The 104,114-nt window shown below is 70.6% G+C and carries 81 protein-coding genes, 1 tRNA gene and 7 pseudogenes; 39 read left to right on the forward strand and 50 right to left on the reverse strand.

Features of this window, described 5'->3' with window-relative positions; genetic code table 11:
- The first annotated feature begins 138 nt into the window (after positions 1 to 138).
- Complete coding sequence (gene pth, locus ACFWR9_RS14320; protein ID WP_383840753.1) at positions 139 to 741, forward strand: aminoacyl-tRNA hydrolase; 603 nt, start codon at positions 139 to 141, stop codon at positions 739 to 741.
- Between the two features lie 26 nt (positions 742 to 767).
- Here the strand turns inward: pth and ACFWR9_RS14325 are convergent, their stop codons facing one another.
- From ACFWR9_RS14325 to ACFWR9_RS14355, 7 genes and pseudogenes are all read right to left on the reverse strand, one after another.
- Positions 768 to 2,906: a DEAD/DEAH box helicase gene (locus ACFWR9_RS14325; protein WP_383840756.1), complete on the reverse strand. Its 2,139-nt coding sequence runs from the start codon at positions 2,904 to 2,906 to the stop codon at positions 768 to 770.
- Positions 2,907 to 2,913: 7 nt separating this feature from the next.
- Entirely contained in the window at positions 2,914 to 4,233 is a 1,320-nt protein-coding gene (gene brxD / locus ACFWR9_RS14330) for a BREX system ATP-binding protein BrxD (protein ID WP_383840759.1), read from the reverse strand.
- Complete coding sequence (gene pglZ / locus ACFWR9_RS14335) at positions 4,230 to 7,208, reverse strand: BREX-2 system phosphatase PglZ (protein WP_383840762.1); 2,979 nt, start codon at positions 7,206 to 7,208, stop codon at positions 4,230 to 4,232. The genes brxD and pglZ overlap by 4 nt, the downstream gene beginning before the upstream one ends.
- Entirely contained in the window at positions 7,205 to 11,113 is a 3,909-nt protein-coding gene (locus ACFWR9_RS14340) for a DUF6079 family protein (protein WP_383840765.1), read from the reverse strand. The genes pglZ and ACFWR9_RS14340 overlap by 4 nt, the downstream gene beginning before the upstream one ends.
- A gap of 373 nt (positions 11,114 to 11,486) precedes the next feature.
- Positions 11,487 to 15,205 (reverse strand): annotated as a pseudogene (gene pglX, locus ACFWR9_RS14345) (BREX-2 system adenine-specific DNA-methyltransferase PglX).
- 68 nt (positions 15,206 to 15,273) lie between these two features.
- Entirely contained in the window at positions 15,274 to 15,489 is a 216-nt protein-coding gene (locus ACFWR9_RS14350; protein WP_383840768.1) for a DUF397 domain-containing protein, read from the reverse strand.
- Positions 15,486 to 16,331 (reverse strand): Scr1 family TA system antitoxin-like transcriptional regulator, encoded by an 846-nt coding sequence (locus ACFWR9_RS14355; RefSeq protein WP_383840771.1) that lies wholly within the window; start codon positions 16,329 to 16,331, stop codon positions 15,486 to 15,488. The genes ACFWR9_RS14350 and ACFWR9_RS14355 overlap by 4 nt, the downstream gene beginning before the upstream one ends.
- Before the next feature lie 133 nt (positions 16,332 to 16,464).
- Between ACFWR9_RS14355 and ACFWR9_RS14360 the strand changes: the two genes are divergently transcribed.
- Together ACFWR9_RS14360 and ACFWR9_RS14365 are read left to right on the forward strand one after the other, a co-directional pair.
- Positions 16,465 to 16,812, forward strand: a complete 348-nt coding sequence (locus ACFWR9_RS14360; RefSeq protein ID WP_383840773.1) for a hypothetical protein — start codon at positions 16,465 to 16,467, stop codon at positions 16,810 to 16,812.
- Positions 16,809 to 17,051, forward strand: a complete 243-nt coding sequence (locus tag ACFWR9_RS14365) for a hypothetical protein (protein ID WP_383840990.1) — start codon at positions 16,809 to 16,811, stop codon at positions 17,049 to 17,051. The genes ACFWR9_RS14360 and ACFWR9_RS14365 overlap by 4 nt, the downstream gene beginning before the upstream one ends.
- A gap of 41 nt (positions 17,052 to 17,092) precedes the next feature.
- Here ACFWR9_RS14365 and pglW read toward each other — a convergent pair whose 3' ends face one another.
- Complete coding sequence (gene pglW, locus ACFWR9_RS14370) at positions 17,093 to 21,718, reverse strand: BREX system serine/threonine kinase PglW (protein WP_383840776.1); 4,626 nt, start codon at positions 21,716 to 21,718, stop codon at positions 17,093 to 17,095.
- A gap of 212 nt (positions 21,719 to 21,930) precedes the next feature.
- Here pglW and ACFWR9_RS14375 point away from each other — a divergent pair, with 212 nt between their 5' ends.
- From ACFWR9_RS14375 to ACFWR9_RS14385, 3 genes are all read left to right on the forward strand, one after another.
- Positions 21,931 to 23,055: an AAA family ATPase gene (locus ACFWR9_RS14375; RefSeq protein ID WP_383840778.1), complete on the forward strand. Its 1,125-nt coding sequence runs from the start codon at positions 21,931 to 21,933 to the stop codon at positions 23,053 to 23,055.
- A complete protein-coding gene (locus ACFWR9_RS14380; protein WP_383840781.1) occupies positions 23,052 to 23,717 on the forward strand; it encodes a DUF4276 family protein in 666 nt (221 codons plus the stop codon). Before ACFWR9_RS14375 ends, ACFWR9_RS14380 begins: the two co-directional genes overlap by 4 nt.
- A 213-nt stretch (positions 23,718 to 23,930) precedes the next feature.
- Complete coding sequence (locus tag ACFWR9_RS14385) at positions 23,931 to 24,440, forward strand: hypothetical protein (RefSeq protein WP_383840784.1); 510 nt, start codon at positions 23,931 to 23,933, stop codon at positions 24,438 to 24,440.
- A gap of 76 nt (positions 24,441 to 24,516) precedes the next feature.
- Here ACFWR9_RS14385 and ppc read toward each other — a convergent pair whose 3' ends face one another.
- Positions 24,517 to 27,264, reverse strand: a complete 2,748-nt coding sequence (gene ppc / locus ACFWR9_RS14390; protein WP_383840786.1) for a phosphoenolpyruvate carboxylase — start codon at positions 27,262 to 27,264, stop codon at positions 24,517 to 24,519.
- 289 nt (positions 27,265 to 27,553) lie between these two features.
- On the opposite strand from ppc, the gene ACFWR9_RS14395 reads away from it, so the two are divergent.
- From ACFWR9_RS14395 to ACFWR9_RS14405, 3 genes are read left to right on the forward strand one after another with little or no spacing between them, the layout of a single operon-like run.
- Positions 27,554 to 28,564: an acyl-CoA desaturase gene (locus tag ACFWR9_RS14395; RefSeq protein ID WP_383840789.1), complete on the forward strand. Its 1,011-nt coding sequence runs from the start codon at positions 27,554 to 27,556 to the stop codon at positions 28,562 to 28,564.
- The gene (locus tag ACFWR9_RS14400) at positions 28,561 to 29,238 is read left to right on the forward strand and encodes a TetR family transcriptional regulator (protein WP_376356664.1); all 678 of its coding nucleotides are present in this window, start codon (positions 28,561 to 28,563) and stop codon (positions 29,236 to 29,238) included. Before ACFWR9_RS14395 ends, ACFWR9_RS14400 begins: the two co-directional genes overlap by 4 nt.
- Positions 29,239 to 29,269: 31 nt before the next feature.
- Positions 29,270 to 30,445, forward strand: coding sequence for a CaiB/BaiF CoA transferase family protein (locus ACFWR9_RS14405; protein WP_383840792.1), 1,176 nt, complete (start codon positions 29,270 to 29,272; stop codon positions 30,443 to 30,445).
- Between the two features lie 57 nt (positions 30,446 to 30,502).
- Here the strand turns inward: ACFWR9_RS14405 and ACFWR9_RS14410 are convergent.
- Together ACFWR9_RS14410 and ACFWR9_RS14415 are read right to left on the reverse strand one after the other, a co-directional pair.
- Positions 30,503 to 30,911: pseudogene (locus ACFWR9_RS14410) on the reverse strand (VOC family protein).
- Positions 30,908 to 31,729, reverse strand: a complete 822-nt coding sequence (locus ACFWR9_RS14415) for a trans-aconitate 2-methyltransferase (protein ID WP_383840795.1) — start codon at positions 31,727 to 31,729, stop codon at positions 30,908 to 30,910. Before ACFWR9_RS14415 ends, ACFWR9_RS14410 begins: the two are co-directional and overlap by 4 nt.
- Positions 31,730 to 31,847: 118 nt before the next feature.
- On the opposite strand from ACFWR9_RS14415, the gene tamR reads away from it, so the two are divergent.
- Positions 31,848 to 32,345 carry a MarR family transcriptional regulator TamR gene (gene tamR / locus ACFWR9_RS14420; RefSeq protein ID WP_122616995.1) on the forward strand — a complete coding sequence of 166 codons (498 nt, stop codon included), beginning with the start codon at positions 31,848 to 31,850 and terminating at the stop codon, positions 32,343 to 32,345.
- Here tamR and ACFWR9_RS14425 read toward each other — a convergent pair.
- A complete protein-coding gene (locus ACFWR9_RS14425) occupies positions 32,304 to 33,071 on the reverse strand; it encodes a LuxR C-terminal-related transcriptional regulator (RefSeq protein WP_383840798.1) in 768 nt (255 codons plus the stop codon). The genes tamR and ACFWR9_RS14425 overlap by 42 nt on opposite strands.
- Positions 33,072 to 33,376: 305 nt before the next feature.
- Between ACFWR9_RS14425 and ACFWR9_RS14430 the strand changes: the two are divergent.
- Positions 33,377 to 33,826 (forward strand): annotated as a pseudogene (locus ACFWR9_RS14430) (GNAT family N-acetyltransferase); the annotation flags it as partial.
- A gap of 36 nt (positions 33,827 to 33,862) precedes the next feature.
- Here the strand turns inward: ACFWR9_RS14430 and ACFWR9_RS14435 are convergent.
- The 3 genes from ACFWR9_RS14435 to ACFWR9_RS14445 form a co-directional block, all read right to left on the reverse strand.
- A complete protein-coding gene (locus tag ACFWR9_RS14435; protein WP_383840800.1) occupies positions 33,863 to 34,462 on the reverse strand; it encodes a Uma2 family endonuclease in 600 nt (199 codons plus the stop codon).
- Positions 34,463 to 34,524: 62 nt separating this feature from the next.
- A complete protein-coding gene (locus tag ACFWR9_RS14440) occupies positions 34,525 to 35,268 on the reverse strand; it encodes an ATP-binding protein (RefSeq protein ID WP_383840803.1) in 744 nt (247 codons plus the stop codon).
- On the reverse strand, positions 35,265 to 35,492 hold the full coding sequence (locus tag ACFWR9_RS14445; protein WP_383840806.1) for a hypothetical protein: 228 nt from the start codon (positions 35,490 to 35,492) through the stop codon (positions 35,265 to 35,267). Before ACFWR9_RS14445 ends, ACFWR9_RS14440 begins: the two co-directional genes overlap by 4 nt.
- Before the next feature lie 385 nt (positions 35,493 to 35,877).
- On the opposite strand from ACFWR9_RS14445, the gene ACFWR9_RS14450 reads away from it, so the two are divergent.
- A complete protein-coding gene (locus tag ACFWR9_RS14450; protein ID WP_383840809.1) occupies positions 35,878 to 36,744 on the forward strand; it encodes a helix-turn-helix domain-containing protein in 867 nt (288 codons plus the stop codon).
- Positions 36,741 to 36,965, forward strand: a complete 225-nt coding sequence (locus ACFWR9_RS14455; protein WP_383840812.1) for a DUF397 domain-containing protein — start codon at positions 36,741 to 36,743, stop codon at positions 36,963 to 36,965. The genes ACFWR9_RS14450 and ACFWR9_RS14455 overlap by 4 nt, the downstream gene beginning before the upstream one ends.
- A gap of 287 nt (positions 36,966 to 37,252) precedes the next feature.
- Here ACFWR9_RS14455 and ACFWR9_RS14460 read toward each other — a convergent pair whose 3' ends face one another.
- From ACFWR9_RS14460 to galT, 5 genes are all read right to left on the reverse strand, one after another.
- The gene (locus ACFWR9_RS14460) at positions 37,253 to 38,821 is read right to left on the reverse strand and encodes a hypothetical protein (RefSeq protein WP_383840814.1); all 1,569 of its coding nucleotides are present in this window, start codon (positions 38,819 to 38,821) and stop codon (positions 37,253 to 37,255) included.
- Positions 38,822 to 39,233: 412 nt separating this feature from the next.
- Positions 39,234 to 39,500, reverse strand: coding sequence for a hypothetical protein (locus tag ACFWR9_RS14465; protein WP_383840817.1), 267 nt, complete (start codon positions 39,498 to 39,500; stop codon positions 39,234 to 39,236).
- A gap of 336 nt (positions 39,501 to 39,836) precedes the next feature.
- Positions 39,837 to 41,000, reverse strand: a complete 1,164-nt coding sequence (galK, locus tag ACFWR9_RS14470; RefSeq protein ID WP_383840819.1) for a galactokinase — start codon at positions 40,998 to 41,000, stop codon at positions 39,837 to 39,839.
- Positions 41,001 to 41,037: 37 nt separating this feature from the next.
- Positions 41,038 to 42,000, reverse strand: a complete 963-nt coding sequence (gene galE, locus ACFWR9_RS14475) for a UDP-glucose 4-epimerase GalE (RefSeq protein WP_383840822.1) — start codon at positions 41,998 to 42,000, stop codon at positions 41,038 to 41,040.
- Positions 41,997 to 43,058 (reverse strand): galactose-1-phosphate uridylyltransferase, encoded by a 1,062-nt coding sequence (galT, locus tag ACFWR9_RS14480; RefSeq protein WP_383840825.1) that lies wholly within the window; start codon positions 43,056 to 43,058, stop codon positions 41,997 to 41,999. The genes galE and galT overlap by 4 nt, the downstream gene beginning before the upstream one ends.
- A 177-nt stretch (positions 43,059 to 43,235) precedes the next feature.
- Here galT and ACFWR9_RS14485 point away from each other — a divergent pair, with 177 nt between their 5' ends.
- The gene (locus ACFWR9_RS14485; RefSeq protein WP_383840828.1) at positions 43,236 to 44,915 is read left to right on the forward strand and encodes a sodium:solute symporter family protein; all 1,680 of its coding nucleotides are present in this window, start codon (positions 43,236 to 43,238) and stop codon (positions 44,913 to 44,915) included.
- Between the two features lie 21 nt (positions 44,916 to 44,936).
- A complete protein-coding gene (locus ACFWR9_RS14490; RefSeq protein WP_383840831.1) occupies positions 44,937 to 45,245 on the forward strand; it encodes a hypothetical protein in 309 nt (102 codons plus the stop codon).
- Between the two features lie 355 nt (positions 45,246 to 45,600).
- Here the strand turns inward: ACFWR9_RS14490 and ACFWR9_RS14495 are convergent, their stop codons facing one another.
- The 4 genes from ACFWR9_RS14495 to ACFWR9_RS14510 form a co-directional block, all read right to left on the reverse strand.
- Positions 45,601 to 46,275: a LuxR C-terminal-related transcriptional regulator gene (locus ACFWR9_RS14495; RefSeq protein ID WP_383840834.1), complete on the reverse strand. Its 675-nt coding sequence runs from the start codon at positions 46,273 to 46,275 to the stop codon at positions 45,601 to 45,603.
- A 201-nt stretch (positions 46,276 to 46,476) separates the two neighbouring features.
- Positions 46,477 to 48,300, reverse strand: a complete 1,824-nt coding sequence (locus tag ACFWR9_RS14500) for a PQQ-binding-like beta-propeller repeat protein (protein ID WP_383840837.1) — start codon at positions 48,298 to 48,300, stop codon at positions 46,477 to 46,479.
- Between the two features lie 81 nt (positions 48,301 to 48,381).
- Positions 48,382 to 50,178, reverse strand: a complete 1,797-nt coding sequence (locus ACFWR9_RS14505; RefSeq protein ID WP_383840840.1) for a PQQ-binding-like beta-propeller repeat protein — start codon at positions 50,176 to 50,178, stop codon at positions 48,382 to 48,384.
- Positions 50,179 to 50,437: 259 nt separating this feature from the next.
- Positions 50,438 to 52,252 carry an ABC-F family ATP-binding cassette domain-containing protein gene (locus ACFWR9_RS14510; RefSeq protein WP_383840843.1) on the reverse strand — a complete coding sequence of 605 codons (1,815 nt, stop codon included), beginning with the start codon at positions 52,250 to 52,252 and terminating at the stop codon, positions 50,438 to 50,440.
- A gap of 156 nt (positions 52,253 to 52,408) precedes the next feature.
- On the opposite strand from ACFWR9_RS14510, the gene ACFWR9_RS14515 reads away from it, so the two are divergent.
- Entirely contained in the window at positions 52,409 to 52,999 is a 591-nt protein-coding gene (locus tag ACFWR9_RS14515) for a Uma2 family endonuclease (RefSeq protein ID WP_383840846.1), read from the forward strand.
- Positions 53,000 to 53,005: 6 nt separating this feature from the next.
- Here the strand turns inward: ACFWR9_RS14515 and ACFWR9_RS14520 are convergent, their stop codons facing one another.
- The 6 genes from ACFWR9_RS14520 to rsmI all read right to left on the reverse strand — a co-directional run bounded on the left by ACFWR9_RS14520 (position 53,006) and on the right by rsmI (position 58,573).
- Entirely contained in the window at positions 53,006 to 53,902 is an 897-nt protein-coding gene (locus tag ACFWR9_RS14520; RefSeq protein WP_383840849.1) for a 4-(cytidine 5'-diphospho)-2-C-methyl-D-erythritol kinase, read from the reverse strand.
- 7 nt (positions 53,903 to 53,909) lie between these two features.
- Positions 53,910 to 54,770 (reverse strand): 16S rRNA (adenine(1518)-N(6)/adenine(1519)-N(6))-dimethyltransferase RsmA, encoded by an 861-nt coding sequence (gene rsmA, locus ACFWR9_RS14525; protein WP_383840852.1) that lies wholly within the window; start codon positions 54,768 to 54,770, stop codon positions 53,910 to 53,912.
- 69 nt (positions 54,771 to 54,839) lie between these two features.
- Positions 54,840 to 56,105 carry a ubiquitin-like domain-containing protein gene (locus ACFWR9_RS14530; RefSeq protein WP_383840855.1) on the reverse strand — a complete coding sequence of 422 codons (1,266 nt, stop codon included), beginning with the start codon at positions 56,103 to 56,105 and terminating at the stop codon, positions 54,840 to 54,842.
- 99 nt (positions 56,106 to 56,204) lie between these two features.
- Positions 56,205 to 57,095, reverse strand: a complete 891-nt coding sequence (locus ACFWR9_RS14535; RefSeq protein ID WP_383840858.1) for a TatD family hydrolase — start codon at positions 57,093 to 57,095, stop codon at positions 56,205 to 56,207.
- Between the two features lie 41 nt (positions 57,096 to 57,136).
- Entirely contained in the window at positions 57,137 to 57,568 is a 432-nt protein-coding gene (locus ACFWR9_RS14540) for a hypothetical protein (protein ID WP_383840976.1), read from the reverse strand.
- A gap of 156 nt (positions 57,569 to 57,724) precedes the next feature.
- The gene (gene rsmI, locus ACFWR9_RS14545) at positions 57,725 to 58,573 is read right to left on the reverse strand and encodes a 16S rRNA (cytidine(1402)-2'-O)-methyltransferase (RefSeq protein WP_383840861.1); all 849 of its coding nucleotides are present in this window, start codon (positions 58,571 to 58,573) and stop codon (positions 57,725 to 57,727) included.
- A gap of 104 nt (positions 58,574 to 58,677) precedes the next feature.
- On the opposite strand from rsmI, the gene ACFWR9_RS14550 reads away from it, so the two are divergent.
- The 4 genes from ACFWR9_RS14550 to ACFWR9_RS14565 all read left to right on the forward strand — a co-directional run bounded on the left by ACFWR9_RS14550 (position 58,678) and on the right by ACFWR9_RS14565 (position 65,155).
- Entirely contained in the window at positions 58,678 to 60,423 is a 1,746-nt protein-coding gene (locus ACFWR9_RS14550) for a dolichyl-phosphate-mannose--protein mannosyltransferase (protein ID WP_383840864.1), read from the forward strand.
- 328 nt (positions 60,424 to 60,751) lie between these two features.
- Positions 60,752 to 61,561: a BTAD domain-containing putative transcriptional regulator gene (locus ACFWR9_RS14555; protein ID WP_383840866.1), complete on the forward strand. Its 810-nt coding sequence runs from the start codon at positions 60,752 to 60,754 to the stop codon at positions 61,559 to 61,561.
- 176 nt (positions 61,562 to 61,737) lie between these two features.
- A complete protein-coding gene (locus tag ACFWR9_RS14560) occupies positions 61,738 to 63,372 on the forward strand; it encodes a penicillin-binding transpeptidase domain-containing protein (protein ID WP_383840869.1) in 1,635 nt (544 codons plus the stop codon).
- A 109-nt stretch (positions 63,373 to 63,481) separates the two neighbouring features.
- Complete coding sequence (locus ACFWR9_RS14565) at positions 63,482 to 65,155, forward strand: penicillin-binding transpeptidase domain-containing protein (protein ID WP_383840872.1); 1,674 nt, start codon at positions 63,482 to 63,484, stop codon at positions 65,153 to 65,155.
- A gap of 30 nt (positions 65,156 to 65,185) precedes the next feature.
- On the opposite strand, the gene ACFWR9_RS14570 is transcribed toward ACFWR9_RS14565, so the two are convergent.
- Positions 65,186 to 65,569, reverse strand: a complete 384-nt coding sequence (locus tag ACFWR9_RS14570) for an SsgA family sporulation/cell division regulator (RefSeq protein ID WP_383840875.1) — start codon at positions 65,567 to 65,569, stop codon at positions 65,186 to 65,188.
- A gap of 163 nt (positions 65,570 to 65,732) precedes the next feature.
- Here ACFWR9_RS14570 and ACFWR9_RS14575 point away from each other — a divergent pair, with 163 nt between their 5' ends.
- The 6 genes and pseudogenes from ACFWR9_RS14575 (at position 65,733) to ACFWR9_RS14600 (ending at position 71,099) form a co-directional block, all read left to right on the forward strand.
- Complete coding sequence (locus ACFWR9_RS14575; RefSeq protein ID WP_383840878.1) at positions 65,733 to 66,791, forward strand: energy-coupling factor ABC transporter permease; 1,059 nt, start codon at positions 65,733 to 65,735, stop codon at positions 66,789 to 66,791.
- Between the two features lies 1 nt (position 66,792).
- Positions 66,793 to 67,554, forward strand: a complete 762-nt coding sequence (gene cbiQ, locus ACFWR9_RS14580; RefSeq protein WP_383840881.1) for a cobalt ECF transporter T component CbiQ — start codon at positions 66,793 to 66,795, stop codon at positions 67,552 to 67,554.
- An 87-nt stretch (positions 67,555 to 67,641) separates the two neighbouring features.
- Positions 67,642 to 68,391, forward strand: a complete 750-nt coding sequence (locus ACFWR9_RS14585; RefSeq protein WP_383840884.1) for an energy-coupling factor ABC transporter ATP-binding protein — start codon at positions 67,642 to 67,644, stop codon at positions 68,389 to 68,391.
- Positions 68,388 to 68,759 (forward strand): annotated as a pseudogene (locus ACFWR9_RS14590) (MarR family transcriptional regulator). Before ACFWR9_RS14585 ends, ACFWR9_RS14590 begins: the two are co-directional and overlap by 4 nt.
- Positions 68,760 to 68,869: 110 nt before the next feature.
- Entirely contained in the window at positions 68,870 to 69,577 is a 708-nt protein-coding gene (locus ACFWR9_RS14595) for a hypothetical protein (RefSeq protein ID WP_383840887.1), read from the forward strand.
- 286 nt (positions 69,578 to 69,863) lie between these two features.
- Entirely contained in the window at positions 69,864 to 71,099 is a 1,236-nt protein-coding gene (locus ACFWR9_RS14600) for a serine hydrolase domain-containing protein (protein ID WP_383840890.1), read from the forward strand.
- Here ACFWR9_RS14600 and ACFWR9_RS14605 read toward each other — a convergent pair.
- Positions 71,079 to 71,354 (reverse strand): DUF1876 domain-containing protein, encoded by a 276-nt coding sequence (locus tag ACFWR9_RS14605; RefSeq protein WP_383840893.1) that lies wholly within the window; start codon positions 71,352 to 71,354, stop codon positions 71,079 to 71,081. The genes ACFWR9_RS14600 and ACFWR9_RS14605 overlap by 21 nt on opposite strands.
- A 391-nt stretch (positions 71,355 to 71,745) precedes the next feature.
- Here ACFWR9_RS14605 and ACFWR9_RS14610 point away from each other — a divergent pair, with 391 nt between their 5' ends.
- A complete protein-coding gene (locus ACFWR9_RS14610) occupies positions 71,746 to 72,642 on the forward strand; it encodes an alpha/beta hydrolase family esterase (protein WP_383840896.1) in 897 nt (298 codons plus the stop codon).
- A 185-nt stretch (positions 72,643 to 72,827) separates the two neighbouring features.
- Here ACFWR9_RS14610 and ACFWR9_RS14615 read toward each other — a convergent pair whose 3' ends face one another.
- From ACFWR9_RS14615 to ACFWR9_RS14625, 3 genes are all read right to left on the reverse strand, one after another.
- Positions 72,828 to 73,340 (reverse strand): YbaK/EbsC family protein, encoded by a 513-nt coding sequence (locus ACFWR9_RS14615; protein ID WP_383840899.1) that lies wholly within the window; start codon positions 73,338 to 73,340, stop codon positions 72,828 to 72,830.
- Positions 73,341 to 73,528: 188 nt separating this feature from the next.
- Positions 73,529 to 75,775 carry an MMPL family transporter gene (locus tag ACFWR9_RS14620; RefSeq protein WP_383840901.1) on the reverse strand — a complete coding sequence of 749 codons (2,247 nt, stop codon included), beginning with the start codon at positions 75,773 to 75,775 and terminating at the stop codon, positions 73,529 to 73,531.
- A gap of 144 nt (positions 75,776 to 75,919) precedes the next feature.
- The gene (locus ACFWR9_RS14625; protein WP_383840904.1) at positions 75,920 to 76,531 is read right to left on the reverse strand and encodes a TetR/AcrR family transcriptional regulator; all 612 of its coding nucleotides are present in this window, start codon (positions 76,529 to 76,531) and stop codon (positions 75,920 to 75,922) included.
- Positions 76,532 to 76,688: 157 nt separating this feature from the next.
- On the opposite strand from ACFWR9_RS14625, the gene ACFWR9_RS14630 reads away from it, so the two are divergent.
- On the forward strand, positions 76,689 to 80,015 hold the full coding sequence (locus ACFWR9_RS14630) for a S41 family peptidase (protein WP_383840907.1): 3,327 nt from the start codon (positions 76,689 to 76,691) through the stop codon (positions 80,013 to 80,015).
- Positions 80,016 to 80,128: 113 nt separating this feature from the next.
- On the opposite strand, the gene ACFWR9_RS14635 is transcribed toward ACFWR9_RS14630, so the two are convergent.
- From ACFWR9_RS14635 to ACFWR9_RS14650, 4 genes are all read right to left on the reverse strand, one after another.
- Positions 80,129 to 80,338 (reverse strand): hypothetical protein, encoded by a 210-nt coding sequence (locus ACFWR9_RS14635; protein WP_383840910.1) that lies wholly within the window; start codon positions 80,336 to 80,338, stop codon positions 80,129 to 80,131.
- An 88-nt stretch (positions 80,339 to 80,426) separates the two neighbouring features.
- On the reverse strand, positions 80,427 to 81,320 hold the full coding sequence (locus ACFWR9_RS14640) for an SDR family oxidoreductase (RefSeq protein ID WP_383840913.1): 894 nt from the start codon (positions 81,318 to 81,320) through the stop codon (positions 80,427 to 80,429).
- Entirely contained in the window at positions 81,317 to 82,261 is a 945-nt protein-coding gene (locus ACFWR9_RS14645; protein ID WP_383840916.1) for an alpha/beta fold hydrolase, read from the reverse strand. Before ACFWR9_RS14645 ends, ACFWR9_RS14640 begins: the two co-directional genes overlap by 4 nt.
- Entirely contained in the window at positions 82,258 to 83,796 is a 1,539-nt protein-coding gene (locus tag ACFWR9_RS14650) for a flavin-containing monooxygenase (RefSeq protein WP_383840919.1), read from the reverse strand. Before ACFWR9_RS14650 ends, ACFWR9_RS14645 begins: the two co-directional genes overlap by 4 nt.
- A 166-nt stretch (positions 83,797 to 83,962) precedes the next feature.
- Between ACFWR9_RS14650 and ACFWR9_RS14655 the strand changes: the two genes are divergently transcribed.
- Positions 83,963 to 84,616, forward strand: a complete 654-nt coding sequence (locus ACFWR9_RS14655) for a MerR family transcriptional regulator (RefSeq protein WP_383840922.1) — start codon at positions 83,963 to 83,965, stop codon at positions 84,614 to 84,616.
- 608 nt (positions 84,617 to 85,224) lie between these two features.
- Here the strand turns inward: ACFWR9_RS14655 and ACFWR9_RS14660 are convergent.
- Positions 85,225 to 86,028, reverse strand: coding sequence for an exodeoxyribonuclease III (locus ACFWR9_RS14660; RefSeq protein ID WP_383840926.1), 804 nt, complete (start codon positions 86,026 to 86,028; stop codon positions 85,225 to 85,227).
- Positions 86,029 to 86,097: 69 nt separating this feature from the next.
- On the opposite strand from ACFWR9_RS14660, the gene ACFWR9_RS14665 reads away from it, so the two are divergent.
- The gene (locus ACFWR9_RS14665) at positions 86,098 to 86,583 is read left to right on the forward strand and encodes a GNAT family N-acetyltransferase (protein WP_383840929.1); all 486 of its coding nucleotides are present in this window, start codon (positions 86,098 to 86,100) and stop codon (positions 86,581 to 86,583) included.
- Positions 86,584 to 86,646: 63 nt separating this feature from the next.
- Here the strand turns inward: ACFWR9_RS14665 and ACFWR9_RS14670 are convergent.
- From ACFWR9_RS14670 to galU, 7 genes are all read right to left on the reverse strand, one after another.
- Positions 86,647 to 86,720: transfer RNA gene (locus ACFWR9_RS14670), tRNA-Ala, on the reverse strand.
- A 96-nt stretch (positions 86,721 to 86,816) separates the two neighbouring features.
- Positions 86,817 to 88,079 (reverse strand): gephyrin-like molybdotransferase receptor GlpR, encoded by a 1,263-nt coding sequence (glpR, locus tag ACFWR9_RS14675; protein ID WP_383840932.1) that lies wholly within the window; start codon positions 88,077 to 88,079, stop codon positions 86,817 to 86,819.
- Between the two features lie 172 nt (positions 88,080 to 88,251).
- On the reverse strand, positions 88,252 to 88,887 hold the full coding sequence (locus ACFWR9_RS14680; protein WP_185832196.1) for a GNAT family N-acetyltransferase: 636 nt from the start codon (positions 88,885 to 88,887) through the stop codon (positions 88,252 to 88,254).
- The gene (locus ACFWR9_RS14685) at positions 88,884 to 89,423 is read right to left on the reverse strand and encodes a molybdenum cofactor biosynthesis protein B (protein ID WP_383840935.1); all 540 of its coding nucleotides are present in this window, start codon (positions 89,421 to 89,423) and stop codon (positions 88,884 to 88,886) included. Before ACFWR9_RS14685 ends, ACFWR9_RS14680 begins: the two co-directional genes overlap by 4 nt.
- Complete coding sequence (gene moaC / locus ACFWR9_RS14690; protein WP_383840938.1) at positions 89,420 to 89,932, reverse strand: cyclic pyranopterin monophosphate synthase MoaC; 513 nt, start codon at positions 89,930 to 89,932, stop codon at positions 89,420 to 89,422. Before moaC ends, ACFWR9_RS14685 begins: the two co-directional genes overlap by 4 nt.
- 86 nt (positions 89,933 to 90,018) lie before the next feature.
- Positions 90,019 to 91,326: a gephyrin-like molybdotransferase Glp gene (glp, locus tag ACFWR9_RS14695; RefSeq protein ID WP_383840980.1), complete on the reverse strand. Its 1,308-nt coding sequence runs from the start codon at positions 91,324 to 91,326 to the stop codon at positions 90,019 to 90,021.
- Positions 91,327 to 91,370: 44 nt separating this feature from the next.
- The gene (galU, locus tag ACFWR9_RS14700; RefSeq protein WP_383840941.1) at positions 91,371 to 92,273 is read right to left on the reverse strand and encodes a UTP--glucose-1-phosphate uridylyltransferase GalU; all 903 of its coding nucleotides are present in this window, start codon (positions 92,271 to 92,273) and stop codon (positions 91,371 to 91,373) included.
- A 93-nt stretch (positions 92,274 to 92,366) separates the two neighbouring features.
- Between galU and ACFWR9_RS14705 the strand changes: the two genes are divergently transcribed.
- Positions 92,367 to 92,981, forward strand: coding sequence for a 5-formyltetrahydrofolate cyclo-ligase (locus ACFWR9_RS14705; protein WP_383840944.1), 615 nt, complete (start codon positions 92,367 to 92,369; stop codon positions 92,979 to 92,981).
- Positions 92,982 to 93,017: 36 nt separating this feature from the next.
- On the opposite strand, the gene ACFWR9_RS14710 is transcribed toward ACFWR9_RS14705, so the two are convergent.
- Complete coding sequence (locus ACFWR9_RS14710) at positions 93,018 to 95,837, reverse strand: penicillin acylase family protein (protein ID WP_383840947.1); 2,820 nt, start codon at positions 95,835 to 95,837, stop codon at positions 93,018 to 93,020.
- 277 nt (positions 95,838 to 96,114) lie between these two features.
- Between ACFWR9_RS14710 and ACFWR9_RS14715 the strand changes: the two genes are divergently transcribed.
- The 6 genes and pseudogenes from ACFWR9_RS14715 to ACFWR9_RS14740 all read left to right on the forward strand — a co-directional run.
- Complete coding sequence (locus ACFWR9_RS14715) at positions 96,115 to 97,647, forward strand: potassium/proton antiporter (protein WP_383840950.1); 1,533 nt, start codon at positions 96,115 to 96,117, stop codon at positions 97,645 to 97,647.
- Between the two features lie 268 nt (positions 97,648 to 97,915).
- Positions 97,916 to 99,238, forward strand: coding sequence for an MFS transporter (locus ACFWR9_RS14720; protein WP_383840953.1), 1,323 nt, complete (start codon positions 97,916 to 97,918; stop codon positions 99,236 to 99,238).
- Between the two features lie 211 nt (positions 99,239 to 99,449).
- Positions 99,450 to 99,794, forward strand: coding sequence for an FmdB family zinc ribbon protein (locus ACFWR9_RS14725; protein ID WP_383840955.1), 345 nt, complete (start codon positions 99,450 to 99,452; stop codon positions 99,792 to 99,794).
- Positions 99,795 to 99,909: 115 nt separating this feature from the next.
- On the forward strand, positions 99,910 to 100,752 hold the full coding sequence (locus tag ACFWR9_RS14730; RefSeq protein WP_383840983.1) for an S-methyl-5'-thioadenosine phosphorylase: 843 nt from the start codon (positions 99,910 to 99,912) through the stop codon (positions 100,750 to 100,752).
- Positions 100,753 to 100,970: 218 nt separating this feature from the next.
- Positions 100,971 to 101,450 carry a hypothetical protein gene (locus tag ACFWR9_RS14735; protein ID WP_383840987.1) on the forward strand — a complete coding sequence of 160 codons (480 nt, stop codon included), beginning with the start codon at positions 100,971 to 100,973 and terminating at the stop codon, positions 101,448 to 101,450.
- Between the two features lie 179 nt (positions 101,451 to 101,629).
- Positions 101,630 to 101,680: pseudogene (locus tag ACFWR9_RS14740) on the forward strand (hypothetical protein); the annotation flags it as partial.
- Between the two features lie 150 nt (positions 101,681 to 101,830).
- Here ACFWR9_RS14740 and tnpA read toward each other — a convergent pair.
- A pseudogene (gene tnpA / locus ACFWR9_RS14745) lies at positions 101,831 to 102,287 on the reverse strand (IS200/IS605 family transposase).
- A gap of 23 nt (positions 102,288 to 102,310) precedes the next feature.
- Between tnpA and ACFWR9_RS14750 the strand changes: the two are divergent.
- Positions 102,311 to 103,591, forward strand: a complete 1,281-nt coding sequence (locus tag ACFWR9_RS14750; RefSeq protein WP_383840957.1) for an RNA-guided endonuclease InsQ/TnpB family protein — start codon at positions 102,311 to 102,313, stop codon at positions 103,589 to 103,591.
- Between the two features lie 38 nt (positions 103,592 to 103,629).
- Positions 103,630 to 103,794: pseudogene (locus ACFWR9_RS14755) on the forward strand (large conductance mechanosensitive channel protein MscL); the annotation flags it as partial.
- 49 nt (positions 103,795 to 103,843) lie between these two features.
- On the opposite strand, the gene ACFWR9_RS14760 reads toward ACFWR9_RS14755, so the two are convergent.
- The gene (locus tag ACFWR9_RS14760; RefSeq protein ID WP_383840961.1) at positions 103,844 to 104,020 is read right to left on the reverse strand and encodes a hypothetical protein; all 177 of its coding nucleotides are present in this window, start codon (positions 104,018 to 104,020) and stop codon (positions 103,844 to 103,846) included.
- Positions 104,021 to 104,114: the final 94 nt, after the last annotated feature.

Below are 104,114 nucleotides of genomic sequence, written 5' to 3' on the forward strand. Positions count from 1 at the left end.
GGGCGCGCCGGGGGCGGACGCGGCGCCGGCGGCCTGTACGCCCCGGGGGCCGTGGGGGGCTGGGGACTTCTGGGGGCCGGCGGGTGGCCGGGGGGCCCCCCCCCCCGACGCGTATGTGTGGACGGGTAGCGAGGAGAGATGGACGTGACGACGGACGCGAGTGCGCCCTGGCTGGTGGCCGGCCTGGGCAATCCGGGCCCCGAGTACGCCGCGAACCGGCACAACGTCGGCTTCATGGTGGCGGATCTGCTGGCGGACCGGATGGGGGCGCGGTTCAAACGGCACGGCAAGGCGCAGGCGCAGGTGGTCGAGGGGCGGATCGGTCCGCCGGGGCCGGCGGGCCGGCGGGTGATCCTGGCGAAGCCGATGTCGTTCATGAACGTGTCGGGCGGCCCGGTGACGGCACTGGCGGACTTCTACAAGGTTCCGCTCGCCAACATCGTGGCGGTGCACGACGAGTTGGACATCGACTACGGCGTGCTGCGGCTGAAGCTGGGCGGCGGGGACAACGGGCACAACGGGCTGAAGTCGATGACGAAGGCGCTGGGCCGGGAGTACCACCGGGTGCGGTTCGGGATCGGGCGGCCGCCGGGGCGGATGCAGGTGGCGGACTTCGTGCTGCGGGACTTCGCGTCGGCGGAGCGCAAGGAGCTGGACTACTTCGTGGACCGGGCGGCGGACGCGGTGGAGGCGCTGGTCATCGAGGGGCTGGAGCGGGCGCAGAGCGCGTACAACTCCTGATACCTTCCGCCTCGCAGGCTCGTGAGTCAGAGACGCAGGGTGGAAATCCGGGCGGGCTCCCCGAGGACCGAGGTGGCCCTGTCCGGATCCGCCAGGCGAGTGGCCAGCGTGGCCGTGGCGAGGCGTTCCGGCAGAGCCGCGCTGAACTTCAGTCCACGCAGTGCCCGAGGGTCCACGGAAGGCAGGCTGAGCTGCTCTGCCGCCCGGGCCCTGGCCTGCTGCCATTCGGCGGCTGTCAGGTCCTCCCGGAGGCGGATGCAGGCATCCGTGGGGTACTGGAGAGGGTCGGCGATCTCGCTGAGGGTGGCCGCGAGTGTGGCGTTCGCTCTCTGCCCGGCCCAGGTCCACCAGCGCACGCCGGTGTCGCGACCGCCACGGACGACGACGGTTCCGCCCGGGTGCACGCGTTCCACCGAGTTCTCGCGGGCGGCGGCCAGAGCGTCGTGGGCGCGCCGTGTCAGCGTCACGGGCGGATCGGTGCCGAGCAGGACTTCGCGTACGCCGCGTGTGAGTTCGTACGAGGCTCCCCGTGCGAAGCCCGCTCCGGCCCACCGTGCCTTACCTCCGCTGTCCACGGGTTCGACGAAGCACCGGCGCCTGGACCAGTCGATGTAGGTGACCTGCCAGCTGCGTCCCGCCAGCAGGAGGCGTCGTGGGCCGGCCACTTTCTCGGTCAGCAGGGCGGGGTCGGTCGATCCGATCTCCTTACGGCCGAAGAGCACGGTGAACTCGGGCGCGGCGGTGAACACCGCTGTCAGGTCCATGAAGTGGCGGTAGCCGAAGCGCTGCTCCGCTTCGGGGCCGATGAACAGCATGCCGCCGTCGCGTTCGAGGTAGCCCTCGCCGATCAGGTGTTTCACGATCGGTTCGGCCGGGGCCCCGAAGGGACCCAGCCCGCCCCACCACTCCTGCCAGAGGTGTTCCCCGACGGTGTTCTCCTGCAGGCAGAGGGCGAGTACCTGCTGGGCGGCGATGTGCCGGGGCTCGGGTGGGGCCACCACTGGTTCGACCCAGCCCCGTGACCACTGCAGGAGCAGGGCTGCGGCGGCGAGCAGGCCGTCCTCGTCGAGGGTGAGGAAGAGGCAGTTGCGGGTGGATCCCGGCCGTCTGCCGGTTCGGCCCAGGCGCTGGAGGAAGGACGCCACGGTGGGCGGCGCGTCGATCTGAACGACGCGGTCGAGGTCACCTACGTCGATGCCGAGTTCGAGGGTGCTGGTGGAGACGATGACGCAGTCGCGCGCCTCGCTGAACGCTTCCTCGGCGCGTCGGCGCTCGTCGGCGGCGAGGGAGGCGTGCGAGAGGAACGTGGTCACACCCTTGGCGCGCAGGCACTCGCCGAGCTTCTCGACGTGCCGCCGGGTCTCGCAGAAGACCAGGCGTTTCTCTCCCCGGTGGAGTGAGGCGATTACGGTGGCGGCGTTCTCCAGGGAGCCCACGTAGTCGAGCTGGATGTCTCCGGACGGCGGAAGGCCGGCCGTCGGTGCGGGGCTGCTGACGTCGACCACCTGCGAGGGGCGCTTCCCGGCACCGGAGCCCTGCAGCCAGGCCAGGAGCTGCGGGGGATTGCCCACGGTCGCGGAGAGGCCGACCCGCTGCACCGGGCGGTCGGCGACCCGTTCCAGACGCTCCAGCACGGCGAGGAGATGCCAGCCCCGGTCGTCGCCTGCGAAGGCGTGGACCTCGTCCACGACGACCGCTCGCAGCCCGGAGAAGAAGGCACGGTGATCGACGTTCGCGCTGACCAGCATCGCTTCCAGCGATTCCGGCGTGGTCAGCAGGATGTCGGGCCGCTCCCACAGAATGCGTTTACGCCGGGACTGTGGGACGTCGCCGTGCCAGAGGGCTGCGGAGCGACCGAGCCACGAGGTGTAGCTCTCCAGACGCGGCAACAGGTTATTGAGCAGTGCCTTGAGCGGGCACACGTAGAGGATCGAGGTTCCCGTCCACCGTGCGTGTGCCATCTTCGACAGCAGCGGGAAGGCCGCGGCTTCGGTCTTGCCGCCGGCGGTGGGCGCGAGGAGCAGCGCGTCCGTGCCGTCCATGAGCGGATGGACGGCGGCCTTCTGGAGAGGGCGCAGATCGGGCCAGCCGAGGGTGTTGGCGATGTGGTGCAGGACGATGGGGTGGAGCCGGTCGACCGCGTCCGGGGTGTCGCCGGAGTTCACGGGCGCCTCACAGAGGGAGTTCGATGTCGTCGGCCGAGCCTGCCGCGGCGTTCCTCTCGGTGCCGGTCAGCTCGGTTTCCGTGACCGTGAGCGCGTAGTGCTTGCGCGGATCGAAGTCCTCGTACTGTTCCACACGGTCGAGTACGTCACCCACGAGCTTCTTGAGGAAGAGCCTCGGTGCGATGCCGACTCTGCCGCCGAGGTTTCCTGCCACGGCGCGCGCGAGGTCGGTCACGTAGGAGTCGTCGACGACGCTCCGTACTCGTTCGGCGGCTTTCCCCTCGGTTCCCGAGGCATGGAGGTCCCGGACTCTGCCGCCGAGTTCGGTCAGCGATTCCTCGGTGAAACCGGGGAGCCTGAGCTGCACGGCACGCGGGTTGTCGAACCGGGCTTCGGTGGTGAAGTCGGTGGCCAGGCGCTGGGCGAGCGGTGCCAGCCGCTGGACACCTTGCGGTCCTTCGAAGAAGGCGGGCGTGCCCGTGATGAGGAGGTAGAGGCCGGGGAACCGCCCGGAGTGCACCTCGTCGATGAGCTGGCGCAGTGCATTGAGTGCCTTGTCCCGGGCGTCCGAGCGGACTCGCTGCAGTGTCTCCACCTCGTCGAGGACGAGAAGCAGCCCGGGGTGGCCGGAGTCCTTGAGGACGGTCAGCAGGCCCTGGAGGAAGCCGAGCGCTCCGAAGTGGTCCAGGTCGCCGCGGACGCCTGCGCTTCGGCGGGCCGCCGCGGCGACGTGGGGCTGCCCGCCGAGCCAGGCGAGAACAGATTCGGCTGTGGCGTCGTCGCCCACGTCCTGGGCACGCCGGTAGCCGCGCAGGGCGGTGGCGAACGCCGGTGCGACGCGGGAGACCTCGGCGAGGCGTGCGGTGAGGAGGCCGTCCACGGCCTGCGGCAGTTCGTCGTCGGTGGCGCCGGCGGCGAGTGCGTCCTCCTCCAGGGCGTAGAACCAGGCATCGACAACCGGCCGGAAGGCGCTGGGCGGGAAGGTGCTGGTGGCGAGGCGCTCGGTGAGCCGCCGGTAGACCGTCTCCAGTTTGTGGAGGGGGGTCTCGTTCTCGGAGACCTGTACTTCGGCGACGGCGAAGTTGCGCTGCTTGGCGCGTTCGGCGAGCCAGCGGGTGAAGAAGGTCTTGCCCGAACCGTATTCTCCCCGTACGGCCTTGAAGACGGCCGATCCGGTGGCGACCGCGTCGAGTTCCGCGTCGACGGCGGTCTCGAACCGGCCGAGGCCGACCGCGAGGACCCCGAGTCCGGTCTCGGGTACGGCGCCCCGGCGCAGTGCGTCGATCAGTCGCATGCGGCGTTCGGGGCTGATGCCCTGGGCTGTCACGTCCGCGCTCCGCCTGTCGTGCCGATGCGGAACTGCCGTCCTAGCAACGGTACGTCGAGCCGGAGGGAGCGTCCGTTGTCGGTGAGGGTGAGGACCTCCGCCTGGTCGTAGTTGAGTACGCGCTGCAGTGTGGCGGCGAAGCCCGCGGCGCGCGTGGCGCGTTTCCCGGCCCGTTCCGCGACCGCGGTGAGCGGCAGGATTCCGTGGGCGTCGACGAGTGCCCGGACGGCCTTTGCGACGGTGTCGAATTCCTCGGGGCGTGGCAGTGAGCCGAGCTGCGCGCTCATGATGTCGGACGCGCGCAGTTCCTCGATGAGCTGTTCGGCGGCCGAGGCGGGAGCGAGGGCAGGCTGCGGAGGCGGTGCGGCCGTCCCGGTCGGCTCGGCTGTGCTGATGTCGTCGAAGGACAGCAGCGCTTCCTGGCCGGTCTCGTGCTCGGCGGCCCGCTGCTCTTCCGCCCTCTTGCGCAGATCGGCGGCCGAAGGCGTGTGCCTGGCCGGCGGGGTGATGGCCGGTGTCTGTGCGGACAGGACCGGTACGCCAGGAACGGCGTCCTCTTTCAGGGACCACCAGAAGGGCCGCTGGGGGCCGAGCTCCCGCCAGCCCTTGGGTACGGGTGCGCCGTGGGGGACAAAGGCCAGGACGGGGATGGCGGCTTCGGCGAGGGCGACGCCGCCGTGGTACCCGGCCTGCCGGTTTCCGTAGCGCAGCCCGGTGTCCCACAGGGCGGTGATGCGCTGTCCCTCGGCGACGACGCGCCGTCCGGTGAGGACGGTCTCGCCGCGGGCCGCCGGTGCGGTGCCTCGGCGGTGCCGTGCGGAGAGCGCGTCGGGGACGTTCTCCTTGTCGGTGCCGTGGTCGAGGACGTGTCCGTGGTCGGCGGTGATGACCAGCGCGCGGCCGGTGGTGCGGGCCTGGGCTAGCAGTTGTTCCATGCCGAGGAGTTCGTTCAGCTGCCAGTGGGACATGGCCCGGTCCTCGCCGAGGCGGTCGTCGACGGTGTTGACGACGACGGCGACGTGGGTGTCGGGGTCGGCGAGTGCCTCGGCGAGCTCGCCGCCGAGAGCGTGTCCCGCGTCTCCCCGCAGGTCGGCCTTGTGGAAGAGCTGGACTTTCGCTCCGCCCCAGAAGCGGTGTGCCGCGAAACGCCTGCGCTCCTCCTGCTGGTCGATCTCGGTGAGCTCGCCGGCGAAGAGCGAGCCGCGGGAGGCCCGGGTGATCGTGGGCAGTGCCGCGAGCATTCCGCGCCGCTGCCGGTCTCCCGCGGTGTCGGCCACCGGGTCGTATTCGGCCCAGGACCGGGTGCGCAGTTGCTCGGCGAGTGCCGCTGCCACGGCGGCGCTTGCTCCGTCGAGTACGACGAGGAGGAGCGGCGGGCTTCCGGCGCTCGACGCGCGGGGGGGTTTGACGACCGGTGCCAGGACGCGGCGGGCGAAGTCCTCGACGACGAGGGCGTCGCGGGGTGCGGCACCGCTGCGGGTCTCCTCCGTGAGGCGGGTGGCGAACGCCTCGTCGAGAGCGTGCCGCCGGGCCCGTACGGCGGTGCTCAGTGTGGCGAGCGCGCCGGGCAGTTCCGGGTGGGCGTGGTCGCCGTCGGTGATCCAACCGTGGGCGAGGTCAACCCATCCGTAGGTGGCGATGTGCTGCTGCACCGCCTCGGCCGCGGTGGTGAAACCGGTGGCCGGGGGCTGGGCGAGCCAGTGCACGAGCCGCTGCGCCATACGGATCCGAGTCATCGTCGCGCGATGGCTCGCGAGCCGGGACAGTTCATGCCCGGCCAGGCGTTCGACGGCGTGTGTCAGGTTTCGGATGCGCCGCTCGGCCGGGGACTTGCCCGGGTCGGTGGGAACACAGGCGGCCAGTGCGCGGGCGACGGTTCCGTAGCGTGCCTGCTGTCCGGTTTCGAGCAGGTCGCTGGCGGCGGCGGCGTCCTCTGCCCCCATGTCGCGGATGAGGACGTCGGCGCGGGCCATGAGGGCGCGGGGGTCGGGTCCCGTCAGCACCGGCTCGTCCTCGGTCACGTCGGCGGAGCGGGCGGTCAGCAGGACCCGGACGTAGTCCTCGGTCTCGGCTCCGAAGGCGGCGAAGGTGTCGTCGTCGAGCCGTCGGCCGCCGAACTTCAGCTCTGCGCGGCCACGGGCACGGTCCACTCCTGTGGGTGCTTTTCCGCCCCACAGAGCGGCACACACAAGTCCCATCGGCACCGCGTCAGCGCCGTTGCCCGCCTCGAACAGCGCGAACAGGGCGGTGAGCGCCTGGTGCGCCAGAAGGCCCACCCGGTCGGGATCCGCGAGCCAGGCCGCGAGTCCGCGCCGTTCCTGGTCGCGCAGCGAGGCAAGGCGTTCCACCGCGCCGGGAGCGAGGGACCAGGCCATCAGAGCGTGCAGGTCGAGTCGGCCGGGGTCGAGGCGGTGGGCGGCGGTGGACAGCCGCCCGGCCGCGAGCCGGGACAGGGCGGTGTCGCGGGAGAGGACCGTGCCGGGGGTCTTGGGCCAGCTCTCCTGGCCCGCCGCGTCGATGAGGGCCTCGGCCGCCCAGCCCTCGGCGGTCAGGCGTGGGTCGAGGTCCACGGCGCCGAAGAGGCGGCGGACGACGGCCCAGGGCTCTATGGGGTAGACGCGGTTGCGGTAGACCCGGGCGAGCAGGCCGGGGCCGAGGTCGGCGTCCTCCACGTCGGTGAGAACGGCGAGTACGTCCCGTTCACCGGCGTCGGTCCGGTCCCATGCGACGAGTGTGTCCAGCACGGCGAGCGGTGACACGGCGGTGGTGATATGCGCGCTCCGGCCGCCGCGGAGCGGCACTCGGCGGGGCCCGTTCCAGTGCGGCTCGGCTCGGACGAGGACGACGCGGGGCTCGCCCTGGGTGAAGGAACGGGCTTCCAGTACCTGGACGACCGCGGCGGGGTGGGCGGGCCTGGGACGGGACTGCCCGGTGCCGTGTCCGGGCGGCGGAGCGGTGGTGCTGTTCGTGCTCACGACTGGTCGATCACCTGCCATGTGACCTGGACCCGGACGTGCGGGTGGGCCTCGGTCACTTCGGCGAGCTCCGCCCGCAGCCGGTCGATGGCGTCCGCGGCCTCCGCCTCGTACTGTCCGTGCGGCTGCTCCGGTACGGAGACGGACGTGCCGTTGCCATTTCGCCCCGGAGCACCGTTACTGGGCAGGGGGAACCGGATGGGCGCGGGAACCGGCGCGGGGCCGGGCTGCGGGCCGGCGGGGGCCGTGGGCGGCGGGGTCTGTGCGGCGTTGGCGCGGCGCAGGATCGCGGTGAGTTCCCTGGTCGCCTTCTCCAGCGCGGTGTCGAGGACGGCGGTGTTCTCGTCCGCCCGTGCCGTGCCGTGCAGGGAGTCGAGGACGACGCGGGCCTCGGTGGCGTACGGTTCGCGCACGTCGCGGGCCATGTCGTAGACGCTGGACCAGGGCACGCCCGTCAGCGCGCCGATGACGGCGGGCGCACTGGTCAGGGACGTCCCGGTCCGCTCCTGTCCGGCCCGGTCACCGGTGTCGGCACCGGCGAGCAGGGTGACGACGGCGAGCGGGTCGTGCCGGTCGGCGTCGGCCAGTTCGTCCACGAGGACGGCTGCCCGGCGTGCGGTGCCGAGGCGGCCCTCGTCGTTCTCGGTGTCCAGGCCGAGGTCGCCGGCGTGCTCCTCCAGCTCGTCGACGAGCTTCCTCGCCGCGGTGCGCTGCTGCGCGGCCCGTGCCCTGATCCGGTCGCTGAACTCGGCGATGATGCGGGCCCGGCGCATCGGCGACAGTGGGGCTTCGCCGAATATGCGTGCCGCGCGCTCGACGGCCTCGTTCCACGCCTCCTCGGTGGGGCGTTCCTGCGCCCGCAGGCTGTAGACGGTCTTGAGGGCGGTGGGGTCGGCGACCGCGGCGGGACCGTTGTGGTAGGTCCACACCCGGTCGGTGCGCTCGGCGTAGGCGCACAGCACCAGGTTGGCGAGGACCGGGTCGAGGCCGTACGGCAGGGGCTCGTCGATCCAGCCGAGGAGGTCGTGGACGGGGATGTCCTTGTCGTCGTAGGCGGTGCCGGCCTTCTGCCCGAAGTGCTCCTCCCAGTGCCGCCCGAGCTGGAAGCGGGCCTCGAACATGGTGCCCAGCTTCAGGCCCTTCTGACCGGCGATACGGGCCATCAGCGGGCGGTCCTTCGGGCGGATCTCGATGACGTCGGTGCCTTCGTCGGAGGCCTCGCGCAGGTACCCGAAGACGGTCTTGACGTCCGTCGTCCGCACCGACAGCTGCTCGTTCTGCGGGTCGAAGTCGGGGTGGGCCGGGTACTGGTGGGCGAGGGCACCGGAGATGATGCGCCGCGCCGCGTCGTACAGCGACTGGTTGTACTCCAGCACGATCCCCTGCATGTCGGGGACGGGCAGGATGTGCTCGTCGTAGCCGCCGACGACCGCCGGGTCCTTCGGCAGGAGGCCGTAGGCCTGCTTGAGGGCGGTCCGTACGGTGCTGGACAGGCGGCGGTGCTGGTTGCGCAGGGCGTCCTTGGCGCGTTCCCGGTCGTTGGGGCTGAGGTGTCCGGCGTAGGACTCGAAGCGCTGTCCGTTGAGGACGTAGTCGATGATGACCAGCCGCTGGAACTTCGTATACATGGCGTGCGTGAAGTGCGCGGGGATCCAGCCGATGGTGCGGATCTCGTCGTGGTCGGGGAGGTTCTTGAGCCGCATGATGCGGCCGCGGTCCTCGACCTCGCCGTAGACGTCGTCGAAGGGCATGTCGACGATGAGCCGCCAGTTGCCGGGCTGGCGCGGCTTGACCTTGTCGTCGTCCAGGGTGTTGGCGTCGGCGAGGTTCCCGAAGAGGACCTCGGCGGACCGCCGGGAGCCGCGCCACGACAGGTTGAGCTGGTCGTCGAGCTGGCCCTGGCTCACCCCCAGCTCCTCCCACAGCATGCGCCTGAGGAGGCCACGGCGGTTGGACGGGTTGTTGTTGGTCTGGGCGCGGGTGACGATCGACTCGTAGTCGACCCCGACGAGCTCCAGCGAGATCCCCGCGTCGGGTCCCTCGGTGTACTTGATCTCGCCGAACTCGTCGGCCCACTCCTTGGCCTTCTTCGCGACTTCCTTGGCCTCGAAGCCGCGCACCCGGGAGGTGACGACGCCGTGGTTGAGGGCGGTGAGTCGCTTGACGGTCAGGTTCTGGAAGGCGGGCACGGACGGCACGAGGGCGGACAGCAGCAGGGTGCCGATGAGCCGGTTGTCGACGATGAACGACTCCATCCGGGCGCGTACGGCGGGATCGAGCCCGTCCGGGTCGCGGCGGTACGCCTCGGTGTCGTCGTGGGTGAGCTCGTACCGGCCGAACAGGTAGGGCTGGAGCTTGTTCTTGTACAGCTCCTGCGCGGAGTGGAACTGCTCCCGCAGGGTCTGGGTGAACGGGTCGCTGCCGCCCCGGTACAGCACCTCGTACAGGTCGCCGAGGGGCACGAGCTGGCCCAGGCGGAGGGTGTCGCGCTGGTCGAACAGCATCTGGCCCATGAGCTTCAGGCCGGTGCGGGAGCGGGACAGCGCCTCGGCGACCCGTACCAGGGTGTCCATGAAGGCCGGCGAGAACGGGAAGGCCCGGCGGAAGGCCTCCTCATCCGCGGTCGTGATGTCCTTGCTGTCGCCCAGCAGCGCGTCCCACACGTCGGGCTTGACGCGCTTGATGTTGGCGAAGGCCTGGTCGATGCGGGCCTTCGCGTCGGGCACCTCCTTGCGGGGCTGCAGCAGCCGCGCGTGCGCGATCGCCGGCAGGTCGCTGTCGGGCAGCGGGATCGTACGGAACCGGTCGTCTGCCAGGGAGAGGGTGTCCTGGATGGACACCTCGGCCGAGCCGAGCACGGCCTCGTCGCCGACCAGTTCCCGCAGGTCGCGCTGGCGGGCGATGAAGGAGATCACCGGGATGGCCCGGCGGGCGTCGCTGCCCTCCACGAAATTGGTGATCTTGGCGGCCTGCTCCGAGACGAACTTCTCGTCCCGGATGCGGTTGGCGAGCCAAAGGATCAACTCGTCGAGGAAGAGGACGAGCCCGTCGTAGTTGAGGGACTTCGCGTGCGCGGCGATGATGCCGAGGCCCCGGTCGAGGGAGACGAACGCCTGCCGGTCCTCGGCGGCGTCCCGGAAGAGCCCCTCGAACCAGGTGGAGAGCGCGTCGGAGACCAGCTTGGCTCGCAGCCCGCCGGCGGTGACGGGCTCACGGTGCCACTGCGGGTCCACCTCGTTGAGGGTGCCCTCGTCCATCTGCTCTGCGGCGAGCGCGGTGTCCAGCTTCTCGGACGTCCAGAAGACCGAGTCGCCCCACTTGTCCTCGCCGTCCCCGCCCGGCAGCCCGTCGATGAACGCCTCGTCGCCCATCCGCTCCCGGTGACTGCGGACGTTCTCGAACAGTGCGTCCGTGCGGTAGACCTGCGGGATCGGGGCCTCGGGGTGGAGGCGGCGGATGTGCTCCACGTAGCCGCCGAGCACCTTCTGTTCGAGGGACTTGCCGTCGAGCATGTGGAAGGGCAGGAGCAGGAACTTCGTTTGGTGCAGCCAGGGGTGCTCGCGCATGGCCCCGGCGAAGCTCTCGTGCCCGCGCATCCTGAGCGACGCCTGGTCCTGGATGCCGAGCAGCGCGGCCAGCACCGCCATGAAGTGCGACTTGCCGGAACCGAAGGAGCCGTGGAGGTAGGCGGCCTTGGAGCTACCGCTGGTCAGCGCGGCCTCGATGAGGGACAGGGCGTCCCCGAACCGCTCCACGAGGTTGTCGGTGAGGACGTAGGCGTCCAGCGCCTTCGAGAGCTCTTCGTCGCTGCCCAGCGCCTCGGTGAGTTTCAGCACGAAACTCTCGTGACTGACGGTGGGGATGTCGATGACCTCACGCAGCAGTGGCTGGGTGGGGTGTGCCATCGCGTACTCCTCGTGTGTCCCGTGTGTGGCCCGCTCGGCCGCCCGGCCTGGCCCGAGCGGTTGCTCCGCTCGCCGGTCCGTCCGCCCCTGTCTCCGGGTGTCGCACACAAGCACCGGTCCATCTGACCGGCGCCCCGACCGCCGCACTGCCCGCGCACGGCACGCCCGACCGCCTGACCCGGACGGCCCGCGTCACCCGAATACCTCAGCGTAACGTGCGGGGCGCACGGATCTGCCGGGTTTGCGCGGGTGAGCGGGGCGCGGGCGGGGTGGTGGGTCGGGCGGGGCCCCTCGCAAGGGCCCCTGCGAGGGGTGGCGACTCACCTGTCGTCTCTGTCCCCGGACTCCGCCGGGGCGGCGAGGGTCTCCTCGGTCAGTCCTTCGCCTTCCGGCTCTTCCCGCCGGCGGGCTTGGCCGCGGCCTTCTTCGCCGTCTTGCGGGCGGGGCGCCAGGCGCGCAGCTCCTCGTCGGTGACCGCGAACTCCTCCTCCCGCTGCCAGTCCAGCAGCGCCTCCCCGAACATGCCGGCGTCCTCCGGGTGCCACTGCCTCAGCCACGGCAGCAGCTCCAGCAGACCGGCGAGGTAGGGGATGAAGTCCTCCCGCTCCCAGTTTCCGGAGGTCGTACGGGCCTCGATGGTCTCGGTGAGGGCCGCGGCCTGCTCCAGGTGATCCCAGCCGCCCCAGCCCAGGACCTCGATCGCCGGGTTGAGGGTGCGGCTGTAGGAGATGAACCGCTCCTTGGGGACGTCGAGGCCGCCGCGCTGGGTGGCGTAGGAGGCCTTGCGGAAGTCCGCCGTCGTGTACTTCGGCGGCACGGGCGTGCCGTCACGGATCTCCATCGCCTTCAGGTGGTCACCGTCGGCAGTGGCCGCGTCCTCCTGCCGCTGCCGCTCCCAGACCTGCTCCCAGACCTCGCGCTTCTTCTTGTGGGCCGTCTCCGTGTACCGCAGGGCCGCCAGGAACGGCACGTGCTGATCCTCGACCAGCTTGGGGACGATCGTGGACAGCTCCTCGCCGGGCGCGTAGAGCTCCGCGACAGCCACGAAGTCGTGGTCACGGGTGAGGTCGTCGACCAGCTCGGGGAGGGAGCGGGTGCGAGGGCGCTCCGTCCCGTCGTAGTCCGTCTCGTACCAAAGCTCCCGGCTCTCCATGCGGGCGAGCAGCCACGCCTTGAGCGCCGCCTGCTGCTGGACGTCCCACTCGTCGGTCAGCCAGCGCCGCTTGTACTCGGGGCGCTCGATGAGCCCGATCACGGACGAGTTCTTCATGGCTTCGAGCCGGCGGCGGACGCCTCGGGCCAGTCGGTCGGGATCTCGGTGATCATTTTCGACTTGTGGCGCCGGAACCATTCCGTCTTGACGCCCTGCTCTTCAACGCGTTTCCCGAGGTCGATTTCGAAGGCTCGCTGGCCGAGGGCGAGACCGTCATCGGGTAGCGAGTCTTCAGGAGCCGTGAGGTCATCATGCAGCCCATAGATGCCGTAGACCTCCCAGTCCAGCTCCTCCTGGACAGCGATCATCCGGGCACGGATGCGGTGCCATTCTTTTTTTGCCTCTGCTAGGGATTCAGGCGTGGGCGGATTCTCCAGGTCGGCTGCGATGGTGGAAGGAGTTACGACAGCGAGCTGCTGGGCGAGGGTGTCCAGTTCGGTTGCCCGGGCGAGGGGGTACATCACAGGAAGGGGAAACTCTTGAACATTCGTTCCGTTGAACTGATAACTCCAGGACCATGGCTGATCTGAGTTCCCTCCCCCAGCGCCTACATTCCCCCCCTTCTTGTGACACACTTGCTTAAGCCAGAAGCAAGCGATGGACGAATTGAGGGCACCGAGAACGCCCAATCTCGTTGTTTCAGGCACATCATCCCGAAACTTGACCACTGGGGCCGTTTCTTTGAACAGATTACCACCACGGTTCAAAATGAAGCTATTATGGCTAGCAACATTAGCGTAGACAACCACCGGGTAATTCTGGTATCGATCCTTCACCCATCGATACCAGGACCACCAAGGATTTTTAGATTCTTTTAGCGTCTCGCCACTGAAGCCGACAGTCGCACGAAGCACCCGCCGAGTTGGCCAAAGAAACCTCCCCCAGCGAGAACCTTCGTCATACGGAATCGGATTTAGGTCATCTCCATACGGAGCCAACGCATAATCACCCGAATTGACTCCCCAGTCGCGAACGAGTTCGCCAACAATGAGAGGGTTAGAGTACTCCACGCTCCTGCTTTGAAATGCTGATCCACTCGCAATAAAGGCAGCATCCTGCCCCGGGAAACTCGCGAATCCGATATCGCGGGACAAAATTGACCGAAGGGGAGCTCGTGAGCTATATTCAATCTCCCTAATAGCCTCAACTCCCCCATCCGCAAGAATCCAAGGATGCTTGGAGAAATACTTTCCTCGCTCCAGGTCATCCACAGATACCCATGCCCCCGAGGTCTTTCCTGGCGTGTCAATATGTTTCACAATGTCACGCCAAACTAGACCATGCGCCGGATCTTTCGGAATCTCCGGTTCTCCCTGCACCCCACGGACGGCCCGCACCGTTTGCGCACCATACTTGGCCTTCCGATTCCGGCCAATCACCATCACGGTAGGGGTGCCGTGGCCAGGAATGTAAGCCCCCGAAGAATCGATTACCTCCGTCAGGTCCACCGCATCGGCGAGGTACCATTCGACTAGTTTTTCCCCAAACTCTCGTTTCATGAAAGAGTTCGATGTGATCTGACCGACGTAACCGGACCTCGCCCCCCCTTGTTGCTGGTCATGAACGGCGAGTTCAAAGAAGCGCTGCATAAAAGGCACTGACAATACATATTTTCCGTGACAAACGTTCTTGTAAAGCCTGCGATAGGTAGCCCTCGCCCCCGGATCTTCTACTGCAATATACGGAGGATTCCCAACAACGACATGGTAGCTTCCAGGCTTGAGGATATCCAGGTGTTCAGACAGATCTTCCGTTTCAAACCAGAACTCATACCCTCCTTCTCCTTCCGTCTCGCCGGACTCATCTTCATCGTCAAACAATTTCCCCTGCTGGGACTTAAGGAGAGCATCACCTGTCGCGATATGAATTGGCCACTTGTAACTTGCCGCTTCCCGCAAGCTCGTCACGTTAGCCGCCTTTAGGGCTGCAACCAACAAGCGGAATCGAGCAATCGCAACCGCGAAAGGGTTGATATCGACACCATGGATAGAATTTAGCGCTCCCTCCACTCGGACGTGAACATCATCGCTTGGCGCTTTCCTCTCCCACTCCCCCAAAATTCGCTGAAAGGCGCCCAGAAGGAAGTGCCCGGAGCCGCACGTAGGATCGATCATCCTGACAGATTCATACCCAACCTGCTTAAGCGCCTTGTCTAGAGTCCGATCTAGAATGAATTCTTCCACAAATTCAGGAGTCTGCAGAAGAGCATACTTATCCTTTGCCTCTTGAGATAGATCCTGGTATAGGTCCCCCAGGAAACGCGTACTCCAATCGGGGTCCCTGAAGTCATGGACAATGCCCGTTCCACCATCCCCCAACTCTTCATGAAGGCGCCAGAAATCAATCACCCTTTTGGCACCTTCATTAGAGAGCGGGATCTGATATAGAGGATTGTGATTAGTATCGAAAAGCATTCGCCCGACTTGCGACGAGCCAATCTCACCAAAAGCAGCTAGCAGCCAATTGCGGTGAGTTCGTGAAGGATCTTTCCTGATGAATTGATCATGCAGCTCCTGGGCATGGACTTGCCGTTCTGCCGTCGCCCCCGCCAGGAAAGGATCCCGGAGAAGAAGATTGTCTTCACAGAAACGGACGAAAACCGTTCCAAGCACCCATGCCACGGCGGACTGGGTCACCCGTTCATCGATCCAGCGAGGAGCCGCTGCCGACGTCCTGCCCACTTTGAAAGCTGCGTCATATTCGGCGCGCAGACGCTTCGCGACCTCAGGGAGCCTCCCAAGTTGAGCCCGGAGGTCCGTCTCGGCCTCGGCTACCTGCTTCTGCAAGTCCTTGAGCAGACGCGCGCTGTCAATCACTGAGCCCACCAACAGTTGAGGTGTTTGATCACGGAAGGCGCCGTAGGGCGCACAAGCATCCATTTCACCACGACGAAGCCCTGTCTCTCAGCTGAGTGACAGGGCTTGTACGAAGTGTGATGGGTGCAGGATCAAGACAAGGTGTCGGGCTCGCCCTTGACGGCGTCCAGGAAGGCCGACCACCCATCGTTGGAGACGACAACGACAGGGCTTGCCGCGATCTTGCTGTCGCGGATCGGCACTGTGCCCAGGCAGCCGGTAGCCACCTCGACGCATGCGCCGCCGTCGCCGTTGCTGTAGGACGACTTGCGCCAAGTTACTGTGTGTAGATCAGACGTCGATGTCATTGAGTCGCGAAGTCCTTCGCCGCCGACTCGATCAGGGAGAGGGACGCTTCCGGCGACAGCGAAGCAGCCCTCGTCAGATCGTAGGCCCTCTGATACTGGGCAACCACCGCTGGTTCCTCAATGAGTTGACCTGTATACGCGCTCTCCACATACGTCACGGCCGGTGCGTCAGTGAAGGTCATGTGGATCGTTGTGCCGTTGAGGAAGGCGTCTGCGCCAGCCTCAAAGGGCAGCACTTGGACCAGCACCCTGCGGTTGGTGTCAGCCATCTCTACCAGGCGCATCAACTGCTCGGCCATGGCGTCGGCACCCCCGACTCTTACGCGCAGTACGGCCTCGTGCAGAACGATCCACAGCAGTGGAGCAAGGGGGTCGGCAAGGATCGCTTGCCGCTCCAGTCGGGCCTGCACCAGTGCCTCTACCACCTCACGCGACTCAAATCGTTGCGCGGCACTGGTCAACGCCCGCGCATACCCCTCCGTCTGCAACAAGCCCGGCACCAGCATCGGCGCATACTCGCTGATCGTCTTGGCTCGGGTCTCCAGTTCCGCCGCGTCCGCGAAGTAGTCGGCGTGCTTGGACTTGCGGGCCAGTTCGCACAGGCGCTGGAAGTGCTCGCCCGTGTCGAGGACGTCGTCGAGGAGCTTGGACAGGTCCGGCTGTGGTCGCCTCGTCGCCGACTCGAACTGGCCGATGTACGTGCCGGAGCAGAAGACCCGCTCGCCGAGCTGGTCCTGGGAGAGGCCGGCGGCCTCGCGGGCCCGGCGGAGCTCGCTGCCGAAGAACGTCCTCGGCGAGGTGAACGGGTCCAGGTCCTGATTACGGTTCTGTCGGCCGGCCATCGGCTGTGCCCCCTTGCGGTATCCATGTGCGTACCCGCCGATTCCGCGGGGCCAAGTGCCGCATGCTGCCCGCAACTCCGTTGCTGGCACGCGACCTCTACTGAGCGTAGCCCCACGCAGGCACGCTGTGAGCATGAACAGCGACAATCACCCCACCCGTACCCGAACCGAACACGCCCTCCCGGCCGCCCCGTTCGTCTGTCCCTTCCCGGACAACCCCCTCGCCTCCGCACTCGCCGTATCCGACGAGCTCAGCGCCGCCCTCGCACGGCACGGCATCACCCTGCCCTCCCTCGGGCCGGACCTGGCGTCCTGCACGACGACCACCGTCCACCGTCCACTCCTGGAGCTGGGGCGGGTGAACCTGTCCACGGCTCACCGTCTGACCGTCCTACTCACCGACGTGGCGGACGTACGGGAAGCAGCCGCCCGCCCGAGCACCAGCAACGGCAACGGACCCGGCAGCGGCGGGGCCAGGTGACCGCACCACCACCCACCACCGGAACGGTCGTAGTCGACGAGCGCACGAACCGGACCGGGGTCGTCATGGACCGGGTCGGCACGTACCTCCAGCTGCGGCCGGTCGGCGGGGGCCGGGAGTGGGACGCGGACCCGGCGCACGTCCGCGCCGCTTCCTCCGCCGAGCGGCTGCGCGCTTCCGTGGCCGCCGCGAACGCCCGGAGCCGGGCCCTTCCGCCGGACCCGGCGGGGCGGAACTGAGCGGAGGCGAGCGATCCGGGCGAGGGGAACGGGAGCAGGCGTTACGCCAGTTGCTCCTCCCCCGGGTCGTTGACCACCCAGGCGTGATTGAGGCTGATCCACTCCTCGCGGTCCTCGATCGGCACGGTCATGGCGTCCAGCCGGGGTCCTGCCGTCTGGTCCGTGAGCGGGCTGAGCAGCCAGAGGCCGCGCCCGCCCGGGCCGCCCCGGCGGGCCAGGTCGGCCAGCCGCTGGAGGACGCCCATGCCTCCGTAGCGGGCCATGACTGAGGCGTCGTGCAGGAGCACCGGGCGGCGGCCGACCTCTGCGTCGACCTCATCCGCCGCCGCGTCGGAGCCGGTGCCAGAGTCCGCCGGAGCCTCCAGGACGGCCAGGATGTCCCTCTCCACGTCGCGCCACGCGGCGGCCGTGTACTCGCCGAACTTCAGCGCGTCCCGCGATCCCGGTTCCGCGTTGTCCGCCTCCAGGATGGTCTCCCAGGTGGGCCGGGGACGGGCCTCGACCAGGCGGCGCAGGGAGGTCAGGAAGAGGGCGCTGACGTCGACGGGTTCGGCCCGCCACTCGCGTCCCTGCTCGGTGAGGGTCCGCAGGGCGAGGCGCTGGTCGTCGAAGCGGACCGTGAGGAGCCGGAAGCCGGGACGGCCGCCGGACTCCTGCAACTGGGCCCTGGCCTTCAGGCGGGCCCGCTGTTCCGGATCGCGCGCCGTCCAGTGGTCGGTGCGGGTGATCCGGCTGGGGCGTCGCTGCGTGACGACCGAGGTGACGTCGCCGCCGGTGGACTCCCGCCTGGGTACGAACCAGCCGCGCGGACGCCTCCTGCTCGTACGCCACTCCAGCTCGAAACCGGCCTGCCGCAGCAGGCGGCCGAGCAGGACCCGGTCGTCCGGAAGGCTGGACAGGTCGGGGAAGCGGGCGCGGACCCGGTCGCGGATCTGTTCGACGGTCAGCCCTTCCTGCTCGTCGTCCGACTTGCCCGCCAGTGGCAGCAGCAGGCCGGCCTGGGAGAGACGGAGGGCTCGTACGGGCTCCAGGGAACGGGCGTAGATCTCCAGGCGGGCGTTGGCGGCCGCGTCCTGGGAGGCCGCGGCCGCCAGGGTGACCATGCGGGCCTCGTCCATGCTGATCTGAGCCTCGGGCCAGTGGGCCCGGAACGCGGTGTCCGCCGCGACGATCTGTTCCAGCACGGTGCCTGGGCCGGCGAGGGTGTCGCGTGCGGCCAGTGCGTCGGCCGCCTTGCCGAGCCGGTCGGCGTAGTTGAGGAGGGCGGGGGCCGAGGGCGTGTCCGGGGCGTCCTTGTCCTCGTCGACCTCCAGGGCCAGCAGCAGTCGGTTGTCGCCGGTCTCGCCGTGGCGGCGGCTGCGCAGGCGGCGCGGGGTCATCCCCCAGTCGACCTCGCACGCGGCCCGAACGGCGGCCATGCCGAGGGCGCGCCGCACCCTGGGGTCGGCCTGGGAGGTACCGCGGCGGCCGATGAGGGCTTCGGCGAGTTCGGTCGCCGAGGCGACCCGGCCCATGGTGGCCAGTATGTCGAGAAGCTCGTCGCGCAGGGTGACGAGCGCCGGGTCCCGGCCCCAGCGTTTGCGCTGGGCGCCGAGGATCTGGGCGATGCGGCCCTCGGTGACCTGGTCACTGGTCAGCGGGGCGACGGACTTGTTCAGGGGCCAGCTGGGCAGCTTGTCGGGCAGGTCCCCCTTTTCGCCGGGGAGTCGCAGCAGCAGCCGCACCGCCTCGACCTCGGTGGCGTTGCGCCCCCGGGGGGCCGGCTTGGGCACCAGGAGGGTGACGAGGGCGTCGAGGGAGAGGCGGCGCAAGGGCAGGTCGCTGCCCTCCTCGCGCTGCTCCGAGCGTGCCTCGGCGATCTCCTCCGCGGAGTCGCCGCGTTCGGCCGGGGAGAGTGGGGAGGGCTGGCGGACGTCGAGGGCGAGGCGCCACTGCTTGATGCGGCGGTTGATCTCGTCGCGGGTACGGGCGCCGAGGCCGGGGCGGTTGACGAGCCGACGGGTTGAGTAGTCGAGGAGGTCGCCGACGCTGTGGACGTCCAGGCCGTTGAGGAAGGAGACCGCTCTGAGGGACAGGCCCGCCACGAGGAGTGCGGTGTCGCGGCCGGCCTTGGCCGCGGCGTCCTCCCGGGCGTCCTCGTCCGCCGCGGGGTCGAGGGGCGGAAGCTCACCGACGGGCAGCGCGCCGGCCGACGAGGAGGTGTCCTCGGGGTGGCCGCCGGTACGGCCCTGGACGGGCAGGTCGGCGAGGGCGAAGACGCGCTGCCAGGCGCGCTGCATCTCCTTCAGGTCGGGGAACCGCTTGCGGTGGTCTCGGTGCAGGGCGCGTGCGAAGAAGTCGGTGAGGCCGTCGCGGAGGGCCGAGTCGAAGGCCTCGGAGGCGATCTTGGGGTGGGGCCACTTCTTGGGGTCGGTCTGGCGTGCGAGGACGGAGCCGTCGCCCCACTGAGGCAGCTCTCCGGAGGCCATCTCGTGAAGGGTGACGGCCAGGGCGTACCACTCGGCGTGGGCGTCGTAGCGGCCCCGGGTGATGTTCTCGACGAACGGGTCGAGATAGCCCTCGGTGCCGGCCCGGACGGTGTCCACGTCGAGGCCGGCGAGGGAGAAGTCGAAGAGGACCAGTTGCCGGGTGCCGTTGCGGCGTACCCGGATGGCGATGTTGTCGGGCTTGAGGTCGCGGTGCCACACACCTTCGCCGTCGAGGAAGTCGACGGCGGCGAAGAGGTAGGTGGAGTAGGTCTCCAGCTGGTCGGTGAGGAGCGGGCCGCGCTCGCGCAGCTGGCGGGCGACGGTGCGGTCGCCCGCGTGGTCGAGTACGAGGACGGTGCGCGGGCCGATACGGATCGGCTCGGGCAGGGCCGGGTGGATGACCTTGGAGTCGTTGCGCAATCTGGACAGGACGTCGGCTTCGCGGCGCAGCGCCTCGGCGTACTTGTCCTTGCGGGCGATCTTGAGGACGACGGGTGCGTTGTCGCGTTCGAGGTCATCGGCGAGTAGGGCGCGGGAGGTGGAGCCCTGGCCCAGGCTCCGTCTGATGCGGAAGCGGCCGCCGATGACGTCATCCGGGGCGGCCTCCAGCGGGTCACCCTCTTCGGCATGGGCTTCGGGGGCCGGCTGTGTCCCGGGCTTCGTGGGCTTGAGCCCGTGTTCGACGACGTCGAGCCACTCGAGGAATTCCGCGGCGGTGCGGATGCGGGCGTACGGGTCGAAGGCCGTGGCGTCCTGGACGATCTGGTCGACGTCCTTGGTCAGGCCGTCGGCCACAGCGGAGGGCACGAGTCCGCGGCCCTGTTCGAGTCTGGCGCCCAGTTCGGCCTGGCTGCTCGCCGGCGGCCTGCCGGTGAAGATCAGGTAGCCGAGCACGCCGAGCCCGAAGACGTCGAGGGCGGTGGGGTCCGGAGACTTCGCGGTCACCTCGGGGGCGAGGTAGGGGTCGGCGGCCTCGGAGACGTACGCGGCGAGGTTGTTCGACGGGATTATCTCGTGGCCGCTACTCAGCGTTCCGCCGGAGCCTCCCGGGGCGCCCTGCGGGCGGGGGTGGCGGACCGCCGTCTGCCATTCGGCGATCTGGAGTACTGGGTTGAGCCAGCGGTCCTCCTCGCGGCCGGTCCCGGTACGCGGGCCGGGCAGGACGTGGACGGCCCGGGCGTGCAGAGCGCGGTGGAAGAGGAGGTGCCGGTGCGCGTAGTGGACCGTTTCGGCCAGGCGGCGCAGGAGGGCGGCACGTGCCTGGGCGTCGAGCTTCGCTCCGTACTGGAGGAGGTAGTCGTCCAGGCGGAGCGTGCGCGGGTGGTAGGCGTACAGGAGGGCGGGGCCGGCGCTGTGGCCGTTCTCGTCGAAGTTCTCCAAGGCGACCAGGCCCGGGTGCCTGAGGCCCTCCAGCGCGCGTGCCTCGCGCTCGGCGGTGTGGCTGATGGACTCGCGGGCCTGCCGGTCGGCTCCTCGTTCGCGCAGGTAGATGCGCACGCGGCGGGTCTTGCTCAGGGAGTCGTGGCGGCCGAGGTAGTCGGCCCAGTTCGATCCGGTGTCGAAGGGAGTGCGGTCCAGCCGGTAGGTGCCGACGTGGAACTCGGCGTCGGAACGGCCGATGCCCACCTCGGCCAGGAGCTTGCCGAGCCCTCGGGAGAACTGGCGGTCGATGCCCGACTTGATGTCGCGAACCGGGCGCTGGAGCTCGGCGAGGACGTCGTCGAGCCCGCTGTGGCCGGTCTTGCCGAAGACGCCCGCCAGGTCGTTGGGCGCGAGGCGAATGCGCAGTCCAGGGTCGGTGAAGAAGATCAGTTCCTGGATGTAGGGGACATGGCGCCGGGGATCGGTCCTCTGCAGGGCATCCCTGAGCAGGCCCTTGAGTTCCTTCGCCTTCTGGTTGGCGAGGTGGCGGGGATTGCGGTGGATGCGGGTACGGTCGTCGGAGAGCGTCTGCACCCAGCTCGCTCCCGAGGAGCTGACCGTGCCCTGCCAGTTCTTCAGCTCGACCAGGAAGAGACCGGCCGGGGCGGCGACCAGCAGGTCGACCTCGCGGACATGGCCGCTGTGAGCGGTGAAGGTGAAGTTCGACCAGGCACGGTAGGGCTCGTTGTCCGGGAGCCGCTCCTTGAGATACAGCAGTCCGTTGCGCTCGTGCTGGAACTGCGACTCGGTGACAGTGGTCCACCTGCCGTCTCGCATGACCGCGACGCCCCTTTCCGTATCTGGTCGTATCTCGTCCGTATCTCGCCGGTTTCCTGCCGGTGGCCGGATTACAGCAGGTGGTCCAGCCTATCGACCAGGCCCGACGGACCTGCACCATGCACCGGCATCCTGTGGACAAGCGAACACAACAGATCATCTGTTGGCGCTCTGCTCCCCCACGGCCCGAAGCCCTGACCTAGGGTTGGGCCATGCCGTCGTACAAGCTCTCAGAGGTGACCGTCGAGGGGTACACCTCCATTCAATCCAGCACGCTGGAGCTGGGTGATGGCGTGACCGTCCTGGTGGGTGCCAACGGGGCGGGCAAGAGCAACGTCGTCGGCGCGCTCGAGCTGCTGGGGTGGATGGCGGACGGTGACCTGGCGCTCCAGGTGGGTATCCATGGTGGTGCCCAGGCCCTTCAGTTCGCAGGGCGCGGTACCGAGAAGGGTATCCGGCTCAAGGTCGGCGCTCCCCCGTACCGCTATGAGGCGCACCTCGTTCACGCGGCGAACGACAGTTTCGTGTTCGCAGAGGAAAAGGGGCATTTCCACGAACCGGGCCCTGGTCTCCCGATGGAGGAAAGTTTCGGCCGCGGACACCGGGAATCGCTGCTGCGACAGAAGGAGGAGGAACAGCTCTCGCGTCTGGCGGGACCGGTGCGCAACATCCTCGCCGGCTGTCGGGTCTTCCACTTCCAGGACACCAGCCGTGAGGCGCCCGTCAAACAGTTCGGGTACGCGGCGGACAACGACGCGCTGCGGCCCGATGCGGCGAACCTTGCGGCGTTCCTGTTGCGGCTGCGTGAGGGTGAACCGAAGTCCTACCGGCGCATCGTGCGGGCCATCAAATCAGTGGCGCCGTTCTTCCGGGACTTCTTGCTGAACGAGGAGCCGGGCGGGAGGATCCGCCTGCGCTGGATGCAGGAGGGCGTCGACGCGGTGTTTCCCGCAGAAGCGCTCTCGGACGGCACCTTGCGGTACATCTGCCTGTGCGTTCTGCTCCTCCAGCCCGATCCGCCGGCCCTCTTCACACTCGACGAGCCGGAACTCGGGCTGCACCCGTACGCGATCGTCCAGTTGTCGGACATGCTTCGGTCGGCCGCAGTACGCAGCCAGATCGTGATCGCCACGCAGTCCGTGACGCTTCTGAACCAGTTCTCTCTCGACGACATCGTGGTGGTGGAACGCGAGGGAGGAGCGACGGAACTGAGACGCCCGGCGCCCGAGGAGCTCCAGGGGTGGCTGGAGGACTACTCCCTCGGGGAGCTGTGGGAGAAGAACGTGCTGGGCGGCAGGCCCTCGCCGGAGCTGCCGCTGCGGAGCCACTCGGAATGATCATGGTGGGGGTGCTGTGCGAGGGACAGACCGAGGAGAACATGGTCAACGACTTCCTCGCACCCGAACTGGCGGCGTTCGGTATCTGCCTGGTGCCGACCATCCTGATGACCCGGATGCCGGCGGGTGGTCCCGCGGGTAAGGGCGGGGTCAGCAAGTGGGCGAAGATCGAGAAGGACCTGCACAAGTTGTTGGCCTCCACTCACTGGGCGGCGGTCACCACTCTTCTCGACTACTACGGCCTTCCTCAGGACAGCCCGGGGATGTCGGACCGGCCGTCCGGCTCGGTCGTGGACAAGGTGACGCATGTCGAGCGGCGCCTGGTGGAACACATGGGCCATCCCCGCTTTCTTCCCCATGTTGTCCTGCACGAGACTGAGACCTGGGTCTTCGCTGCGGCGGAGCAGCTCGGGGACTGGGCCGACGACCCGGCACTGGCTCATGAGCTCAAGCGGCAGGCCGAGCAAGCCGGGGGGCCCGAGAGCGTGAACGACGGACCTGAGACAGCTCCCTCCAAGCGGATCCTCAAGCTGCATCCGAGGTATGTGAAAACACAGGATGGCCCGGTTGCGGTGATGGACCTGGGTCTGGCCGCTCTACGAGACGCCTGCCCCCACTTCGACGAGTGGATCGCGAAGCTGCTGGCCCTCACGCCGCGCTGACTCGCTCAAGGGCTCAACAGCGATATAGGACCCGCTGCCGGGCATCGCGTGGACGCGTTTCGGGGCCTGTCACTTCGAGCGCGCTCCTGGACACTGCGTCTTTGACCGGAAATGGGCGCACATCATCCCAATCGCCCGCGTTCATGGCCGATGTTTACGGGCTTGGGCCGACTCGTCCTTCACTGGAGTTGACCGAGTGCTCAGGTATGGCCAATGATCCCGGCCATGCCTGCCTCCGCCGCCGCCCCTGGTTCCCGTCGGGCCTCGTACGCCGTGCTGCGGTTCGGCCGGATCGCGGCGATGGGCACGGTCGCGGCGCTGATCCTGATCGCGGGTGTGTGGGCGTCGTGGGGTACGGCGCAGCATGTGCTGCTGACCAAGGGGCGGGAGCAGGGCACGGTCGAGGTGACGGGGTGCGATGACGGTTCGTGCAGCGGGCCGTACGCGCCGGTGTCGGCGGGGTCGCGGGAGCGGGAGCGGGTCGTCATCGAGGACTCGGTCGCCGTGGCCGAGGGGCGGACGTACGCGGTGGTGGTGAAGCCGGGGAGCGACGAGGTGGTGCGGTCCGGTCCGGCTGGGGTGCTGTACGCGTGGGTGCCGCTGGGCGGGGCGCTGCTGCTGGCGTCGGTGGTGGTGGCCGGGGGGTTGCGGCGGACGCGGGTGGCGTGGGCGATGGCCGGGGCGGGTGTGGCGTTGCTGACGGCGGCGTTCTTCGCGGTGTGAGTTTCCCGTGTACGGCATGGCGGTGCCCCCGGGCTCTTGGTGAGCGCGGGGGCACCGTTTGTGTACGGGGTTGCGGTCAGCCGGTGTTGCGCAGGCCCGCTGCCACGCCGTTGACGGTGAGGAGCAGGGCCCGGGCGAGGAGCGGGTCGGGTTCCGTGCCGGCGGCGGCGGCCTCTCGCTGGCGGCCGAGGAGGGCGACCTGGAGGTAGGAGATGGGGTCCAGGTAGGCGTCGCGGATGGTGAACGTCTGCTTGAGGACGGGGTCGGCGTCGAGCAGTTCGGTCTCGCCGGTGATGCGCAGGACCTCGGTGACGGTCAGCTCGTGTTCGGCCTTGATGGCGTCGAAGACGTGCTTGAGCTCGTCGGGGACGAGGGTGTCGACGTAGTGCTGGGCGATGCGCAGGTCGGTCTTGGCGAGGGTCATCTCGACGTTGGAGATGAAGTTGCGGAAGAAGTGCCACTGCTGGTGCATCTCTTCGAGGACGGTGTCGCCCTCCTGCCGCAGGCCCGCCTCGCGCAGTGCCTTGAGGCCGGAGCCGACGCCGAACCAGCCGGGGACGATCTGCCGCGACTGGGTCCAGCCGAACACCCAGGGGATGGCCCGGAGTCCGTCGAGCGAGACGCCCGAGCCGGGGCGGCGCGAGGGCCGCGAGCCCAGGTGCAGGTCGGCGAGCTGGTCGACCGGCGTGGAGGCCAGGAAGTACGCCGGCAGGTCGGGGTCCTCGACGAGTGACCGGTACGCGGTGTGGGCGGCGTCGGAGACGACGTCCATGGCGGCGTCCCAGTGGGCGAGGGCCTCGTCGGACTGGCGGGGCGCGGTGTGCAGCGCGGACGCCTGGAGGGTGGCCGCGACGGTCAGTTCCAGGTTCTCCCTGGCCAGCGACGGGATGAGGTACTTGTCGGAGATGACCTCGCCCTGCTCGGTGACCTTGATCTCGCCTTCCAGGGTGCCCCAGGGCTGGGCGAGGATCGCGTCGTGGGTGGGGCCGCCGCCGCGGCCGACGGTGCCGCCGCGGCCGTGGAAGAGGCGCAGCCGTACGCCGTAGCGGTGGGCGACGTCGCGCAGGCGGCGCTGGGCGCGGTGGATCTCCCACTGGGAGGTGGTGATGCCGCCGAACTTGGAGGAGTCGGAGTAGCCGAGCATGACCTCCTGGACGTCTCCGCGCAGCGCGACCAGGCGCCGGTAGGAGGGGTCGGCGAGCAGGTCGTCCAGGATGGTGTCGGCGGCCTTCAGCTCGTCGGTGGTCTCCAGGAGCGGCACGATGCCGATCTTCGCCCAGCCGGCGTGCAGGTCGATCAGGCCGGCCTCGCGGGCGAGCACGGCGGCGGCGAAGACGTCGTCGGCGCCCTGGCACATCGAGATGATGTAGGACTCGATGACCTCGGGGCCGAAGACCTCCAGGGCGCGCCTGACCGTCTGGAAGACGCCGAGGGTCTTCTCGCCGGGCGCGTCGACGGGCGCCGGGGTGGGCGCCAGCGGACGCCGGGAGCGCAGCTCCTTGGCGAGGAGCTTGGCGCGGTATTCGCGGGGCATGTCGGCGTAGCGCCAGGACTCCTCGCCGAGCCGGTCGAAGAGCTGGCCGAGCGCGTGGTGGTGGGCGTCGGCGTGCTCGCGGACGTCCAGGGTGGCCAGCTGGAGGCCGAAGGCGGCCAGGGTGCGGATGGTGCGGGCGAGGCGGCCGTCGGCGAAGAGTCCGCCGCGGTGTTCCCTGAGGGAGGCCTGGATGATGCGCAGGTCGTCGAGGAGTTCGGCGGTGCCGAGGTAGTCGCGGCCGTCCTCGTGGGAGGTGCCCTTGGCGAGGCGCTGCTTGGTGTTCTCCAGCTTCTGCCGGATGCAGGTGGCCTTGAGCCGGTAGGGCTCCTCGGCGTTGAGCCGCTTGTAGCGGGGGCTGATCTCGGGGAGCCGGTCGAGGTCGGCCTGGAGGGAGGTGAGGAGTTCCTCGGTGGCGCCGGCGTAGCGGATGGAGTTGGAGAGGAAGCCGCGCAGCTCGTCGATCATCTCCAGGGCGTCGTTGATGCCGTGCTCGTGCTGGAGGATCAGGACGTCCCAGGTGACCTGGGGGGTGACGTTGGGGTTGCCGTCGCGGTCGCCGCCGATCCAGGTGCCGAAGGTGAGGGGGCGGGTGTCGTCGGGGACCTTGACGCCGGCCCGCTCCAGTTCCGCGGTCAGGTCCTCCAGGACGTCGCCGACGGCGCCCGCGTGCAGCTCGTCCAGGTAGTAGATGGCGTTGCGGGCCTCGTCGGCGGGCTCGGGGCGGGCGACGCGGAGTTCGTCGGTCTGCCACACGAGGTCGATGTTCTCGGCGAGGCGGGTGTCGAGGCGGCGCCGGTCGGACTCGATGACCGGGGTGTCCAGGAGGGCGGCGACACGGCGCAGCTTGTTGAGGACGGAGCGGCGTGCGGCCTCGGTGGGGTGCGCGGTGAAGACGGGGCGCACGTTGAGGTTGCGGACGGTCTCCCGCAGGTGCTCGGGGTCGGCGTCCTTGAGGCGGTCGGCCGTGCGGGCGAGCAGTCCGCCCTCGGCGGCGCGCTTGGCGCCCAGCTCACGGCCTCGGTGCACCTGCTCGGTGACGTTGGCGAGGTGGAAGTAGGTGGAGAAGGCGCGGACCAGCTTGGCCGCGGTCTCCAGTTCGGTGCCGCGCAGCAGTTCCGCGGCGGCCTCGCCGTCCTCTCGGGTGAGTCGGCGCACCTTTTCGACGAGTTCCAGCAGCTCGGGGCCTTCCTGCCTCACGAGGGTCTCTCCGAGGAGGTCGCCCAGCCGGCGGATGTCGGCTCGCAGTTCGCTGCTGGTCGTCGTGGTGGTCTGGTCGTCGGCACTGCTCACAGGTGCGGCTCCTTGCAGTGTTGAAGCTCATCTGGAGGGAACCCGGACGGCGTCTCGCGCGGCGGGCGCCGCTTACGGGCCGGACGTCCGGGAAATATTCAGAGCGGACCGCGCTGTCCGACCGACTCCCAGGATAGGTGTCGGCCCGGACGCGCAGGTTCTCGGGCTCTTGCCGCGCGGCACCGCGCTGCCATACTTACGTCGCCGTAGGTTACGGAACCGTAGGAAAGTGTGCATGGTTCCCGAGGCCCGGCACCGGACACCACCCTCGACCCCCCAGGGGACGCGCATGACCACGAGTTCCGATGTGATCCCAGACGCTCCGCAGCCCTCCGGCGACGCCGCCGGGTCCTCCGCCACGCTGGGTGGTGAGCGGAAACGGTCGATCGAGCAGATCACCCTGCTGCTGTTCATCGCCGTCCCGTTCCTCGCGCTGGTGGCGGCGGTGCCGCTGGCGTGGGGGTGGGGCGTGAGCTGGCTGGACCTGGGTCTGCTGGTCTTCTTCTACTTTCTCGGCTGCCACGGCATCACGATCGGCTTCCACCGCCACTTCACCCACGGCTCCTTCAAGGCGAAGCGGCCCCTGAAGATCGCGTTGGCGGTCGCGGGCTCGATGGCGGTCGAGGGGCCACTGGTCCGCTGGGTGGCCGACCACCGCAAGCACCACAAGTTCTCCGACGACGAGGGCGACCCGCACTCGCCGTGGCGGTACGGGGAGACGGTGCCGGCCCTGATGAAGGGCCTGTGGTGGGCCCACATCGCATGGATGTTCGACGAGGAGCAGACGTCGCAGGAGAAGTACGCGCCGGATCTGATCAAGGACCCGGCGCTGCGCGCCATCTCCCGCCAGTTCGTCCTGTGGACGCTGTTGTCGCTGGCCCTGCCCGCGCTGATCGGCGGGCTGGTCACGATGTCGTGGTGGGGCGCGTTCACCGGGTTCTTCTGGGGTTCGCTCGTCCGGGTGGCGCTGCTGCATCACGTGACCTGGTCGATCAACTCGATCTGCCACGCGGTGGGCAAGCGCCCCTTCAAGTCGCGGGACCGCTCGGGCAACGTGTGGTGGCTGGCGGTGCTGTCCTGCGGCGAGTCCTGGCACAACCTGCACCACGCCGACCCGACCTCGGCGCGGCACGGGGTCATGCGCGGTCAGCTCGACTCGTCCGCGCGGCTGATCCGCTGGTTCGAGGCGTTCGGATGGGCGTACGACGTGCGCTGGCCGTCACGCTCGCGTATCGATTCGCGCCGCAACACCGAGCAGGACGGCGCCCGCCGCCGGAAGGAGACCGCGAAGGCGGCATGATTGACGGCGTGGCGACCGACTCCAGCAGCACCCCAAGCAACGAGAAGCCCAGGCGCGCGCGTCGCACCCGGATGACCGGTGCCGAGCGCCGCCAGCAGTTGCTGGAGATCGGCCGCACCCTGTTCGCGGCGAAGGGCTTCGAGGGCACGTCGGTGGAGGAGATCGCGGCGAAGGCCGGGGTCTCCAAGCCGGTGGTGTACGAGCACTTCGGCGGCAAGGAGGGGCTGTACGCGGTGGTGGTGGACCGCGAGATGCGGCGGCTGCTCGACATGGTCACCGGCTCGCTGACCGCCGGCCACCCGCGTGAGCTGTGCGAGCAGGCCGCCTTCGCGCTCCTGGACTACATCGAGGAGTACACGGACGGCTTCCGCATCCTGGTCCGCGACTCCCCCATCCCGCAGTCGACGGGCTCCTTCGCCTCGCTCATCTCCGACATCGCCACCCAGGTGGAGGACATCCTGGGCCGCGAGTTCAAGAACCGCGGCTTCGACGCCAAGCTGGCCCCGCTGTACGCGCAGGCGCTGGTCGGCATGGTGGCGCTGACCGGCCAGTGGTGGCTGGACGTGCGCAAGCCGAAGAAGGCGGAGGTGGCCGCGCACCTGGTGAACCTGGCGTGGCACGGCCTGGACGGCCTGGAGCCCAAGCCCCGGCTGATAGGGCACCGCAAGAGCTGACTCGCAGCCACCGGTACCGGAGAGAACACAGATGCAGCCGCTGCGCGGAATCACGGTCGTCTCGCTCGAACAGGCGATCGCCGCACCGTACGCAAGCCGTCAGCTCGCCGACCTCGGCGCCCGGGTGATCAAGGTGGAGCGCCCCGGCACGGGGGACTTCGCCCGCGCCTACGACTCCCGCGTGAAGGGGCTCAGCTCGCACTTCGTGTGGGCGAACCGCAGCAAGGAGTCCCTCACCCTGGACATCAAGGACCCGCGCGGCAAGGACGCGCTGCTCCGGCTGATCGCGGGCGCCGACGTGTTCCTCCAGAACCTGGCGCCGGGGGCGGCGGCGCGGGCGGGGCTGGGCGCCGAGGAGCTGCGGGCGCTCCACCCGGAGCTGATCGTGTGCGACATCTCGGGCTACGGCGCTCCCGGACCCTACGAGGGGCGCAAGGCGTACGACCTGCTGGTGCAGTCCGAGTCGGGGCTGCTGTCCGTCACGGGCACGCCGGACGAGATGGCCAAGGTGGGCATTCCGGTGTCGGACATCGCGGCCGGCATGTACGCCTACAGCTCGATCCTTGGCGCGCTGCTGGAGCGTGGGCGGACGGGCCGGGGCACGCACCTGGACGTGTCGATGCTAGAGGCCACCGTGGAGTGGATGGGCTTCCCCCTCTACTACGCGTACGACGGCGGAGAGCCGCCGCCCCGCGCGGGTGCCGCGCACGCGACGATCCACCCGTACGGCCCGTACACGGCGGGCGACGGGAAGACCGTCCTGATGGCGGTGCAGAACGAGCGGGAATGGCGCGGCTTCTGCGCCGGCTTCCTGGACCGTCCCGACCTCGCCGACCATCCGCACTACGCCACCAACGCGGACCGCGACACGCACCGCGAGGCGCTCGGCGCGATCGTCGCGGCCCGTTTCGCGGAGCTGACCAGCGCCGAGGCGATCGAGCTGCTCAGCGCGGTGCCGGTCGCGGGCGCCCGGGTCAACACGCTCGCCGAGGTGTGGGAGCACCCGCAGCTCGCCGCGCGCGGGCGCCGGCACGAGGTCGCGACGCCGGCCGGTCCGGTCCCGGCGCTGGCTCCGCCGGGCCCGACCGGGGACGCGCCCCGCATGGACGCCGTACCGGCGCTGGGTGAGCACACGCGCGCCATCCTGGGCGAGCTGGGCCTGTCCGGCGACGCCATCGACGCGCTGGTCGAGGAGGGTGTGGCGTGACCCGTCCCGGCGGCTGGCCGACAGCGGGGAGCGGCCGGGGTTCCGGTCTGCCTGACGTCACGGGCGGGAGCGTTCGCCGGGCTCCAGGAACTCCAGGCGGTTACCGACCGGGTCGGCGCAGTAGAAGCGCCGGTGGCCGGGCAGCCAGGGGGTGTCGTTTGGATCTTGCCGGGTGACGGACGCGCCCCGGGCCTCCAGCCGGGCGGCGTACGCCTCGATGCCGGTGACCCGGTGCCCGGGACGGGCCTTGTGGGCCGGCCGGAACCCGGGCTCGGTCCCCAGGTGGAGCCGGACGGTGCCGGCCTGGAACCAGCAGCCACCGCGGGCGGCGAGCGCGGGCGGCTTGAGGGTCTCGGCCATGCCGAGGACGCCCGCGTAGGCCGAGGACGCCCGCGTAGAAGGCGCGCAGCGTCTCCTCCGAGCCTGGCGGCGCGGCGAGCTGCACGTGGTCGACGGCGGTGATCACGACTCCTCCGGCCTGCGGGCGACGGCGAAGACGCGGCGGAACGGGAAGGGGGTGCCGTGCGGTCCGGTCGGGTAGGCGGCGCGGAGGACCGTTCGGTACTCCTCGACGAATGTGTCGCGGGCGGCCGGGTCGTCGTCGAGGGCGGCCAGTACGGGGCGCAGTCCCGTTCCCTTCACCCAGTCCAGCACGGCGTCCTCGCCGTCCAGCAGGTGGACGTACGTCGTCTCCCACACGTCGGCGGTGCAGCCGGTGGCCGTCAGGTGGGCGAGGTAGGCCTCGGGGGTGAGGACGGCGTCGTCGTGGCGCAGGACGCCGGCGAGGCGGTCCCGCCAGCGCCGGGAGTGGGCGAGTTCGCGCATCAGGCGGTGGCTGGGGGCGTCGAAGTTGCCGGGCACCTGGAAGGCGAGGGTGCCGCCGGCGGCGAGCCTGCCGATCCAGTCGGGGAAGCGGTCGACGTGGCCGGGGACCCACTGGAGGGTGGCGTTGCTGACGAGGAGGTCGAACGGCTCGTCGGGGGTCCAGGTACGGGCGTCGGCGGGGGCGAGGTCGAGGTGGCCGCCGCCGGGGGTGGGGCCGGCGTACTGCCGGGCCCGGTCGAGCATCTGGGGCGAGTTGTCGTAGCCGGTGATGCGGGCGGTGGGCCAGCGGTCGGCGAGCAAGACGGTGGCGTTGCCCGGGCCGCAGCCGAGGTCGGCGATGCGGGGCGGGTCGCCCGGCAGGTCCGGCACACGGGCGAGGAGGTCGGTGAAGGGTCGGGCGCGGTGGTCGGCGTGGCGCAGATACTGGGCGGGGTCCCAGGTGGGGGCGGTGTCGGGCATGGACTCTCCAGGGGTGGCCGTGCGGGACGGGTACCCAGCGTCAGCCCCAATCTCTCTCGACGTCAAGACAATCGACGTCAAGAGACTTCACGTCGACACAACCACTACACTGATCGACATGGAGGACGAGGTCGATCGACTGGTCGCAGCGTGGCGCCGGGAGCGCCCGGACCTCGACGTGGAACCGCTGGAGGTGCTGAGCCGGGTCAGCAGGCTCGCCCGGCACCTGGACCGCGCCCGCCGACTGGCTTTCTCCGAGCACCAGTTGGAGCCCTGGGAGTTCGACGTGCTCACGGCACTGCGCCGGGCCGGCACCCCGTACCAGCTCTCACCGGGCCAGCTCCTCACCCAGACCCTGGTCACCTCCGGCACGATGACCAACCGTATCGACCGCCTGGCGAAGAAGGGCCTGGTCGAGCGCCTGCCCGACCCCAGCGACCGGCGCGGTGTACTGGTCCGCCTCACGGACGAGGGCCGCGACCGCGCCGACCAGTCACTCGCCGGCCTCCTGGCGCAGGAACGGGCCATCCTGGCCGAGCTGTCCCGCGCCCAGCGCAGCGAACTGGCGGCACTGCTACGCCAGCTGACCGCCCCGTTCGACAACATCCCGGGATAGATCTGCGGGCCCGACCCCCGCCCTCCTCGCCAGCGCCACCGCGGCGAGGGTGGAGTGGACGCCCAGCTTGCCCAGGACGTTCTGCATGTGGGTCCGCACGGTGTGCGGGGACAGGTACAACCGCTCGGCGACCGCCTTGCGGCCCAGCCCGGCCACCATGCAGCGCAGCACCTCCCGCTCCCTCGGAGTCAGCGACTCCACCAGGCGCTCGCTCTCGGTGCGGTGCTTGCGGGCGGCGGTCAGTTCGCGCAGGACGCCGGTGAGCAGGGCGGGCGGCAGATGCGTCTCGTCGCGCAGCACACCCCGGATGACGCTGAGCAGCCGTGACAGCGAGCAGTCCTTGGCGACCCACCCGGAGGCGCCGGCCCCCAGTGCGAGCGCCGCCCGCCGGGGGTCGTCCCGCCCGGCGAGGACCACGATCCGTACCCCCGGCTGCCCCGACCGCACGCCGGCGACCAGCGAGATCCCGTCCACCAGCCCGTCCTCGTTGCCCTCGCGCACGGGCACGGCGGGGCGGGTGCCGGGCACCCGGCCGCCCAGGTCGGCGTCGACGAGCAGCACGTCGAACCGCCGCCCCTCGGACGCGGCCCGCTCCAGGCAGCGCAGTGCGGCCGGACCGCTGCCGGCCGCGGAGACGTCGACGTCGGGCTCGGCGGCCAGGGCGGCGGCGAGCGACTCGGCGAAGATGCGATGGTCGTCGACGACCAGGACTCGGATACGAACCACGAAACCCCCTCCCCCAAGCTCCTCCCGGAGCAGGGGATACCCATCGTCTGTCCATCCTCGGAGGGCGACACCGGCACGGGTACGGCGCCCGAAGCCCCGTATCCAGCAGTGCGCTCGGTACTCCGGGGAGGGAACGCCACGGCCGCACGGCCGCCGCCGCGCGTACACCGCTGTCCCGCCCCGAGCGCCGTACCCGGCTGTCTCGCCCCCTGAACGGCACCGGCCCCCACCGGTGCTGTTCATCAGAGTACGGGCGGGCGCCGGGAGCGGAAGGTTATTTGCAGAACTGACAGCCCGGCCCGTTTATGGTGAGCCGCATGTTTCGTCTTGTGACAGAAGTCGACAAGGGACGACGCGATCTGCTGCGCACCCGTCTGCGGGAGACGAACACCGCGGCGTCCTCGGTCCTGCGTTCGCTGCGCGGAACCCCTCACGAACGCGAATTTCCCTTGCACGTCTGGGTACTGGACGCGTCCGGCGGTCTGGCCGGCGGTCTCGTCGGCCACACCTGGGCGACCTGGCTGCACGTGACCTACCTGTGGGTCGACGGCCGGCACCGCGGCGCGGGCCTGGGCTCGGCCCTCCTCGACGAGGCGGAACGCACGGCCCGCGGCGAACGCGGCTGCGTCGCCGCCCGCGTGGAGACCTGGGACTTCCAGGCCCCGGACTTCTACACTCGCCACGGCTACGACGTGATGTGCGTGATCCCCGACTACCCGCCGGGGATCACGGAGTACACGCTGGTGAAACGGCTGGAGTGTGGCGGCCGGGCGGCTGTTCGTCCGGCCGCCTCACTCTGGCTCCAGCCCCATGTCCTTCGCGCTGTAGCGGGGCAGGCCGGTCGTCTCGACGCTCCAGGTGCCGAGCTCGGTGACAAGGGAGACCGACTCGCCGTACGGGTGGTGCAGCCGGTTCTCGTATGCGGGCCGGCCCTCGGTCCTGCCGATGCCCCACTGATAGGTCCAGGTGCCGTCGCGCGGGTCGAGGATCAGGTAGTGGGGGATGCCCATGGCGGGGTAGTCGCGGGTCTTGTCACGGTAGTCGTTGTCGGGGTTGGACGGGGAGACGATCTCGATCGCCAGGACGATCTCGTGGGGGTCGAGGGGGTCGTCGGTCTCCATGGCGTCGTAAGAGCAGACGTGCAGGTCGGGGACCCGGAGTTTGCCAAGCAGCTCGTCGTCGGTGTCAGTGGCTTCGAACACGCCCCAGCCGTCCGGCAGCTGCGGGGCGATCCGGTCCCGTACTCGCGTCGCCGTCAGCTGGTGGCGCGGACGCGGGCTCATCGTCATGACGATCATCCCGTCACTGATCTCGGGCCGGGCGAGGCCGGGCGGGGGTGTGAAGTGGTCACGCATGTCGCGCAGCCGCCGGTACAGGGTCCGCTCCGTCATGGGTCCTCCCGGCCTCCAGTATGAAGGCGACGGCCTTCCGCTGCGGGCGCGAATCCTCCCGCTCACCCGGAACCGGCCGTATCCGCCGCGGCCCCGACGGCGACCTCGGCCCAGACCGTCAGCCCGCCCGTCCGCCGTGTCCCCCACCGGGCGGCCAGTACATCGGTGATCAAAAGACCCCGCCCGCCTTCACACTCCCCTTCGGACGCACCGGCCACCGCAGAGATCACCGGCACGTCACCACTCCTGCCGTCGTCGGTCACGCCCACCGTGACCGTGTCGGCGGTGAGGGCGCAAGTGATCGTGACGGTACGGCTGCCAGTGTGCTCCAGGGCATTGGCCGCCAGTTCGCCGGTGATGGCCACCAGGTCGTCCGTCGTATCGCACGGCAGACCCCACGACCGGCACGTGTCGCGGACGTAGTGCCGTGCGGCTCGGGCAGAGGCGAGGTCCCTGCCGGGGAGGGTGAGCAGGCCGTACGCACGGACTGCCGGTGACGTCCCGCCCGCCGGGTCCCACCCGGTTCCACCGAGGCGCACGCCCCGGGACCTGGCGATGAGCAGCGAATCCGCGAGCGCGTCCGCCAGCTGGTCGGTCAGGAGACGGAGTTCTCCAGCCTCCGGACATGACGCCGCCAGCAGTTCCCGCGTCCGGCCGAGCAGCCGCTCTCCCAGGCCGAGCTGTACCGCCTCCATGCGGTCGGCGAGCCGGGATACGGGCCCGTCTCCGTCTGTGAGAAGCAGGGCGCTCCGTCCGTGGACGCCGGTCCAGGGCAGGAGCCGTACGCGGTCCGTCTCGTCGTTCATGACACCGCCGCCGAACGGGCGTGGATGTCACGGGCGTCGAGGTCGACGCCGTAGGTGGCGCACCAGAGGATGTCGCGGCGCAGCCGTTGGATGCGGGCCTTCTCGTCGCGCTCGTATGCGGTGAGGTAGGGGCGGACGAGGGGGGTGGAGTTGCCGTCGATGGGGGTGTGCCAGCGGCGGACGGTGGGAGCAAGGACGGGTCGGGACTGTCGCGCACGCGACACCGGCGATGAGCTCCTCCGTGCCCTCGGTGTTGGCGGCGACAGGCTCTCACCTCGACGATGGCGTCCCGTCGGTTCAAGGAAGAGCCGTGCCCAGCGGGCGAGGTTCCTGCACAAGCGTCGCATGTATGCCCCTTCGGTTCTGTCGGGCGCGAGGCAGGGATGCGGGGTGGCCAGACGTTCTCTCACTATCGGTCGCGGACACGACCACGCCTTGCCGCTGTCACCAACACCCCTTGCAGCCAGGTGGGTTGCGATGGAACTCCGAGAGCATCGTTGCCCGCGAGCAATATTTCTCGCAATAGTTCTCACTCGAAAGAGTCGCCGTAAGGGAAGTCGGCGAATGCCGACCACATCGGCGCTACCGTGCGCACCAGGGAGGTAGAACATGACTGACGCTCAGCCCAACCTGCACAGGAGACGCCTGGGCCTGGAGCTCCGGACGCTTCGCAAGGCGGCCGGGATGAGCCTCGCCGAGGCAGCCGATCGACTGGCGCTCTCCGGAGCCCCGGCACTCAGCAAGATCGAGAACGGCAAACAGCGGGTGCCGCCCGTAGCACTCGCCGGCTTCTTCGAGGTGTACGGACTCCAGAACGCGGAGCGGGCCGACAGACTTCGCAAGCTCGCGTCCCTGGCCAACTCGGGAAGGCGAAGCAATCTCCTGGATCAGTACCGCCATTCCATCCGTGACCCCTTCGCCGAGTATCTGCACCTTGAGGACCTGGCGTCGAAGAGTGAGACCTTCACCTGGCTGATCCCTGGCCTGCTGCAGACGGCGGAGTACGCCCGTTCCATCGTCGAGCGCAGCCGAAAGTGGCAGACCAATCGGGAGATCGACAACTTCGTCGAGCTGCGCATGGCCCGACAGCAAACGCTGTCACGCTCTTCCCCCTTGCACCTTTGGTGCGTCCTGGATGAATCCGCACTGCACCGGGAAGTCGGCAGCAAACAGGTCATGAAGGCTCAGCTTGAGCACCTGCTTGACGTCACCGACCGACACAGGCACGTGACGCTCCAGGTGCTCCCATTCACCCAAGGCGCCCACGCGGGCATCGACGGGCCGTTCCACCTGCTGCACTTCCCCGCCGGCCCCCCGGTGGCCGTAGTGCAACCGATGACAACATCCCTGTACCTGGAGGAAGATAGCGACATCGGGCGCTACGAGACCGCGTTCAACCACCTCCGCACCGAAGCCCTCGACGCAGAAGCAACACGACGCCACATTCACGATCTGATCAAGGACCGCTACACATGAACAAGAAGGTCGACCTCACCAACGCCTCCTGGGCCAAGAGCGACCTGAGCGACGGAGGCGACAACTGCCTCGAGGTCGCCTTCGTCGACGGTGCGGTCGCCCTGCGCGACTCCAACGACGTCGGCGACCCCGATGCCCCTGTGCTCATAGTCTCCGAGGCCGACTACCGAGCCTTCGTCGGAGGCATCGGCAAGGGCCAGCGCAGCCTCCTGCTGCCATAGCGCGTCGGTCTTGTCCGGCCTCCATAGCCGGGTGACGGACAACCATCTACCTGGCCGGACTGCACATCGCGGGCATCTTCCTCTGGTCCGCCGGGTGATCCAAACGAAACTGACCAGGCGAGCGCGCTGTCGTAGCAGGCGAGCAGATCGCCGGCGACCTGCTCGGCGCTCAAGAACGGGTCGTCGGCCAAGGCGATGCCGTTGCGCTCGGGACGGCGCGGTACGCCTCGTTGGGCAGGACGCACGGGGCGACGGCGGCGATGAGGAAGCCGTCGCGCTCGTCGTGCTCAGCGTGAGCGCCGGCGCCTCCAGGTCGCCAGAGCCGCGACGAGGACGAACACCCCGAGGGCGATCCCGGCAGTCGCACAGAGGCCAGGAGTGGCCCAAGCCGGGCCCGGCCACACGGACACCGTGACGTCGGCACTGTCGTTGGCGGTCTTCGGGTCGTTGCTCGGGTGGTGGCTGTCGCCGTCAGCGACGGTGACCCGCCCGCCACGATGCGCCATCTCCTTGTCGATGCGCAGGGTGAAGGGGAAGGTCGTGGTGGCTCCCGACTTCCCCGCCTCTGCTGTACACACGTACCGGCGGGCGCTCGGCTGCCGCACGGACGCTTCGGCAAGGGGCGAGCCGTTGGCGGCGAGGGCCCGGCAGACCTGGTCGATCACCTCCTTGCCCCGCTCGGGATCGTAGGGCGACGACACGACGGTGGTGCCCGCCGGAACCGCGAACTCGACCTTGACCTTGACCTTGGCCGGAAGCGCGCCTGGGCCGTCGTTGCGTACGCCGACTCGTACGTCCGCCCGGCTGCCGACGGGCCCCCTGGCGGTGTCGGCGAGCGCGACCAGGTCGCTGGTGCTGCGCACGGCGAGCTGGAGGTGCGCTGCGCTCTCGCCCGTCGCGTGCGGCGCTCCCGCGTCCTTGCCGTCGTCCTGGCCGGCCCCGGGGACGTAGCGGAGTGCGGATCCCTGTCCGGACTCGTACTGCGAGGCCCACTCTTCCGGCGGGACGTAGTCCTCCCCGAGGCCGGCGGCCTCGAAGGTGACGGTCGGGTAGGTGGCGTCGGTGGCGAGCGTGAAAGCCTCGGGAGCGGCGAGGTGGTAGGTCGCTCCGGGCGGGATGACGACATCGTCGGCGGGCAGCCTGCACCAGGCCGATGTGGTGCCGCGATAAAGGCAGTTGCGATGCTTGCCTGCTATCCGGATACCGTCGCGGGTACCGATGAAGAGCGAGACTCCGCGAGCGGGGACGTCCCCGGTGTTGCGCAGGGTCAGCGAGACCGCGACCCGTCCGCCCGGCGTCATGCCGTCCCGGTCCGCCCGTGTCTCGACGGCCAGTACCGGCTTGCCGACGACGATGCGGGTGCTCGCCGTGACGCTCGGTAGGCCCGGCGAGGTCAACCGGTAACGCAGCACTGCCGAGTCGCCCGCCTCGGCCCCGTCCGCGGGACTCACGCGGAAGGACTGCTCGCTCCCGACGTGCCGGCGATCGACCAGTTCGCCACCGCAGTGGAAGGTGGGCAGCCGGACCGGGCAGTTGTCCTGACCCGTTTTCAGGACGGCGACGCCCTTGAGGTCCGTCGCGTCAAAGGCGACCGTGTAATGGCCCGCTCCTTGCTCCCCGAATTGCTCCCCGATGCCGAACCTCGGGTTGTCCTCGGGATCAAGCGAGACGTAGAAGACGGACGGCACATCGAGCTCGGGACGGGATGTGTCCGACGAGGCGGAGCAGCCGAGGAGCCCCGCCAGCACGCCGAAGAAGAGGACCACCACCGCGACCGCCACCTGGAAGGACCGGATCGGGCGCGAGGCACCTCTGCCCGGTATTCGCTGAAACTTGGTGGTGACGCGCTTCGACATGTGCACGAGGGTTACTCTGCCATGGCGCCGGAGTGACGGGATGCCTGACGCCGGATGGTGTCACGGCCCGACTCACGCCGGTGTCCGGGACGGCAGGGCCGAGGGAAGACCTGGATCGCCCGGCGGAGCTCAGGAACCCGTTCCAGGTCTGGCCGGACTGTACATCGCGGGCATCTTCCTCTGGTCTGCCAGGTGATCCAAACGAAACTGCCTGGGTCAGACATGCCTTCGCCCCATCAGGTGGTGAGTTCCGCATCCACTCCGCATGTCACCGGTTGACGGCCTGGATCTCCTGGACCACGACGTCCTGGCCGGCCCCGAACTCGCCGTCGGGGAAGTGCCCGCGAACGCCTGCGGCGAGCACAACGAGAGCGCGACAACCACACCGAAGGCGCCGCCGACCGCCGGTACCTCACGACTGGCATGCGGCGCTCCCCCGCTGCGACGTCAGCGTCTCGGTGACCCAGACACCCTGCTTGTCGGCCCGGAGCCGGCTGCTGTAGAGGACGTAGTTGTCGTTCGACGCCGGGGTCACGTCGGTCTTGCCGGTCTTCAGGCTCTTGTTGTACGCCTTGTTCTGATCTTCGCAGTAGATGAAGGCCGCCGTGCCGTCACTATTGATCTTGACGTTGGCCTTGAAGTAGCGCTTGGCGCCGGTGATGCGGTCGTTGTAGCCCACGAACTCCTGCCTTGTCGCCCGTCTTGGGCCAGTCGAAGGTGTAAGTCAGATCCGACGGCAGATCGATCTTCGGCCGCTCGGCGGAGCCAGCCGCACTCGGCGAAGCCGGCGCCGATGCCTCACCCCCCGTATCCGCGCCCGCGATCTTGTCCTTGTCGTCCGGGTTCTCCTCATCGCCTCCGCACGCGGACAGGGTCAGGGTCAGGACCGCGGTCAGCGCGGCGGCTGTGAGGAGGGTGGGACGGCGGTTCACGGCTAGCTCCCGGTGGGGCGGGGGTTCACACGAGTGTGTCCACGCTATCTACTGAGAGTTACGGCAAACCAGTTGGGTTCCCGTCAGGCCACCCGCCGCGCCCCCGCCGACGGCACCGCCTCGAAGACCCGGGGAGCCGTGAAGCCGGCCGTCGCGAAGGCCTCCTCGACCGCCTTGGTGATGGCGTCCACGTCGGTGGCCTCGGCCAGGACGATCGCCGAGCCGCCGAAGCCGCCGCCGGTCATCCGGGCGCCGAGGGCGCCGGAGGCGAGGGCGGTGTCGACGACCAGGTCCAACTCCGGGCAGGAGATACGGAAGTCGTCGCGGAGAGAGGCGTGGCCCTCTACGAGGACGGGCCCGATGGCGCGGGTGTCGCCGGACTCCAGCAACGACACCACCCGCTCGACGCGGGCGTCCTCCGTGACGACGTGCCGGACGAGGCGCCGTACCTCCTCCTCGTCGCCCAGCCGTTCCAGCGCCGCGTCCAGGTCGGCGTACGGCACGTCGCGCAGCGCGTCGACGCCGAGGAGCGCGGCGCCCTTCTCGCAGCCCGCGCGGCGCTTGCCGTACTCGCCCTCGCTGTGGGAGTGCTTGACCCGGGTGTCGACCACGAGCAGGCGCATGCCCTCGGCCGCGAGGTCGAAGGGGATCTGCTGCTGGGAGAGGTCGCGGGTGTCGAGGAACAGCGCGTGGCCGGCCTCGCAGCACGCGGACGCGGTCTGGTCCATGATGCCGACCGGCGCGCCGACGTAGACGTTCTCCGCGCGCTGGCACAGCCGGGCGAGCTGCCAGCCACGCAGGCCGAGCGAGTAGAGGTCGTTCAGCGCCAGGGCGACGACGACCTCCAGGGCCGCCGAGGACGACAGACCCGCGCCGGACGGGACCGTCGAGGCGAGGTGGACGTCGGCGCCGGTCAGCTCGTGACCCGCCTCGCGCAGCGCCCAGACGACACCCGAGGGGTACGCCGTCCAGGACTTGTCCGACCCGGGGTCCAGGTCCGCCACGCGCAGCTCGACGGGGCCGCCGGGGACGTCCGCCGAGTGCAGACGCAGGAGGCCGTCGTCGCGCCGGGAGACGGCGGCGACCGCGGTGTGCGGCAGGGCGAACGGCATGACGAAGCCGTCGTTGTAGTCGGTGTGTTCGCCGATCAGGTTGACCCGGCCCGGCGCGGCCCACACCCCTTGCGGTTCCGCCCCGTACAGCTCCCGGAACCGCTCGCCGACGGTCCCTGCGACAGCCTCGCCCATGCCCTGACCCCTCACCCTTCCGGTAACTCCGTAAGTACTAGCCCGCGTGGCGCTGCGCGAACTGCCACGCGTCCGCCACGATCCCCGCGAGGTCCGCGCGGGACGGGTTCCAGCCCAGTTTCTCGCGTGCGGTGTCCGCCGACGCCACCAGGACCGCCGGGTCGCCGCCCCGGCGGGGGGCCACGGCCTCGGGGATCGGGTGGCCGGTCACGCGGCGGACGGTCTCTACGACCTCGCGGACGGAGAACCCGTTGCCGTTCCCCAGATTGCAGATGAGGTGCTCACCGGGGGCGGCCGCCCCCACGGCGAGCAGATGGGCCTCGGCCAGGTCGGCGACGTGGATGTAGTCGCGTACGCAGGTGCCGTCCGGGGTCGGGTAGTCGTCGCCGAAGACGGAGATGGCCTCCCGGCGGCCCTGCGCCACCTGGAGGACGAGCGGGATCAGGTGCGACTCGGGGTCGTGGCGCTCGCCGTACTCCCCGTAGGCGCCCGCGACGTTGAAGTAGCGCAGCGAGACCGCGCCCAGCCCGTGGGCCGCCGCCTCACCCGAGATCATGTGGTCGACGGCGAGCTTGGAGGCGCCGTACGGGTTCGTGGGCTTCGTCGGCGCGGACTCGACGATCGGGACCTGTTCGGGCTCGCCGTACGTGGCGGCCGTGGAGGAGAAGACGAGCCGCCGCACGCCCGCGCCCCGCATGGCCGCCAGCAGGGCCATGGTGCCGCCGACGTTGTTGTCCCAGTACTTCTCGGGCTTCACGACCGACTCCCCCACCTGCGAGAAGGCGGCGAAGTGCAGCACACCGTCGAAGGTGGAGTCCAGCCATTTGGCGGCGTCGCGGATGTCCCCCTCGATGAAGGAGGCACCAGCCGGCACCCCCTCACGGAAGCCCGTCGAGAGGTTGTCGAGGACGACGGCCTCGTGCCCGGCCTCCACCAGATGCTGGGTGACGACGCTGCCGACGTAACCCGCACCGCCCGTCACCAGGTACTTCCCGCTCATGAACTCGCTACCTCTCGCAGTCGCTCGGCCGCGCGCTCCGGGGGCACGTCGTTGATGAACACGTTCATGCCGGACTCGGAGCCCGCGAGGAACTTCAGCTTGCCGGACGTACGGCGGATGGTGAAAAGCTCCAGGTGCAGCGCGAAGTCGTCGCGCGTCACGCCCTCGAACTCCTCCAGCTGCCCGAACGGGGCCTGGTGCCAGGCCGCGATGTAGGGCGTCGGAGGCTCGCCCTCACCGAAGATCCGGTCGAAGCGCCTCAACAGTTCCAGATAGACCTGGGGAAACTCTGTGCGCGCCGCCTCGTCGAGCCCGAGCAGGTCGGGCACCCGGCGCTTGGGGTAGAGGTGCACCTCGTACGGCCAGTGCGCCGCGTACGGCACGAAGGCCACCCACTCCTCACTCTCCAGGACGACCCGCTCACCGGCCAGTTCCTCCGCCAGGACGGCGTCGAACAGGTTGTCCCCGCCCGTCGCGTCCTTGTGCGCGGCGAGCGAACGGAGCATCAGCGCGGTGCGGGGCGTGGTGAAGGGGTAGGCGTAGATCTGCCCGTGCGGGTGACCCAGCGTCACGCCGATCTCGGCGCCCCGGTTCTCGAAGCAGAACACCTGCTCAACGGAGGGCAGATGGGACAGCTCGGAGGTGCGGTCCGTCCAGGCGTCGAGCACGAGCCGGGCCTGCTCCTCGCTCAGGTCGGCGAAGGAGGCGGAGTGGTCGGAGGTGAAGCAGACGACCTCGCAGCGCCCGGAGTCGCCGGCCAGCGAGGGGAAACGGTTCTCGAAGACCACCACGTCGTACGACGAGTCCGGGACCTCGCTCAGCCGCTCGCCCGCCGACGGACACAGTGGGCACTCGTCGGCCGGCGGGTGGTAGGTGCGGCCCTGGCGGTGCGAGGCGACGGCGATCGAATCGCCGAGCAGGGGATCACGGCGGACCTCGGAGGTGGTGACGGTCCGCTCCAGCGGGCGGTGGTCCACCGCGTCGCGCACGGTGTCGTCACGCAGGTCGTAGTAGACCAGCTCACGGCCGTCGGCCAGCCGGGTCGAGGTCTTCTTCACTGCCGCACTCCTCTGCACCCACCAATCACCCAACACAATCAAACATAACACATCACAACCCACCACTCCACGCCGCTCATCACAATCAAACAAAGAACATCACCAGAAGTGTTCAATTACTGAACGCGGAGGCGTAGGTTCCGCTCCGGATCAGTTCGCGAACGAAGCGAGTGCTTAATGCAAACCCCCACATACCTAGCAGCAGAACTTCGGCTCCCCACCAACTGGCTCGACTACACGATCCTCGGGATCTACTTCGTCGTCGTCCTGGGCATCGGCTTCGCCGCCCGCCGTTCGGTCAAGACCAGCCTGGACTTCTTCCTGTCCGGCCGCTCGCTGCCCGCCTGGGTCACCGGCCTCGCGTTCGTCGCGGCCAACCTGGGCGCCACCGAGATCCTGGGCATGGCAGCCAACAGTGCCCAGTACGGCGTCTACACGACCCACTGGTACTGGATCGGCGCCATCCCGGCGATGGTCTTCCTCGGCCTGGTGATGATGCCGTTCTACTACGGCTCGAAGGTCCGGTCGGTCCCGGAGTTCCTCCTCCTCCGCTTCGACAAGGCCTCCCACCTGCTCAGCTCGATCCTGTTCGCCGTGGCGGCCATCCTGATCGCCGGCGTGAACCTCTACGCCCTCGCGATCGTCGTCGAGGCCCTCCTGGGCTGGCCGGAGTGGGTGGCCATCGTGGTGGCCGGCTTCTTCGTCCTGGCGTACATCACCCTGGGCGGTCTGTCCTCGGCCATCTACAACGAGGTCCTCCAGTTCTTCGTGATCCTGGCCGGCCTCATCCCGATCACCATCCTGGGCCTGAAGAAGGTCGGCGGCTGGGACGGCCTGTCCGACTCCCTCTCCCAGTCACGGGGCTCGGACTTCATGACGGCCTGGGGCGGAACGGGCATCGGCAGCGACAACCCACTGGGCGCCAACTGGCTGACCATCGTCCTCGGCCTCGGCTTCGTCCTGTCCTTCGGCTACTGGACGACGAACTTCGCCGAGGTGCAGCGCGCCCTGTCGGCGAAGAACCTCTCGGCGGCCCAGCGCACGCCCCTCATCGCCGCCTTCCCGAAGATCTTCATCGTCTTCGTGGTGATGATCCCGGGCCTGGTCGCCGCGGTCCTGGTCCCGAAGATCGGCACGCCCGGCTCGGACCTCCAGTACAACGACGCGATCCCGTACCTGATGCAGCAGTTGCTGCCCAACGGCGTCCTCGGCATCGCGGTGACCGGCCTCCTGGCCGCCTTCATGGCGGGCATGGCGGCGAACATCTCCTCCTTCAACACGGTCTTCACGACCGACATCTGGGGGAAGTACGTCGTGAAGGGCCGCGAGGACGCGTACTACGTGCGCTTCGGCCGCCTGATCACCGTGATCGGCGTCCTGGCGTCGATCGGCACGGCCTTCCTGGCCTCGTCCTTCTCCAACATCATGAGCTACCTCCAGACGCTCTTCTCCTTCTTCAACGTGCCGATGTTCGTGGTCTTCATCATCGGCATGTTCTGGAAGCGCGCGTCGATGAAGTCCGGCTTCTGGGGCCTGATCGCGGGCACGACCGCCGCGATGGTGAACTACTTCGTCATCTACAAGCAGGGCATCATCGACATCCCCTCCGACCAGGGCGCCAACTTCGTCTCCGCGATCGCGGGCTTCGTGGCCGGCGCCGTGGTCATGGTCGCGGTGTCCCTGTTCACGGCCCCGAAGCCGGTCAGCGAGCTGCAGGGCCTGGTCTACGGCACGACCTCGCCCGGCATGACCGAGCCACCCGCGAAGGGCGACGACGCGTGGTACCGCAAGCCGGCGCTGCTGGGCTGGGGCGCGGTCATCCTGGCCGCCGCCTGCTACATCCCGTTCTCGTTCTGATCGCGGGAGGATTGAGAGAGCATGTCTGATTCCTACTCCGACAAGAACGTCCAGGACGAGGTCTCCGAGCTGGAGACCAAGTCCGTCACGGCCGCGCGGCTGTTCGACATCCGGCGGATCATCGGCGGGCTGTTCGTGGTCTACGGCGTCATCGTGATGATCGCGGGCTTCGTGGCGTCCGACGACGAGATCGACAAGGCGCAGGGGGTGAACATCAACCTCTGGACAGGGCTGGGGATGCTGATCCTCGGCATCTTCTTCCTGGCCTGGCTGAAACTCCGCCCCACGGCTCCGCCGCCGCCTCCGCTGGAGGACACCCCCGAGGAGTGACGCCACCTTTTTGACGCCGGGGTGGTCAGGGCCCCGGCGTCCACTCGCCACGCGGCGCGGGTGCGGGCCGGGGCTGGGTAACGCGACCAGGCGCTGGCCGGTTGCCGCCGCGCCCACCACATCTGCCCGCGGTTTCGGCGGACCGGCGGATAGCCGCGAACGGCGAGAAGGGGTCGTGTCGGGGGGTGTCCGCCCGCAGCGGTTGGCGCGTCAACACAGAGCACTTCTGTGGCCGACCGATTCCGCGCCGTTCCGAGGACGGACACCCCCCGGCGCGGCCCCGACCCACAGCGCAACGCACCGCGCTACGCGCACCCCCACCGAAGCAGCCACAGGCCGCCGCAGGCACCCCCACTCAACCACCGGAGGTACTCGCCCGGTCCAGCAGCCCCGTCCGAGCCGCCAACGCCGCCGCCTCCAACCGCGACCCGACCCCCAGCTTCATCAGCACCCGCTGCACATGCGTACGCGCCGTGGACGGCGCTATTCCCATCCCCGCCGCGATCAGGCGCGTGTCCTCGCCGTCGGCGACCCGGACCAGGACCTCCACCTCCCTCGGCGTGAGCATCTGCAACAGCCGCGCACCCTCGTCATCGGGCTGCGCCGCCGGATTCAGCAGGTCCCCGAACGCCCCCTGCAACAGCGCCGGCGCCACCGCCGTCTCCCCGGCCCGGGCCTTCATGATCGCCCGCTCCACACCCTCTATGCGCTCGTCGTGCCGGACGTACCCCGACGCCCCCGCCGCGAACGCCGCCGCGATCCCGCGAGGGCTCGGCACCGGCCCCAGCACCAGCACCGCCACCTGCGGACGCTCCCGCTTGATCCGCACCACCGGATCGAAGATCCCCGCCTCGGCCGGCGTCGCCGTCCCGAGCAGGCACACCTCCGGCGCCCGGCTGATCACCAGCTCCGCCGCACCCGCGGCCGGCGCCGCCGCGGCCAGCACCCGGTGCCCCCGCAGCTTCAGCGCCGAGGCCAGCGCCTCGGCGAGCAATCGGTGATCGTCGACCACCATGAGCCGTACTCCCATAGAGCAACCCCCCAGTCACCCAGACCCCCGGCATGCCCCCGGAAGCTACACGCTAGCTCGATCTCGCGCTGCCCCTACCGGCGATAATCGCTCCGGATCACCGAATCCCACCCCAATACGCCCCCCACGAAACGGCCCCGCCCCCGCGAGAAGCGGGAACGGGGCCGACGGGCAACGAAGGGCACGCACAGCGCCGCGGGCTCAGCCGCTGGTACCGAACCCGATCGCCAGGTACTCCTTCTCGTCCGCGCTGGTCGGCTCGCTGGCGAACACCTGCGACATGTACAGGTGCCCCTGCGAGTAGAGGATCTCGGAGTACTCCGGCGACATGCTGGTCTCGACGTCCCGCACCGCCTCGGTCGCCGGGTTCTCCAGCAGCTTGGTCTGCTTGAACGTCCCGCCGTCGATGCTGACGATCTGGCCGCCCTTGTCGTACGGCGGCCGCTTGTAGGCGATCACGTTGCCGCCGTCCATGCGCAGCGGAGTGATCGTGTAGTCCTCGCCGGCGTCCGCCCGCTGCCCCGTCTGCTTCCCGGTGGCCAGGTCGAAGGCGACGACCTCGTTGGTCTGGCTGTAGGACTCGCCGCTGCCCTCGTGCTCCTCGGTCGGGATGTAGAGCCGGTTCGCACCGACCGCGAGCCCCGTGCAGTTCTCGATCTTGGTGATCGTGTCGCAGCGGGCCGCGAACTGCTCGCCGGGGACCGAGATGCGGGTGAGCAGCTTGCCGGTCTTGTTGTCGATGGAGAAGAAGTCCGAGATGCCGCTGCCGTCACCGGCGGAGTCACCGACGTCGGCGGCCACGACCAGCGGGTCCGTGGACACGACGCCCGCGTACTCGATGCCCTTGGCCATCTTGTACTCGGAGATCACCTTCCCGCTCTTCGGGTCGATGGTCTGGATGTTCAGCTGCCGGGCGTCGTACGACCCGCACTTGCGCACCGCGACCAGCTTGTCGCCGCCGCCGTACCCGGCGTCGTAGCAGGAGTCGGTCGTCTTCGGGGACCAGAGGACGTCGCCCTTGGCGATGTCGAAGCCGACGCCGCCCTCGGTGCTGCCGGCCGCGACGGTGTCGCCGCTGATCGTGACGTTGTTGAAGTTGATCGGCTGGTCACCCGCGGTCTTCGTCCACACCTTCTTGCCGGCGTCCAGGTCGAGGACGGCGACCTGGGTGCAGCCGTGCGAGGGCTCGGCCTTGGTCGGCATGGCGGGCTGGTGGACGACGACCGTCTTGTTGTCGTCGGTGACGTGCTGACTGGCCGCGCAGACCGGACCGGCGAGCTTGATCGACCACTGCTTGCTGCCCTTTTCGGGGTCGTACCCGACGACCTCGGCGATGCCGCTCTTGGCGTACACCTTGTCGGTGAGCCAGGAGCCGGAGACGACGACGCTGCTGTCGTCCTTGCTCACCGCGGGCGCCGGGACCTGGAAGAGCACCTTGGCGGCGGGGTCGGAGGGAACCTTCTCCGTGCCGGCGGAGGACTCGCCGCCGTCGCCGCCCTTCTCGTCCGTGCCGCCCTTTCCACCGGTGCCCCCGCTGGAGCTGGCGGTGTCGTCCTTGCCGCCGTCGTCGGAGGACTTGGCGTACCAGAGGCCGCCGCCGATGATCAGCGCGATCGCGACGACGGCCGACACGATGATCGCCAGCTGCGCGTTGATCTTCCGTCCGCCGCCCGGCCCGCCGGGCTGGGGCTGCATCGGCGCGGTCGCCTGCGGATAGCCGTACCCGGGCTGCCCGGGCTGCCCCGGCTGCCCGTACGCCGGCGTCGGCTGCCCGTACGGCCCCGGCTGCCCCGGCTGCTGACCGGGGTAGCCGTACCCCGGCTGGGGCTGTGGCGGAGTCTGCGGATACCCGTACCCCGGCTGCTGCGGCGGCGGCCCCGCCGGCGGAGTGGGCGGAGCCGCGGGCGCCTGCGGCGGGGTCTGCGGGTAGCCGTACCCCGGCTCGGGAGACTTCCCGAAGCCGGGCGAACCCCCCGAAGGCGGCGTGGGCGGCTGATTGGGCGGCGGGGGCGGCGGCTGGCTCATGGCGTGACTACCTCGGGGAAGCGGGGACGACGGGGACGACGGGGACGACGGGGAAAGAGGCGGAGAAGGCGGCGAAGAAGGTCACTTGCCGTAGGCGAGCATCAACTTCTCCTTCGACTCGTCGTTTCCGGTCAGGCGGGTGCTGGAGATGTAGAACCGCCCGTCGACCCAGTCGACGTCCTTGGAGTAGAAGCTGTTCTCGATGTCCGCGACGCCCTGCGGGTTCTGCAGCAGCTTGGCCGGCTCGTGGCCGCTGCCGCCGGTCGCGATGGAGACGACCTGGCCGCCCGCGTCGTAGGACGGCTGGACGTACGCGATGAGCTGGTCGCCCTCGACCTTCATCGGCATCATCGACTCGTCCGCGGGGGACTTCGCGCGCCACTTCTCCTTGCCGGTGGCGAGGTTGATCGCGACGATCTCGTTGGCGCCGCTGGTCGCCTCGGTCGGCAGGTAGAGGGTGTTGTCGGCGACCGCGACGCCGGAGCAGCCCTGGAGGTCGCGTTCGAGGATGGCCCAGCCGCACTCGGGGGCGAAGTCCTCGTCGACGCCGACCTGTTCGAGGACCTTGCCGCCGGAGGTGAAGGTGGAGATGTTCCAGACCTTCTTGTCCTCGTTGGTGGCGTAGACGACCAGCGGGTCGACGGAGTAGGCGCGGGCGACCCGCCAGCCCTTGTCGTACTTGTAGGTCCACAGGACCTTGCCGGTCTTCGGGTCGAGTCCCTGGATCTCGTCGTGCTCGTTGTTGCCGCCGGCGCCGCAGGAGGCGACCTGGACGAGCTTCTTCGCGCTGCCGGCGAATCCGGCGGGGAAGCAGGCGTCGCCGTACCTCTTCTTCTCGTACAGCTTCTTGCCGCTGGTGACGTCGTAGGCGGTGCCGGACTGGGAGCGGCCGACCATCAGGGTCGTGCCGCTGACGGAGAGTTCGACGGAGAGCGTGGAGTCGAACAGCTCGCCGTCGGCGACGTCCTCGGTCCAGCCCTTCGCACCGGTGGCGAGGTCGATCTCCTGGAGCTTGTTGCACTTGGCGCGGTCGCTGGAACCGCTCATGTAGGCGACGATGATCTTGTCGTCGGCCGTCTTCTCCGGGGTGACCGCGCAGATCTTCTCCGGGAAGGCGATCGGGTCCCAGGCGGGCTTGCCGTCGCCGACGTTGTAGGCGAAGACCTGCTTGTACGCCGCCTTCACCGCGGCCTTGTCGGTGATCCACATGCCGTCGGCGTCGGCGCCGGAACCGGGGGCGTCGGGCGCCTCCTTGTACCAGAGCACCTTGGACTCGCCGGCCTGGCGGCCCTCGTTGAGGTTCTCGGGGTCCTCACCGCCGTCACCGCTGCCGTCGCCGGGGTTGAGCGGGGCGCCGCCGGTGCCGGAGGGCTTCGGGTCGTCGCTCTTGCCGGCCACCGGCTTCTTGTCCTTCTCGTCGCCGCTGTTGGCGGTCACCGCCCACACGCTGCCGCCGATGACCAGCAGGGCCGCGACCGCGGCGCCGACGACGAGGGCGGGCTTGCCCTTGAAGGGGTTGCGGGAGCCGGAGCCGCCGGGCGGCGGGGTGCCGGGGCCGCCCGGGTACTGCGGCTGCGGGTAGCCGTAGCCGGGCTGCTGGCCGTACGGACCCGGCTGCTGGGCCTGGGCGTAGGGGCCGGAGTTGTACGGCCCGGGCTGCCCGTACGGACCCGGCTGGCCGGGCGGCTGCTGCTGCTGCTGCGGGTAGCCGTACCCCGGCTGGGGCGGCGGGCCGGACGGCGGGCCCTGCGGGGGCGGCGGCGTCTGGGGCGGCCCCTGCGGGGGCGGCGGGGTCGGCGCCCCGAAGCCTCCCGGTGGCGGATCCTGCGGTGCTCCGAAGCCACCCGGCTGCGGCGGCTGGTTGGGCGGCTGGCTCATCAGCGCGTTCCCCCTTATGACTCACTGATTTTTAGCCACGGCCCGGGGTACGCGCTGCCCCCGGGGCCGTATCAGGCGATCGTCCGGACTGTCGCGGACAGTCCTCCGAGACACTCCTCGGACGGCCTTTCTATCACCCGCGGCCGACAGCCCACCGGGCCGCGTCCGCCCCTGTTCCCAAGGGAGAACCGGCCTGTGATGCCACTGTTACGCGCCTTCACGCCCTCTTCACGCCACCCGCGCCCCCTACGCGCAGGGTCTAGGCGTCCTCGGCCAGTTCCAGCCAGCGTGTCTCCAGGTCCTCGCGCTGCCCGGCCAGTTCGCGCAGCTCGGCGTCCAGTTCGGCCACCTTCGCGAAGTCCGTGGCGTTCTCGGCGATCTGCGCGTGCAGCTTGGTCTCCTTCTCGGAGGCCTTGTCGAGCTGCCGCTCGATCTTCTGGAGCTCCTTCTTGGCGGCGCGCACGTCGGCGGCGCTCTTCTCGGGCACGTCGGCGGCCGGCTTGCGCACCGGGGCGGGAACGGCCGCCGCGGCCGCCTCCTCCATGCGCCGACGCCGCTCCAGGTACTCGTCGATGCCGCGCGGCAGCATCCGGAGCGCGCCGTCGCCGAGCAGGGCGAAGACCCGGTCGGTGGTCCGCTCGACGAAGAACCGGTCGTGGGAGATGACGATCATCGACCCGGGCCAGCCGTCGAGCACGTCCTCCAGCTGGGTCAGGGTCTCGATGTCGAGGTCGTTGGTGGGCTCGTCGAGGAAGAGGACGTTGGGCTCGTCCATGAGGAGGCGGAGCAGCTGGAGCCGCCGCCGCTCACCGCCGGAGAGGTCGCCGACCGGCGTCCACTGCTTCTCCTTGCCGAAGCCGAACGTCTCGCACAGCTGCCCGGCGGTCATCTCGCGGCCCTTGCCGAGGTCGACGCGCTCGCGGACGCGCTGCACGGCCTCCAGCACCCGCAAGGTGGGGTCGAGTTCGGCGACCTCCTGGGAGAGGTAGGCCAGCTTGACCGTCCGGCCGACGCGGACCCGTCCGCTCACCGGCTGCTCCTCGCCGTCGCTGCGGGCGGCGTCCCTGAGGGCGCGCAGCAGGGAGGTCTTGCCGGCGCCGTTGACGCCGACCAGGCCGATGCGGTCGCCGGGGCCGAGTTGCCAGGTGACGTGCTTGAGCAGCACCTTGGGGCCGGCCTGGACGGTCACGTCCTCCAGGTCGAACACGGTCTTGCCGAGCCGGGACGACGCGAACTTCATCAGCTCGCTGCTGTCCCGGGGCGGCGGCACGTCGGCGATCAGCTCGTTGGCGGCCTCGACGCGGAAGCGGGGCTTGGAGGTGCGGGCGGGGGCGCCGCGCCGCAGCCAGGCCAGCTCCTTGCGGACCAGGTTCTGCCGCTTGGTCTCCTCGGTGGCGGCGATGCGCTCGCGCTCGGCGCGGGCGAAGACGTAGTCGGAGTAGCCGCCCTCGTACTCGAAGACGTCGCCGCGCTGCACGTCCCACATACGGGTGCAGACCTGGTCGAGGAACCACCGGTCGTGCGTCACGCAGACGAGCGCGGACCGGCGCTCGCGCAGGTGCCGGGCGAGCCAGGCGATGCCCTCGACGTCGAGGTGGTTGGTGGGCTCGTCGAGGACGACGAGGTCCTGCTCCTCGATGAGCAGCTTGGCGAGCGCGATCCGGCGCCGCTCGCCGCCGGAGAGCGGTCCGATGACGGTGTCGAGCCCCTTCGGGAAGCCCGGCATGTCCAGCCCGCCGAACAGACCGGTCAGCACGTCGCGGATCTTGGCGTTGCCGGCCCACTCGTGGTCGGCCAGGTCGCCGATGACCTCGTGCCGGACCGTGGCCTCGGGGTCCAGGGAGTCGTGCTGGGTGAGCACCCCGGTCCGCAGGCCGCCGGAGTGGGTGACGCGGCCGGTGTCGGGCTCTTCCAGCCTGGCCAGCATCCGGATCATGGTCGTCTTGCCGTCGCCGTTGCGGCCGACGACACCGATGCGGTCCCCTTCGGAGACGCCGAGGGACACGCCGTCGAGCAGGGCACGGGTGCCGTACACCTTGCTGACGTTCTCGACATTGACCAGATTGACGGCCATTTCTCTCCTGCCTGGGGGATCGATCAGCCTTCCAGCGTAGGCCCTCCGGGGGGTGGGGTGACGCGGGCGGGGGTCGTCACTCTTTGTGGTGACGTGTGTCGTATCCCCCGGTTACCTTTGAGGGCAGGCAGCAGGATCCCGTCCATGGGAGGAACCATGACCGCCGAGTCCGTCGAGCAGCCGCGTTGGCCAGTGCCACCGACGGACGGTTACACCGTGGACGACCTGTTCACACTGCCCGATCTCCCGCGACACACCGAGTTGATCGACGGGAGCCTGATTTTCGTGAGTCCGCAGCGCTGGTTTCATTTCACGGCGATCGACCTGCTGGTCAGCGGCCTGCGCAGCACGATTCCGTCGCATCTCAAAGTCGCCCGTGAGATGACCGTCGTATTGGACCGGCGCAACGGTCCGGAGCCGGACATCTCCATCATCAAGGCAGAGGCGAGACGAGGTCCGCTCCAGACGCGCTTCGAGGGCGACGAAGTCGTGATGGCAGTCGAGGTGATCTCACCGGAATCCGAGTCCCGTGACCGGCACACCAAGCCCCACAAGTACGCCGCGGCGGGGATTCGCCACTTCTGGTTGGTCGACATGGTCAGCCCGGACAGCCGCCCTGTGATCCAGGTGTACGAGCTGGGAGAGACCACTGGAACCTACGCGCTGACCGGCATTCATCACGACCGGATCAAGGTCGACGTCCCATACCCGGTCGACATCGACCTCACCGCCATCGACGAACTCTGAGGCCCCTCAAACCACCGTCGCCCCCGCCACCGCCCCCACAGCCGTACGCACGTCCCGGCAGGTCCCCGACGCCCGCAGTACCCCGGCGATGTCGGACGCGGAGCCGGCGTCCGGGGCGAGGAAGGCCGTGGTCGGGCCCGAGCCCGAGACGAGCGCCACCAGGGCGCCCGCCGCGCGGCCCGCCGCGAGGGTGTCGCCCAGTTCCGGATGGAGGGAGAGCGCCGCGGGCTGGAGGTCGTTGGAGACGGCGACGGCGAGTGCCGTGGGGTCGCCCTTGGTGAGGGCGTCGAGCACGGCCTGGTCGGCGACCGGCTCCGGGATGTCCAGGCCCTCCGCCAAGCGGTCGAACTCGCGGAAGACGGCCGGCGTCGACAGCCCCCGCCCGGCCAGCGCGAACACCCAGTGGAACTCGCCGCCGACCTCCAGCTCGGTCAGCTTCTCGCCCCGCCCGGTGCCCAGCGCCGCGCCGCCGACCAGGCTGAACGGCACGTCGCTGCCCAGCTCGGCGCAGATGGCGAGCAGTTCGTCGCGGGAGGCGCCGGTGCCCCAGAGGGCGTCGCAGGCGATCAGCGCGCCCGCGCCGTCGGCGCTGCCACCGGCCATGCCGCCGGCGACGGGGATGTCCTTGGCGATGTGCAGGTGCACGTCGGGTTCGCGGCCGTACCGCTCGGCGAGGGCCAGCGCGGCGCGGGCGGCGAGGTTGGTGCGGTCCAGGGGCACCTCGCCGGCGTCGGGGCCCTCGCAGGTGACGCGGAGCCCGTCGGCGGCCGGGGTCGCGGTGACCTCGTCGTACAGGGAGACGGCGAGGAAGACGTTGGCCAGGTCGTGGAAGCCGTCGGGGCGGGCGGCGCCGACCGCGAGCTGGACGTTGACCTTGGCGGGGACGCGGACCGTCACGCTCACTTGCTCGTCACTCCTTGTGTTCGGCGATACGCGCGAACTCTTCCACGGTCAGGGCCTCTCCGCGCGCCTGCGGCGACACGCCTGCGGCGACGAGCGCGGCCTCGGCGGCGGCGGCGGACCCCGCCCAGCCGGCGAGGGCGGCCCGCAGGGTCTTGCGGCGCTGGGCGAACGCGGCGTCGACGACGGCGAAGACCGCGCGCTTGGAGGCGGTGGTCTTCAGCGGCTCGGTCCGCCGGACGAGTGACACCAGCCCGCTGTCCACGTTCGGGGCGGGCCAGAAGACGCTGCGGCCGATGGCGCCGGCCCGGCGGACCTCCGCGTACCAGTTGGCCTTCACGGACGGCACTCCGTACACCTTGTTGCCGGGTCCGGCGGCGAGGCGGTCGGCGACCTCGGCCTGGACCATGACGAGGGTGCGCTCGATGGTAGGGAAGGTGTCGAGCATGTGGAGGAGGACGGGCACGGCCACGTTGTACGGCAGGTTGGCGACCAGCGCGGTCGGGGCGGGGCCCGGCAGCCCGGTCACGTGCATGGCGTCGGCGTGGACGAGCGCGAACCGGTCGGCGCGCTCCGGCATGCGGGCGGCGACGGTGTCGGGCAGGGCGCCGGCGAGTACGTCGTCGATCTCGACGGCGGTGACCCGGTCGGCGGCCTCCAGCAGGGCCAGGGTGAGCGAGCCGAGACCCGGTCCCACCTCGACCACCACGTCGTCGGGGCGGACCTCGGCGGTGCGGACGATACGGCGGACGGTGTTGGCGTCGATGACGAAGTTCTGGCCGCGCTGCTTGGTGGGGCGTACGCCGAGGGCCGCCGCGAGTTCGCGGACGTCGGCGGGACCCAGAAGGGCGTCGGGGGTGGGGCTGCTCACCCCGCAAGGGTATCCGGGGTCGAGGGCGGCCCCGCCGGGGTCGTGCGGCGGGGCCGGGGGACGTGCCCGTCAGCCCCCCAGCCGGGCCCCGCAGTGCGGCCAGGAACCGGCGCCGGTGCGGACGTACAGCTGCTTCGCCCGGTACGTCTGCTCCGCGGCGGTCGCGTCCTGCGGGCGGCCCTCGCCGCCGACGCTCTGCCAGGTGTGGGTGTCGAACTGGTAGAGGCCCCCGTACGTGCCCGAGGGGTCGACGGCGTCCGGGCGGCCGCCCGACTCGCAGGCGGCGAGGCCCTGCCAGTTCAGGTGGTCGGCGCCCCGCACGGACGTGGGGCGGGGGCGGGTGCCGACCAGGGTGATCTGCGCGCGGGGTTCGCGCACCAGCTCGGTGCTGAGCCGGCGGGGCTTCTGCCGGACGCCGTTGACGGTGCGCAGGGCGTAGGTGGTGCGGCGCAGTCCGGGCTGTCCGGCCTGCTGGACGACCTCCGTGCCCCGGTAGAGCGAGGAGTCCTCCGCCCGTCGTACGTCGAAGGGGACCGGGTCCTCGCGGACCTCCTGGGAGCCGGTGATCCGCAGCACGGTGAGGGTCTGGCCGTCGCGGGGGAAGCCGGTCGCGGGGACGGAGGTGGTGTCCTCGCCGCGCAGGGTGACCCCGGCCGCCTCGACCGCCTCGCGCACGGTCGCGGCGTTGGTGCGGACGGTGCGGGCCCGGCCGTCCGCCATGACGGTCACCACCCGCTCGGTCCGCACGGTCAGGGCGAGGCCCTCGCGGCCGATGCGCCGGGAGCCCTCGGTGGACAGGTAGGCGCCCTCCGCCCGGACGCCGAGCTGCCGCAGCGCCCCGTCCACCGTCTCCGCGGTCGTCCACACCTGGCGGCGATGGCCGTCGAGGGTGAGCAGGACGGGCCGCCCGTAGCGGACGGCGATGTCCTCGCCGCTGGTCAGCGGGGTGCCGGGGGCCGGCACGATCACGTCGTGGGCGCCCACCTCGACGCCCTCCTGCGCGAGCAGCTCGGTCACGTCGTCGGCGAAGGTGTGCAGCGTGCGCGGCGTTCCGTCGACGGTCAGCTCGACCGCCTTGTCCTTGGCGACGAAGGCGGTGGTGCCGCCCGCGAGGAAGGCCACGACCAGCGCGCGGGGCAGCAGCCGGCGCAGGGAGCCGTCCGCGCGTCCGGCCTCCCGCGCCCGGCGCCGGCGCTCGGCCCGCCCGTCGCCCGGCGTGCGGGCCGACGGGAGGACGGCGCCGTAGGGCAGGGTCGGCGCGCTGTGCACGTCGTACGGTGCGAGGTACTCGGGTCCCTCGGACACCTCGGTTGTCTCGAACTGCGTTCTGCTCACGCCGACACGCTCCAGGGGTCCGGATCGGGCCCCCAGAACCTAGCGGAGCGGTCGTCACTCTCCAAAGCGACGCGACTACACAGCGTGGCGCGCCGCTGGTCAGTAGCCGAAGGCGCGGCCCGTGTTCGCCGCCAGGGCGGTAGCCAGGGTGTCCTCGTCGACGCCCCGCACCCCGGCCATCGCCCGCACCGTGACCGGCACCAGGTAGGGGGCGTTCGGGCGCCCCCGGTAGGGCATCGGGGTCAGGAACGGCGCGTCGGTCTCCACCAGGACCAGCTCCAGGGGGACGACCGCGAGGGCGTCGCGCAGGTTCTGGGCGTTCTTGAAGGTGATGTTGCCGGCGAAGGACATGTAGTACCCGGCTCGGGCGCAGATCCCGGCCATCTCGGCGTCGCCGGAGTAGCAGTGGAAGACGGTGCGCTCGGGGGCGCCCTCCTCCTTGAGGACGCGCAGGACGTCGGCGTGGGCGTCGCGGTCGTGGATGACGAGGGTCTTGCCGTGCCGCTTGGCGATCTCGATGTGGGCGCGGAAGGACCGCTCCTGCGCCTCCTTGCCCTCGGGGCCGGTGCGGAAGTAGTCCAGGCCGGTCTCCCCGACGCCCTTGACCTGCGGCAGCGCGGCCAGCCGGTCGATCTCCGCGAGGGCGTCGTCGAGCGCCGCGTCCCCTCCCGGCTGCCGCGCCCCCTGCCTCGACCAGCCGTCGGGGTCGCCGTGGACGATGCGCGGTGCCTCGTTGGGGTGCAGGGCGACGGTGGCGTGCACGGCGTCGTGCGCCGCCGCGGTCTCGGCCGCCCAGCGGGAGCCGGCCAGGTCGCAGCCGACCTGCACGACCGTCGTGACGCCGGCCGACGCGGCCTTGGCGAGCGCCTCCTCCACCGTGCCGGACTGCATGTCGAGGTGGGTGTGCGAGTCGGCGACCGGCACCCGGAGGGGCTCGGGGAGCGGGGGCGTGTCGTTCTTGTCGGAGCGGCCCGAGGCGTTCGAAGACATGCCCCGATCCTACGAAAGCCCCCGCCGGCTCCCCGAGGGCGTCAGCTCGCCCTGCGGTGGAGGTGGAGAGCGTGCAGCAGGTCGCTCAGGTGCCAGTGCCGGCGTTCGGCGGCGAGCCCCGCCGCTCCCGGTCCCGGCGCCTTGGGCACCGGCGGCACCTCCAGGGGGCCGGCGGCCGGCACCCGGTGCAGGCCGTGCCCGGTGCCGCGCACCGAGGCGACCCGCCCGGGACGCATGATCCGTACGACGTGGTTGTCGCAGTTGACGCAGGTCGGCCGGGTCAGCGGGGAGGGCACGACGCGGCCGTCCGCGACGTAGCGCACGTACTCGTTGCCGCCGGCGTCCTTGTGGTGCTCGATCTCGAAGGACTGCTCCCAGCCGTGCCCGCAGCGCATGCAGGCGAAGGAGTACGACTCGTGGACGACGGCGGTGGCCCCGGAGGGTATTCCGGTCCGTGCCGCGCTCTCACTCATGCTCATCCCGGCTCCTTCGGTTCGTTCGCCGTTCCTTCCTCCAGTGGACTCCTCCACCAGCCGGAAAGCACCAGGCAGTGCCGAGTGTTTGAGCCGATTTGGGCTGCCCTTGGCGGAACGGCCCGCAAGGTCAGGAACGGGTCAAGCGCGGCCGGATCACGCCCCCGCGTTCTTCGCCGCCACCACCGCGTCGAACACCTCCCGCTTGGGCACGCCCACCTGGGCGGCCACCGCGGCGATCGCCTCCTTGCGCCGCTCCCCCGCCTCCTCGCGCACCCGCACCCGGCGCACCAGCTCCTCGGCGTCCAGTTCCTCGGGCCCCCGGTCCGGGGCGCCCTCGACGACGACGGTGATCTCGCCGCGCACGCCCTCGGCGGCCCACGCGGCCAGCTCGCCCAGCCCGCCGCGTCTGACCTCCTCGTAGGTCTTGGTCAGCTCGCGGCACACGGCGGCCCGCCGGTCGGTTCCGAAGGCCTCGGCCATGGCGGCGAGGGTGTCGTCCAGGCGGTGCGGCGCCTCGAAGTAGACGAGGGTCCGGCGCTCCTCCGCCACCTCACGCAGCCGGGTCAGTCGCTCGCCCGCCTTGCGGGGCAGGAAGCCCTCGAAGCAGAACCGGTCGACCGGCAGCCCGGACAGCGCGAGCGCGGTGAGCACGGCGGACGGGCCGGGCACGGCGGTGACCCGGACGTCCCGCTCGACGGCGGCGGCGACCAGCCGGTAGCCGGGGTCGGACACCGACGGCATCCCGGCATCGGTCACCAGCAGCACGCGCGCGCCGCCCGCCAGCTCCTCGACCAGCTCGGGGGTGCGGGCGGACTCGTTGCCCTCGAAGTACGACACGACGCGTCCGCGCGGGGTGACGCCGAGCGCCTGGGTGAGCCGGCGCAGCCGCCGGGTGTCCTCGGCGGCGACCACGTCGGCGCCGGCCAGTTCCTCGGCGAGCCGCGGCGGGGCGTCCCGGACGTCGCCGATGGGGGTGCCCGCCAGTACAAGGGTTCCAGTCACGCCTCCATCCTCCCAGGGGCGGACGGGCTTCCTTCCGCGGGACGCATCGGGCCGGTGGGGGCCATGCGCGGGACGCGCACAGCGCGGTTCCCTACGATGGCGCGGTGACCAGTACCGCGTCCTCCACGGACACCCGGCAGGACCAGGCACCGCACGACGAGCGGCCCGTCTGGCAGCAGCGGCTGCGCCGCTTCGGCTACCCGGCGGGGCCCGCGGCCGGCGACGTCGGCGACCGGCTGGTGCCGCCGTACACCGGCCCCGGTCCGCGGCTGTGGGCCTTCCTCGGCCTGTCGAAGCCGCTCACCGGCCGGATCCTGCGCTGGTCGGCGTGGGGCGGGCCGCTGCTGGTGGCGCTCTTCGCGGGCGTGCTGCGGTTCTGGAACCTGGGCAGCCCGAAGGCGGTGATATTCGACGAGACGTACTACGCCAAGGACGCGTGGGCGCTGATCCACCGCGGCTTCGAGGTCAACTGGGACAAGAACGCCAACGACCTGATCCTGAACTCGGGCGGCGACGTCCCGATCCCGGCGGACGCGGCGTACGTCGTGCATCCGCCGGTCGGCAAGTACATCATCGGCCTGGGCGAGGTGCTGTTCGGCTTCGACCCGTTCGGCTGGCGTTTCATGACGGCGCTGCTCGGCACGCTGTCGGTGCTGCTGCTGTGCCGCATCGGACGGCGGCTGTTCCGCTCGACCTTCCTCGGGTGCCTGGCGGGCGCGCTGATGGCGGTGGACGGGCTGCACTTCGTGATGAGCCGCACCGCGCTGCTGGACAGCGTGCTGATGTTCTTCGTGCTGGCGGCCTTCGGCTGCCTGGTCGTCGACCGCGACCGGGCCCGCGGGAAGCTCGCCGCCGCGCTGCCGGTGGACGAGGACGGCCTGGTCCGGCCGGACGCGGGCATCGCCGAGACGTTCCGCTTCGGGTGGCGGCCGTGGCGGCTGGCGGCGGGGCTGATGCTGGGTCTGGCCGCGGCCACCAAGTGGAACGGCCTGTACATCATGGCCGCCTTCTGTGTGATGGCGGTGCTGTGGGACGTCGGCACCCGTCGGGTCGCGGGCGCCCACCGGCCGCATCTGGCGGTGCTGAAGTACGACCTGGGCTGGGCGTTCCTGTCGACGGTGCCGGTCGCGCTCGCCACGTACGTGCTGTCCTGGCTGGGCTGGATCCTCTCCCCCGCCGACGGCTCCGGCGGCTACTACCGCGACTGGGCGGCGACCGACGGCAAGGACAGCTCCTGGTCGTGGCTCTTCCCGGACTGGTGGCGCAGCCTGTGGCACTACGAGACGCAGGTCCTCGACTTCCACACCCACCTCACCTCGCCGCACACCTACCAGTCGAACCCCTGGAGCTGGCTGGTCCTCGGCCGCCCGGTCTCCTACTTCTACGAGTCGCCGTCCCCCGGCTCCGACGGCTGCCCGGTCGACGCGGGCGAGAAGTGCGCCCGCGAGGTCCTGGCGCTCGGCACGCCGCTGCTGTGGTGGGTGGGCTGCTTCGCGCTGCTGTACGTCCTGTGGCGCTGGGCCTTCCGCCGCGACTGGCGCGCGGGCGCCGTCGCCTGCGGCATCGCGGCCGGCTATCTGCCCTGGTTCCTCTACCAGGAGCGCACGATCTTCCTCTTCTACGCCGTCGTCTTCCTGCCCTTCCTGTGCCTGGCGGTGGCGATGCTGCTGGGGGCGATCATCGGCCGCCCGGGCTGCGGCGACGCCCGCCGCGTCGCGGGCGCGACCGGGGCGGGCGTACTGGTGCTGCTGATCGCCTGGAACTTCATCTACTTCTGGCCCCTGTACACCGGCACGGCGATCCCGATGGACGACTGGCGGGCGCGGATGTGGCTCGACACCTGGGTCTAGCCGGAGCGGTGCGAATTCGCCTTGGAGTTCCGACCACCAGAGGCGGCGAATTCTCGTCGGCTAAAATAGCACCTTTTCAGTTCACCCCACACCGGAATTTGATACGCGAAAACCGAGATAGCGGATATTCCAGAGCTGAGATATCCTTCGACGGCGCATGCTCGGCCGCAGACGAGATCCGATTTTCAACAAGCATGCACAATTCGACAAGCGTGGACAGTCACAGCAGGATGGGTCCGTAGGGCAGTAGAACGCAAGCCTCTGGGCGACGACAGCGCGGTCGGCGGACGAGCAGCCATGGCCGACCCGCCTAAGCGTAAAGGCAGCTATGACGGCACGTGATCTCGATTCCTCGACCCTGACCATGAGGACCGGGCCCTCCGTACACATCAGCCTCCTCGGCGGTTTTGACCTCACGGTCAACGATGCTCCAGTGGCGGCCCCGGTGGGCTCGAAACGGCTTCTCGCATTCGTAGCGCTTAATTTCCGCACTTCCGCCCCACGGAGCCTGATCGCCGGAAACTTCTGGCCCGAGGTCCCCGAGCACTGTGCGTACACGAACCTGCGGGCGGCGTTGTCACGGCTCGGCAGCACGGGCAGGAAGGCGCTGGATGTGTCCCCCACCGAGGTCCGGCTCGCGCGGAACGTCACCGTGGACCTGTACCGCGCGCGGTCATTGGCTCAGCGGCTTCTCACCCCCCACGTCCCGGCGGAGGCTCTTCACGTGACGGCGTCGACCGTCGACGAACTCTCCGCGGACCTGTTGCCCGGCTGGTACGACGAATGGGCACTCCAGGAGGGTGAGAACTGGCGCCAATTGCGCCTGCACGCTCTTGAGGCGCTGACGAACGCCTTCATCGACACCAAGGAGTTCGCCGGAGCGGTATCGGCTGCCCAAGTGGCCGTTCAGGCAGATCCTCTGCGAGAGAGCAGCCAGGCCTCTCTCATCCGGGCCTACCTGGCCGAGGGCAATGCGTCCAAGGCCGTGCACCATTTCGAACGGTACGCGCAGCGCCTCGGCGACGAGCTGGGACTGTGCCCTACGAAGCGTCTGCACCAACTCGTCGCCGGCGTACGACGGACACGCAGTGCCAACGGGTCACCGCGGCGACAGGCAGTCCACGACCGCCTGGTCTGACACGGACGCCCCGTTCTGTCCGCAGTCCGGTTCAGACGACTGATCTCCGTTCGGCCAACAAATGGGTACGTCCGTGCCGCGTGTCGTTCCGTGCGCTTAGAGTGAGCCCCACGATCGGCTTTTCTGAACACGTTCACAAGACGTGGCGGGAGGCCCCATGGGGAGGGGATGGCCCAATGGGCAAGGGGGTGAAGGTCGCTGTCATAGGCGGCGTGTTCGCCGTGATGGTGGGCGGGGCCGGGTACGGCGCCTACAACGTCGTGTCGGCACTGGACGGCGGTGGGGGCTCGGGGGCCGCCGGGGCGACGACCAGGAAGAGCGGGCCGCCGAGCGGCGACGAGGTCGGGGAGACGGCGGAGAAGTTCTTCGCGGCCTGGGAGAAGGGGGACGCGACGGCGGCGGCGTCGTACACGAACAACGCCGCGGTCGCCGGGACGCTGCTGACGGCCTACGGCGAGGACGCGCACATCACCGGCGTCGAGATCACGCCCGGCACCGCGACCGGCTCGTCCGTGCCGTTCACCGTGAAGGCGGAGGTGTCGTACGAGGGCGCGTCCAAGCCGCTGACGTACAGGAGCCGGCTGACGGTGGTGCGCGGTGAGACCTCCGGGCGCGCGCTGGTCGACTGGCAGCCGTCCGTCGTCCATCCCGAGCTGAAGGACGGCGACACCCTGGTCACCGAGGAGTCGGCGACCGCGCAGATCCAGGCCGTCGGCCGTGACGGCGCCGTACTGACGAAGGAGAAGTACCCCTCGCTCGGCCCCGTCCTCGCCACGCTCCGGGAGAGGTACGGCGACAAGGCGGGCGGCACCCCCGGCGTCGAGCTGGTGGTCCGGCACACCGCCGAAGGCGCCCCCGACACACCGCTGCTGACCCTGGCCGAGGGCGAGCCCGGCAAGCTGGAGACGACGCTCAGCGCGAGCGTGCAGGCGGCGGCCGAGAAGGCGGTGCAGCGGTACGGCGAGTCCTCGGTGGTGGCGGTCGAGCCGAGCACCGGCGAGGTACTGGCCGTGGCGAACAACCGCGCGGACGGCTTCAACGCGGCCTTCCAGGGACGGGTCGCCCCCGGCTCCACCATGAAGATCATCACCGCCGCGATGCTCATCGACAACGGTGTGACCTCGATGAACGGCCCTGCACCCTGCCCGGACACGGCGACCTGGCAGAGCCAGACCTTCAAGAACCTCACCGGCATGAAGGCCGACGAGGGCGCCACCCTCGCCAACACCTTCACGCGGTCCTGCAACACGGGCTTCATCAAGCTCGTCGACGAGGACCCGCTCTCGGACTCCTCACTGACCCAGGAGGCCCAGGAGCGCTTCGGGCTCGGCGGGGACGACTGGCAGACCGGCGTCGTCTCCTTCGACGGCAGAGTCCCCGCCTCCGGCGGCCCGGACCGCGCGGCCAACGCCATCGGGCAGGGCGAGGTCCAGATGAACCCGCTGAACATGGCCTCGGTGACGGCGACCGCCATGACCGGCGAGTTCCGCCAGCCCTACCTGGTCTCCCGCGACCTGGACGACCGCGAGTTCGCCACCGCCAAGGGCCTGCCGGAGGGCACCGCCGCCCAGCTCAAGCAGATGATGCGGCTCACCGCCACCCAGGGCACCGGCCAGCAGGCCATGGCCGGTCTCGGCGGCGACATCGGCGCCAAGACCGGGTCGGCCGAGGTCGACGGGCAGACCACCTCGAACAGTTGGTTCACCGGTTTCCGCAACGATGTCGCGGCGGCGGCGATGACCGAGGAGGGCGGCCACGGCGGCGACGCGGCCGGCCCGATTGTCGCGGACGTGCTACGGGCGGGGGGCTGAGCCGGACCGGCCACCACGCATGCCCCTACTGTGGTCGGGTCGTTGGAAGCATGAGGCAACGAGGGCACCGAGCGGCCCGGGATCCGGGCGCCGAAGAGGACGGGACGCAGTGAGCAGCAGAAGGGGCGCCGGCGAGCGGCGCAGGACGACACCGGCCGTGATCGGCGGGGTGGCCGCGGTGGTCGTGGCCGGTGCCGGATTCGGCGCCTACGCGATGTTCGGCGGGGAGTCCGGCACCGAGGACGACGCCAGGACGAAGTCCACGGCGGCCGAGGACAAGGTGAAGTCGGGCCCCCTGACGGCGGCCGAGGTCACCTCGACGGCACAGGGGTTCCTGACCGCGTGGCGGAAGGGCGACACGGCCGGTGCCGCCGCCGCGACCGACGACGCGGCGGCCGCGAAGGCCCTGCTCACCGGCTACGCCAAGGACGCCCGGATCAAGGACGTCACCCTCACCGCGGGCACCCCGGCCGGCGGCAAGGTCCCGTTCTCCGTGAAGGCCACGGTCGCCCACGGGAAGACCACCGCGCCACTGGCGTACGACAGCGCGCTGACCGTCGTGCGCCGGGCCGGCGACGGCGAACCCCGCGTCGACTGGCACGCCGCCGTCGTCCACCCGGAGCTGAAGGACGGCGACAAGCTGGTCACCGGTGAGGCCGGGGACCCGCCGGTGAAGGCACTGGACCGGGACGGCGCCGAGATCACCGCCGCGAAGTATCCCTCGCTCGGCACCGTCCTGAACGGCCTGCGCGAGAAGTACGGCGAGAAGGCCGGCGGCACCCCCGGCATCGAACTCCGCGTGGTCCGCGGCAAGGAGTCGAAGGCGGCGAAGGCCGCCGACAAGACCCTGCTGGAGCTGAGCAAGGGCACCCCGGGCACCCTCAAGACCACCCTGGACCCCGCCCTCCAGGCCGCCGCCGAGAAGCAGGTGGACGGCAAGGAGCGGGCGTCGGTGGTCCTGCTGCGCGCCTCCACCGGCGAGGTCCTCGCGCTCGCCAACGGCGGCCACGGCTTCAACACCGCCTTCCAGGGCTCCCTCGCCCCCGGCTCCACGATGAAGGTCATCACGGCCTCGATGCTGATCGAGAAGAACCTGGCGTCGATGGACGAGAAGCACCCGTGCCCGAAGTACTTCAGCTACGGCGGCTGGAAGTTCCAGAACGACGACAAGTTCGAGATCAAGGACGGCACGTTCAAGGCGAGCTTCGCCCGCTCCTGCAACACCGCCTTCATCAGCCAGGCCCCGAAGCTGAAGGACGACGACCTGACCCGCCAGGCGAAGGAGGTGTTCGGCCTGTCGATGAACAACTGGTCCGTCGGCGTGTCCACCTTCGACGGCTCGGTCCCGGTGCAGAGCGACGCCCAGATGGGCGCCTCCCTGATCGGTCAGGGCGGGGTGCGGATGAACCCGCTGAACATGGCGTCGGTCTCGGCGACCGTGAAGTCGGGCAGCTTCCACCAGCCCTACCTGGTCGCCCCGTCGGTCGACGGGCGGGCGCTCGCCACGGCCTCCCGCACCATGTCGGCGGGCACGCTGGCGCAGTTGCGCGAGCTGATGTCCTACACGGCGGCGTCCGGCACCGCGGCGGAGGCGATGGCCGGGGTGAGCGGTGACGTCGGCGCGAAGACCGGCTCGGCGGAGGTCGACGGCCAGAAGAAGCCCAACGGCTGGTTCACCGCGTACCGGGGCGACCTGGCGGCGGCGGGCGTGGTCCAGCAGGGCGGCCACGGCAGCGAGACCGCGGGACCGATCGTCGCGGCGCTGCTCAAGGCGGGCGGCTGACCGGCGCGTTCCCCTCGCGCGGCCGGTGGCTCAGTGGGCCACCGGCTGTGCGGCGGCGATGTAGGTGCGGCGCAGGAACCGGATGAGCGTCCTCGTCTCGAACTGAACCACCGAGCAGCCCTGCGGGGAGTGGAACTCCACGACGGCCTGCACCCGTCCGCACGGCCACACCCGCACCTCGCCGGTCCCCGTGGGCGCCCGCAGGCCCTGCTCCAGCAGGGCCCGGGAGAACGTCCACTCACGGGCGGGGGCGGCGGCGCCGGGCGCGCGGGCGGGTACGCGGACCCGCACCGACGGCGGATCGTCCCCGGGGTCGTACCGCAGCACGACGGATACGGCCCCGCCGTCGTCACCGTCGGGAAGATCCGCGTCGGTCAGGATGTGGGCTCGCGCGTACTGTTCGACCATGGACATGACGGCCCCTTACCCTGCGCCACCTGTCAAGAACCTGTGCGTCCGCCCCCACTCCAATGTCGCACATTTCCCGGTGCGCGCCCGGCGGGCCGGATATCACAGGTGAGATACGCAAGCACCTCGCTGTTGCGAGGGCCTTGCAACAGCCCCCTATCATCGAACCGTGCATGTACCTGACGGATTCATCAACGCCCCGACCTCCGCCGTGACGGGAGTGGTCGCCGCGGGCGCCATCGCGGTCAGCCTGCGCGGCGCGCGCCGTGAACTGGACGAGCGGACGGCGCCCCTGGCGGGGCTGGTCGCGGCGTTCATCTTCGCGGTGCAGATGCTGAACTTCCCCGTCGCCGCGGGTACCAGCGGGCATCTCCTCGGCGGTGCCCTCGCCGCGATACTCGTGGGCCCCTGCACAGGGGTCCTGTGCGTCTCCGTCGTGCTGCTCATGCAGGGCGTCCTCTTCGCGGACGGCGGCCTGACCGCGCTCGGCGTGAACATCACCGCCATGGCGATCGTCACGGTGGTCGTCGCCTACGCCCTCTTCCGGGGCCTGGTGAAGGTCCTGCCGCGCACGCGCCGGTCGGTCACCGTCGCCTCCTTCGTCGCCGCCCTCGTCTCCGTACCGGCCGCCGCCCTCGCCTTCACGCTCCTGTACTGGATCGGCGGCACCACCGACGTCGCCATCGGCAAGGTCGCCACCGCGATGATCGGCGTGCACGTGCTGATCGGCATCGGCGAGGCCACGATCACCGCGCTGACCGTCGGCGCCGTCATCGCCGTACGGCCGGACCTGGTGTACGGCGCCCGGGGGCTGACGCGGAAGCTCCAGCTGCGCGTGAACGGCGAACTCGTCGACGCGCCCGCCGCCGAACCGGCCCCGGCACCCGCCCCCGCCCGCTCCCACCGCAAGGTGTGGGTCACCGGCCTGGTCACTTCCCTGGTCCTCGCCGGATTCGTCAGCTTCTACGCCTCCGCCAACCCCGACGGCCTGGAGAAGGTCGCCTCGGACAAGGGCATCGACAAGAAGACCGAGGAGCACGCGAGCGCCGACTCCCCGCTCGCCGACTACGGCGTCGAGGACATCACCAACGCCCGCCTCTCCGGCGGCCTCGCGGGCGTGATCGGCGTCGGCGTGACCGTCGTCGCGGGCAGCGCGGTGTTCTGGGCGGTGCGCAGGCGGCGTACGGATGACACCTCGCCCACGAACACGACGGACACGAGCGTCTGACATGGGCGCGGGCCACGCCCACCGGCTCTACCGGCCCGGGCACTCCCCCGTGCACGGTCTGCCGCCGCACACCAAGCTCGCCGCGACCTTCGCCTTCGTGGTCGTCGTGGTGTCGACGCCGCGCGAGGCGATGTGGGCCTTCGGTCTCTACGCGCTCCTGCTCGCGACGGTGGCGTACGCGGCCCGCGTCCCGGCCGGCTTCCTGCTGGGGCGGCTGCTGATCGAGGTGCCGTTCGTCGCGTTCGCGGTGCTGATGCCGTTCGTGGCGGAGGGCGAGCGGGTGGAGGTGCTCGGCATGTCGCTGAGCGTGAACGGCCTGTGGGGCGCCTGGAACGTACTGGCCAAGGGCACCCTGGGCGTCGCCACCTCCGTCCTTCTCGCCTCCACCACCGAACTGCGCGCACTGCTGCTCGGCCTCCAGCGCCTGAAGCTGCCGCCGCTGCTGGTGCAGATCGCGTCCTTCATGATCCGGTACGGGGACGTGATCGCGGACGAGATGCGACGCATGCGGATCGCGCGGGAGTCGCGCGGCTTCGAGGCGAAGGGCCTGAGGCACTGGGGCGTGGTCGCCAAGTCCGCCGGAGCCCTCTTCATCCGCTCCTACGAGCGCGGCGAGCGCGTCCACCTGGCCATGGTCAGCCGCGGGTACGCGGGTTCGATGCCGGTGATCGACGAGGTGACCGCGTCCCGGGCGCAGTGGTCGTACGCTTTCCTGCTCCCGGGCGCGGCTCTCGTCGTGTGTTTGCTGGGATGGACCCTTTGAATCCTCCCCCCTTGGGTCGCAAGGGGGCTCTCACATGCACCGGCCGTTGGCACATACTCATCCGCAAGCTGGGAAGTAGGCGTTTCGATGACACCCTCGCTGGAAGTGTCCGGCCTCGCCTTCGCCTACCCCGACGGGCATCAGGCCCTCTTCGGCGTGGACTTCTCCGTCGCCCGCGGCGAGCGGGTCGCGCTGCTCGGCCCGAACGGCGCGGGCAAGACGACGCTCGTCCTCCACCTCAACGGCATCCTGACCGGCGGCACCGGCACGGTCACGGTCGCCGGGATGCCCGTGGACAAGCGGAACATGGCGGAGATCCGGCGCCGTGTCGGCATCGTCTTCCAGGACCCCGACGACCAGCTCTTCATGCCGACCGTGCGCGAGGACGTGGCGTTCGGACCGGCGGTGGCCGGGCTGAAGGGGGCGGAGCTGGAGCGTTGCGTGGACCGGGCGCTCACCCTGGTCGGCATGGCGGAGTTCAAGGACCGGCCCCCGCACCACCTCTCCTTCGGCCAGCGGCGCCGGGTGGCGGTGGCGACCGTGCTCGCCATGGAGCCGGAGATCCTGGTCCTGGACGAACCCTCCTCCAACCTCGACCCGGCCTCCCGCCGCGAACTCGCCGACATCCTGCGCTCCCTCGACGTCACCGTCCTGATGGTCACCCACGACCTCCCCTACGCCCTGGAGCTGTGCCCCCGCGCCCTGATCCTCAGCGACGGTGTGATCGCAGCCGACGGCCCGACCGTCGGCCTGCTCTCCGACGACGACCTGATGCGCGCCCACCGCCTGGAACTGCCCTTCGGCTTCGACCCGCGGTCGGTGAGAATGGGCGCGTGACGAACGAGGAGACCAGCCGCCCGGCCGAGGGCACGCTGCTGCTCGACGACCAGGTGCTGGTGGTGTGGGAGCGCGGCGAGACGACGGTCAAGGACCTGGCCGCCGCCCTGCGGCTCGACTACGGCACCGTCTCCCCGCCGCTGAAGCGGAGGCGGCCGGTCTGTCGCGGCGTGACCGGTCGGCCCGGGACGAGTGGTCGGTGCTCGTCGCGGTCACCGGGCACGGGGAGGAACCGCGCAAGCGGGCGGCGCGGGTGCCGGGCGCGCTGCTCTCGGCGACGGGGCTGGGCGAGGGGGTAGCTCGCGCGGCTGCGCGAGGAGCTGTGGCGGCTCGCGGAACGGGCGGAGGCGGCGGACCGCGCCCGTTGACCTTCCGCCCGCCGGAAACCTGGCCACCTGGCGCCCAGGACACGCGGCCGTCACGCCCGCGTCACGCCCGGAAGGTGACGCTTGGGTGGTTGCAGCGAAAGGAGCAACTCATGCGTCCCAAGCACTACCTCGCACTGCTCGCCGTGCCGCTCGGCGCCTCGTTCATGCTGTACCCGAGCGGCTCGGCCCAGGCGGCGGAGGCCTCGCCGTCGATCGCGCCCAGCCAGGTATGCAACGCGGTCTCCACGGCGCCCCCCAACCCCTTCGGTCAGATTCGGGCCAGCGGATTCGACCCCGGCGAATCTGTTCGAGTCTCTGCGGATGGCCAAGTGATCTCGACCCCAATCGCCACCGCCGCCACCGTCGGGCCCCCGCCCACCCCCGGCGGTGTGGTCGGCGTCTTCGGCATCAGTTTGACGGCTCGGAGCTACGTCCTGGAGGGCCTGTCCTCCGGGAAGGTCGCCACCTGCCCCGGTCTGGGACAGACCCCGCCTCCCCCTCCGGACGGACCAGTCACGCCCCCCACCACCCCCAGTGACGTACGGGCCGAGGGGCGCAGGGACGGGTTGGCGGACGGTCTGGCCAGCTGCCGCACGGGCCGCACGGTGACCGACGCGCAGGATGACGAGGAAGGTCCCAGGAACGCGGAGTACTTCGCCGGCTACGCGGCCGGCAAGGCGGAAGCCCTGGACCGCACTGCCTGCACCAACAGGCCGCCCCAGACCACCCAGCCCGGCCAGACCGACCGCGACCAGCAGAACCGCGGAGATCGCGACCGGGATCGCGACCGGGATCGCAACCGTGGGGGCAACCGCTAAGGGCATGGCGAGCGAGCCCGATCACGCGGCACACCTCCCTGGCGGGGACGGCGGGACAACCGCCGCCCCCGCCACGCAGTGGATACCCGCGCGACGCACTTGCGCGGCCCCTGTATCGCGGCGGGCTACGACCTGACCGGCTCCACCGTCGCCGCGAAGGTCGTACTCGAACGCCACCCGCGGCAACGTCGACGTAACGATCGTGCTCGACCAGCCCCACACAGGAATCGCAGGCGAAAGGCAGGCGTTGCAACCACTGTCGCAGGCGAGCCGAAGGAGAGCAGGCGTGGACGTGCACGGCACAGTGGCCGAGGGCTTCGAGCCGGTCAGGGACGCGTTCGTACGGAACTTCGCCGTGCTCGGGGACCGGGGCGCGGCGGTCGCCGTCTACCGGGACGGGCGCAAGGTCGTCGACCTGTGGGGCGGCACCAGGGACGTCGATGGCGCAGAGGGCACAGGCGGCACTGACGGCACCGAACCGTGGCGCCGGGGCACCGCCCAGGTCGTGCGCTCGGCGACGAAGGGCGTCGCCGCCGCCGTACCGCTGCTGCTGCACCAGCGCGGGGAGCTGGACCTGGACGCGCCGGTGGGCGAGTACTGGCCGGAGTTCAAGGCGCACGGCAAGGAGCGGGTGCTGGTCCGGCACGTGCTGAACCACCGGGCCGGGCTGCCGGTGCTGGACCGTCCGCTCACCCCCGAGGAGGCCCTCGACCCGCTGCGGGGCCCCGAGGCCGTCGCCGCCCAGGCACCCGTCTGGGAGCCGGGCACCGACCACGGCTACCACGCGCTGACGTACGGCTGGCTGCTGGACGAGCTGGTCCGCCGGGTGACGGGCGGGCGGAGCGCCGGGGCGTGGATCGCGGACGAGATCGCCCGGCCGCTGGGCCTGGACCTGTGGCTGGGGCTGCCGGCCGCGGAGGAGGCGGCGGGCCGGGCGGGGCTCGTCGGGCGGCTCGCGGAGTCCGAGCCGTCGGGGAACGGCCCGCGGCTGCGCCCCAAGCGCGCCGTCACCGAGGCATACGCGGACCCCGGCTCCCTCACCCGCCGCGCCTTCGCCGCGATCACGCCGTTCCCCGACCAGAACGACCCGGCCTTCCGCGCGGCCGCCCTGCCGGCGACCAACGGCATCGCGACCGCCGACGGGCTGGCCCGCTTCTACGCCGCGCTGATCGGCGACGTCGACAGGGTGACCCGGCGCGTGCGGCTGTTCGACCCGGCGACCATGGAGCGGGCCCGCGCCGAGGAGTCCGCCGGGCCGGACCGGGTGCTGGTCGTGGGCACCCGCTTCGGCCTCGGCTACATGCTGCACGGCAGCGCCTCGCCGTTGCTGTCCCCCGGCTCCTTCGGCCACCCGGGCCGCGGCGGCGCCCTCGGCTTCGCCGACCCGGAGGCCGGCGTCGCCTTCGGCTACGTCACCAACGGCTTCCGCAAGACCGTGACGGCGGACCCGCGGGCGCAGGCGCTGGTGCGCGCGGTACGGGAGTCGCTGCGGCGGACCGGCTCAGACGTGGATGGGGTGTGACGTCCTCCCCGACGCCATGTCGATCTCGTCGTGCGCCTTGGTGAGCAGCTGCATCGCCAGCTCGTTCAACGCGCGGGCCCCCGCGACCTCCTCACCGACCCGTGGCTGCTGGGAGTCGATCCGGTGCCGGCTGGCGTGACCGTGCCCGCGGACCTCGGTGCCGTCGGGGAGCCGCACCATCGCGACCGCCCGAGTGTGCTGGTCGTCCTCCATGAACTCCATCTCGACGTGCCATCCCACTGCGGTGTGCATCATGAGGATCACCTCCGGAACATCTGCTTCCAGGGTGCGCCTCGCGGGCGCCGTACGCACTATGCGGTGCGGCCTGTTCCGCGTGCGGTCCATCCCGTGTGCAGCATCAGCCCGATCCCGACGACGAGGAGGCCCGCCGCCGCGATCCGGGGCGCGCCGAACCGCTCCTTGTGGGAGATCGAGGCGTGGCCAGCGGAACCGTGAAGTGGTTCAACGCTGAACTTCAGGGAGCCCGAAGTGACGCCACCAGCCCCCACCGCCCGACCGAGTGCCCTCGCGGCGACCTGCACCCCCTTCGGGCCGTCTGGTGGGCCATAGCTCGTGGGCGGAACCGCCCCTTCCTCTGGACCACCCAACACGCCGCTGCCACCATGCCCCCATGCGGATACGCCTGTTGCGGATCGCCGCCCTGGCCTTGCTGTTCCCTCTGGCCGGCTGCAGCACGAACACGGACGACGGCGGCGCTCGAAACGAGAATCCCCAGAAGCCCTCGGCAACGCCACCGGCAACAGAGACGCCACGCCCCGGCGACCAGAAGGCCGGCCTGACCTGGAAGGGCAAGCAGCGCCACTACACGGTCCACGCACCGCCCGGCTACACACCGAGCGAGCAACTGCCCCTGGTCGTCGTCATGCACCCCTACCCGGCCGACGCCACATACGCCGCCCAGTTGACCGGCTTCAACGCCAAGGCCGACAAGGAACGTTTCCTCGTCGCCTATCCGAACGGCATGAACCAGGGGTACAACGCCCTCATCTGCTGCGGTGACGAGGACGACGTCGGCTTCATCGGCGCGATGACGGACCGTCTCGTCGACACATGGAATGCCAACCCTCGGCGAATCTACGCCACCGGCATATCCAACGGCGCGGACATGTCCTTCAAACTCGCCGTCGAGCTACCAGGCACGCTGGCCGCGATCGCCCCGGTCAGCGGCGGATACATCGGCGCGCCCGCGGAGAATCCCACGTACATGCCGAAAACCCCGGTGTCGGTGGCAACCTTCGTCGGCGGTCTCGACGGGTACCACGACGACTTCGAGCAGGGCATCACGTTGTGGTCGGAGCGTCTGGGGTGCAAGGCCGGGCGGCCCGAGAAGGTCGAGGGGGAGATCACGCGCACCTCGGCGAAATGCCGCGACAGGTCGAAGTTCCTTACGTACCGGCTTCCGGACATGGGGCACAAATGGCCAGGCAGCAACGACCCGACGATGGGCGACTCGGAGGCAGGTGTCAACGCCACCGATCTCATCTGGGAGTTCTTCACGTCACATCAAAGGACTTCGCCCTAATGGGACTCGTCGGGTCGTGAGTGAGACTCGACGGGTGGCCGCCGGCAGGTGAGCACTATCACGCCCGGAGCCGTTCGAGCTCTGGGGTCAGACCGTGCCCCTGCTGGTCGGCCGGAAGGCCATGACTGCTGATGGGATGGCGTGCGTGACGGCGGCGAGCAGGACGGCGCCGGTGACCCGAGGGGTCACGCGGAGTGCTCGCGCACGTCCACGAGGGTGGCACCGGCGGTGGCGACGAGGTCCTTGGGCGCCATCGGGAACACCGCGTAGGGGGTGCCGGCGGCGGCCCAGACGACCTCGTGGGCGAGGAGCGAACGGTCGGCGAGGACGCGGGTCGGGTTGCGGTGTCCGAAGGGCGGGACGCCGCCGATCGCGTATCCGGTCGTCTCCCGTACGACGTCGGCCTTGGCCCGCGTGACCTTCTCCGCGCCGAGTTCCTCCCGGACGCGCTCCAGGTCGACGCGGGAGGCGCCGTCCATGAGGACCAGGACGGGCACGCCGTCGGCGGCGAAGATGAGGGACTTGCAGATCTGGCTCAGCTCGCACCCGATCGCGGCGGCGGCCTCGGTGGCGGTACGCGTGGCCTCGGGGAAGCGCCGAGCCTGTGCGGCCAGGTCGCCGAGGCCGAGTCCGCGCAGGGCCTCGGCGAAACGGGGGTGGGCGGCGGAGGCTTCGGAGGCGTCGTCGGTGGTGGTCATGGACGGCACGGTAGCGGTACGTGTAGCCGACATGCGACCTGGTTGCGCGGCGCCCGCGCAGGCCCCCGCGCGGCCGGCCCGGCACGGCCCCGGCACGGCCCCGGCACGGAGGAAGCCGGTGAGGGCAGCCCCGTCCCCACGGAAGCCCTCACCGGCTGGTCTGCTGTCCTCCTGTCAGAGGGGGCGGGTCAGGTGCGCACCAGTTCCCGGTCCTCGTCGGGGCCGGCGCCCCGCTCGTCGGCCGTGCGCAGGCCCTCGCCCTCGACGTCCACGTTGGGCAGGGCGCGGTCCAGCCACTTCGGCAGCCACCAGGCCTTCTTGCCGAGCAGCGCGAGCACCGCCGGGACGAGGGCCATGCGGACGACGAAGGCGTCGAAGAAGACGGCGATCGCCAGGCCGAAGCCGATCATCTTGACCATCGACTCGCTGGAGCCGATGAAGCCCGCGAAGACCGCCATCATGATGACCGCCGCGGCCGTGACGACCCTGGCTCCGTGCTTGAAGCCGGTGACGACCGCCTGGTTGGGCTTCTCCCCGTGGACGTACGCCTCCCGCATGCGGGTGACCAGGAAGACCTCGTAGTCCATGGCCAGGCCGAAGACCACGCCGACCATGAAGATCGGCATCATCGACATGACCGGGCCGGTCTCCTCGACCCCCATCAGGCCGGACAGCCAGCCCCACTGGAAGACCGCGACGACCGCGCCGAGCGCCGCCATGACGGAGAGCAGGAAGCCGAGCGCCGCCTTCAGCGGGACCAGGATCGAGCGGAACACCACGATCAGCAGGAGGAAGGCCAGGCCGACGACCAGGACCAGGTACGGCAGCAGCGCGTCGTTCAGCTTCTCGCTGACGTCGATGTTCATCGCCGTCGAGCCGGTGACCAGGGTCTGCGCGCCGGTGTCCGCCTCGATGTCGCCGCCCGCGTCGCGGATGGCGTGCACCAGGTCCTCGGTCTGCACGGAGGACGGCTTGGAGTCCGGGATCACGCTGATCGTCGCCGTGTCGCCGCCCTTGTTGGGGGCGGGCGGGGCCACCGCCACGACACCGTCGAGGCCCTTGATCTCGTCGGAGACCTGGGTGAAGGCGTCCTTCGGGGCGTCGCTGCCCTTGGCGTCGACCACGACCAGCAGGGGACCGTTGAAGCCCGGTCCGAAGCCCTCGGAGAGCAGGTCGTAGGCGCGGCGCTGGGTCGTGGACGTCGGCTGGGAGCCGTCGTCGGGCAGGCCCAGTTCCAGGGAGGCGGCGGGGATCGCGGCGGCGCCGAGGCCGATCACGCCGAGGAGGAGGACGGCCAGGGGGCGGCGGACGACGAAGCTCGCCCAGCGGGTGCCCAGGTTGGCCTTCGGCTGCGGCTCCCCGCTCTTGGCGGCCTCGTTCTTGTCGGCGGCCTTGCTGCGACGGCCCAGGAGCCTGCCCTTCGCGCCGGCCGGCTTGACGCGGCGTCCGGCGTAGCCGAGCAGTGCGGGGATCATCGTCAGGGCGATCAGGACCGCGATGGCGACGGTGCCGGCCGCCGCGACGCCCATCTTGGTGAGCATCGGGATGTTGACGACCGCGAGGCCCACCAGGGCGATGACGACGGTGAGACCGGCGAAGACGACCGCGGAGCCCGCGGTGCCGACCGCCCGGCCCGCCGCGTCCTCGCGCTCACGCCCCTCGGCGAGCTCGGCGCGGTAGCGGGAGACGATGAACAGGGCGTAGTCGATGCCGACCGCGAGGCCGATCATCATCGCCAGGATGGAGGTGGTCGAGCCCAGCTCCAGCGCGCTGGCGAGGGCGGTGATCGAGGAGACGCCGATGCCCACGCCGATCAGGGCGGTGAGCAGGGGCAGTCCGGCCGCGACCAGCGAACCGAAGGTGATGACCAGGACGACCGCGGCGACCGCGATGCCGATGATCTCGGTGGCGCCGGTCTCCGGCACCGCCTGGAGCGCGTCACCGCCGACCTCGACGGTCAGCCCGGACTCCCGCGCCTGCTCGGCGGCGTCCTCCAGGGCGTGCTTGGTGGACTCCTCCAGCTCCATGCCGGAGACGTCGTACCGCACCGACGCGTAGGCGATCGTGCCGTCCTCGCTGACGGCGTTGCCGGTGTACGGGTCGGCGACCGAGGCGACCTCGGAGCCGTCCGCCAGTTCGTCGACGGTCTTCTCGACGGTCGCCCTGTTCCCGGCGTCCGTCATCTTCTCGCCGGACGGTGCCTTGAAGACGACGCGTGCGGTCGCCCCGTCGGCGCTCTGGCCCGGGAAGCGCTGTTCCAGCAGGTCGAAGGCGCTCTGGGCCTCGGTTCCGGGGATGGAGAAGGACGTGGTGCCGGCGGGCGGGGCGCCGGCCGCGCCGACGCCGGCGAGCGTCAGCAGGGCCACCCATATCAGGGCGACGAAATGCCGTCGGCGGAAGGCGAGCCGGCCGAGCTTGTAGAGGAACGTGGCCACGGGGGCGTACTCCCGGTCAGGTCGTGGGAACTTCAGGGCAGGGGGGAACGGCCCGGCGACGTGAGCGGTGACGTCAGATGGGGCTCAGCAGGGGTTCAGCAGGGGTTCAGCAGGGGGTTCAGCAGGGGTTCAGCCGGAGATCGGCTACAGGGACGTGTCGGTGGTGGAGACGCCGAGTGCGGGGAGGATCACGGCGTCGATGTAGGAGGCGAGGAAGGCCCGGGTCGGCGGCTGGTCGTCCAGCAGCGTGCGGGTGGCGAACCCGCCGACCATCATGTGGACGAGGAAGTCCAGAGCCGGACAGTCCGGTCTGATCTCGCCGCGGTCGACGGCCCGTTGCAGCACCCGCCGGAACTCGGCCATCTCGGGTTCGACGAGCTGGTCCCGGAACGCCTGCCGCAGGTCCGGGTTCTGGTGGAGCGCCATGGCGACGCCGCGCATCAGCGCGGAGTTCTGTTCCATGGTGCAGTCGTCCTCGTGGGCCATCACGGCGTGCAGGTCGCCGCGGAGCGAGCCGGTGTCGACGTCGCCGATCTCACCCGGCTTGTTGTGCCGGATGGCCTTGACGACCAGCTCGGCCTTGCCGCCCCACTGGCGGTAGAGCGTCGCCTTGCTGGACCGGGTACGGGAGGCCACGGCGTCCATGGTCAGGGTGTCGTACCCGACTTCCCGGAGCAGGTCGAGCACGGCCTCGTACAGCTCGGCCTCGCGCTCGGGAGTGATCCGGCTGCGACGCGCGGTGGTTGCCCCGGTCATCTCGCTCACTCCTCTCCAGTCCACTCTGTCAGAACGACACCGTTTCGTACACGACGAATGTACCCCAGCCGCTAGCGAAACGAAACGGTTTCGTTCGTGTCCTGGGTCACGGTTGTCGGCTCCCCATAAGTTGCCGGTACCCGGAGCCCGGAAAAGCATGGGGTGGGTGAGTTATCTGCGCCTTCCGCACCTCAGCGGCGACCAGCTCTGCTTCGTGGCAGAGGACGACCTCTGGCTCGCGTCCCTCGACGGTCCGGGCCGCGCCTGGCGGCTGACCGTCGACCGCACCAAGGCCGGCCACCCGCGCTTCTCGCCCGACGGCCGGCACATCGCGTACACCAGCTGGCGCAGCCTGGTGCCGGAGGTCCACCTGGTGCCGGTGGACGGCGGCCCCGGGCGGCAGCTCACCCACTGGGGCGGCTTCGACACCCGGGTCTGCGACTGGTCGCCGCCCGATCCCGACGGCACCACCGCCGTCCTCGCCGTCGCCTCGCACGGCGAGCCCTTCTCCCACCTCACCTGGGCCTACAAGGTCGGTCCCGACGGCGACCCCGGCCGCAAACTGCCCTGGGGCCCGGTCACCGACATCCAGGCCGCCGACCTCGACGGGGAACGCCGGACCCTCCTGCTCACCGGCACCCCGCCGCACGAACCCGCCGCATGGAAGCGCTACCGGGGCGGTGCCACGGGCCGGCTCTGGCTGCACGGGGAGCGGCTCCTGCCCGACCTCGGCGGGCATCTGGCCGCCCCCATGTTCGTCGGCGACCGGATCGCCTTCCTCTCCGACCACGAGGGCGTCGGCAACCTCTACTCCTGCGCCCACGACGGCACCGGCCTGCGCCGCCACACCGACCACGACGCGTTCTACGCCCGCAACGCCGCGAGCGACGGCACCCGGGTGGTGTACCAGTGCGCGGGCGACCTGTGGATCGTGGACGACCTCGCGTATGGCTCGGTGCCGCGCCGGCTCGACGTGCGCCTGAGCGGGCCGCGCGCGGGACGGCGTACGTACCAGGTGCCCGCCGCCCAGCACGTCGGCGGCATCTCCGTCGACGAGACGGGCCGGGCGAGCGCCGTCGTCGTACGGGGCAGCCTGTACTGGCTCACCCACCGCGACGGCCCGGCCCGCACCCTCGCCGACACCCCGGGCGTACGGGTGCGGCTGCCGGAGATGCTCGGCGAGAGCGGCCGGATCGCGTACGTGACGGACGCGGCGGGCGAGGACGCCGTCGAGATCGCCCACCTGCCCCGGGCGACCGGCGGCCGCGCGGCCCGGCGGGCGGCCACCGGAGGTCTGGGCCGGGTCCTGGAGCTGGTCTCGGACCCCGCGGGCGACCGCCTCGCCGTCGCCTCGCACGACGGCCGACTGCTGCTGATCGACGTCGCGGAGGACACGGGTACCGCCGAAGACACCGGTACCGAACCGGGCAGCACGGACCAGCCCGCCGGAGGCCCCGGCACCGTCACCGAGCTGATCCGGTCCGTCAACGGGCCCGTGCGTGACCTCGCCTTCTCCCCCGACGGGACCTGGCTCACCTGGTCCCACCCGGGCATCGGGCGCTCCCTGCGGCAGATCAAGATGGCCCGGATCAACGGGCAGAACGGGCACGACCCGCTCGTCGTCGACGTGACCGACGGACGCTTCGAGGACGAGAACCCCGTCTTCACCCGGGACGGCCGCTACCTCGCCTTCCTCTCCTGGCGCGGCTTCGACCCGGTGTACGACGTGCACACCGGCGACCTGTCCTTCCCGCTGGGCTGCCGCCCCTACCTGGTCCCCCTGTCCTCCGCGACCCCCTCCCCCTTCGCCCTCAACCCCGAGGGCCGCCCCGCCGCCGGCGGTCTCGACCCCCTGGAGGACGAATTCGGCGAGGGCGGCGCGGTCACCGTCGAGGTCGAGGGCCTGGAGAGCCGGGTGACCCCCTTCCCGGTCGCCGCCTCCAAGTACTCGGCGCTGCAACCGGTCGCCGGGGGCGGCCTGGTCTGGCTGCGCTGGCCGATCTCGGGCGCGCTCGGCGAGACCTTCGCCAACCCGGCCGACCCCAGCGAGCGGCCCACCCTGGAGCACTTCGGCCTCGCCAAGGCGAAGAAGTCCGAACTGGTCGACCACCTCGACTGGTTCCGGGTCAGCGGCGACGGCACCCGCCTGGTCGTGCTCGACGAGGGCGACCTGCGCGCGGTGCCCGCCACCGAGGCCGGCGACAGCGACTCGACCACCTGGATCGACCTCCGCCGCATCCTGCACGTGGTCGACCCGCCCGCAGAGTGGCGCCAGGCCTACGACGAGGCGGGCCGTCTGATCCGCGCCTACTTCTGGGACCCCGGCATGTGCGGGATCGACTGGGACGCGGTCCTCGACCAGTACCGCCCGCTGGTCGAACGGGTCGCCTCCCCGGACGAGTTCGCCGACCTGCTGCGCGAGGTGCTCGGCGAACTCGGCACCTCCCACGCCTACGTCGCCGCCGCCCGGCGCAACGAGGGCCCGGCGCACTACCAGCGCTGGCAGGGCCTGCTCGGCGCCAACTTCGCCTGCCGGGACGGCCACTGGGTGGTCCGGCGCATCCTGCCCGGCGACTCCTCCGACTCCAAGGCCCGCTCCCCGCTGGCCGGCACGGGCATCCGCGAGGGCGCCGCGCTGACCCACGTGGACGGCCGCCCGGTGGACCCGGCCGCGGGACCGTACCCGCTGCTGGCGGGGGCGGGCGGTACGACGGTGGAGCTGACGTTCGCCCCGGCGGAGGGCGCCCCGGGCCCTTCCCGCAGGGTCGCCGTCGTCCCGCTGGTCGACGAACGCCCCCTGCGCTACCAGGACTGGGTGGCCAAACGCCGCGAGGTCGTACGCGAGTTGAGCGGCGGGCGGTGCGGCTACCTGCACATCCCCGACATGGGCGGCTCCGGCTGGGCCCAGTTCAACCGCGACCTGCGCATGGAGGTGTCGCGGCCCGCGCTGATCGTGGACGTGCGCGGCAACGCCGGCGGGCACATCAGCGAACTCGTCGTCGAGAAGCTCACCCGCACCATCCTGGGCTGGGACCTCACCCGCGACGCCCAGCCGGTGTCGTACGCCTCCAACGCGCCGCGCGGCCCGGTCGTCGCGGTCGCCGACGAGGCGACGTCCTCCGACGGCGACATGATCACCGCCGCGTTCAAGCTGCTGCGGCTCGGGCCGGTGGTCGGGCAGCGCACCTGGGGCGGCGTGGTCGGCATGACCGGCCGGCACCGCCTCGGCGACGGCACGGTGATCACGGTGCCGATGAACGCGGCCTGGTTCGACGCGTACGGCTGGTCCGTGGAGAACTACGGCGTCGCCCCCGACGTCGAGGCGCTGCGCACCCCCCTGGACTGGGCCGAGGGCCGCTACCCGGTGCTGGACGAGGCGGTGCGGCTGGCGTTGGAGCTGCTGAAGACCAACCCGCCCGCGACGCCGCCCGGTTACACGGACGTACCGGACCGATCCCGTCCGCCACTGCCGCCCCGGGCTTGAGAACCGGCGCCATGGGAACCGGCGCCATGGGAACCGCGCCACGAGAACCGGCGCATGAGAAAGGGGCGCCTCCCGAACAACGGGGGGCGCCCCTTCACTTCAGCGGCGACGGGTCAGGCGTTGTCGCGGCGCTCCTCGAAGCGGTCCTCCGCTTCCCGGCGACGCGAGGACGGGTCCATCTCGTCCTCGTCGCGACGGCGGTCGCGGTTCTGGAACTGGTCCTTCGCCTGCTCGGCCCGCTGCTTGCCCTGCTGCTTGCCCTGCTGCTTGCCCTGCTGCTGCATGCGCTCGGCCTTGTCCTGGAACTGGTCCTTCATACCCATGTGGGTTCACTCCTGTGGTGATCGGGCCCGACCGGTTCGGCCGGGCGCTCGATCAGATTCACACGAGCCGTGACCGTGCGCATGTCGATCACTTACGTACCGTAGTCACGCCTGCCCGGCCCTGTTCGTCGGCCGCTCCGCCGGCGCCGACCAGGCCTATGCGGACCCCGTTCAGCCGGTCCCCGAACCGCCGCATCTCGCGCTGCCCGACGGTGCCGATGACGGCCGGCAGGTAACCGCGCACGCCCTGCATGCCGCGCAGCCACCACTGCCCGTAGACGTGGGCGGAACGGCGCTCGATGCCCTCCACGAGCCGGTCGACCGCCGGGCCCAGCGGGTAGGTCTTGTTCGACGGCCAGGGCAGCCGCTGCCGCAGTTCGCGCATGACGTCGTCCTGGTCGGCGCCGCGCACCATGTCCGTGTCGGTCCACGAGAGATAGCCGACGCCGACCTTCACACCGCGGTGCCCGACCTCGCCGCGCAGGCTGTGCGCGTACGCCTCCACACCGGACTTGGACGCGCAGTACGCGGACATCATCGGGGCGGGCGTGATCGCGGCCAGCGAGGCTATCTGGAGCAGGTAGCCACGGCTCTCCAGCAGCGCCGGCAGGAAGGCGCGGCCCGTCACCGCCGACCCGACCAGGTTGACCTCGATCACCCGCCGCCAGGACTCCGGGTCGGAGTCGACGAAGGGCCCGCCGCTGGCCACGCCCGCGTTGGCGACGACGATGTCGATCCGGCCGAAGCGCTCCTTGACCTCGGCCGCGACGCGGGCCATCGCCTCGTGGTCGGTGACGTCGGCGTGCCAGTGCTCGCTCTCGCTGTGCAGCCGGGCGGAGACCTGCTTCAGCGCGTCGGGCTCCAGCCCCACCAGCGCCACCTTCACGCCGCGCGCGGACAGCTTGCGGGCCAGCAGTTCCCCGACGCCCCGCGCGGCCCCGGTGACGACGGCGACCCGCCCTTCCAGGCTCACCCTGCTCATGCGCTCTCCTCGGCGTGTACGGCACGCTCGCTGCGTGCGCTCGTTATGTGGGTGGCGGCGAGCGCCCGTATCTTCCCGGTGACCAGCTCCGGCGCCTCCACCGGCGTCATGTGGCCGAGCCCCTCGAGCTCCGTCAGGCCCACGCAGTTGGGCAGCGCGGCGGCCAGCGACCGGGCCTGCACGGGCGGGGTCAGCCGGTCGGCGGTGCCGACGACGACCTCCACCGGCATCCGCAACTCCCGTATGCCGTGGTCGAGATCGAGCAGGTCGAGCACGCGCGACCAGCCGTGGCGGACCCGGCGCGGGCAGGCGTGCACGATCCGGGCACAGGCCTCGATCATGTCCGGGCCCGAACCGGGGCCCATCGTCCCGTACCTGAGGATCCGCCGGGCGAGGGGCGTGACCGGCCCGAGCGGCGCACGGGAGCCGAGGATCCGCCGGGTCAGCCAGGTGCGCACCCGGCCCTCCCCGAGCGGCACCACGGTGGCGGACGCCACCAGCCGCGAACTGCCCGTGCTGCACAGCAGAACGGCCGCCACGTGCTCGCGCACCGCGGACCGGGTCGCCGCGGCCATCACCGTCATCCCGCCCATCGAGTGCCCTGCGAGCACGACCCGTTCACCCGGCGCGAGCGTCGCCTCCAGTACGGCTTCCAGGTCGTCGGCGAGCGGCTCGGTGCCGTACGCCGGGTTCTCCGGACTGCGGCCGTGGCCGCGCTGGTCGTAGGCGACGACCCGGTGGTCGGCGGCCAGTTCGCGGATCTGCGCCGCCCAGAAGGCGGTCGAGCAGCACCAGCCGTGCGCCAGGACGACCGCGGGCGCCCCCTCGGGGCCGTGCACCTCGACGTGGATCCGGGCGCCGTCGGCGGCGGTGACGGTCAGCTCGCGGGCGGGAACGGGCGGGGCGTACGGCCCCGTGGCCCCACGCAGCAGGCGACTCACGCGCTCACCTCGGACACCGGCTCGGCGTCTGGGGCCGGCCGGGCGGCGGGCGCGCGCAGCACCTCGTACTCCGCGAGGTCCACGCGCCGCGTCGCGCGCCGGAACTCGGCGGTCGTACCGGGCCAGACGGTGGTGTTGCGGCCGCTCGCGTCCAGGTACCAGCTGGTGCAGCCGCCGGTGTTCCACACCGTGCGCTTCATCCGCTCCTGCACCCGGTGGTTCCAGTTCCGCACGGCGGCCGGGCGGGCGTCGAGGGCGGTGCGGCCGCCGAGGACGTCGATCTGGCGCAGGTAGTCGGCCATGTAGTTCAGCTGGGACTCGATCATCAGGATCATGGACGAGTTCCCGAGGCCGGTGTTGGGCCCGATGACCGTCATGAAGTTGGGGAAGCCGGCCGCCGAGGCACCGCGCAGCGCCTCCATGCCGCCCTTCCAGGTCTCGGCGAGGGTCCGCCCGTCCGCGCCCACGACCCGCTCGGCGATGGGCATGTCGGTGACGTGGAAGCCGGTGCCGAAGATGATCGCGTCGGCCTCGGCCTCGGTGCCGTCGGCGCCGACGAGGGTGGACCCGCGCACCTCGCTGAGCCCACTGGCGACCACGTCGACATTGGGCTGGGCGAGCGCGGGGTAGTAGGTGCTCGACAGCAGGATCCGCTTGCAGCCGATGCGGTAGTCGGGGGTGAGCTTGGCGCGCAGCGCCGGGTCCTTGATCGCGGCGCCCATGTTGCGCTTGGCGATCCGCTCGACGAAGCCCAGTTCGTTGGGGTGCTTGGTGAACGCCTGGACCTGGAGTTCCCGGATGCCCCACAGCAACCCACGGCGCAGCTGGGTGGTGACGGGCAGCGCCCGGTGCAGGGCGCGTTCCGCGCCGCTGATCGCGCGGTCCATGCGGGGCATCACCCAGGCCGGGGTGCGCTGGAAGAGCGTCAGGCGGCCGGCCTTCGGCTGGATGGACGGCACGATCTGGATGGCGGAGGCGCCGGTGCCGATCATGGCGACGCGCTTGCCGGTGAGGTCGTGGTCGTGCTCCCAGCGGGCGGAGTGGAAGACCTTGCCCGGGAAGGAGTCGAGACCCGGGATGTCCGGGACCTTGGGGTCGGACAGCGGCCCGGTCGCGGACACGACGACGTCGGCGGTGAGGTTCCCGCGCACGGTCTCGATCTCCCACCGCAGCTGCTCGGTGTCCCACGCCATCCGCTTCACCTCCGAGTCGAAGCGGAGGTGGGGACGGAGCCCGAAGGTGTCGGTGACGTGCTCCAGGTAGGCGCGGATGTGCTCCTGCCCGGAGAACGTGCGCGGCCACTCGGGGTTGGGCGCGAAGGAGAAGGAGTAGAGGTGGGACGGCACGTCGCAGGCGCAGCCGGGGTAGCTGTTGTCCCGCCAGGTGCCGCCGACGCTGCCGGACCGCTCCAGTACGACGAAGTCCGTGATCCCTTCGCGCCGCAGCCGCACGGCGGCCCCGAGGCCCCCGAAACCGGACCCGATCACCGCCACCCGTACGTGTTCCTGAACCTGCTCGTGCTCGTGCTCGGCCATCCCGGAGCCTCCACGCTTAGCCTGGACCGTCTGAAACCATGCCAGTGAACACTGGCGCAATGGGAGGGTAGAACAGCCCTGTACTCATGGGTAGGGGTCGGGCGAAGGACGTTTACATCAGCGGCTACCGCCGCGGGTACCGGCGGCACGACTTAAGGTCGGTGACGTGACCGAGAAGCGTGAATACCGCATGGAGGAACTGGCCCGGCTGGCCGGCATCACGGTGCGCACCCTGCGCTTCTACCGCGAACGCAAACTGATCCCGCCACCCCGCCGCGAAGGCCGCATAGCCTGGTACGACGACCACCACCTGGCCCGCCTGCGCACCATCGCGGCGCTCCTGGAACGCGGCCACACCCTGAACGGCATCGCGGAACTCGCCGACGCCTTCGACCACGGCCGCGACGTCGGCGACCTGCTCGGCCTCGGCGAACCCACCGAGGAGACCCCGGTCCGCCTCACCCCCGAGGAACTCGCCGCCCGCTTCGAGGGCGAGGTCACCCCCGAGAACCTCGCCGCCGCGATGGACCTCGGCTACCTGGGCACCGACGGCGACGAACTCGTCCACATCAGCCACAGCCTGCTGGAGGTCTCCTCGGCCCTGGTCCGCGAGGGCATCCCCCTCGCCGAGGTCCTCCAGGCCGGCGCCCGCGTCCGCGAACACGCCGACGCCCTCGCCGAGCTCTTCACCACCCTGATCCTCCGCCACGCCCCCGAACAGGAACTCCACCGCCTGCGCCCCCTGGCCCGCAGCGTGGTGGAGGCGGAACTGTCACTGGCACTGGACCGACGGACCCGGAAACGGACGGGGCCGTCCTGACCCCTTCACCCCATCGGGCTACTTATCAGGAAACCGGCAGCGAAAGTCAGTTCCCGCTCCGACAGTGAGACCGAAAGGCCCCGGCGGCTGTGCGACCAGCCCCGGGGTACGGCCGCCCCTGTCAAGGAGCGTCGACATGTCCGAGCGTAGTCCCCTGCCCATTCCACCTCCTGGCCGATCAGCGCGAGCGCTCGGCGCGGTGCGCCTCAGCAACGTCACCCGTGTGACCACGTCGCCCGGTAGGCAACGGGCCGCGATCCAATCGTGCGCCGAGCAGCTGGGGTTGACGCTCATCGCAGAAGCCGCCGACCTCGGGGTATCTGCCCGCAAGTCGTCTCCGTTCGAGAGGCCGTCACTTTCGCCCTGGTTCGTGGGGGCAGCGACAACAAACGACTCTCGCCGTGTGCCGCGCCTCGGCACGCGGCGCAACCTGTACCGCTCCTGCTGCCATCCGCGCAAGGACGGCCAGGCGGCGGGCCAGAACGACTGACCGGACCGGACACTTCGCGGCTGACCTTCACCATCTCGGGGCCGCCTTCCATCTGATCGGCTGTGGCGACGGAACGTGGCGGGGCAAGCCGAATCGGCTCGTCCCGCCATGCTTCTCCTCAGAGATTGAAGACCGCCGTGACCGGAGCGTGATCCGACCAGCGTTCCTGATAATTGGCAGCCCGTTCCACATACGCCTTGACCGCGCGTTGGGCGAGACGGGGAGTCGCCACGGCGAGGTCGATCCTCCACCCGGCATCATTCTCGAAGGCCCGCCCCCGGTACGACCACCACGAGTACGGCCCCTCGGCATCCGGGTGCAGCGCGCGCACGACGTCCACGTAGCCGCCCTCCGCCGGGGCGAGGACGCGGCTCAGCCACTCCCGCTCCTCCGGCAGGAAGCCGGAGTTCTTCCTGTTGGCGCGCCAGTTCTTCAGGTCGGCCTCGCGGTGGGCGATGTTCCAGTCGCCGCAGACGACGACCTCGCGGCCCTCGGCGGCGGCGCGCTCGCGCAGTTCCTTGAGGTAGGCGAGGAACTCGCCCATGAAGCGGACCTTCTCGTCCTGGCGCTCGGTGCCGACCTCGCCGGACGGGAGATAGAGGGAGGCGACCGTCACACCGGGCAGGTCGGCCTCGACGTAGCGGCCGCTGCCGCCGAACTCGGCCGAGCCGAAGCCGACACGGACGGCGTCGGGCTCGCGGCGGGTGTAGAGGGAGACGCCGGCCCGGCCCTTGGCGGCGGCCGGCGCGTGCGTGACGTGCCAGCCGTCGGGCGTACGGACGTGCTCGGGCAGCTGCTGGGGCTCGGCCCGCACCTCCTGGAGGCACAGCACGTCGGCGGAGGTGTCGGCGAGCCACTCCACGAAGCCCTTCTTCGCGGCGGCACGCAGACCGTTCACATTCACGGAGGTCACGGTGAGCACCAGGGCACGATACCGGCACACTGGACGGTGCCCCGATCCTGGATCTCGCATTAATATACGGTAGGTAGCATGAACATTCGCCGGGTCCCCTTCGACCACCCCGACGCCGTCAAGCTCAACGACGAGGTCCAGGCCGAGTACGACATCCGCTACGGCGACGGCGGCGACGCCACGCGTCTGGACCCGTCGGACTTCGCGCCGCCGAACGGCCTCTACCTGGTCGCGTACGACGAGAACGAGGTCCCGGTCGCCTCGGGCGGCTGGCGCGGCCAGGACGCCAACGACGAGGGGAACCTCGACGGGGACGCCGAGCTGAAGCGGATGTTCGTCATGGCACAGGTGCGTGGCCGCGGGGTGGCCCGCCGCATCCTGGCCGCCCTGGAGGAGGACGCCCGTGCGGCGGGCCGGACCCGGATGGTGCTGGAGACCGGCACCAAGCAGCCGGAGGCCGTGGCCCTGTACCTGTCCAGCGGGTACGAGCCGACCACGAAGTTCGGCTACTACCGCTTCCACGAGGAGAGCCTCTGCTACGCGAAGGCTCTCCAGGTCTCGTAGGACCGGAAACGACGAAGGTCCCGTCCGATCGTGATGACCGGACGGGACCTTCGGCAACGTGCGTGGACCTGTGGGGATTTGAACCCCAGACCCCCTCGATGCGAACGAGGTGCGCTACCAGACTGCGCCACAGGCCCTTGCAACGAGTGAAACTTTAGCACCCCGATGGGTCTGCTCAAAAATCCGTTCCGGGACCGCGACGGGGCGGCCCCGGACGGGTCTGCCCGGCGCGTCTACTCGTTGGCGGCGCGGGGACGGCCGCCGTCCTCGTACTGGTCGAAGAGCGGTGTGCGGCCGCGCTCCCGGGCCCGGCGGGCGGAGGCGGCGCGGCGGGCGTCGCTGCGGGCCGGTGCCTCCGTGCGGTCCTCGGCGGGATCGGCCGGGCGGTCGGGCGCGGGGGCGGGGGCGGACGCCGCCTCCTCCTGGTCGGGGGTGACGGCGCTGGAGCGGGCCGAGCTCCAGGCGTCGGGCGCCGCGAGGTCCACGTCGGGCGTGGCGCGCGGGGCGACCGGTGCGGTGACGTAGGTGGGCAGGGGCACCGGCACCGGGTCCCAGCTGTCGCCCCGCGGGCGCCCGCGGGGTTCGCGCTGCTGGTCGACCCACTCGGCGTGGTCGGTCTGCTCGACCAGTGCCCGCCGGTCCGCGGCGAGCGCGGAGAGTCCGGCGTCGGCCTCCGTCTCGGGCCCTTCGTCCGGCTCCTCGGCGTCGGGGTCGCCGACGGTGCCGACGGAACCGACGGGGTCGGACGGCGTACGCCGGCGCGGGGGCCGGGGACCGCGGTCGCGCAGCCGCTGCGCGGCGACCTCGGCCTGGCGACGGTCCATCTGGAAGGCGAACCGGCGGCGTTCCTGCGCGCGCAGGTAGACGATGTAGGCGCTGAGCAGCAGTGCGGGCACGCCGGGCGCCCACAGGAAGGCGAGTCCGCCGACCGCCGCGACGACCGAGCCGAGCGTGAAGGCCAGGAACAGCATCACGGTGGTGCGGCGGCGGCGTGCGAGGACCTTGGTGCGCCGGGCGCGGGCCGCGGCCTCCGAGGAGGCGGGTGCGCGGCGGGCCTGCGGGACCCGCCCGCGCGCCGGTGCCGCGCCGGATCCGGTGGTCCGGCCGGGTTCCGGGGACGTGCCGGATCTGGGGCCCTGCGCGGGTACGCCCGTCTCCGGGCGGGCCTTCTCGGGCCGCTGCGCGGTGTGCTGCGGTGGGGCGGGCCGGGTGTGCCGTCGGGTCCGGGACACGGCGAAGTCCCGGACGTCCACCGAGTCGGTGGCGGCGTCCGGGGCGTCGGCGTCGGGCTCCGCCTCGTCGGCGGGGCGCGACTGCAGGTCCTTGGCGTACCGGCGCTCCATGCCCGCCCGTCCGGACAGCAGCCGGATGGCGGTGCTGAAGCGTTCCGTCGGACGGGCTTCGTTCAGCTCGTCCTGCCTACGGAGCCACATCGGCACCAAGTAGGCGGCCCAGGCCCCGACGATGACTGCGTAGATGAGGCCGCTGCTGCTCACGCCTCACACGGTAGAGGGGTTTGCGTGAGGCCATCCGCCAATTGGGCCGGTGTGTCGCACGATCTGGCTGATATTTCGAACTTTTCTTGTGACCAATGCGATCAGCAGACCGCCAGGGACGCGAAATTCCCCGCTTCGGACGGTCGCCACCCGATTAATTTCGAACGTTTATTCAATTCCCGGTGTTCGGCGCACTCCGGTCCCGTGACCGGTGCCAGCGCCTCAGCAGACCCTCCGGCACCTCTTCCGCGGTGAGCGCGAAGACGAGATGGTCGCGCCATGCGCCGTCGATGTGGAGATAACGCGGCCTGCGGCCCTCCTCGCGGAATCCGAGTTTCTCCACCACCCGGCGGCTGGGCGCGTTCTCGGGGCGAATACAGACCTCGACCCGGTGCAGTCCGACGGTGCGGAAACAGTGGTCCACGGCCATCGCCACGGCCGTCGGCATCACCCCGCGCCCGGCCACCGACTCGTCCACCCAGTAGCCGACATGGCCGGAGCACATCGAGCCCCAGGTGATGCCGGCCACCGTCAACTGCCCGGCCAGCCGCCCCTGGTACTCGATGACGAACGGCAGCATCCGCCCCGCGTTCGCCTCCGACCTCAGGTGCCGCACCATCTGGCGGTAGGTCGGCCGGTGCGCGAGCGGGCCGCCCGGTCCGGGCGGCGGGATGGTGGCCTCCCAGGGGCGCAGCCAGTCGCGGTTGCGCCGGTTGACCTCGCGCCAGGCCCGCTGGTCGCGCAGCCTTATCGGCCTCAGGACGATGTCGCCGTCCCTCAGCTCCGCGGGCCAGGATGGGCTGTTCAGCTCGCACCCCCACCGCTGGCGGGTCTGGGGTGGTCGCCGCCGCGGAGCTGGTCGACGGCGTGGATCAGCAGCGGCTCCAGCACGGCGAGGCCGTCCTTCACCCCGCCGGAGGAGCCCGGCAGGTTGACGATCAACGTGCCGCCCGCCACTCCGGCCAGACCTCGGGAGAGCGCCGCCGTGGGCACCTTGTCCCGGCCGTACGCCCGGATCGCCTCCGCGATGCCCGGCACCTCGTGGCCGATCACCGCGCGGGTCGCCTCGGGGGTGCGGTCGGTGGGCGAGATGCCGGTGCCGCCGGTGGTGACGATCACGTCGTAGCCCGCCTCGGCGCCCGCGCGCAGGGCGGCCTCGACGGGGTCGCCGTCCGGGACGACCCGCGGGCCGTCGACGGCGAAGCCGAAGCGGCGCAGGCCGTCGGCGACCAGGGGGCCGCCCTTGTCCTCGTAGACCCCGGCGGCGGCCCGGTTGGAGGCGGTGACCACCAGGGCGCTGTACGGGGCGAGCAGGGCGCCTCCGACTGACGCGTCCAGTGTCATGGCCGGCTCCAGTCGCCCGACTTGCCGCCGGTCTTCTCCTCCACCCGCACGTCCGTGATGACCGCTCCCTTGTCGACCGCCTTGACCATGTCGATCACGGTGAGCGCGGCGACGGAGACCGCGGTGAGCGCCTCCATCTCGACGCCCGTGCGATCCGTCGTCCGCACCGTGGCGGTGATCTCCACGGCGTCCTCCGCGACCGACAGGTCCAGTTTCACACCGGAGACCGACAACGGGTGGCACAACGGGATCAGGTCCGGGGTGCGTTTGGCGCCCATGATGCCCGCGATCCGCGCGGTGGCCAGGGCGTCGCCCTTGGGGACCCCCTCGCCGCGCAGCAGCTCCACCACGCGGGGGGCGACGAGGACGCGCCCGCTGGCGCGCGCGGTGCGTGCGGTGACGTCCTTGCCGGACACGTCGACCATCCGGGCGGCGCCCGCCTCGTCGATGTGCGTCAGCCGGTCCTGCGGGTCCCGTCCGCCGTTCGGGGTTCGGTCCTGCGTACTCATGCTCGTGTGGCGCTCCCGGTCCTGGCCCGGCGCGGTGCGGCGCGTGGGCCTGCTGTGCGCGACACGCTACCGGCAATCGGGCGTGGTCAGCCGAGCAGGACCACCTCGACGTCGGCGCCGGGCTCGACGGACTCGGTGTCCTCGGGGACGACGATCAGCGCGTCGGCGTGTGCGAGGGCGGCGATCAGATGGGAGCCGGAGCCGCCGACCGGGGTGACCGAGCCGTCGGCGCAGGTGCCGCGCAGGAACTGCCGGCGGCCCTTGGGCGAGGTCAGTGCCTTGTCCGCGGCCAGGGTCGCGGTGGTCGTCGGGCGATGGACGTCGGGCAGGCCCATGAGGGTGCGGATCGCGGGGCGGACGAACAGCTCGAAGGAGACGTACGACGACACCGGGTTGCCCGGCAGGGCGAGCAGCGGGGTGTGGTCGGGGCCGATGGAGCCGAAGCCCTGGGGCTTGCCGGGCTGCATGGCGAGCTTGCGGAAGTCCACGCCGCTGCCCGGCTCGTCCTCGTCGGCGACGTGCGCCAGCGCCTCCTTGACCACGTCGTAGGCGCCGACGCTCACGCCGCCGGTGGTGACCATCAGGTCGGCCCGCACGAGCTGGTCCTCGATGGTGGCCCGCAGGGTCTCGGCGTCGTCGGCGACGGCGCCCACGCGGTAGGCGATGGCGCCGGCGTCCCGGGCGGCCGCGGTGAGGGCGAAGCTGTTGGAGTCGTAGATCTGACCGGAGGCCAGCTGCTCGTCGGGCTGGACGAGTTCGCTGCCGGTGGAGAGCACCACCACGCGCGGGCGCGGGCGTACCCGGACCTTGCCCCGGCCGATCGCGGCGAGCAGGCCGATCTGCGGCGGGCCCAGGACGGTGCCCGCCTCCAGGGCGCGGTCGCCGGAGCGGACGTCGCTGCCCTGGGCGCGTACGTGGGCGCGTGTCTCGGCCGGCCGGTAGACGTGCACCTGTCCCTCGGCGCCCTCGGGGGCCAGGCTGCGGGCCCGCATGCCGGACACCGGGCCCTCGCCGAGCCCGCCGTCGGTCCACTCCACGGGGACGACGGCCTCGGCGCCGGGCGGCAGCGGGGCGCCGGTCATGATGCGGGCCGCCTGGCCGGGGCCGACGGAGAGCGGGTCGGCCTGGCCGGCGGCGATGTCCCCGACGACCTCCAGGACGGCTGGGAACTCCTCGCTGGCGCCCGCGACGTCGGTGACCCGCACCGCGTACCCGTCCATGGAGCTGTTGTCGAACGGCGGCAGGGACAGCGGCACCGTGACGTCGTCGACCAGGACGCAACCCTGGGCGTCGAGCAGGTTCAGCTCGATGGGTTCCAGGGGGCGGACGGTGGCGAGGACGTCGTCCAGGTGGTCCTGCACCGACCAGAGCCGGTCCGGACCGGCGTCCGCCATCGCGTGGTCGTGTCCGGTGTCACGGGGCGCGCTGCTCAACGTCGCTACATCTCCTCGGCTACGTAACTGCGAAGCCAGGTCCGGAAGTCCGGGCCCAGGTCTTCACGTTCGCACGCGAGTCTGACAATGGCACGCAGATAGTCGCCCCGGTCACCGGTGTCGTAGCGGCGGCCCTTGAAGACGACGCCGTGCACGGGGCCGCCGGCCTTCTCGTCCGCCGCCAGTTGCTGGAGGGCGTCGGTGATCTGGATCTCGCCGCCGCGGCCGGGCTCGGTCTTGCGGAGTATGTCGAAGATGCGCGGGTCGAGGACGTAGCGGCCGATGATGGCGTAGTTGGAGGGGGCGTCGGCCGCGTCGGGCTTCTCGACCAGCCCGGTGATCTTGACGACGTCGCCGTCGCCGGTCGGAGCGACGGAGGCGCAGCCGTAGAGGTGGATCTGTTCCGGCGCGACCTCCATGAGGGCGATCACGCTGCCGCCGTACTGCTCCTGGACGTCGATCATGCGCTGCAGGAGCGGGTCGCGCGGGTCGATCAGGTCGTCGCCGAGCAGGACCGCGAAGGGCTCGTGGCCGACGTGCGGGGCGGCGCACAGGACGGCGTGGCCGAGGCCCTTCGGGTCGCCCTGGCGGACGTAGTGCATCATCGCGAGGTCGCTGGACTCCTGGACCTTGGCCAGCCGGCCCGCGTCGCCCTTCTTCTGGAGGGCGGACTCCAGTTCGTAGTTGCGGTCGAAGTGGTCCTCCAGGGGGCGCTTGTTGCGGCCCGTGACCATGAGGACGTCGCCGAGGCCCGCGGCCACGGCCTCTTCGACCACGTACTGGATCGCCGGCTTGTCGACGACCGGCAGCATCTCCTTGGGAGTGGCTTTGGTGGCCGGCAGGAACCGGGTACCGAGCCCGGCTGCGGGGATGACAGCCTTGCTGATCCTGGGGTGGGACTGAGTCATGCGCGCCACCATATCCGGTGCCTATAGGGAGAATCTGTGACTCAGGATCATTGGCGCTCATATGAGCCCATTAGAGCGGTACGGGAGCGACCAATGCCACACACCGGCCCCACGGACGAACCTGACAAACGGACCTTGCGGCGGGAGAACCTGGCGGTGAGGAACAGGTTGACGGCGGATGACGTGCGGGAAGCGGGCGGCGCGCTGGCCGCGCGGGCGCTCGGGATGCCCGAGGTCGCGGGGGCGCGCGCCGTGGCGGCGTACGTCTCCGTGGGCGCCGAGCCGGGCACCCTCGCGCTGCTCGACGCGCTGCGCGCGCGGGGCGTACGCGTCCTGCTGCCCGCCCTGCTGCCGGACAACGACCTGGACTGGGGCGAGTACACCGGGACGGACTCCCTCGCGCGCGTGCGGCACGGTGGGCGGATGGAGCTGTTCGAGCCCGCCGGTGCCCGTCTGGGGCCGGACGCGGTGACGGAGGCCGACGTGGTGCTGCTGCCGGGGGTGGCGGTGGACGGGCGGGGCCTCAGGCTGGGGCGCGGCGGCGGATCGTACGACCGGGTGCTCGCCCGCCTGGAGCGGTCGGACGCGCGTCCCGCGCTGCTGGTGCTGCTGTACGACCGGGAGGTCGTCGCACACGTCCCCGCCGAGCCGCACGACCGGCCGGTGGACGCGGTGGTGACGCCGTCGGGGGTGCGCAGGTTCCGCTGACGCCCGCGCGGGCCGAGTCCCGCGCGGGCGGTGCCGTTACGGCTTGAGCACCAGGGTGTCGCTCGTGCTCTCGTCGACCGCCTTCTTGGAGAAGGCCCACGGCAGCAGTTCGCCGTCGGCCCACTTGTCCGTCTGGTCGGTGTAGTGGGCGCTGTAGGCGTGTCCGGAGGCTCCGGTGAGGTTGATCCACCGGGACTTGTCGAGGTCGCCGAGGTTGACCACCATCCGCATGGACGGCACCCACACCACCCCGTAGCCGCCGGCCGCGTTCCAGCCGGAGGCGTTGACCGCGGCCTCGCCGCCGCTGAGCTTCCAGGGGCCGCGGTTGAGGGCGTACTTCACGAAGCCGGGGCCTTCGGTGCCCAGGGTCTGGTTCTTCAGGAACAGGCGGTGCAGCCGGCCCCAGTTCCAGGTGTCGATGTCCTTGCCGAGCTTGGCGGTCAGCTCCCAGCGGGCGTCGATCATGGCCCGCTTGAACAGGTCGTCCCGGTTGTTCTCGGCGCCGTCGCGGGCGCCGGAGTCCGGTGTCGTCCACCAGTCGCTCTTGGGGTTCTCCATCTGGGTGCGGACCACCTCGAACCAGCGGTCGCCGCCGTCCGGCTGGGCCTGGTCGGCGTCGCGCCGGCCGCACTCGCGGACCTTGTCGACCTCGTCCGCGGGCCCGGTGGTGTTGACCGGGTCGACCCACAGGCACTGGCCCTTGACCCGCAGCTCCTTGGGCAGCTTGTTGCCGAAGGCCAGCTTGAGGATGTTGCGCCAGACGGCGTTGAAGTAGGCGGCGGCCGCCGAGTCGGCGTCCTGGGTGTAGTCCCAGCCCTCCAGCAGCTTCTGTGCCTCGCGGACGTCCTTGTCGCCGACGTCGATCTTCAGCAGCTGGGGCACGAGCAGCTTGGCCATCTCGCTGCTGTTGTCCAGCTGCATCTGGCGCATGTCGTCGGTGGAGATCTTGCCGCCGTCCTTGATCTTCTGCTCGATCAGGGAGGTGATGCGCTGGCTGCGGGTGCCGTAGCCCCAGTCCGTGGTCAGTGTGTACGGATAGTCGTCCTCGTCGACGACGGCCTGGTTGGCGGTCACTATGTAGCCGCGCTCCGGGTCGTACTCGTAGGGCAGCTCGTCCTGGTCGATGTACTCGCCGGTCCAGCGGTACTTGGAGGTCCAGCCCGCCGCCGGGACCGAGCCGTCGTGGCCCTTGGCGCGCACCGGGATCTTGCCCGGCAGGGTGTAGCCGATGTGCTCGCTGTCGGCGTAGACCAGGTTCTGCGAGGGCACGTCGAAGAGGGTGGCGGCCTCGCGGAAGTCGTCCCAGTTCTTCGCCCGGTCGATCGCGAAGACGGCGTCCATGGTGGTGCCCGCGTCGAGCGCGGTCCAGCGCAGCGCGACGCCGTAGCCGTCGCCGCGGTCGGGGGCGGCGGTGTCGACGGTGGCCTTCTTACCGGTCTGCACCAGTTCGCTGTCGCGGTCGGAGAGGAGCGGACCGTTGTTGGTCTCGCGCACGACGATCGTCTTGGACTCACCGCCGGCGACCTTGACGGTCTCCCGCCGCGTCTGGAAGGGCACCACCTTGCCGTCGTACTGGTAGCCCTCGCCGGTGATCTTCTCCAGGTAGAGGTCGGTGACGTCGACGCCGGAGTTGGTCAGGCCCCAGGCGATCTGCTGGTTGTGGCCGATGACGACGCCGGGCATGCCCGCGAAGGTGTAGCCGGACACGTCGTACTGGCACTTCGCGGAGACGGTCCGGCAGTGCAGGCCCATCTGGTACCAGACGGACGGCAGGGACGGGGACAGGTGCGGGTCGTTGGCCAGCAGCGGCCGGCCGGTGATGGTGTGCTTGCCGGACACCACCCAGGAGTTGGAGCCGATGCCGTTGCCGTTCACGCCGACGGCGGTGGGGAGGTCGTCCAGGACGTCCTGGAGGCCGGACAGCTGGCTTTCGAGGGCGTTGCCGGTACCGGTACCGGTCCCGGTGCCCGTGTCTGTCCCCGTTCCGGTGCCCGTGCCCGTGCCCGTGCCCGTACCCGTGTCCGTTCCGGAGCCGGACGAGGAGCCGTCGCCGCCGTCCGACGCGCCGCCGCCGTCGAACGTCCGGGTCGGTTCGTCGTACTGGCCCTCCTGGACGATCGCCTTGTTCCGGTCGTACGGGTACGCCGGGTACAGGTCGGCGATCTGCTTGGGGCCGAGGCGGCTGGTCATCAGGGCGCGGTCGACCTCGTCCTCCATGTTGCCGCGCAGGTCCCAGGCCATCGCCTTGAGCCAGGCCACCGAGTCGACCGGGGTCCACTCCTGCGGCTTGTAGTCGTTGGTGAAGCCGAGGGCGGCGTACTCCAGGGAGATGTCCTTGCCGTCCTTGCCCTTCAGGTAGGCGTTGACTCCCTTGGCGTACGCCTGGAGGTACTTCTTCGTGGAGTCCGACAGCTTCTCGTCGTACTCCTTCTTCGCCACCCGGTGCCAGCCCAGGGTGCGCAGGAACTCGTCGTTGTCGACCTGGCTCTTGCCGAACATCTCCGACAGGCGACCGCCGGTCATGTGCCGGCGCACGTCCATCTCGTAGAACCGGTCCTGCGCCTGGACGTAGCCCTGCGCCATGAACAGGTCCTCGTCGGTGGAGGCGTAGATCTGCGGGATGCCGTAACCGTCGCGCTTGACGTCGACCGGACCCGACAGGCCGTCCAGCGTGATCGAGCCCTTGGTCTGCGGGAAGGACGCGCGGACGGTGCTGATGGACCAGTACGCCCCGTAGGCGAGGCCGCCGATGATGGCCAGAACCAGCACGAGGACGAGCAGGCGCCCTTTGCGCCCCTTCTTCCTGCCGGACGTGCCGGGCTGTCGACCCGTGGAGGCGGTGGTGTTGGGGGGCATCGCTGTCCTTGCTGTCCTAACACGAGCGGCAGGGGCGGGCTGTGCTTTGTACTGAGCGCTGGAGCAACTGTAGGCGCAGGCCCGGCTCCCCCTTGACGCGGAGTCGGGTACCGGGACGCACGGACGTTCGATCTTGCCAAGCCGAGCGTCAAGAAAGCGTCAAGAGTTAGGTAAGGTAACGAAGTAGTTGTCCGCAGAGCATGGCGGCTTCGTGTGCCATAGGGGGTGCGCCTCGCGTGCCGAGCGGGCGTACTCGCCCGCGCTGTGATTCCGTGCTGTGCGCCAGGGAAGGGAACGGCCGCTGACTGTCCACCACCTCAACCAGCTCCTGCTCGTCTGCTCGCTCGTCCTGCTCATCGCCGTGGCGGCGGTCCGGATCTCCTCGCGCAGCGGGCTCCCCAGCCTGCTCGTCTACCTGGCCATCGGCGTCGCCATGGGCCAGGACGGCATCGGCGACATCCAGTTCGACAACGCCGAACTGACCCAGGTCATCGGGTACGCGGCCCTGGTCGTGATCCTGGCCGAGGGTGGTCTGGGCACGAAGTGGAAGGAGATCAAACCGGTCCTGCCGGCGGCCTCCGCACTGGCCCTGGTCGGTGTCGCGGTGAGCGTCGGTGTGACCGCGGCGGGCGCGCACTACCTGACCGGGCTGGAGTGGCGGCAGGCACTGATCGTCGGCGCGGTGGTGTCCTCCACGGACGCGGCCGCCGTCTTCTCCGTGCTGCGCAGGATCCCGTTGCCCTCGCGCATAACGGGCACCCTGGAGGCCGAGTCGGGCTTCAACGACGCCCCGGTGGTCATCCTGGTGGTCGCCTTCTCCATGGCCGGCCCGATCGAGCACTGGTACGTGCTGCTCGGCGAGATCGCCCTGGAGCTCGCCATCGGCGCCGCCATCGGACTCGCGGTGGGCTGGCTGGGGTCGTGGGGACTGCGGCACGTGGCGCTGCCCGCCTCGGGCCTCTACCCCATCGCCGTCCTCTCCATCGCCGTCGCCGCCTACGCGGCCGGCGCCATGGCGCACGGCAGCGGCTTCCTGGCCGTCTACCTCGCCTCGATGGTGATGGGCAACGCCCGGCTGCCGCACTGGCCCGCCACCCGGGGGTTCGCCGACGGGCTCGGCTGGCTCGCCCAGATCGGCATGTTCGTGCTGCTCGGCCTGCTGGTCACCCCGCACGAGCTGGGCGACGACATCCTGCCCGCCCTGCTCATCGGGCTGGTGCTGACCTTCGTGGCGCGCCCGCTGAGCGTCGTGCTGTGCCTGCTGCCCTTCAGGGTGCCGTGGCGGGAGAAGGCCCTGATGTCGTGGGCGGGGCTGCGCGGCGCCGTGCCCATCATCCTGGCGACGATCCCCATGGTGGAGGGCGTCGACGGCAGCCGCCGGATCTTCAACATGGTCTTCGTCCTGGTCGTCGTCTACACCCTGGTCCAGGGTCCGACGCTGCCGTGGCTGGCCCGCAAGCTGCGCCTGGGCAAGGGCGAGGAGGCCGCCGACCTCGGCATCGAGTCGGCGCCCCTGGAGCGGCTGCGCGGGCACCTGCTGTCCGTGACGATCCCCGAGGGCTCGAGGATGCACGGCGTCGAGGTCAGCGAGCTGCGGCTGCCGCCCGGCTCCGCGGTGACGCTGGTCGTGCGCGACGAGACGTCGTTCGTGCCGCTGCCCACGACGGGACTGCGGCGCGGGGACGAACTCCTCGTGGTCGCCACGGACCCCGTCCGCGACACGGCCGAGGCACGGCTGCGCGCGGTCGGCCACGGCGGCAAGCTGGCCGGCTGGCTGGGCACGGGGGACGACGGCGGCCGTCGCGGGTGACCGCGCGGGTGACCTCGCGCGGCACTTGAGGGGTGCTCCCTTTCACAGTTTGTGCCCCTCTTGATCCCTGTACGATGAGTGCGGCACCTGATCGAACCAACTCTGTCTGATGCAGAGCTGGCGCGACCGTATGGCGGCCGGCACGCCCCCTCATCCGCACGGGCTCCGGCATCTACCGCAGTCCGCGCAAGAGGACAGCTCTCGGCGCTCCCGCACGGCGACAGCCGCGAGGCGGACCGCGCTACCAGGCGGCAGAAAGGCACGGGCCGTGGCATCCACGGTCACCCCGTCGAAGAAGTCGCCGGAGGCAGCACCGCACACCGCGTCCGCCTCCGTCCGCCCCGGATACGGACAGCTGCTGCGCACCCGCGGCGCCTGGACGTTCCTGCTCCCCGGTTTCGCGGCACGCCAGCCGTTCGCCATGCTGACGATCTCCATCGTGCTGCTCGTGCAGCACACCACGGGCTCCTACGGCGTCGCGGGCGCCGTCGCGGCCGCCACCGGCGTCTCCATGGCCCTGTTCGCCCCCTACAGCGGACGGCTCGCCGACCGCTACGGACAGCGGGCCGTCCTGCTGCCCGGCGTACTCGTGCACGCGGCGTCCGGCCTGACCCTGACCGTCCTCGCGCTCGCGGACGCACCGCTGTGGGCGCTGTTCGCGGCGGCCGTACCCGCCGGTGCTTCGGTGCCGCAGGTCGGGCCCATGGTGCGGGCCCGCTGGGGCGTCAAGCTCAAGGGCTCCCCCCTGATGAGCACGGCCGCCGCCTTCGAGTCCGTCACCGACGAGCTGACCTTCGTCCTCGGCCCGCTGGTGGCGACCGCCCTGTGCACGGGCATCGGCCCGGCCGCGGGCCTGGTCACGGAGGCCGCGCTCACCCTGGTGGGCGGTCTGCTCTTCGCCGCGCAGAAGAGCACGCAGCCCGAGGTCGGCGGGGCCGACGCTGCGCACGCGCGCGGGGAGCACGTTTCCGCGCTGCGCGTCCCCGGCGTGCGCGTTCTGATCGTCGCCTTCCTGGGCGTCGGTTCCGTCTTCGGCGGCATGCAGGTGTCGCTGGCCGCGTTCACCGAGTCGATCGGCGAGCCCGGCCTGAACGGCGTCCTCTACGGCGTCTTCGCCGCCGGAAACATGCTCTCCGGCCTGGTCTGCGGCGCGATCGCCTGGAAGGTCGCCCCGCAGCGGCGCCTCCTGATCGGCTACGCCGCCCTCGCGCTGACCGCCTCCGGGCTCTGGGCGGCGCAGTCGGTGCTCGTGCTGGCCGGCCTCGGTCTGCTGGTCGGCATGTGCGTCGCGCCCGCCATCGTCACCGGCTACACCCTGGTGGAGGACCTGGTCCCGGCCGGCGCCCGCACCGAGGCCTTCACGTGGCTGACCGGCGCCGTCGCCCTGGGCCAGGCACTGGCGGTGACCGCCGCCGGACAGCTGGAGGACGGGTTCCGGGACGGGGCCGGATTCCTGGTGCCGATGGGCGGCACGGTGCTCGCGCTGGCAGTCCTGGTGGCACTGCGCTCACGGCTGGCGCCGCCGCGCGTGGCCAGAGTGGTCACGCGCGGCGCAGGCCATCGCGAACCTGCCGCGATCGGTGAGATGTGACGCGAGTATGAAATCCCCGTCCCCGTCCGAGGAATAGGTCACTGTGACTCCGTCGACAACGCGACTTCTCACTTGGGCAAATGCCCTCATGACGGTCAAGCCCTGACCGCTGCCTGTGGGCAGGTGATGTACGTTACTTCATCGGCTTGCGGCACGGGTTACTATTGACGACTGTTAGCACTCATCGAGTGAGAGTGCCAGGAGGAAGACAGTGCCGACGTACCAGTACCAGTGCACCGAGTGCGGCGAGGGCCTTGAGGCGGTGCAGAAGTTCACCGACGACGCCCTCACCGAGTGCCCGGACTGCCAGGGCCGCCTGAAGAAGGTGTTCTCGGCGGTCGGCATCGTCTTCAAGGGTTCCGGCTTCTACCGCAACGACAGCCGCGGCAGCTCTTCGAGCAGCTCGCCGGGGTCGTCGAAGTCCGGGGCGTCGTCCTCCTCGTCGTCCTCGGACTCGGGTTCGTCGTCGGGTTCGGGTTCGGCCTCGTCGTCGTCCTCCGGCTCGGGTTCGTCCTCGGGCTCCGGCAGCTCCTCCTCCAGCACCACCGCCGCATAGGGCTCACCGGCCGCGCGACACCTCGGCCGCACCAGGTTCTTACGGGACCCTGTCGTCGTACGACGACGGGGTCCTCGGCGTTTCACGGGCCGGTTAGGGTGCGGACATGGCGAACATGGCGAACAAGGTGCATGCCGAGATCGGCGTGATCGGCGGCTCCGGTCTCTACTCGTTCCTCGACGACGTGACCGAGGTCGAGGTGGACACCCCGTACGGGCCGCCCAGCGACTCGCTGTTCCTCGGCGAGGTCGCCGGCCGGCGGGTCGCCTTCCTCCCCCGGCACGGTCGCGGCCACCATCTGCCGCCGCACCGGATCAACTACCGGGCCAACCTGTGGGCGCTGCGCTCGGTCGGCGTGCGCCAGGTCCTCGGCCCGTGCGCGGTCGGCGGTCTGCGTCCCGAGTACGGGCCGGGCACGCTGCTGGTGCCGGACCAGTTCGTCGACCGGACCAGGTCGCGCCCGTCGACGTACTTCGACGGACTGCCGCTGCCCGACGGCGCCGTGCCCAACGTGGTGCACGTGTCGCTGGCCGACCCGTACTGCCCGGCCGGGCGGGCCGCCGCGCTGAAGGCGGCGCGGGGAAGGGACTGGGAAGCCGTGGACGGCGGCACCCTGGTCGTGGTCGAGGGGCCCCGTTTCGGCACCCGGGCGGAGTCCCTGTGGCACCGGGCGCAGGGCTGGTCCGTGGTGGGCATGACCGGTCACCCGGAGTCGGCGCTCGCCCGTGAACTGGAGCTCTGCTACACCTCGCTGACCCTCGTCACCGACCTCGACGCCGGCGCCGAGAGCGGCGAGGGCGTCTCGCACGAGGAGGTGCTGCGGGTGTTCGCGGCCAACGTGGACCGACTGCGGGGCGTCCTGTTCGACGCGCTGGCCGCGCTGCCGGCGACCGGGGAGCGGGACTGCCCCTGCGGGGCGGCGCTGGGCGGGATGGATCCGGGGATCGTGCTGCCGTAGGGGGGTCGGGAACGGCTTCGGTTCAGGCGGAACGCCCCCTTCGGGTGGTGGAGTTGTCCACAAGCGGCCGGTGGTCCACGGGCTTCGGCGGGCGGCGGCGAGAAGCGTCATCGTGGGTGCGCAAGCCGATCCCTCGCCCACAGGTGGTGGTCACCGTGTTCCGTTCCGCCGTTCCCTCCCCGCTGCCGCCCGGCACCGACGCACCGCCCACGTGCGAGGTGCCGCACTTCGCCCCGGTGCGGGTGCGCGGCGGACTTCGTCAGCTGCACCGGCTCGTACGCCATCGGCGGCGCGCCGTGGCCGCCGGGCTCGCCGTCACCGCGGCGGCGCTGGTGGCGGCGGGCCCGCACCCCGGCGCCGGCGCGCAGGACGCCCAGCGGGCACGCGGGCATCCGGCGACCGAGCCGGTACGCAAGGGGCAGGGCCCGCAACTGGTGGCGGCGCCGGTGCGGATCGCCGACGCGGCCACGGTGCGGCTGCTCAGGCCGGGCGACCGGGTCGACGTCGTCGCGGCGGGGGACAGCGGCGCGGGCGACGCCTCCGTGGTCGCGCGCGGGGCACGGGTGACAAAGGTGCCGGAGCCCGTGGACGGGACCGCGGCGGGCGGCGCGCTGCTCGTGGTCTCGGTGCCGCGCGCCACCGCACACCGACTGGTCGGCGCGGGAGCTACCGCACGGCTCGCGGTGACGCTGTGCTGAGCCCGTCAAGTCGCTCGATCGAAGAGTCGGATTGGACAGGACCGCCCAGCGTCGGCGTAGATTGCGGAGCGTTTTGATCCACACCCTGTTCGCACGAGACCTGTGCATACGAGGAGTGCCCCCGAGCTGAGCGAGAAGAACGAACCGAGCGTCTGGCAGGGCTTCAAAAGGCCTTCCTGATGCGCGGAAACGTCATCGGCCTGGCGGTGGCGGTGGTCATCGGCGCCGCCTTCACCAACATCGTCAACTCGGTGGTGAAGGGGGTTATCGACCGTTCCTGTGGAGTGAGCGGGAGTGTGCGCGTTCAGCCGCACTCCGCCCTTCAGGGCGGGGTGAAGGCCATCCTTGCGCCGGAGGTCTCTGCGTCTCCGGGGTGGCGGTCAGACGGGCCGCTGCTGGTTCTCGATGTACTGCTTGACGACGGTCAGGGATGCCCCGCCGCACGATCCGGCGAAGTAGGAGCCGGACCAGAAGTGTCCGCCCCACAGGTACCGGCGGACATGGCTGTCGTGCTCTCCCCCAGCCTTCGGCCGGGAGGTGCCCCCAGGCGGAGCCTACGGGAGCTGACGCCCTTGAGGGAGTTGACCAGTTTGGAGAGCTGGACTTTCGGCGGGTAGTGCACGAGCAGGTGGACGTGGTCCTGTTCGCTGTTGAACTCCTTCAGTTCGGCCTCGAAGTCAGCACAGACCTGCCGCATGATCTCTTCGGTGCGGGTCAGCATGGCGCCGGTGAACGCATTCCGCCGGTCTTCGTAACGAAAACCAAGTGAACGTGCAGATGGTAGACAACATGGCGACCCGTTCTGACATCGGGAGTGGGTCTCCAGCGCGGTGACATAAACCAATGCTACGGTCTCGATCGTGAGCCAAGGCACCCTGGTCAAGCGGCAGTTCGGGCATCGTGCCCGGCTCGCGCTCTCGGCTGCCGAGGTGTTGAAGACCGATGACCAGGCGCACGCGGCCCGCACCCTGTGGAACCTGCTCCACGCCTGGTGGCAGATGATGCCGAAGGAAAAGCGGACTCTCGCGAACGCGGACGCCGCGATCCGGCAGGCCCGCACGGACATCGACTTCCTGGCCGTACTGCCTGCGCAGGCCGCGCAAGCGGTACTCAAGACGTACTTCCAAGCGTGGAAGAACTGCTGGGAGCACCGCGCCGACGCCCCGGACTTCAAGGGCCGATTCCGCGCGGAAATGTCCGTGGACGTCCCGCAGGGCCGGGACCTGAAGCTCACGCGCGTGCACCGCCGCTGGGGCATGGCCAACATTCCCAAGGTGGGCCGGGTCCGCTTCCGGTGGACCAAAGACCTTCCCGTCGGCAAGCGCGCCAACGCGGACAACCGGATCACCGGGGCCCGGCTGACCAAGGACGCGCTCGGCTGGCACATCGCCTTCCGCGTCCAGGCCCTGGAGGTCGAGCCCGAGCTCCACCAGGGGCCGGACGTCGGCATCGACGTGGGCGTCACCGTGCCGATCGCCGTCTCGGACGGCGAGACCTACGAGCACGGCGAGTGGCTGACAAAGAAGGAGAAGGCCAGGCTCCTGTACCTGGAGCAGCGTGCTGCGCAGCGTAAGCGGCACCGCAAGCCCGGCGAACGCACCAGCCGCCGGCTGCACCGCACCTACGACCAGATCGCAGGACTCCGCGCGAAAGCCAAGCGCCGGGCCCTGGACTGGCAGCATCAGACGACTACCGCCATCGCCCGTACCTACGGCACCGTCGTGGTCGAATCACTCACCATCACGAACATGGTCAAGTCCGCCAGGGGAACCATCAAGGCACCAGGGAAGAACGTTGCCCGGAAGTCCGGGCTGAACCGCTCCATCAGCGGGGAGGCATGGGGCCGCACGGTCACCCTGCTGACCTACAAGACCACCCGCTATGGCGGCACCCTGCACAAGGTCCCCGCCCCCGGCACCTCCCGACGCTGCTCAGCATGTGGTCTCACCACGCCCGGCAGCCGGGAGTCCCAGGCCGTGTTCGTGTGCAAGAACCCGGACTGCGGCTGGTCGGGCAACGCCGACCACAACGCGGCACGAAATGTCTTGCACCTGTACCGGATGGGCCTCGCGCTCGTCCCGGCTGCCGGGAGGGCAGTCGTCAGGCGCACCAAGCGCGTCAAGCCCGCTACCGCAAGGTAAGCAGGAATCTCCCGGCCTCAGCCGGGAGAGCACTTCAATTCCTGATGGTCCTGCCCATGGCGAAGTACCTGGCCCGGCAGGAGGCCCGCCGCAAGGCGAAGGAGAGCACGCAGGAGATCGTCGAGGTCTCCGAGCTGGAGGTGCTCAAGGTGATCCGCGACGCGCTGGTCACGCAGCGCGGCTCGGGCCACGACCGCACGTAGGACCGCACAGAGCGGCAGCGGCCCGGCAGCGGGCGGGTGCCCGTGCGACTCACAGGTGGTGGGGCGGCTTCTCGTCGAGGAAGCGCTTCAGGTCGGCCGCGCTGTCGCCCTCGGACCGCTCACCCCATCCGCGGTCGGTGTCGTCCGAGGTCTGCTGGTCCAGCGGGTCGTCGAAGACCAGCGCGGGCTTGGGCGCACGAGGCTCGGGGTCGGGGGTGGTGCTCATGGTTCCAGGGTACGGCCCGTCCCTGGCCGGGCGCCGCGGCCCGGCCGGGCCGCCCCCCGGAGGGCCCGCGGCCAGTTACGGCGGGGTGGGACGC

It is taken from the genome of Streptomyces sp. NPDC058534 (assembly GCF_042717365.1).
GTDB lineage: Bacteria > Actinomycetota > Actinomycetes > Streptomycetales > Streptomycetaceae > Streptomyces.

Coding starts and splice junctions, on each gene's coding strand:
- ACFWR9_RS14360 (WP_383840773.1), top strand. CDS start 16,465: ATGAACAGCGACAATCACCCCACCCGTACCCGAACCGAACACGCCCTC.
- ACFWR9_RS14760 (WP_383840961.1), bottom strand. CDS start 104,020: ATGAGCACCACCCCCGACCCCGAGCCTCGTGCGCCCAAGCCCGCGCTG.
- ACFWR9_RS14615 (WP_383840899.1), bottom strand. CDS start 73,340: ATGACCACCACCGACGACGCCTCCGAAGCCTCCGCCGCCCACCCCCGT.
- galU (WP_383840941.1), bottom strand. CDS start 92,273: ATGACTCAGTCCCACCCCAGGATCAGCAAGGCTGTCATCCCCGCAGCC.
- ACFWR9_RS14375 (WP_383840778.1), top strand. CDS start 21,931: ATGCCGTCGTACAAGCTCTCAGAGGTGACCGTCGAGGGGTACACCTCC.
- ACFWR9_RS14560 (WP_383840869.1), top strand. CDS start 61,738: ATGGGCAAGGGGGTGAAGGTCGCTGTCATAGGCGGCGTGTTCGCCGTG.
- ACFWR9_RS14455 (WP_383840812.1), top strand. CDS start 36,741: ATGAACAAGAAGGTCGACCTCACCAACGCCTCCTGGGCCAAGAGCGAC.
- ACFWR9_RS14340 (WP_383840765.1), bottom strand. CDS start 11,113: ATGGCACACCCCACCCAGCCACTGCTGCGTGAGGTCATCGACATCCCC.
- ACFWR9_RS14510 (WP_383840843.1), bottom strand. CDS start 52,252: ATGGCCGTCAATCTGGTCAATGTCGAGAACGTCAGCAAGGTGTACGGC.
- ACFWR9_RS14405 (WP_383840792.1), top strand. CDS start 29,270: ATGCAGCCGCTGCGCGGAATCACGGTCGTCTCGCTCGAACAGGCGATC.
- ACFWR9_RS14515 (WP_383840846.1), top strand. CDS start 52,409: ATGACCGCCGAGTCCGTCGAGCAGCCGCGTTGGCCAGTGCCACCGACG.
- ACFWR9_RS14415 (WP_383840795.1), bottom strand. CDS start 31,729: ATGCCCGACACCGCCCCCACCTGGGACCCCGCCCAGTATCTGCGCCAC.
- galE (WP_383840822.1), bottom strand. CDS start 42,000: ATGAGCGGGAAGTACCTGGTGACGGGCGGTGCGGGTTACGTCGGCAGC.
- glp (WP_383840980.1), bottom strand. CDS start 91,326: ATGGCGGACGCCGGTCCGGACCGGCTCTGGTCGGTGCAGGACCACCTG.
- tamR (WP_122616995.1), top strand. CDS start 31,848: ATGGAGGACGAGGTCGATCGACTGGTCGCAGCGTGGCGCCGGGAGCGC.
- ACFWR9_RS14630 (WP_383840907.1), top strand. CDS start 76,689: ATGGGGTGGGTGAGTTATCTGCGCCTTCCGCACCTCAGCGGCGACCAG.
- ACFWR9_RS14460 (WP_383840814.1), bottom strand. CDS start 38,821: ATGTCGAAGCGCGTCACCACCAAGTTTCAGCGAATACCGGGCAGAGGT.
- ACFWR9_RS14555 (WP_383840866.1), top strand. CDS start 60,752: ATGACGGCACGTGATCTCGATTCCTCGACCCTGACCATGAGGACCGGG.
- ACFWR9_RS14635 (WP_383840910.1), bottom strand. CDS start 80,338: ATGGGTATGAAGGACCAGTTCCAGGACAAGGCCGAGCGCATGCAGCAG.
- ACFWR9_RS14625 (WP_383840904.1), bottom strand. CDS start 76,531: ATGACCGGGGCAACCACCGCGCGTCGCAGCCGGATCACTCCCGAGCGC.
- pth (WP_383840753.1), top strand. CDS start 139: ATGGACGTGACGACGGACGCGAGTGCGCCCTGGCTGGTGGCCGGCCTG.
- ACFWR9_RS14595 (WP_383840887.1), top strand. CDS start 68,870: ATGCGTCCCAAGCACTACCTCGCACTGCTCGCCGTGCCGCTCGGCGCC.
- ACFWR9_RS14485 (WP_383840828.1), top strand. CDS start 43,236: ATGCAAACCCCCACATACCTAGCAGCAGAACTTCGGCTCCCCACCAAC.
- ACFWR9_RS14605 (WP_383840893.1), bottom strand. CDS start 71,354: ATGATGCACACCGCAGTGGGATGGCACGTCGAGATGGAGTTCATGGAG.
- ACFWR9_RS14435 (WP_383840800.1), bottom strand. CDS start 34,462: ATGACGGAGCGGACCCTGTACCGGCGGCTGCGCGACATGCGTGACCAC.
- ACFWR9_RS14495 (WP_383840834.1), bottom strand. CDS start 46,275: ATGGGAGTACGGCTCATGGTGGTCGACGATCACCGATTGCTCGCCGAG.
- ACFWR9_RS14440 (WP_383840803.1), bottom strand. CDS start 35,268: ATGAACGACGAGACGGACCGCGTACGGCTCCTGCCCTGGACCGGCGTC.
- ACFWR9_RS14730 (WP_383840983.1), top strand. CDS start 99,910: ATGGCGAACAAGGTGCATGCCGAGATCGGCGTGATCGGCGGCTCCGGT.
- ACFWR9_RS14500 (WP_383840837.1), bottom strand. CDS start 48,300: ATGAGCCAGCCGCCGCCCCCGCCGCCCAATCAGCCGCCCACGCCGCCT.
- galK (WP_383840819.1), bottom strand. CDS start 41,000: ATGGGCGAGGCTGTCGCAGGGACCGTCGGCGAGCGGTTCCGGGAGCTG.
- cbiQ (WP_383840881.1), top strand. CDS start 66,793: ATGGGCGCGGGCCACGCCCACCGGCTCTACCGGCCCGGGCACTCCCCC.
- ACFWR9_RS14380 (WP_383840781.1), top strand. CDS start 23,052: ATGATCATGGTGGGGGTGCTGTGCGAGGGACAGACCGAGGAGAACATG.
- ACFWR9_RS14535 (WP_383840858.1), bottom strand. CDS start 57,095: ATGTCTTCGAACGCCTCGGGCCGCTCCGACAAGAACGACACGCCCCCG.
- ACFWR9_RS14685 (WP_383840935.1), bottom strand. CDS start 89,423: ATGACACTGGACGCGTCAGTCGGAGGCGCCCTGCTCGCCCCGTACAGC.
- ACFWR9_RS14640 (WP_383840913.1), bottom strand. CDS start 81,320: ATGAGCAGGGTGAGCCTGGAAGGGCGGGTCGCCGTCGTCACCGGGGCC.
- ACFWR9_RS14350 (WP_383840768.1), bottom strand. CDS start 15,489: ATGACATCGACGTCTGATCTACACACAGTAACTTGGCGCAAGTCGTCC.
- ACFWR9_RS14450 (WP_383840809.1), top strand. CDS start 35,878: ATGACTGACGCTCAGCCCAACCTGCACAGGAGACGCCTGGGCCTGGAG.
- ACFWR9_RS14385 (WP_383840784.1), top strand. CDS start 23,931: ATGATCCCGGCCATGCCTGCCTCCGCCGCCGCCCCTGGTTCCCGTCGG.
- ACFWR9_RS14505 (WP_383840840.1), bottom strand. CDS start 50,178: ATGAGCCAGCCGCCCAACCAGCCGCCGCAGCCGGGTGGCTTCGGAGCA.
- ACFWR9_RS14355 (WP_383840771.1), bottom strand. CDS start 16,331: ATGGCCGGCCGACAGAACCGTAATCAGGACCTGGACCCGTTCACCTCG.
- ACFWR9_RS14585 (WP_383840884.1), top strand. CDS start 67,642: ATGACACCCTCGCTGGAAGTGTCCGGCCTCGCCTTCGCCTACCCCGAC.
- ACFWR9_RS14395 (WP_383840789.1), top strand. CDS start 27,554: ATGACCACGAGTTCCGATGTGATCCCAGACGCTCCGCAGCCCTCCGGC.
- ACFWR9_RS14570 (WP_383840875.1), bottom strand. CDS start 65,569: ATGTCCATGGTCGAACAGTACGCGCGAGCCCACATCCTGACCGACGCG.
- moaC (WP_383840938.1), bottom strand. CDS start 89,932: ATGAGTACGCAGGACCGAACCCCGAACGGCGGACGGGACCCGCAGGAC.
- ACFWR9_RS14490 (WP_383840831.1), top strand. CDS start 44,937: ATGTCTGATTCCTACTCCGACAAGAACGTCCAGGACGAGGTCTCCGAG.
- ACFWR9_RS14540 (WP_383840976.1), bottom strand. CDS start 57,568: ATGAGTGAGAGCGCGGCACGGACCGGAATACCCTCCGGGGCCACCGCC.
- pglW (WP_383840776.1), bottom strand. CDS start 21,718: ATGCGAGACGGCAGGTGGACCACTGTCACCGAGTCGCAGTTCCAGCAC.
- ACFWR9_RS14705 (WP_383840944.1), top strand. CDS start 92,367: ATGCCACACACCGGCCCCACGGACGAACCTGACAAACGGACCTTGCGG.
- ACFWR9_RS14650 (WP_383840919.1), bottom strand. CDS start 83,796: ATGGCCGAGCACGAGCACGAGCAGGTTCAGGAACACGTACGGGTGGCG.
- ACFWR9_RS14400 (WP_376356664.1), top strand. CDS start 28,561: ATGATTGACGGCGTGGCGACCGACTCCAGCAGCACCCCAAGCAACGAG.
- ACFWR9_RS14665 (WP_383840929.1), top strand. CDS start 86,098: ATGAACATTCGCCGGGTCCCCTTCGACCACCCCGACGCCGTCAAGCTC.
- ACFWR9_RS14710 (WP_383840947.1), bottom strand. CDS start 95,837: ATGCCCCCCAACACCACCGCCTCCACGGGTCGACAGCCCGGCACGTCC.